General features: G+C 65.0%; 88 protein-coding genes and 1 pseudogene (1 of these 89 cut by a window edge). 26 read left to right on the forward strand and 63 right to left on the reverse strand.

Annotation, left to right across the window (positions count from 1 at the left end; all coding sequences use genetic code 11):
* Positions 1 to 503, forward strand: partial view of a histidinol-phosphate transaminase gene (gene hisC / locus F6X40_RS17780; protein ID WP_187628732.1) — the 3' end only. 577 nt of this gene lie to the left of the window's left edge; 503 of the gene's 1,080 nt are visible here — the last part of the coding sequence; its start codon lies off the left edge, out of view; the stop codon is at positions 501 to 503.
* Positions 504 to 581: 78 nt separating this feature from the next.
* On the opposite strand, the gene F6X40_RS17785 is transcribed toward hisC, so the two are convergent.
* Complete coding sequence (locus F6X40_RS17785; RefSeq protein WP_090802933.1) at positions 582 to 839, reverse strand: YfhL family 4Fe-4S dicluster ferredoxin; 258 nt, start codon at positions 837 to 839, stop codon at positions 582 to 584.
* 33 nt (positions 840 to 872) lie between these two features.
* A complete protein-coding gene (locus F6X40_RS17790; protein WP_262421479.1) occupies positions 873 to 1,643 on the reverse strand; it encodes a hypothetical protein in 771 nt (256 codons plus the stop codon).
* Between the two features lie 88 nt (positions 1,644 to 1,731).
* Here F6X40_RS17790 and F6X40_RS17795 point away from each other — a divergent pair, with 88 nt between their 5' ends.
* Positions 1,732 to 2,394, forward strand: coding sequence for a hypothetical protein (locus F6X40_RS17795; protein ID WP_187628733.1), 663 nt, complete (start codon positions 1,732 to 1,734; stop codon positions 2,392 to 2,394).
* Between the two features lie 87 nt (positions 2,395 to 2,481).
* Here F6X40_RS17795 and F6X40_RS42360 read toward each other — a convergent pair whose 3' ends face one another.
* Positions 2,482 to 2,862 carry a hypothetical protein gene (locus F6X40_RS42360; RefSeq protein WP_260336438.1) on the reverse strand — a complete coding sequence of 127 codons (381 nt, stop codon included), beginning with the start codon at positions 2,860 to 2,862 and terminating at the stop codon, positions 2,482 to 2,484.
* Positions 2,863 to 3,099: 237 nt separating this feature from the next.
* On the opposite strand from F6X40_RS42360, the gene F6X40_RS17805 reads away from it, so the two are divergent.
* Entirely contained in the window at positions 3,100 to 3,447 is a 348-nt protein-coding gene (locus F6X40_RS17805) for a winged helix-turn-helix domain-containing protein (RefSeq protein ID WP_184053954.1), read from the forward strand.
* Between the two features lie 492 nt (positions 3,448 to 3,939).
* Here F6X40_RS17805 and coaD read toward each other — a convergent pair whose 3' ends face one another.
* Positions 3,940 to 4,449, reverse strand: a complete 510-nt coding sequence (coaD, locus tag F6X40_RS17810; RefSeq protein ID WP_062125937.1) for a pantetheine-phosphate adenylyltransferase — start codon at positions 4,447 to 4,449, stop codon at positions 3,940 to 3,942.
* A gap of 100 nt (positions 4,450 to 4,549) precedes the next feature.
* A complete protein-coding gene (gene rsmD, locus F6X40_RS17815) occupies positions 4,550 to 5,164 on the reverse strand; it encodes a 16S rRNA (guanine(966)-N(2))-methyltransferase RsmD (RefSeq protein WP_187628734.1) in 615 nt (204 codons plus the stop codon).
* 250 nt (positions 5,165 to 5,414) lie between these two features.
* On the opposite strand from rsmD, the gene ftsY reads away from it, so the two are divergent.
* A complete protein-coding gene (gene ftsY, locus F6X40_RS17820; RefSeq protein ID WP_187628735.1) occupies positions 5,415 to 6,569 on the forward strand; it encodes a signal recognition particle-docking protein FtsY in 1,155 nt (384 codons plus the stop codon).
* A 112-nt stretch (positions 6,570 to 6,681) separates the two neighbouring features.
* Here ftsY and maiA read toward each other — a convergent pair whose 3' ends face one another.
* Together maiA and F6X40_RS17830 are read right to left on the reverse strand one after the other, a co-directional pair.
* Positions 6,682 to 7,326 (reverse strand): maleylacetoacetate isomerase, encoded by a 645-nt coding sequence (gene maiA / locus F6X40_RS17825; RefSeq protein WP_187628736.1) that lies wholly within the window; start codon positions 7,324 to 7,326, stop codon positions 6,682 to 6,684.
* Between the two features lie 34 nt (positions 7,327 to 7,360).
* On the reverse strand, positions 7,361 to 8,059 hold the full coding sequence (locus F6X40_RS17830; RefSeq protein WP_090802924.1) for a fumarylacetoacetate hydrolase family protein: 699 nt from the start codon (positions 8,057 to 8,059) through the stop codon (positions 7,361 to 7,363).
* 222 nt (positions 8,060 to 8,281) lie between these two features.
* On the opposite strand from F6X40_RS17830, the gene ybiB reads away from it, so the two are divergent.
* The gene (gene ybiB, locus F6X40_RS17835; RefSeq protein WP_187628737.1) at positions 8,282 to 9,253 is read left to right on the forward strand and encodes a DNA-binding protein YbiB; all 972 of its coding nucleotides are present in this window, start codon (positions 8,282 to 8,284) and stop codon (positions 9,251 to 9,253) included.
* Positions 9,254 to 9,634: 381 nt separating this feature from the next.
* Positions 9,635 to 10,669: pseudogene (locus tag F6X40_RS17840) on the forward strand (2-isopropylmalate synthase); the annotation flags it as partial.
* A gap of 140 nt (positions 10,670 to 10,809) precedes the next feature.
* Here F6X40_RS17840 and F6X40_RS17845 read toward each other — a convergent pair.
* Both F6X40_RS17845 and F6X40_RS17850 read right to left on the reverse strand, forming a co-directional pair.
* Entirely contained in the window at positions 10,810 to 11,193 is a 384-nt protein-coding gene (locus F6X40_RS17845; protein WP_008921685.1) for a nuclear transport factor 2 family protein, read from the reverse strand.
* 41 nt (positions 11,194 to 11,234) lie between these two features.
* Positions 11,235 to 11,807, reverse strand: coding sequence for an acyloxyacyl hydrolase (locus tag F6X40_RS17850; protein WP_187628738.1), 573 nt, complete (start codon positions 11,805 to 11,807; stop codon positions 11,235 to 11,237).
* A gap of 354 nt (positions 11,808 to 12,161) precedes the next feature.
* Between F6X40_RS17850 and rpoH the strand changes: the two genes are divergently transcribed.
* The 5 genes from rpoH to cydX all read left to right on the forward strand — a co-directional run bounded on the left by rpoH (position 12,162) and on the right by cydX (position 16,680).
* Positions 12,162 to 13,097 carry an RNA polymerase sigma factor RpoH gene (rpoH, locus tag F6X40_RS17855; protein WP_090802918.1) on the forward strand — a complete coding sequence of 312 codons (936 nt, stop codon included), beginning with the start codon at positions 12,162 to 12,164 and terminating at the stop codon, positions 13,095 to 13,097.
* Positions 13,098 to 13,513: 416 nt separating this feature from the next.
* Positions 13,514 to 13,774: a cytochrome oxidase putative small subunit CydP gene (cydP, locus tag F6X40_RS17860; protein WP_018419327.1), complete on the forward strand. Its 261-nt coding sequence runs from the start codon at positions 13,514 to 13,516 to the stop codon at positions 13,772 to 13,774.
* Complete coding sequence (locus tag F6X40_RS17865; RefSeq protein ID WP_187628739.1) at positions 13,764 to 15,356, forward strand: cytochrome ubiquinol oxidase subunit I; 1,593 nt, start codon at positions 13,764 to 13,766, stop codon at positions 15,354 to 15,356. Before cydP ends, F6X40_RS17865 begins: the two co-directional genes overlap by 11 nt.
* Before the next feature lie 34 nt (positions 15,357 to 15,390).
* Positions 15,391 to 16,527, forward strand: a complete 1,137-nt coding sequence (gene cydB / locus F6X40_RS17870; protein ID WP_187628740.1) for a cytochrome d ubiquinol oxidase subunit II — start codon at positions 15,391 to 15,393, stop codon at positions 16,525 to 16,527.
* A 36-nt stretch (positions 16,528 to 16,563) separates the two neighbouring features.
* The gene (cydX, locus tag F6X40_RS17875) at positions 16,564 to 16,680 is read left to right on the forward strand and encodes a cytochrome bd-I oxidase subunit CydX (protein ID WP_187628741.1); all 117 of its coding nucleotides are present in this window, start codon (positions 16,564 to 16,566) and stop codon (positions 16,678 to 16,680) included.
* Between the two features lie 114 nt (positions 16,681 to 16,794).
* On the opposite strand, the gene nagE is transcribed toward cydX, so the two are convergent.
* The 5 genes from nagE to F6X40_RS17900 form a co-directional block, all read right to left on the reverse strand.
* Entirely contained in the window at positions 16,795 to 18,609 is a 1,815-nt protein-coding gene (gene nagE / locus F6X40_RS17880; protein ID WP_187628742.1) for an N-acetylglucosamine-specific PTS transporter subunit IIBC, read from the reverse strand.
* 132 nt (positions 18,610 to 18,741) lie between these two features.
* Positions 18,742 to 21,321 (reverse strand): phosphoenolpyruvate--protein phosphotransferase, encoded by a 2,580-nt coding sequence (gene ptsP, locus F6X40_RS17885; protein WP_187628778.1) that lies wholly within the window; start codon positions 21,319 to 21,321, stop codon positions 18,742 to 18,744.
* A 38-nt stretch (positions 21,322 to 21,359) separates the two neighbouring features.
* On the reverse strand, positions 21,360 to 22,376 hold the full coding sequence (locus tag F6X40_RS17890; protein ID WP_090802910.1) for an SIS domain-containing protein: 1,017 nt from the start codon (positions 22,374 to 22,376) through the stop codon (positions 21,360 to 21,362).
* Positions 22,360 to 23,463, reverse strand: a complete 1,104-nt coding sequence (gene nagA / locus F6X40_RS17895; protein ID WP_187628743.1) for an N-acetylglucosamine-6-phosphate deacetylase — start codon at positions 23,461 to 23,463, stop codon at positions 22,360 to 22,362. The genes F6X40_RS17890 and nagA overlap by 17 nt, the downstream gene beginning before the upstream one ends.
* Before the next feature lie 74 nt (positions 23,464 to 23,537).
* Positions 23,538 to 24,272, reverse strand: coding sequence for a GntR family transcriptional regulator (locus F6X40_RS17900; protein WP_184067009.1), 735 nt, complete (start codon positions 24,270 to 24,272; stop codon positions 23,538 to 23,540).
* A gap of 366 nt (positions 24,273 to 24,638) precedes the next feature.
* On the opposite strand from F6X40_RS17900, the gene F6X40_RS17905 reads away from it, so the two are divergent.
* Positions 24,639 to 25,565: a bifunctional helix-turn-helix transcriptional regulator/GNAT family N-acetyltransferase gene (locus F6X40_RS17905; RefSeq protein ID WP_187628744.1), complete on the forward strand. Its 927-nt coding sequence runs from the start codon at positions 24,639 to 24,641 to the stop codon at positions 25,563 to 25,565.
* 77 nt (positions 25,566 to 25,642) lie between these two features.
* Here the strand turns inward: F6X40_RS17905 and F6X40_RS17910 are convergent, their stop codons facing one another.
* Positions 25,643 to 26,455 (reverse strand): MetQ/NlpA family ABC transporter substrate-binding protein, encoded by an 813-nt coding sequence (locus F6X40_RS17910; protein WP_187628745.1) that lies wholly within the window; start codon positions 26,453 to 26,455, stop codon positions 25,643 to 25,645.
* A gap of 270 nt (positions 26,456 to 26,725) precedes the next feature.
* On the opposite strand from F6X40_RS17910, the gene F6X40_RS17915 reads away from it, so the two are divergent.
* Positions 26,726 to 27,016: a YciI family protein gene (locus F6X40_RS17915; protein ID WP_018419317.1), complete on the forward strand. Its 291-nt coding sequence runs from the start codon at positions 26,726 to 26,728 to the stop codon at positions 27,014 to 27,016.
* Between the two features lie 75 nt (positions 27,017 to 27,091).
* Here the strand turns inward: F6X40_RS17915 and F6X40_RS17920 are convergent, their stop codons facing one another.
* From F6X40_RS17920 to F6X40_RS17940, 5 genes are read right to left on the reverse strand one after another with little or no spacing between them, the layout of a single operon-like run.
* Entirely contained in the window at positions 27,092 to 27,709 is a 618-nt protein-coding gene (locus F6X40_RS17920) for an SCO family protein (protein WP_184066999.1), read from the reverse strand.
* 4 nt (positions 27,710 to 27,713) lie between these two features.
* The gene (cyoE, locus tag F6X40_RS17925) at positions 27,714 to 28,619 is read right to left on the reverse strand and encodes a heme o synthase (protein WP_187628746.1); all 906 of its coding nucleotides are present in this window, start codon (positions 28,617 to 28,619) and stop codon (positions 27,714 to 27,716) included.
* 5 nt (positions 28,620 to 28,624) lie between these two features.
* Entirely contained in the window at positions 28,625 to 29,734 is a 1,110-nt protein-coding gene (locus F6X40_RS17930; protein WP_187628747.1) for a COX15/CtaA family protein, read from the reverse strand.
* 22 nt (positions 29,735 to 29,756) lie between these two features.
* On the reverse strand, positions 29,757 to 30,431 hold the full coding sequence (locus F6X40_RS17935) for an SCO family protein (RefSeq protein WP_187628748.1): 675 nt from the start codon (positions 30,429 to 30,431) through the stop codon (positions 29,757 to 29,759).
* 51 nt (positions 30,432 to 30,482) lie between these two features.
* Positions 30,483 to 31,199 (reverse strand): SURF1 family protein, encoded by a 717-nt coding sequence (locus F6X40_RS17940; RefSeq protein WP_187628749.1) that lies wholly within the window; start codon positions 31,197 to 31,199, stop codon positions 30,483 to 30,485.
* 111 nt (positions 31,200 to 31,310) lie between these two features.
* Here F6X40_RS17940 and F6X40_RS17945 point away from each other — a divergent pair, with 111 nt between their 5' ends.
* A complete protein-coding gene (locus tag F6X40_RS17945; RefSeq protein WP_008921867.1) occupies positions 31,311 to 31,520 on the forward strand; it encodes a twin transmembrane helix small protein in 210 nt (69 codons plus the stop codon).
* Between the two features lie 159 nt (positions 31,521 to 31,679).
* Here the strand turns inward: F6X40_RS17945 and F6X40_RS17950 are convergent, their stop codons facing one another.
* The 8 genes from F6X40_RS17950 to F6X40_RS17980 all read right to left on the reverse strand — a co-directional run bounded on the left by F6X40_RS17950 (position 31,680) and on the right by F6X40_RS17980 (position 39,060).
* Positions 31,680 to 32,537 carry a cytochrome c oxidase subunit 3 gene (locus F6X40_RS17950; protein WP_184054018.1) on the reverse strand — a complete coding sequence of 286 codons (858 nt, stop codon included), beginning with the start codon at positions 32,535 to 32,537 and terminating at the stop codon, positions 31,680 to 31,682.
* Positions 32,538 to 32,662: 125 nt separating this feature from the next.
* On the reverse strand, positions 32,663 to 32,872 hold the full coding sequence (locus F6X40_RS17955) for a DUF2970 domain-containing protein (protein ID WP_018419310.1): 210 nt from the start codon (positions 32,870 to 32,872) through the stop codon (positions 32,663 to 32,665).
* Positions 32,873 to 32,922: 50 nt separating this feature from the next.
* Positions 32,923 to 33,561 carry a cytochrome c oxidase assembly protein gene (locus F6X40_RS17960; RefSeq protein WP_187628750.1) on the reverse strand — a complete coding sequence of 213 codons (639 nt, stop codon included), beginning with the start codon at positions 33,559 to 33,561 and terminating at the stop codon, positions 32,923 to 32,925.
* Positions 33,562 to 33,603: 42 nt separating this feature from the next.
* Positions 33,604 to 33,738 (reverse strand): cytochrome oxidase small assembly protein, encoded by a 135-nt coding sequence (locus tag F6X40_RS41870; RefSeq protein ID WP_018419308.1) that lies wholly within the window; start codon positions 33,736 to 33,738, stop codon positions 33,604 to 33,606.
* 109 nt (positions 33,739 to 33,847) lie between these two features.
* The gene (gene ctaD / locus F6X40_RS17965; protein WP_184026602.1) at positions 33,848 to 35,461 is read right to left on the reverse strand and encodes a cytochrome c oxidase subunit I; all 1,614 of its coding nucleotides are present in this window, start codon (positions 35,459 to 35,461) and stop codon (positions 33,848 to 33,850) included.
* 44 nt (positions 35,462 to 35,505) lie between these two features.
* Positions 35,506 to 37,158 (reverse strand): cytochrome c oxidase subunit II, encoded by a 1,653-nt coding sequence (coxB, locus tag F6X40_RS17970; protein ID WP_187628751.1) that lies wholly within the window; start codon positions 37,156 to 37,158, stop codon positions 35,506 to 35,508.
* A 64-nt stretch (positions 37,159 to 37,222) separates the two neighbouring features.
* Positions 37,223 to 37,699, reverse strand: coding sequence for a DUF2244 domain-containing protein (locus F6X40_RS17975; protein WP_184026596.1), 477 nt, complete (start codon positions 37,697 to 37,699; stop codon positions 37,223 to 37,225).
* Between the two features lie 395 nt (positions 37,700 to 38,094).
* Positions 38,095 to 39,060, reverse strand: a complete 966-nt coding sequence (locus F6X40_RS17980) for a methyltransferase domain-containing protein (RefSeq protein ID WP_187628752.1) — start codon at positions 39,058 to 39,060, stop codon at positions 38,095 to 38,097.
* Between the two features lie 121 nt (positions 39,061 to 39,181).
* On the opposite strand from F6X40_RS17980, the gene F6X40_RS17985 reads away from it, so the two are divergent.
* Positions 39,182 to 39,928, forward strand: a complete 747-nt coding sequence (locus F6X40_RS17985; protein ID WP_409340024.1) for a phosphoribosyltransferase family protein — start codon at positions 39,182 to 39,184, stop codon at positions 39,926 to 39,928.
* An 18-nt stretch (positions 39,929 to 39,946) separates the two neighbouring features.
* Entirely contained in the window at positions 39,947 to 40,417 is a 471-nt protein-coding gene (trmL, locus tag F6X40_RS17990) for a tRNA (uridine(34)/cytosine(34)/5-carboxymethylaminomethyluridine(34)-2'-O)-methyltransferase TrmL (protein WP_090802877.1), read from the forward strand.
* Here trmL and F6X40_RS17995 read toward each other — a convergent pair.
* The 5 genes from F6X40_RS17995 to F6X40_RS18015 all read right to left on the reverse strand — a co-directional run bounded on the left by F6X40_RS17995 (position 40,390) and on the right by F6X40_RS18015 (position 43,389).
* The gene (locus F6X40_RS17995; RefSeq protein ID WP_187628753.1) at positions 40,390 to 40,950 is read right to left on the reverse strand and encodes an O-acetyl-ADP-ribose deacetylase; all 561 of its coding nucleotides are present in this window, start codon (positions 40,948 to 40,950) and stop codon (positions 40,390 to 40,392) included. The two genes, trmL and F6X40_RS17995, sit on opposite strands and share 28 nt — an antisense overlap.
* Positions 40,951 to 41,061: 111 nt before the next feature.
* A complete protein-coding gene (locus F6X40_RS18000) occupies positions 41,062 to 42,060 on the reverse strand; it encodes an NAD(P)H-dependent glycerol-3-phosphate dehydrogenase (RefSeq protein WP_187628754.1) in 999 nt (332 codons plus the stop codon).
* A 22-nt stretch (positions 42,061 to 42,082) separates the two neighbouring features.
* On the reverse strand, positions 42,083 to 42,559 hold the full coding sequence (gene secB, locus F6X40_RS18005) for a protein-export chaperone SecB (RefSeq protein ID WP_187628755.1): 477 nt from the start codon (positions 42,557 to 42,559) through the stop codon (positions 42,083 to 42,085).
* A gap of 147 nt (positions 42,560 to 42,706) precedes the next feature.
* A complete protein-coding gene (gene grxC, locus F6X40_RS18010) occupies positions 42,707 to 42,967 on the reverse strand; it encodes a glutaredoxin 3 (RefSeq protein ID WP_090802871.1) in 261 nt (86 codons plus the stop codon).
* A complete protein-coding gene (locus F6X40_RS18015) occupies positions 42,964 to 43,389 on the reverse strand; it encodes a rhodanese-like domain-containing protein (protein WP_013088271.1) in 426 nt (141 codons plus the stop codon). The genes grxC and F6X40_RS18015 overlap by 4 nt, the downstream gene beginning before the upstream one ends.
* Positions 43,390 to 43,526: 137 nt before the next feature.
* On the opposite strand from F6X40_RS18015, the gene gpmA reads away from it, so the two are divergent.
* From gpmA to F6X40_RS18030, 3 genes are all read left to right on the forward strand, one after another.
* Entirely contained in the window at positions 43,527 to 44,273 is a 747-nt protein-coding gene (gene gpmA / locus F6X40_RS18020) for a 2,3-diphosphoglycerate-dependent phosphoglycerate mutase (RefSeq protein ID WP_184066970.1), read from the forward strand.
* 355 nt (positions 44,274 to 44,628) lie between these two features.
* Positions 44,629 to 46,206 carry a S41 family peptidase gene (locus tag F6X40_RS18025; protein WP_187628756.1) on the forward strand — a complete coding sequence of 526 codons (1,578 nt, stop codon included), beginning with the start codon at positions 44,629 to 44,631 and terminating at the stop codon, positions 46,204 to 46,206.
* A 235-nt stretch (positions 46,207 to 46,441) separates the two neighbouring features.
* Positions 46,442 to 47,200 (forward strand): HesA/MoeB/ThiF family protein, encoded by a 759-nt coding sequence (locus F6X40_RS18030; RefSeq protein ID WP_184054036.1) that lies wholly within the window; start codon positions 46,442 to 46,444, stop codon positions 47,198 to 47,200.
* A 100-nt stretch (positions 47,201 to 47,300) separates the two neighbouring features.
* On the opposite strand, the gene ptsP (F6X40_RS18035) is transcribed toward F6X40_RS18030, so the two are convergent.
* The 7 genes from ptsP (F6X40_RS18035) to F6X40_RS18065 form a co-directional block, all read right to left on the reverse strand.
* Entirely contained in the window at positions 47,301 to 49,043 is a 1,743-nt protein-coding gene (gene ptsP, locus F6X40_RS18035; RefSeq protein WP_090805570.1) for a phosphoenolpyruvate--protein phosphotransferase, read from the reverse strand.
* Positions 49,044 to 49,413: 370 nt separating this feature from the next.
* A complete protein-coding gene (locus F6X40_RS18040) occupies positions 49,414 to 49,683 on the reverse strand; it encodes an HPr family phosphocarrier protein (RefSeq protein WP_184066964.1) in 270 nt (89 codons plus the stop codon).
* A 124-nt stretch (positions 49,684 to 49,807) separates the two neighbouring features.
* Positions 49,808 to 50,335, reverse strand: coding sequence for a PTS sugar transporter subunit IIA (locus tag F6X40_RS18045; protein WP_187628757.1), 528 nt, complete (start codon positions 50,333 to 50,335; stop codon positions 49,808 to 49,810).
* Positions 50,336 to 50,578: 243 nt separating this feature from the next.
* Positions 50,579 to 51,535, reverse strand: a complete 957-nt coding sequence (gshB, locus tag F6X40_RS18050; RefSeq protein ID WP_187628758.1) for a glutathione synthase — start codon at positions 51,533 to 51,535, stop codon at positions 50,579 to 50,581.
* A 103-nt stretch (positions 51,536 to 51,638) separates the two neighbouring features.
* Positions 51,639 to 52,928 carry a glutamate--cysteine ligase gene (gshA, locus tag F6X40_RS18055; protein WP_018434736.1) on the reverse strand — a complete coding sequence of 430 codons (1,290 nt, stop codon included), beginning with the start codon at positions 52,926 to 52,928 and terminating at the stop codon, positions 51,639 to 51,641.
* A 252-nt stretch (positions 52,929 to 53,180) separates the two neighbouring features.
* A complete protein-coding gene (locus tag F6X40_RS18060; protein WP_187628759.1) occupies positions 53,181 to 54,689 on the reverse strand; it encodes an ammonium transporter in 1,509 nt (502 codons plus the stop codon).
* 46 nt (positions 54,690 to 54,735) lie between these two features.
* Positions 54,736 to 55,074 (reverse strand): P-II family nitrogen regulator, encoded by a 339-nt coding sequence (locus tag F6X40_RS18065; RefSeq protein ID WP_013088261.1) that lies wholly within the window; start codon positions 55,072 to 55,074, stop codon positions 54,736 to 54,738.
* Positions 55,075 to 55,469: 395 nt separating this feature from the next.
* Here F6X40_RS18065 and F6X40_RS18070 point away from each other — a divergent pair, with 395 nt between their 5' ends.
* Both F6X40_RS18070 and F6X40_RS18075 read left to right on the forward strand, forming a co-directional pair.
* Complete coding sequence (locus F6X40_RS18070) at positions 55,470 to 55,724, forward strand: accessory factor UbiK family protein (protein WP_026228952.1); 255 nt, start codon at positions 55,470 to 55,472, stop codon at positions 55,722 to 55,724.
* Between the two features lie 120 nt (positions 55,725 to 55,844).
* Complete coding sequence (locus tag F6X40_RS18075; RefSeq protein ID WP_184068570.1) at positions 55,845 to 57,455, forward strand: YifB family Mg chelatase-like AAA ATPase; 1,611 nt, start codon at positions 55,845 to 55,847, stop codon at positions 57,453 to 57,455.
* A 332-nt stretch (positions 57,456 to 57,787) separates the two neighbouring features.
* Here F6X40_RS18075 and F6X40_RS18080 read toward each other — a convergent pair whose 3' ends face one another.
* Positions 57,788 to 58,471 carry a hypothetical protein gene (locus F6X40_RS18080; RefSeq protein ID WP_187628760.1) on the reverse strand — a complete coding sequence of 228 codons (684 nt, stop codon included), beginning with the start codon at positions 58,469 to 58,471 and terminating at the stop codon, positions 57,788 to 57,790.
* Between the two features lie 203 nt (positions 58,472 to 58,674).
* On the opposite strand from F6X40_RS18080, the gene F6X40_RS18085 reads away from it, so the two are divergent.
* Complete coding sequence (locus tag F6X40_RS18085) at positions 58,675 to 59,211, forward strand: TlpA disulfide reductase family protein (protein WP_184026536.1); 537 nt, start codon at positions 58,675 to 58,677, stop codon at positions 59,209 to 59,211.
* Positions 59,212 to 59,270: 59 nt separating this feature from the next.
* Here the strand turns inward: F6X40_RS18085 and F6X40_RS18090 are convergent, their stop codons facing one another.
* The 7 genes from F6X40_RS18090 to F6X40_RS18120 form a co-directional block, all read right to left on the reverse strand.
* A complete protein-coding gene (locus tag F6X40_RS18090; protein WP_187628761.1) occupies positions 59,271 to 60,620 on the reverse strand; it encodes a sigma-54-dependent transcriptional regulator in 1,350 nt (449 codons plus the stop codon).
* Positions 60,621 to 60,651: 31 nt separating this feature from the next.
* Positions 60,652 to 62,718, reverse strand: coding sequence for an ATP-binding protein (locus F6X40_RS18095; protein ID WP_187628762.1), 2,067 nt, complete (start codon positions 62,716 to 62,718; stop codon positions 60,652 to 60,654).
* A gap of 45 nt (positions 62,719 to 62,763) precedes the next feature.
* Positions 62,764 to 64,044, reverse strand: coding sequence for a dicarboxylate/amino acid:cation symporter (locus tag F6X40_RS18100; protein ID WP_187618062.1), 1,281 nt, complete (start codon positions 64,042 to 64,044; stop codon positions 62,764 to 62,766).
* Between the two features lie 376 nt (positions 64,045 to 64,420).
* Positions 64,421 to 65,173, reverse strand: a complete 753-nt coding sequence (gene ugpQ / locus F6X40_RS18105) for a glycerophosphodiester phosphodiesterase (RefSeq protein ID WP_187628763.1) — start codon at positions 65,171 to 65,173, stop codon at positions 64,421 to 64,423.
* A 111-nt stretch (positions 65,174 to 65,284) separates the two neighbouring features.
* Positions 65,285 to 66,292, reverse strand: coding sequence for a lipoyl synthase (gene lipA, locus F6X40_RS18110; protein ID WP_184068587.1), 1,008 nt, complete (start codon positions 66,290 to 66,292; stop codon positions 65,285 to 65,287).
* Between the two features lie 13 nt (positions 66,293 to 66,305).
* A complete protein-coding gene (gene lipB, locus F6X40_RS18115; RefSeq protein WP_090802840.1) occupies positions 66,306 to 67,031 on the reverse strand; it encodes a lipoyl(octanoyl) transferase LipB in 726 nt (241 codons plus the stop codon).
* A gap of 119 nt (positions 67,032 to 67,150) precedes the next feature.
* Entirely contained in the window at positions 67,151 to 67,477 is a 327-nt protein-coding gene (locus F6X40_RS18120) for a DUF2917 domain-containing protein (protein ID WP_184002639.1), read from the reverse strand.
* A 98-nt stretch (positions 67,478 to 67,575) separates the two neighbouring features.
* Here F6X40_RS18120 and F6X40_RS18125 point away from each other — a divergent pair, with 98 nt between their 5' ends.
* The gene (locus F6X40_RS18125; RefSeq protein ID WP_184068593.1) at positions 67,576 to 68,559 is read left to right on the forward strand and encodes a transcriptional regulator GcvA; all 984 of its coding nucleotides are present in this window, start codon (positions 67,576 to 67,578) and stop codon (positions 68,557 to 68,559) included.
* 19 nt (positions 68,560 to 68,578) lie between these two features.
* Here F6X40_RS18125 and F6X40_RS18130 read toward each other — a convergent pair whose 3' ends face one another.
* The 10 genes from F6X40_RS18130 to F6X40_RS18175 all read right to left on the reverse strand — a co-directional run bounded on the left by F6X40_RS18130 (position 68,579) and on the right by F6X40_RS18175 (position 77,312).
* Positions 68,579 to 68,848, reverse strand: a complete 270-nt coding sequence (locus F6X40_RS18130) for a DUF493 family protein (RefSeq protein ID WP_129960330.1) — start codon at positions 68,846 to 68,848, stop codon at positions 68,579 to 68,581.
* The gene (locus F6X40_RS18135) at positions 68,820 to 69,779 is read right to left on the reverse strand and encodes a D-amino acid aminotransferase (RefSeq protein WP_187628764.1); all 960 of its coding nucleotides are present in this window, start codon (positions 69,777 to 69,779) and stop codon (positions 68,820 to 68,822) included. Before F6X40_RS18135 ends, F6X40_RS18130 begins: the two co-directional genes overlap by 29 nt.
* A 13-nt stretch (positions 69,780 to 69,792) precedes the next feature.
* Entirely contained in the window at positions 69,793 to 71,022 is a 1,230-nt protein-coding gene (locus F6X40_RS18140) for a D-alanyl-D-alanine carboxypeptidase family protein (RefSeq protein WP_187628765.1), read from the reverse strand.
* A gap of 321 nt (positions 71,023 to 71,343) precedes the next feature.
* The gene (locus F6X40_RS18145) at positions 71,344 to 71,988 is read right to left on the reverse strand and encodes an alpha/beta hydrolase (protein ID WP_090802833.1); all 645 of its coding nucleotides are present in this window, start codon (positions 71,986 to 71,988) and stop codon (positions 71,344 to 71,346) included.
* A 26-nt stretch (positions 71,989 to 72,014) separates the two neighbouring features.
* Positions 72,015 to 72,338: a (2Fe-2S) ferredoxin domain-containing protein gene (locus tag F6X40_RS18150; RefSeq protein ID WP_090802831.1), complete on the reverse strand. Its 324-nt coding sequence runs from the start codon at positions 72,336 to 72,338 to the stop codon at positions 72,015 to 72,017.
* A 104-nt stretch (positions 72,339 to 72,442) separates the two neighbouring features.
* The gene (locus F6X40_RS18155) at positions 72,443 to 73,600 is read right to left on the reverse strand and encodes a VanZ family protein (RefSeq protein ID WP_090802829.1); all 1,158 of its coding nucleotides are present in this window, start codon (positions 73,598 to 73,600) and stop codon (positions 72,443 to 72,445) included.
* A 31-nt stretch (positions 73,601 to 73,631) separates the two neighbouring features.
* A complete protein-coding gene (locus F6X40_RS18160) occupies positions 73,632 to 74,258 on the reverse strand; it encodes an ABC-type transport auxiliary lipoprotein family protein (protein WP_187628766.1) in 627 nt (208 codons plus the stop codon).
* 30 nt (positions 74,259 to 74,288) lie between these two features.
* Positions 74,289 to 75,257: an MlaD family protein gene (locus tag F6X40_RS18165; RefSeq protein WP_184068605.1), complete on the reverse strand. Its 969-nt coding sequence runs from the start codon at positions 75,255 to 75,257 to the stop codon at positions 74,289 to 74,291.
* Between the two features lie 46 nt (positions 75,258 to 75,303).
* Positions 75,304 to 76,182, reverse strand: a complete 879-nt coding sequence (locus tag F6X40_RS18170; protein WP_184002655.1) for an ABC transporter ATP-binding protein — start codon at positions 76,180 to 76,182, stop codon at positions 75,304 to 75,306.
* A complete protein-coding gene (locus F6X40_RS18175; RefSeq protein ID WP_187628767.1) occupies positions 76,179 to 77,312 on the reverse strand; it encodes an MlaE family ABC transporter permease in 1,134 nt (377 codons plus the stop codon). The genes F6X40_RS18170 and F6X40_RS18175 overlap by 4 nt, the downstream gene beginning before the upstream one ends.
* A gap of 146 nt (positions 77,313 to 77,458) precedes the next feature.
* Here F6X40_RS18175 and F6X40_RS18180 point away from each other — a divergent pair, with 146 nt between their 5' ends.
* From F6X40_RS18180 to F6X40_RS18190, 3 genes are all read left to right on the forward strand, one after another.
* Complete coding sequence (locus F6X40_RS18180; protein WP_090802821.1) at positions 77,459 to 78,397, forward strand: biotin--[acetyl-CoA-carboxylase] ligase; 939 nt, start codon at positions 77,459 to 77,461, stop codon at positions 78,395 to 78,397.
* Entirely contained in the window at positions 78,394 to 79,233 is an 840-nt protein-coding gene (locus F6X40_RS18185; RefSeq protein ID WP_187628768.1) for a type III pantothenate kinase, read from the forward strand. The genes F6X40_RS18180 and F6X40_RS18185 overlap by 4 nt, the downstream gene beginning before the upstream one ends.
* A 159-nt stretch (positions 79,234 to 79,392) precedes the next feature.
* On the forward strand, positions 79,393 to 79,632 hold the full coding sequence (locus F6X40_RS18190; protein ID WP_187628769.1) for a hypothetical protein: 240 nt from the start codon (positions 79,393 to 79,395) through the stop codon (positions 79,630 to 79,632).
* A 67-nt stretch (positions 79,633 to 79,699) separates the two neighbouring features.
* On the opposite strand, the gene rfaE2 is transcribed toward F6X40_RS18190, so the two are convergent.
* The 5 genes from rfaE2 to F6X40_RS18215 form a co-directional block, all read right to left on the reverse strand.
* Entirely contained in the window at positions 79,700 to 80,182 is a 483-nt protein-coding gene (rfaE2, locus tag F6X40_RS18195) for a D-glycero-beta-D-manno-heptose 1-phosphate adenylyltransferase (protein WP_152851779.1), read from the reverse strand.
* A 161-nt stretch (positions 80,183 to 80,343) separates the two neighbouring features.
* Positions 80,344 to 81,222, reverse strand: coding sequence for a ferritin-like domain-containing protein (locus F6X40_RS18200; RefSeq protein ID WP_184026492.1), 879 nt, complete (start codon positions 81,220 to 81,222; stop codon positions 80,344 to 80,346).
* A 539-nt stretch (positions 81,223 to 81,761) separates the two neighbouring features.
* Positions 81,762 to 82,553, reverse strand: a complete 792-nt coding sequence (locus tag F6X40_RS18205; RefSeq protein WP_187628770.1) for a PhaM family polyhydroxyalkanoate granule multifunctional regulatory protein — start codon at positions 82,551 to 82,553, stop codon at positions 81,762 to 81,764.
* 82 nt (positions 82,554 to 82,635) lie between these two features.
* Entirely contained in the window at positions 82,636 to 83,493 is an 858-nt protein-coding gene (locus tag F6X40_RS18210) for an enoyl-CoA hydratase/isomerase family protein (protein WP_187628771.1), read from the reverse strand.
* Between the two features lie 54 nt (positions 83,494 to 83,547).
* A complete protein-coding gene (locus F6X40_RS18215) occupies positions 83,548 to 84,801 on the reverse strand; it encodes an ABC transporter substrate-binding protein (RefSeq protein WP_187628772.1) in 1,254 nt (417 codons plus the stop codon).
* Positions 84,802 to 84,929: the final 128 nt, after the last annotated feature.

Genomic DNA, 84,929 nt, shown 5'->3' on the forward strand with positions numbered 1-84,929 from the left:
AGTCGGCGATTGCGTTGATCGCGCGCTATCCGAATCTGCTCGTCGTGCAGACCGTGTCGAAGTCGCGTTCGCTCGCCGGCATGCGCGTCGGCTTTGCGTTCGGCGATCCTGCGTTGATCGATGCGCTCAATCGCGTGAAGGACAGCTTCAATTCGTACCCGCTCGACCGCCTCGCGCAAGTCGCGGCCACCGCCGCCTACGAAGACGACGCGTGGTTTCGCGAATGCTGCGCGAAGGTGATCGCGAGCCGCGAACGGCTTGCGGCGGAATTGACCGCGCTCGGCTTCGAGGTGGTGCCATCGGCGGCGAATCTGCTGTTCGCGCGGCATGAGGGGTACGACGCGGCGACGCTCGCGTCGCGGCTGCGGCAAAAGGAAATTTTCGTGCGGCATTTCAACGCGCCGCGCATCGACCAGCATTTGCGGATCTCGGTCGGCACCGACGCCGAATGCGACATACTGCTCGACGCTTTGCGCGGCATTTTCAGCGCTTACGTCGGATAACGGAAACGCCGCCCCCAAAAGAAAACGGCGAAGGTCCGCAGGCCTTCGCCGTTTTCTTTTGCGCGTCTCCCGCGAACGTCAGGTGCCCTTGGCGGCCTGCAACGCGTGATATTTCGCCATCAAACCTTCGGGCGTTTCCAAGTGGTTCGGGTCACGCGGAATGCACTCCACCGGACACACCTGAATGCATTGCGGCTCGTCGAAATGACCGACGCACTCGGTGCACTTCTTCGGGTCGATCACATAGATTTCCGGGCCCATCGAAATCGCGTCGTTCGGGCACTCGGGCTCGCAGACGTCGCAATTGATGCACTCGTCGGTAATCATCAGGGCCATGCCGCCACCAACTTTGCTAGAGAAAACAATACATTATAGCTTTTTCGCCCCCGCACGGCCGTGCAATCCCACGCCAGGGTCATGGACGGCTGCGCTTCTCGGCCAGGTAGCCTTCGTCGCAAACTGGTTGGCGTATGCGCTGTTCAACGCCAACTGGATGCTGAACATGCCATTCGACACGCGGGAATTGCCGGGCTGTTTCGGCAACAGGGCCAGCAGTGCCTTCATCACATACAGAATGATTAGCGCGCCGGCCAGATCACCCACAAACATCGTGAAGAAGCTTTCGAACCAGTTCTTCGTCGTACCGGCCAGCGCGAACCACAGGTGGTGAAACAGCGTATTTGCTCCCGAATAGGCGACAGCCAGAACAAGCAGCCGCTTCGGCGTCAGGTTCGTCAGCGATGCGCGCAGATCGAAATACTCGAGCGCAAACCTGTAGACCAGATACGGTGCCAGTGACCCAAGCAAAGCGCCTGCTATTGCACGCACCGGGTCATGCGGAAACCAGTACAGAAAGTCTGTAATCAGTCCGGCAAGCAGCAGGCCGAGTGCACCATCGAACCCAACCAGCAACGTGCTGAGAAGCCGAACACCAGACGGCAGGAAAATCCAGTTGACGCCTCGCACGAAAGACGTGTGCGCAAACACCTCCTGATTGATCCACAGCGACGCCAGGAACGCGATCAGGGTCCCAGCGATCGACCAAAAATGCAAACGTAAGCTAGACATTGCGGTGAGCCATCCTCGGTTGCTTTTGCCGAATGCATCATAGCGTGCCCGTATGGCGTTCCGCGAGCACAAACAGCAGGCTTTCAGTCACAGATATCGTGACGCTCACGGAAAAAATTTCGCGAGGCCCTCAAGTTCTGCGCGACGCGACCGAAAACCCATGTATAGCTTTATGCCCGGCTCGACAAGCATGCAGAGCCGCGTCCAGATTGATATGCTTTTTATAGCGATGAACCTGAGAGAACAGGCTGGAACGGAACGCGCTATCCGGACGAACCGGTGGCTATCGGCACGCCGACCAGTAGGCCGCCCGCCTGCTGCATGGCTCGCGTGCTATCCCGTCTTTCAAGATGCGTTGCTCGGCTGCGAAACAAGGTTGGGGGCGCTTCCTGACTTCGTCAGGCGCGCTGCTTTGGAAAGGCTGGGTGGCTCCAATTATTCGCGTGTGCCCACTTCAGTACTTGATGAAGTCCGCGCCTCTTACCTGGAACTTCGCAGCACATGCGTCGCAGAAGAAGTACGTCGATACCTGTCTGATGCCGAGGACAGTCTGCTGGCGTTACACGAATCGTCGGACGCCCTTGAAACCCTGGCGGCGGGAATGCCGCGGATGCTGGTTCCGCCTGTCGCTCGCCCTCCGTGTCTGCTGAGTTCTGGCAACGGAATGTTTCTCGGGGGCTGGGCGCGGTTTGTTGCGTACTGGTGTCGGAAAGACCCAACTATTCCGCTACTCGCGGTAGATTGGCCGATCCTCTACGAGCACCTAGCGCCCTACAGCCTTCGCCACTTGATCGACGATCCTGGTTTTGCATCGACCGGTTGAATCCGCCTTCGGAAAGCAGCCAATCGTCCTCCAGCGACGGCTCGAGTTGATCCCCCCCACGAACCTTGCCAACGCGCAACTTTATCGTTATAGTTTTTGTAACGGCCAAACCTGAGAGAAATGGTTCGCGTGGAACGCGCTGTCCGGACCGACCGGTTTTCTGGCTCGCGCCGACCGGTCGGTTACGTTTGATCGGTTGCATAACGGCAAAAGCCCATGCTCAACCTGCTTTTTCCTTTTATACCCGTGCAAAAGAGTACGAGGCCGTACGCTGAGCGCGCCGGACGAATCGCCGCCACACATCAAGAAGAAGCTTTGGCGATACACCGCATACGGCGCCACCGTAGCGATGATTCCGCCGCCGATTGACCGCACAGGGGCGTGCGGGAAGAAATAGAAGAGGTCGACGAGCCAGCTCGCTAATAGCAAGCCGATTGCGCCATCGCCCCCCAGAAGCAAGGTGCTCAATAGTCTGACTCCTGACGGCAGGTAGATTCAGTTCTCGCCCCGGACGAACTCGATGTGCGTGAATACTTCCTGGTTGATCCAGAGCGACAGCGCGAACGCGATGGCCGTGCCCGCGACCGGGAGCAAACCCAAACGTAAGCTGGACATGGAGATAAAATAGGGAAGCCCGGTCGTCGCAGGGCATCAAGGTTCGCTTTCCGCGCTCGGGTGAGCGGCGTTTTCGTTGGAGCGATGGTCATGAGCCGCCCTGCTGATATCTATCTTCGATTTCTTCAATTGACCGAAGCACTGCGAGGTCTTCCCTCACTTCCCGCGCTCGATCCGCTCGAAGAAAAGATCCTGGAGTTCGTTGCTCGCATGAGGCAAAAAAACGAACGCCTGTCGGTTCGAGACATGATGGCCCAAAGTGCGCTGGGGTCGCCGGCTACCTTGCATGCCCGTATCACGTCAATGCGCGAAAAGGGCTGGCTCCTGCTCAACGACACCGAAGACGCTCGCCGCAAACAGGTCGAGCTGACGCCTGCGGCCCTCCGGCACTTCGACAAACTTGCCGAGGCGTTCACGAAAGCTGCGAAGGGAAGCTGACATTGTTCTGCTTCGGTTAAGCCGGCACTATCCGGTTAGGAAAAACTCCTCATTCCTCTTGCAATGCCCGTCTAGTTGCTCCGCTCCGGCAATTCCACGTATGCGGCACCTGTCACCCTGTTGAAATCCATCGTACCGTACTGGTGCGCTTCGTCAGTTCATACTCGGCGAATTGGACAAAGGTATATCGATTGCCCACGCCCGTGACGTTTTCCGGATAGGGTCCCGTAGAAACCTGACAAGCCGGCGTGACTATTGATGATCGCCCCGTTTGCGATGAAGAGACAATTCTTGTTCTTCGCATCATCATTGACATCGCAGCTTGCGCGAACCATCGAATACACCGATGCCCGTGCATAACGACAGGATTGACGTTCGCCGCCAATACGGCTCGCCAACATTACTTAGAACAGCCGACCGATGCACCTGGCGCCGATCACCGAGGCCTGGCCGGTCTTGATCCGTCAAAACCAGCATTCGCGCGACTCAGGCTCAGGTCCCCTGAGCGCCGTCCTGCGGATCCAGCGAAGCGACCTTCTCCTTCAGCCATTTTTCGACGGACGGGAACACGAACTTGCTGACGTCGCCGCCCAATTGCGCGATCTCGCGCACGATCGTGCCCGAGATGAACTGATACTGATCGGACGGCGTCATGAACATCGTCTCGACGTCGGGCAGCAGATAACGGTTCATGCCCGCCATCTGGAACTCGTACTCGAAGTCCGACACCGCGCGCAGCCCCCTGACGATCACCCGCGCGTTGTTGGTCCGCACGAAGTCCTTCAGCAGTCCCTTGAAGCTCATCACCTGGACGTTCGGATAGTGGCCGAGCACCTCATGCGCAATCGCGAGGCGCTCCTGGAGAGTGAAAAACGGCTTCTTGGCACGGCTGTCGGCCACACCCACCACCAGCGTGTCGAAAATGCTCGACGCGCGCCGAACGAGGTCTTCGTGACCGCGCGTCAGCGGGTCGAACGTGCCCGGGTACACGGCGACTACCATGAGACTTCTCCTCTCTTCAGACAAAAGGGCACGTCCGGGCGACGCATTTCGCACCGGCGCGGATGACGATAAACCGCCCGGCCCTTTTTTGGAACGCGCATTATTCCTTATTTTCGCGCTGCAGCAAATGAAAGTGCACAGCGCCCGCTTTGCCCTGCCGAACGAGTTCCCAGCCTGACAGCGGCTCGTGAGCGGCCGGTTCGAGCACTTCGCCTGCTTCGACATAAAGATAGCCGCCGGCGCGCACGAGCGGCACGGCCACCGCGAGCGCCTTGCCGAGCAGGTCGGCATCGAACGGCGGGTCGAGGAACACGACGTCGAACGAGCCTGGCGCGAGACTCGCTGCAAGACGCAGGCCGTCCGCCTCGGCGATTTCGATCATGCGTGCATCGAGCCGCTGCTGGTTTGCGCGCAACTGGCCGGCAGCGCGCGCATGGCGCTCCACCATCAGCACGCGAGCGGCGCCGCGCGACGCGGCCTCGAAGCCGAGCACCCCACTACCAGCGAACAGATCGAGGCAGTGCTGGCCGTCCAGACGCTGGCCGAGCCAGTTGAACAGCGTTTCGCGGACGCGGTCGGGCGTCGGGCGCAAGCCGTCCAGATCGAGCACGGGCAGCGGCGTGCGTTTCCAGTTGCCGCCGATGATGCGAATGGCATGCGGTTTGCCACTTTTGGACGAAGCGCCAGCGGCGCGTGAAGGTGCTAAACGAGGCATCCAGTATCGTGCAGTTTCAGCTAGGTGATGAACACGCCCGCAGCGTCGATGCGCGCGGGCCGGAGCGCTCACGTTACCACAGGGTTGGCGCGCGTCCAGCCTGGCCGAGCGGCCGATACGACGCGCCGCGGCACGCCTGATAAAATGTGCGGCTGCCAGCGCCCCGCCTTTTCGCATCCCGGCGCTGCCCACCGCTTCGCCGGTCCCGTGCCGGCTGCGCGCATCGGCGCGCTCTCCCATACGTCAGATCATGTTCAGCTTTTTCAAACGATTCAAGGGCTCGAAAGAGTCCGATACCGCCGCAGACGAATCGCTAGCGGCGCAAGACGGCGCGGCACCCGAGGCCGAGGCCGAGGCCGAGGCCGTTGCGACCGCCGAACCGATCGAGCCTACCGCGCCTCTTGTTCCTGTGGCCACGACGATCATCGAGCCGCAGCCCGAGCCGCCAGACGCCATGCTCGACACCGTCGAAATCGTCCCGCCGCCCGTGCAGGATGCCGGCGAGAAGCGCTCGTGGCTTACGCGTCTGAAGAGCGGCCTCGCGAAAACCAGTTCGAACCTGACCGGCATTTTCGTCGGCACGAAGATCGACGAGGACCTGTACGAGGAACTCGAAACCGCGCTGCTGATGTCTGACGCCGGCGTCGAGGCGACCGAATTCCTGCTCGAAGCGCTGCGCGAAAAAGTGCGCGGCGAACGCCTGACGGCCCCCCTGCAGGTCAAAACCGCCTTGCGCACACTGCTCGTCGAGTTGCTCAAGCCGCTCGAAAAATCGCTGATGCTCGGCCGCGCGCAGCCGCTCGTGATGATGATCGCCGGCGTCAACGGCGCGGGCAAAACCACGAGCATCGGCAAGCTCGCGAAGCATCTGCAGAGCTTTGACCAATCGGTGCTGCTCGCCGCCGGCGACACGTTCCGCGCCGCCGCGCGCGAGCAACTCGCCGTGTGGGGCCAGCGCAACAACGTGACCGTGGTCGCGCAGGAAAGCGGCGACCCGGCCGCGGTGATCTTCGACGCGGTCGGCGCCGCGCGCGCGCGCAAGATCGACGTGATGATGGCCGACACGGCCGGCCGCCTGCCCACGCAACTGCATCTGATGGAAGAACTGCGCAAGGTGAAGCGCGTGATTGGCAAGGCGCAGGACGGCGCGCCGCACGAAGTGCTGCTCGTGATCGACGCGAACACCGGCCAGAACGCGCTCACACAGGTCAAGGCGTTCGACGACGCGCTCGGGCTCACCGGCCTGATCGTCACCAAGCTCGACGGCACCGCGAAGGGCGGCATCCTCGCGGCGATCGCGCGGCAGCGGCCGATTCCGGTGTATTTCATCGGCGTCGGCGAAAAGGTCGAGGACCTGCAGCCGTTCAGCGCCGAGGAGTTCTCGGACGCGCTACTGGGCGGCTGATCGCGTGATCGTTGCGGCGCCCGGCGCTCGCGGCGAACCAAAGGAAAAGGGCACTCAGCGGAGCGCCCTTTTTTCGTTTCAAGCTACCGTCGACGTGTCAGCGATCCCGGGCTCACTCCGCGTCCGGCTGCACGCCCGGCGCCGCGCGCGCGAACGCGTCGAGTTGCATCGCGTGATCGTAGATGCGCTGGATCGTCGGAAACTTTGCGGTGTCGACCTTGAAGCGCTGCGCGTTGAATACCTGCGGAATCAGGCACGCGTCGGCGAGTGTCGGTGCGTCGCCGAAACACAGTTTGCCGGTGCGCGCGTCGCCGGCAAGATGCGTCTCCAGCGTCGCGAAGCCCGCGTCGATCCAGTGCCGGTACCACGCGTCCTTCGCGTCGTCGTCGACTCGCAGCGTGCGCTTCAGATAGCGCAGCACGCGCAGATTGTTCAGGGGATGAATCTCGCACGCGACCTGCAGCGCCACCGAGCGCACATACGCGCGATCGAGCGGTGCCTTCGGTAGCAGCGGCGGCTCGGGATGCGTCTCCTCGAGATACTCGATGATCGCGAGCGACTGCGGCAGCAAATGACTGCCGTCGGCGAGCGTCGGCACGATGCAGTCGGGGTTGATCTTGCGATACTCGGGCTTCAGCTGCTCGCCGCCTTCGCGCACGAGGTGCACGGGTACGTAGTCGTACGACAGGTTCTTCACGTTCAGCGCGATGCGCACGCGATACGACGCCGAGCTACGGAAATAGCTGTAGAGCTTCATGTTGTCTGCCTCCCCCACCTGCACGCAAGCCGTCTCAGACGACGCGCACGCTGAACTCGCCGAGCCCGTCCACGCCGCCCTTCATCAGGTCACCCTTCACGACCGCGCCGACGCCTTCCGGCGTGCCGGTGAAAATCAGGTCGCCAGGCCGCAGTTCGAACAGCGTCGACAGATACGCGATCGTCTCGGCCACCGACCAGATCAGCTGCGACACATCCGCGCGCTGCTTGTCCTCGCCATTCACCGACAGCCAGATCTCGCCTTTGCCGATGTGACCAACCGTCGAAGCCGGATGGATCGGGCCGAGCGGCGCCGAGTGATCGAAGCCCTTGGCGGTATCCCACGGACGACCCATTTTCTTCGCTTCGCCTTGCAGGTCGCGGCGCGTCATGTCGAGACCGAGCGCGTAGCCGTAGACGTGGTCGAGCGCGCGGTCGACGGGGATGTCTTTGCCGCCCTCGCCGATCGCCGCGACCATTTCCATTTCGAAATGGACGTTCCTGGTCTGCGACGGATACGGGAATTCGCCGGTCGTGCCCGGCGCGACGTACACGATCGCATCGGCCGGCTTCGTGAAGAAGAACGGCGGCTCGCGGTCCGGGTCGTGGCCCATTTCACGCGCGTGCGCCTCGTAGTTGCGCCCCACGCAGTAGATGCGGCGCACCGCGAACTGCTCGCCCGACCCCACGACCGGCACCGCGACCTGCGGTGCGGGTGCAAATACGTAACTCATCCCGTTCTCCGTTTTCCGATGTGCGCCGCCGAGGCGGCGAGAAACATCGAGTGTAACCCGCGGCACGGCGCGGGGGCGTGTCAGGCGGCCCGTCGCGCGCCACTGCGTGCCCGCTTCGTTGCTGTTCGCCCGCTCGCCATAGATGCGATACTCACACCGAACTGTTCCCCGAATGGCGTAGCGAACCGCCAGGCGCGGCACGCCACCCGCCTCTTGCGCACGATGACCGACTCCACCGATACCACTTCTCCCTTCCCCTGGGCCCGATTCATCAAGGAAATCGGCCGCGGCCCGAATGGCGCCCGCGCGCTGACCGCCGACGACACGCGCTCGCTCTACACCGCGATGCTCGACGGCCGCGTCGACGATCTCGAACTCGGCGCGGTGCTGCTCGCGTATCGCGTGAAAGGCGAAACCGCCGACGAACTCGCCGCGATGCTGGCAGCCGCGCATACGTCGTTCGAGCCGGTGCGGCTGCCGCACGGCGCGTTTCGGCCGGTGTCGATTCCGTCGTACAACGGCGCGCGCAAGCAGCCGAACCTCGTGCCGCTGCTCGCGCTGCTGCTCGCCCGCGAAGGCGTGCCGGTGCTGGTACACGGCGTCACCGAGGATCTGGGTCGGGTGACGAGCGCGGAAATCTTCACACATCTGCGCATCGCCCATGCGCAGTCGCACACGCAGATCGAAGCTGGACTTGCGGAGCGCCGCGTCGCGTTCGCCTCGATCGACGTACTGGCGCCCAAGCTCGCGCGCCTGCTCGCGCTGCGCCGGCGCATGGGCGTGCGCAATTCGACGCATACGCTCGTGAAGCTGCTGCAGCCGTTCGCGCCCGCGGGATTGCGGCTCGTGAACTACACGCATCCGCCGTATCGCGACAGTCTCACTCAGCTGTTCGTCACGCATCCCGATGCGGCCGTCGGCGGTGCGCTGCTCGCGCGCGGCACCGAAGGCGAGGCGGTCGCCGATACGCGCCGCCAGGTGCAGGTCGACTGGCTGCATGACGGCATCTGCGAGACGCGGCTGCCGCACGAGCGCTCGTCGCCCGATGCGCCCGAAGTCGAGCTGCCCGAAGCGCGCGACGCGGCGACCACGGCCGCCTGGATCGACGCCGTGCTGCGCGGCGAAGCGCCGGTGCCTGGCGCGCTCGAGCGGCAGGTCGAGCTGATCGTCGATATCGCGAAGACGGCGGCCTGACGGCCGCGGGTTGACAGGCCAACGCACGCCGTCATACATTTGGCCTCATGCGTTCCCTTCCGAACACCCTCCGAATTATCTCCGGCCGCCTGGCGCGGCCCCTATCGCTACGCCTGGCGTAAGTCTCGCGTAGCGCCGCGCGCTGGCAGCTCCGGTTGTCGTCGGCGGTCCTCCCCGTAGTTCCCGCAGTTTCGCTTCACCCCCGTCGTAGTTCTCCACAACCTGTCGTCGTTTGCATTCGTCCGTTTACCGCGCGGACGATGCGAGAGGATCACATGTACGTTGCATGGGCAGCATCCGCAGCGTGCATGCGTGAACAGTCGGCCAACCGCTCGACGTCCCCACCCTCCGCCGACGACACCACGAATGAGGCACCTCACCATGTTGCGCAATCCCGCTGAAAAGTACCGCCCTTTTCCCGCCGTCCGGCTGACCGGCCGCAAATGGCCGAGTCGCACGGTCGACGCCGCACCCGTCTGGATGAGCACGGACCTGCGCGACGGCAATCAGGCGCTGATCGAACCGATGAACGCCGCGCAGAAGCTCGAATACTTCGAGATGCTGGTCGCGATCGGTTTCAAGGAAATCGAAGTGGGCTTTCCGTCGGCGTCGCAGACCGATTTCGACTTCGTGCGCAAGCTGATCGACGAGCGGCGCATTCCCGACGACGTCACGATCGAAGTCTTCGTGCCGTCGCGCGCGGAGCTGATCGCACGCACGTTCGACGCGCTCGAAGGCGCGCCGCGCGCGATCGTGCATCTGTACAACGCGATCTGCCCGTCGTTCCGGCGCATCGTGTTCCCGCAGTCGAAGGATGAGATCAAGGCGCTCGCCGTCGAAGGCACGCGCCTCATCAAGGAACACGCGCAGGCGCGGCCGGGCACGCGCTGGACCTTCCAGTACTCGCCCGAGACCTTCAACACGACCGAGCTGCCGTTCGCGCGCGAGGTGTGCGACGCGCTCGCGCAAACGTGGCGGCCTACGCGCGATCACAAGATGATCGTCAACCTGCCGGCAAGCGTCGAAGCGGCCACGCCGAACGTGTTCGCCGACCAGATCGAATGGATGCATCGCAACCTCGGTTACCGCGACAGCATCGTCCTGTCGGTGCATCCGCACAACGATCGCGGCACCGCCGTGGCCGCGGCGCAGCTCGCGCTGCTGGCGGGCGCGGATCGCATCGAAGGCTGTCTGTTCGGCAATGGCGAGCGCACCGGCAACGTCGATCTCGTCACAGTCGCGATGAATCTCGACGCGATGGGTATCGACAGCGGTCTCGATTTCTCGGATCTCGCGACGATCAGGCGCGTGGCGGAACGCTGCACGCGGCTTCTGGTGGCGGCGCGGCATCCGTATGCGGGACAGGTAGCGATGCGCGGCACGCGCGAGGCGGATGCCGATGTAGACGAGCACGGCGCAAACAGCCGCGACAAAGCTGGCGAATGCGCGACCGCGTGAATTCGCGTTGGGCCTCGAGCCTGCTGCAGCGGAGTGCACACCCGCATTCCGCTGCCGCTGGAGACGCGCTCACGAGGCGCGCCCGCCCGATGAGAATCTCACTCGAGCGCGCAACGGGTCGCCTGCCACGCGATCAGTCGCCACTGCCCGTCTTCGTGCGTGTGAATCGCGGTATAGGCAATCGGAAACAGGAGCGCGCCGTTGTTCGCCTCCATCTCGATCAGCGCGCGGCCCGTGACGACGTAGGTCTCGCGCCCGGCCGGCAAGACATCCTGCGACTGCACCTCGATTTGCCGATAACGACGGCGCCCCGCGGTGATCCCGTCGATGAACTGCCGCTTCGTCTCGCGCTTGCCATTCGTATGGACGTAGCTCACGTTGTCCGCGAGGAGCGTATCGAGCGACTGCCCATCGCCATCGACCATCGCGCGAAAACGCTCTCGCTCGAGCCCGCGAATCGCTTCGATCATCTTTGCCGCCATTGCAGAGCCCCTCGAACACCGCGAGCCGCAGGCGGCCACGGTCAGAAGTGATATTGCAAATATAGCTGGCTGAAATTTATACCAGGATTCGGCTCTTTGATACCGCCATTGGAGACATGCTGGAAGCGGTAGCCGGCGACATACTGCTCACGAGCGCCGAACTGCAGCCCGACGCCCGCCGTCTCGGCGAACTGGAACGAGGTGCCCAACGTGAAGTCGGAAGAAATGCGCGGGCTAGTCAGCAGCCGGACGCCGGCACCCACCTCGATGAATGGCCGCACCGAACCCGCCGACCTGATCAAGCGGATCACCGGCGTCACGCCGATCTCGCCGATGTTGTCGTGAACGTTTCCTTCATTGGTGTGCCACCACGCGACATGCGCCTCGCCGAGCAGCGCGAAATGCCAGTCGCCGATCTGCCACCAGGTCAGGTTTGGATCCCAGACCACGCCGAGATCGAGCGTCCTGACGTGATGGTCGCCGACGCCGGCGGCCACCTGCACGCCGAACTGCTCAGCTTGGGACGCGCCCGCCGCACCCAACAGCAGAACGAGCAGAACGGCAAACGTGCTTTTTAGAATAAGCCCACGCACCACAAGATTCTGCCTGTTCATCCGCCCCCCATACTGCCGAGTATTAAGCGAGCGCCCCCTTTATTCCAAGCACGAATTCAGGAGCAAGTATTTCCCAGATAATGCCCATGACCAGCAATTATTCTCTTTTAAACGGGGCGATGTCAGTCAAACATGAGCCTGCAATCGCTCCGGGCGGTACTTTGTACAGGTCCAACGCGCAAGGCAAATAGAGCGTATGATGGCTATCATAAGTCAAAACTCAATAGGATTTTCTGGAACTCGGATGCCCCTGCGACCTCTAAGTATTAGCACTCGGCAGATCTGAGTGCTAACATCCATCGCTGGAGTCGTTTACTGAGTCCGCTGTTGTCTGATTCCAAAGGAGCTTCACACGTGAGCCATGCAATGACCCTTCCGAGTACTTTGAGCCCGTCGTCGGCTAAGGCCGCTCCGGCAGGTGCACTGGCGCTCTCGCATTCCTCGCTGCTGTCCGGTCACCTGGGCAACATCGACGCCTACATCCAGGCGGTCAACCGGATTCCGATGCTGACGCCGGCGGAGGAACGCCAGTTCGCCACCGAGTTGCGCGAACACGACAATCTGGAGGCTGCGCGCCGCCTGGTGCTGTCGCACCTGCGACTCGTCGTGTCCATCGCGCGTAACTACCTCGGTTACGGGTTGCCGCACGCCGATCTGATCCAGGAAGGCAACATCGGCCTGATGAAAGCGGTCAAGCGCTTCGATCCCGAGCAAAACGTGCGCCTCGTGTCATACGCGATGCACTGGATCAAGGCCGAGATCCACGAGTACATCCTGCGCAACTGGCGCATGGTGAAGGTCGCCACCACCAAGGCGCAGCGTAAGCTGTTCTTCAACCTGCGCAGCCACAAGCAGGGGCTTGGCGCGTTCACGCCGGACGAGATCGACGGTCTCGCGAAGGAGCTGAACGTGAAGCGCGAAGAGGTCGCGGAGATGGAGACGCGTCTGTCGGGCGGCGATATCGCGCTCGAAGGTCAGGTCGAAGACGGCGAGGAGTCGTACGCGCCAATCGCCTATCTGGCCGACTCGCATAGTGAGCCGACTGCCGTGCTGGCTTCGCGTCAGCGCGACCGGCTGCAAAGCGACGGCATCGCAAGCGCGCTCGACGCGCTCGATCCGCGCAGCCGCCGCATCATCGAAGCGCGCTGGCTGAAGGTGGCCGACGATGGCTCGGGCGGCTCGACGTTGCACGAGCTGGCCGACGAGTTCGGTGTCTCGGCCGAACGTATCCGCCAGATCGAAGCCAGCGCGATGAAGAAGATGCGCGGCGCGCTGACCGAATACGCGTAAAGCGTCGAAGCCATGCGCGCGTCAATTGTGTCCCGCCCATGACATAGGTTAAAACGACACGCGTTAATCGGTCGCGCCATTTAGCGACCATCGCGCTCAAGCCCCGCCCTCGCAAGACGGCGGGGCTTTTTCATTCTTTTCGCCCTTTCTTGCGTCCCCGCGGCCGCGCTTCGCGTCGGCCTATCCGCAAGCCGGCCTGTCGAGGCCGGTAAGCGTTTCTTGACGTATCGCAAGTCCGGTAGCAATACTGCACAGACGCGGCAAGTTTCGCGACGTGTTGCCGCCTGGCTAAACCTGAGCGCGCGAGGTTCACCTCCTACAATCGGCATGCATTCGCCGGACTGCCAGACTGCCTGACGGCCAGGGCGGTCTGGATCCAGCCGGACTCACCGGCGTGAAGTCGTCTTCGACCGATCATGACCATAGCCCTGAATCGCAGCAGCACTGTCCGGTCGCGCTTGCGCGGCCGGTTCACCAGGTGGGTGCGCGGTCCAACGCTGGCGCGCGATATCGCCATCATCCTCGCCATCAAGTTCGTGCTACTGATGGCGCTCAAGTACACATTCTTCAATCATCCACAGGCGCAGCACATGATGCTGCCGCCTGAGCAGGTCGCGCAGGCGCTGCTGTCGGTGCCCGCCCCGCATCCGTCTCGAGGTGATCAACATGCCCGTTAGCGAAGTCGTAGAACTGTCGCGGTTCCAGTTCGCCATCACGGCGCTTTATCACTTTCTGTTCGTGCCGCTCACGCTCGGTCTCGCCTGGCTGCTCGTCATCATGGAATCGGTCTACGTGATGACCGGCAAGCAGATCTACAAGGACATGACGCAGTTCTGGGGCAAGCTGTTCGGCATCAACTTTGCAATGGGCGTCGCGACCGGCCTCACGCTCGAGTTTCAGTTCGGCACCAACTGGGCTTATTACTCGCATTACGTCGGCGACATTTTCGGCGTGCCGCTCGCCGTCGAAGGGCTGATGGCGTTCTTCCTCGAATCGACGTTCGTCGGTCTGTTCTTTTTCGGCTGGAACAGATTGTCAAAAATCCAGCATCTGATCGTCACGTTCTGTGTCGCGCTCGGTTCGAACCTGTCGGCGCTGTGGATTCTGATTGCCAACGGCTGGATGAACAATCCGGTCGGCGCGAAGTTCAACTATCAGACGATGCGCATGGAGCTCGACAGCATCGGCTCGGTGATCTTCAACCCGGTTGCACAGGTCAAGTTCGTGCACACGGTATCAGCTGGATACGTGACCGCGGCGATGTTCGTACTCGGCGTGTCGTCGTGGTATCTGTTGAAGCGCCGCGACACCGAGTTCGCGCTGCGCTCGTTCGCGATCGCCGCCGGCTTCGGCCTCGCGTCGGCGCTGTGCGTGATCGTGCTGGGCGACGAATCCGGCTATCGCACCGGTGAAGTCCAGCAGATCAAGCTCGCCGCGATCGAATCCGAATGGGAGACCGCGCCCGCGCCGGCACCGTTCACGATATTTGGCATCCCCAATCAGAAAGAGCAACGCACCGACTATGCGATCCGTGTGCCGTACGCGCTCGGCATTATCGCGACCCGCTCGCTCGACGAACCCGTGGTCGGCCTGCGCGACCTGATCGCCCGAAACGAAGCTCGCATCAAGGACGGCATGCTCGCCTATTCGGCGTTGCAGCGGTTAAAGGGCGGCGACTCCAGCGACGAGGCGCATGCGGAGTTCGACAAGTACAAGGACGATCTCGGCTACGCCCTGCTGCTCAAGCGGTTCACGCCGAACGTCATCGACGCGACGCCAGACCAGATCGCCGCGGCGGCAAGAAGCACGGTTCCGCCGGTGTTGCCAGTGTTCTTCTCGTTCCGCATGATGGTCGGCCTTGGCCTGCTGTTCCTCGCGACCTTCGTGCTCGCCTTCTGGTTCTGCGCGCAGCGCACGTTGCTGCTCGAAAGGCGCCGCTGGTTTCTGCGCTGGGCGGTCATCGCGATTCCGCTGCCGTGGCTCGCCGCCGAGCTCGGCTGGATCGTCGCGGAAATGGGCCGCCAGCCGTGGAGCATCGCGGGCATTCTGCCGACCAACCTGGCCGCGTCGACGCTGACGCCGCGCGATCTGTATCTGAGCATCGGCGGCTTCGTGCTGTTCTACACGGGGCTGTTCGTCATCGAGATCATGCTGATGTTCAAGTACGCGCGGCTCGGCCCTTCGTCGCTGCATACGGGCCGCTATCACCACGAGATCGGACAGCCGGTGACGCAGCCACTGTCGAACACGGCCGCATGACGCACCGCTGCACCGCCCCGGAGGAGAAACCCATATGGACTACGCAGTTCTCAGACTGATCTGGTGGGTGTTGATAGGTGTACTGCTGATCGTCTTCGCGCTCACCGACGGCTTCGACATGGGCGCGGCGATCCTGCTGCCGTTCATCGCCAACACTGACTCCGAGCGACGCATCGTCGTGAACACGGTCGGCGCGACGTGGGAAGGCAACCAGGTCTGGCTCGTGACCGCGGCCGCCGCGATGTTCGCCGCGTGGCCGCTCGCCTACGCGGCATCCTTCTCGGGATTCTACTTCGCGATGCTGCTCGTGCTGTTCGCGCTGTTCTTCCGTCCGGTCGGCTTCGACTATCGCGGCAAGCGCGAGGATCCGCGCTGGCGCAACGCGTGGGACTGGGGCCTCTTTATCGGCGGCTTCGTGCCGGCGCTGGTGTTCGGTGTCGCGTTCGGCAATCTGCTGCAAGGCGTGCCGTTTTCGTTCGATACCGATCTGCGCGTCACCTATCACGGCAGCTTCTTCGGCCTGCTCAATCCGTTTGCGCTGCTGACGGGACTCGTCAGCGTGTCGATGCTGGCCGCGCACGGCGCCGCGTTCGTCAAGTGGAAGACCGATGGGGTGGTTCACGAGCGCGCGTCGAAGGCGCTGCGGCTCGCGGCGCTGTGCACGGTGGTGCTGTTTCTCGTCGCGGGCGCGCTCGTCGCGACGATGATCGGCGGCTATCAGATCGTCGACGCGCCGCCGCTCGACGCCGTCTCCAATCCGTTGATGAAGACCGTGATCGGCGCGCCGGGTTTGTGGCTGAACAACTACGCGCTCTACCCGTGGATGGCGATTGCGCCGCTCGCGGGTCTCCTCGGCGGGGTGCTCGCGGTGCTGCTCGCGCGTTCGCGCTTCGAGGCGACGGCGTTTCTGTCGACGTCGTTGATGATCGTCGGCTTGATCTTGACCGCGGGCTTCTCGATGTTCCCGTTCATCATGCCATCGTCACTCGACGGCCGCAGCAGCCTGACCATGTGGGATTCCACGTCGAGCCGCATGACGCTCGAGATCATGCTGTTCGTCGTCATCGTGTTCCTGCCGATCATCCTGCTCTATACGGGCTGGGTGTATCGCGTGATGCGCGGCAAGGTGACCGCCGCGGCGATCAAGGAAAACCACCATTCGATGTATTGACCGGCACGACGCTGCAACAGAAAACAGGAGTTGGCGATGTGGTATTTCAGCCGGATTCTCGGCGTTGGCGTCGCGCTGGCGTTCGGTGTCGTCAATGTGATGTGGCTCGAATCGCGCGAGGCGGCGCGCTCGGCAAAGCGGGGGACTCGCTAGGCGCCACGCTCTGGTCGTCAACGCGAAAGCGGCACCTTGGGACCAGGTGCCGCTTTTTTATTGGCGTGCTGCGATCGCCGTGCAACTCAACAGCGCTCGACAGCCATCAACCGATCACGCCGGCACCGGCGCCGCGCCCGCGCTGTCGCCTTGCGACGACAGGCGCTCGGCCAGCTTCTGCGCATAGCGCTGCGCGGCCTCGCCGACGACGATATGGAACGTGTCGGTCGACACCCACGCGGTATCGAGCGTCGCGAGGCGCTGACGATCGACCGCCGACGGATCGCGCACGACTACCCGCAGACGCGTCGCCGCCACCGCATCGAGCGATACCACGTTGCCCGCGCCGCCGAGCACGGCGAGCCAGCGCAGCGGATCGGGATCGAGCGGACCGCCTTGCGCGTCATCGGCGTGCCCAGCGTTTCGCGCGACCGGCGCGGCAGCGGTAGCCGCTGCGGCAGCAGCCGGCGCCGATACAGCAACACCCGCCACCTTCACCGCGTCGCCCTGACCCTGCGCGATCGCCGTACGCATCTCATCGGCGATGATGTCCGCCTCCGGTCCGATGATCACCTGCACGTTGTTCGTGCCGCGCTTGAGCACACCGCGCGCACCGATCGACTTCAGTTCGCTTTCGGAGACCTTGTCCGTATCGACGACAGACAGACGCAGACGCGTCGTGCACGCATCCACGACCGACAGATTCGCCGCGCCGCCGAGCGCCGCGATATAGCGCTGCGCACGCGGCACGGCCGCACCAGCCGCCGGCGCGACGAAACCGCCCGCCGCGAGCGACTCGACCAGCTCGTCGGCAGCGGCGGGCTCACGGCCCGGCGTCGCCATGTTGAACTTACGGATGAAGAAGCGGAACAGACCGTAGTACACGACCGAGTACACGATGCCGAGCGGAATCGCCCACCAGCCCTTCGTCGACAGACCGAAGTTCAGCACGTAGTCGATGAAGCCCGCCGAGAACGTGAAGCCGAGGTGAATCCCGAGCGCCGAGCAGATCGCGAGCGACAGACCCGTCAGCAGCGCGTGGATCGCATACAGCACCGGCGCGAGGAACATGAAGCTGAACTCGATCGGCTCGGTCACACCGGTCAGGAACGACGTGAGCGCCATCGAGAACAGCAGGCCGAACACCATCGCGCGACGCTCTTTCGGCGCCTCGTGATACATCGCGAGACACGCGGCCGGCAGGCCGAACATCATCACCGGGAAGAAGCCGGTCATGAAGGTGCCCGCGGTCGGATCGCCAGCGAAGAAGCGGTGCAGGTCGCCCGTGACGGGCGCACCGCCCGCCGGCGTGAAGGAGCCGAACACGAACCACGTCAGCGAGTTGAGGATGTGATGCAAACCCGTGACGAGCAGCAGCCGGTTCAGCACGCCGAACACGAAGGCGCCGAGCGCGCCGGCCGTCGTGAGCCAGTGGCCGGCCACGTCGATCGCGTTCTGCACCGGCTCCCACACATGCCCGAATACGATGCCTAGCACCACGCAGACCACCCCTGTCACGATCGGCACGAAGCGTTTGCCGCCGAAGAACGCCAGGTAGTCGGGCAGCTTGATGTCCTTGTAGCGGTTGTACAGCAGCCCCGCGACGATGCCCGCGATGATCCCCGACAGCACGCCCATGTTCAGCTTGTCGTTGATGTCCTTCATCACCGCGATCTGCACCAGATAGCCGATCGCGCCAGCCAGACCCGCGACGCCGTTGTTGTCTTTCGCGAAGCCGACCGCCACGCCGATCGCGAACAGGAGCGGCAGGTTGTCGAAGATCGCGCCGCCCGCATCGGCGATCATCTTGATGTTGAACACGTCGGGCTGGCCGAGCCGCAGCAACAGGCCGGCCACCGGTAGCACCGCGATCGGCAGCATCAGCGCGCGTCCCAGGCGCTGAATCTTCAGAAACGGATTTCCATCCATCGGTATCTCCAATTTTGTCTCGTAGGGGTAGGTCTTGGTTGAGTGGTGCAGCTATACGGAGACTCGCGCCGCGCGTGAAGGCAGACGTGCTGCCGGGCGCACGGCGTGCGGGTTCTCAAATTCGTTAGTGTTTCAATCGAGGGGCCACGTGGCGCGGCTTGCGGCTCTGACCGCCTGCGCCGAGTCGAGCGCTAGCGCATCGCGGGCGCGCTGGCGACACAGCTGATAGTCGAGCGTGCGCACGCGTGCCTTGATGCCCGGCACGGAGACCGGATCGACCGACAGCTCGGTCACACCGAGGCCCACCAGCAGCGGCATCGCGAGCGGGTCGCCGGCGAGCGCGCCGCACACGCCGACCCATTTGCCGTGCTTCGCGGCACCTTCGACGGTCGCCGCGATCAGGCGCAGCACCGCCGGATGCAGGCCGTCCGCCTGCGCCGCCAGATCGGGCTGGCAGCGGTCCATCGCGAGCGTGTATTGGGTCAGGTCGTTGGTGCCGATCGACAGGAAATCGGCGTGCTGCGCGAGCTGATCGGCGAGCAATGCAGCCGACGGCACTTCGATCATCACGCCAACTTCGACCGGCTCCGTTCTACCCGCTTCGCGTGCAAGCTCGTCGATACGCTTGCGGATGCGGATCAGTTCGCCCGCATCGGTGACCATCGGCAGCAGGATGCGCACGGCGCCGACCGGACGCACCGCGAGCAGGCCACGTAGCTGGTCGTCGAGCAGATCGGGGCGCACCTGCGCGAGGCGCACGCCGCGCAGGCCGAGTGCGGGGTTCGGCTCGGGCGGCAGCGTCAGATAATCGACTTCCTTGTCCGCGCCGACGTCGAGCGTGCGGATGATCGCGGCGCGGCCGCGCAACGCATCGACGATCGCCTGATAGCTGTGGCGATGCTCGTCCGCGCTCGGCGCGGCCGGGCGGTGGATGAACAGCAGCTCGGTGCGCAGCAGGCCGACCGCGTCCGCGCCGTTGTCGACCGCGGCGTTCGCGTCGTCGAGTGTGGCGATGTTGGCGGCCACTTCGATCGCGCGGCCGTCGGAGGTCGCCGCTGCCTGCTGCGACGTGCGGCGATTCGCTTCGCGCACGTCGGCGAGGCGGCTGCGTTCGCGTCGCGCGCGTTCGACGTCGAGTTCGGTCGGCGCGAATTCGAGCCGGCCGGTGCTCGCGTTCACCACCACCTGAGTGCCCTCGGGTATCGCATGCAACGCGTCGCCGAGCGCGACCAGCGCCGGAATGCCCGCCTGACGCGCGAGAATCGCCGCGTGCGAGGTCGCGCCGCCGCGTGCCATCACGAGCGCGGTCACGCGCGTGCGATCGAGCGACGACAGATCCGACGGCGTGAATTCGTCGGCCGCGAGCACCGCCTCGTCCGGCAGCGTGCGAGCCGCGCTGCCCGTGTAGCCGAGCGCGCGCTGCACGCGCTTTTCGATGTCGCGCAGATCGGCGGCCCGCTCGGCGAGCAGTGCGTCCTCCACATTACTCAGGATGCCTACTTGCGCGCGGATGGCTTCGCGCCATGCAAAACCGGCGCTCTTGCCGAGGCTGATCAGATCGCGCGCGGCGTCGAGCAGTGCCGGATCTTCGAGCAGCACGCGATGCACCGCGAAAATCCCCGCCTCGCCGACCGAGCCGCGTTGCGACGCATCGCGCACGATCGTGTCGAGATCGGCGTCGACGGTCGCGATCGCCTTGTCGAGCAGACGGCTTTCCGCCGCCGACGTGCCGCTCGCCTGCTCCGGCGGCTCGAGATCCGCGTCGTCCCAGCGCACCAGCTTGCCGAGCGCGATGCCCGGTGCCGCGCACACGCCCGCGAGCGTGTTCGGCGCGAGCGGCTCGCCCGCGGCGGGCGCCGCAACGACTGCCGCCGGTGCGGCCGCTGGCCGCGCCGCTTTCTGTTCGCGCTTCGGTTCGACCTCGCCGTGCGCTTCGCGCGTCAGTTCGTCAGCGATTGCATCGACCGCCGCCTGCGCGTGCGGACCGACGCCGAGCAACTCGACGCTTGCGCCTTCGCCGGCACCGAGTCCAAGCAGACCCACCACGCTTTCGATCGACGCCTTGCGCCCGTCGTAGCGCACCTCGACCCGTGCGTCGAAGCCGCGCGCCGCTTCGCGCGCCCGCGCCGCGGGCCGCGCATGCAGGCCGCCCGCGTGCGTCAGCGTGATCTGCCGGCGTGCTTCGTCCGTCACGTACGCGGCGCTCGCCTCGCGCACCGCGTCGTGGCTGACGCCCTCGCGCGCGCGCAGTACCAGCAGCGTCGTTTCGCCGGCCTTGACATGCCCGTTCGGCGCCCGCTCGATGACCTCGAACGCATCCGAATTCGCAATCGCGATCACCGAGACGAGGCTCGGCGCATTCAGCGCGATCTGGTCCAGATCGAACTCGATCAGCACGTCACCGGCGTGCACCTGCGCGCCCTGCGCGACCATCGGCGCAAAACCCTTGCCGTTCAGTCCGACGGTGTCGATACCGATATGCAGCAGAATCTGCGCGCCCTCGGCGCTCTCGAGCGTTACCGCGTGGCCGGTGCGCGCGAGATGCGTGACGACGCCGTCGCATGGCGCGACGAGCCGACCCTCGAGCGGATCGACGCCGATGCCGTCGCCGAACATGCCGCCCGAAAACACCGGGTCCGGCACCTTCGCGAGCGGCACGACCGGGCCGGTCAGCGGTGCGAGCAAAACAATGTGATTCTCGGAATGGCTCATCAGGTTGGACTTCTCGACACGTCGCATCGTCATTCTCGTCAGTGAGTTTCGGTGACTTTGTTGAGATGGCGAGGCGCGTCGGGATTGCGCCCGCGCGCAGCGGCAAGATCCGCGGCCATCACGTAAAAGGACAGGATGGCGGCGATCGGATCGAGCGCCGCGTGTGCGGTGGCGACGAGCGGCAGCGAGGCTTGCGCGACGTCATCGGGCGCCGCGAGCAGCACGCGCGCGCCGCGCGCGCTCATGTCGTGCGCGAGTTGCAGCAGACCCGCCTGCTCCGGGCCACGCGGCGCGAACACGAGCAGCGGATAGTCGCGGTCGATCAGCTCCATCGGACCATGACGCACTTCCGCGCTCGAAAACGCTTCGGCCTGGATGCCGGAAGTTTCCTTCAGCTTCAGCGCGGCTTCCTGCGCGATCGCGAGGCCAAGACCGCGGCCAATCACGATCATCCGTTCGATACCGCGCAACTCGTTCACGGCCATCGACCAGTCGAGCCGGCCCGCGCGTTCCAGCGCGTCGGGCAGCGTGTTCAGTCCATCGAGCAACTCGGCGTCGTTCTGCCAATGCGCAACCAGCTGCGCGGAGATCGACAGCATGGCGATATAGCTCTTGGTCGCCGCGACGCTCAGCTCGGGACCGGCTACGAGCGGCAGATGCCATTCGCACGCGTCGGCGAGCGGCGAGCTCGGTGCGTTCACGGCGGCGACCGTCAATGCGCCGGCCGCGCGCAACGCGTTCATCGTGCCGACGAGGTCGGGGCTCTTGCCCGATTGCGAAAACGCGAGCGCAAGCTGGTCGCGCACCTGCAGCGGCGCCTGCTGCAGCGTCGCGACCGACATCGGCAGCGACGCGACCGGCACGCCGAGGCGGCTCATCGTCAGGGATGCAAAGTAGCTGGCGGCATGGTCCGAGCTGCCGCGCGCGACGGTCAGCGCGACATGGCGCGGCTGCTGCGCGAGCTTCGCGGCGAGCGCCGCGACGCGCGAGGTGTCCTTGAGCTGTTCGGCTACTGTTGCGGCGGACGCGAGCGCTTCCTTAAGCATATTCGACAATGGCTTCTCCTTCGACGTAGGTCGCGCTCAGCGCCAGCTCGCGGTCGAATACGACCACGTCGGCCCACGCACCGCGCGCGATGCGGCCGCGGTCCTCGATGCCGAGATAGTCGGCGGCGTAGCGTGACAAACGGTGGGATACATCGGCGATCGGCAGGCCGATCGAGACGAGATTGCGCAGCGCCTGATCCATCGTCAGCGTGCTGCCCGCGAGCGTGCCGTCGGCCAGACGTACGCCGCCGAGGCACTTGGTTACGTGCTGGCTGCCGAGGCGGTATTCGCCGTCGGGCATGCCGGTAGCCGACGTGCTGTCCGTCACCACATACAGGCGCGGAATCGCGCGCAGCGCGGTGCGGATCGCCCCCGGATGCACGTGCAGCAGGTCGGGAATGATTTCGGCGTATTCGGCGTGCGCAAGCGCAGCGCCGACGAGGCCGGGGTTGCGGTGATGCAGCGGCGACATCGCGTTGAACAGATGCGTGAAGCCGCACGCGCCGTGCTTGAGCGCGGCGACCGCGTCGTCGTAGGTGCCGAGCGAATGGCCGAGCTGCACGCGTACGCCGCGCGCCGCCATCTCGGAGATGATCTCCATGTGGCCGGCGATCTCGGGCGCCAGCGTGACGACGCGGATCGGCGCGATCGACAGATACCTGAGCACCTCGTCCAACACCGCCGATACCGCCGCGTCGGGCTGCGCGCCAAGCTTGCCGGGGTTGATGTACGGTCCTTCCAGATGCACGCCGAGCACGCGCGCGCAACCCGGCGTGCGCACCCGCGTGACGTTGCCGAGCCCGGCGACGACGTTCATCAGCTCGTCGCGCGGCGCGGTCATGGTCGTTGCGAGCAGGCTCGTGGTGCCGTAGCGCGCATGCGTGCGGGTGATCGTTTCGATCGCGTCGCCAGCTTCCATCACGTCGGCGCCGCCGCCGCCATGCACGTGCAGATCGATGAAGCCGGGCAGGATGTACGGTGCGTCGTTCGTCGACGGATCGACGCGCTCGCCGGACAGCGTCGTGATGCGGCCGTTTTCGTATTCGAGCGTGCCGTGGATCCACCCTTCGGTGGTGAGTATGTTTCCGGTCAGCATGAGTCTCTCTGGTGCGTGATACGTATGCGGCAAATGGCGTCCGCCGGACTTGCGGCCTGCGAGGGCCGCGCAGCTCAGGTGCGCAATTCAGCGACGAAGTCGTAGTAGTCGTCGCGGCAATAGGTGTCGGTCAGCTCGATCGCGCGTTGATCCGCGCTGTAGCCGATCCGGGTGATGACCAGCAGCGCGGTGCGTGGTTCGATGTCCATCAGCGCGGCGATTTCGCTCGACGCGTTGACCGCGCGGAAGTGCTGCAACGCGCGCACGACCGCCGCGCCGCGCTGCTCGAGATAGCTGTACAGCGAGTCGCCGATCACGAGCGGATCAGGCACGATCGCGACCGGCAGCGCCGAATGTTCGACCGCCATCACGATGCCGTCCGCGCGCCGCAGCCGCCGCAGGCTCGTGACGGCCGCGCCGGGTGACAAGCCGAGGCGCAGCAGCTCGTCGCGATTGGCGGCGCGCACGTCGCGTTCGAGCCAGACCGAATCGGGCCGGAAACCGCGCTGCTGCATCTTCTTCGTGAAGCCGGTGAGACGCGACAGCGGATCTTCGACGCGCGGCGTGATGAAGCTGCCCGCGCCGCGCGAGCGCCGGATCAGCCCCTGCTCGACCAGCAGTTCGATCGCCTTGCGCGCGGTGACGCGCGACACGCCGATCGCGTCGGACAGCGTACGCTCGGAAGGCAGCGCCTCGCCGGCCGACCAGACGCCGCAATGGATCGCCGTCGCCAGGTTGCGCGCGAGCTGCAGGTAGAGCGGCGTGACGTTGCGCACGTCAGGCATCAATGCGGACCAGCGAGTTTCCATGGGGCTCCAAGGACGCCGTGAGCAGTAAGGCCCGGAAAATTGAGAGCCCATTATATAACCAACATAATACCAGCCAACGGACTGGTTCCATGCCGGTCCGGATCGCCGGAAAGCCTTGCTGAGTGGGGATCACAGCGGGATTCAAGGGCTCCGTCGGAGCGATTTGCAGACCAGGGACTTTCCCGCATCGCACGCATTTGACGATACCAGCGAGTCGTTATTGGCTCCTGGTGGTATCAACAGCCCAAATAATCAATACCTATTTAATACCAGTTGGTGTCTCGCGGCGGTGGAGTGGCTTTGTAAATAAGGGTCGTGCCGATATAGTGCGCTGTACCGACCATAAAAAGTCCCGGGGAGCCGCCCTTGACAGATTCCGAGGCGCTGCGGCGCGCTCAGGCCGTCCGCCATTTCAATCGCTTCTATACCCAATGCATCGGTGCCCTGCACGAGCATCTGGCTCGAAGCGAGTTCTCGCTGACGGAAGTGCGCGTGCTGCACGAGCTATCGCGCGCCCGCGCGCAGACCGCGTCGGTGCTCGGGCGCGCGCTCGGGCTCGATAGCGGCTATCTGAGCCGCCTGCTGACCAGTTTCGAGCGACGCGAGCTGATCACCCGCCGTCCGTCCGACACCGACGCACGCCAGTCGCTGATCGCGCTCACCGAGCACGGCCACGCGATCTACGCGCCGCTCGACGCCGCCGCCATCCATGAAGCACTCGGCCTGCTCGACAGACTCAGCGCGCTATCGCAGGAGCAGTTGATCGGCGCGATGAAGCTGATCGAGCGCCTGCTCGGCGACAAGCCGAAGCACGAGCTCGTGGTGCTGCGTCAGCCGCGCGCCGGCGAATGTGGCTGGCTCGTGCATCGTCAGGCGCAGTGGTTCGCCGCGCAGTACGGCTGGGATCACACGTTCGAGGGCTTGCTCGCGCGCGTCGTCGCCGAGTACGCGCAGCGCAACGATCCGCTGCGCGAGAAGTGCTGGATCGCCGAACAGGAGGGTCTGGTGGTCGGCTCGGTTTGCCTCGTCGGGGTCTCGACGACGGTCGCGGGCGTGCGCCTGCTGTGGGTCGAACCGGACGTGCGGAAGCTCGGCATCGGCACGCAGTTGCTCAGCGAATGCGTGCGCTTCGCGCGGCGCGCGGGCTACACGAAGCTCACGCTGACCACCGCGAGCGCATTGGCGGAGCCACCGCGGCTTTGCGAGCGCGCTGGGTTCGAGTTGGCCGGCAGCGCGGCGCAGCGCCGCTTCGGCCAGGATCTGACGATCGAAAGATGGGAGCTGGAACTATAAAAAAAGCACGCGCCTGTACGGCGCGTGCCTTTCCTGATGCCATGCGGCTGCGCTTGCGATCGCGCTGAACGCGTCGCTTAGAACGACGGCACCATCGAACCCTTGAACTGCGTCTTGATGGACTGGCGCACGTCTTCCGACTGATATGCCGCGACCAGCTTCTTCACCCATGGCTGATCCTTGTCCTTCGCGCGCACGGCGATCAGGTTCGCGTACGGGCTGTGGATGTCTTCGAGCGCGATCGCGTCCTTGGTCGGCTGCAGGCCGGCGGCCAGCGCGAAGTTCGTATTGATGACGGCAGCGTCGACGTCGGCGAGCGAACGCGGCAGTTGCGCGGCGTCGAGCTCGACGAACCTGATCTTCTTCGGATTGTCGACGACATCGAGCGGCGTCGCGTTGTTGCCGCCCGTGGCCGCGCCGGCCTTCAGCTTGATCAGCCCTTGCGCCTGCAGCAACAGCAGTGCGCGATTTTCGTTCGACGGATCGTTCGGCACCGCGACCTTCGCGCCCTGCGGCAGGTCCTTCAACGACTTCAGCTTCTTCGAGTACGCGCCGAGCGGCGAGATGTACGTGAGGCCCGCGTTGACGAGCTTGTAGCCGCGCTGCTTGATCTGGCTATCGAGGTACGGCTGGTGCTGGAAGCTGTTGGCGTCGAGGTCGCCCGCGTCGAGCGCGGCGTTCGGCTGAATGTAGTCGTTGAACTCGACGACCTTCACGTTCAGGCCTTCGCGCTTCGCGACCCTGGTGACGACTTCCCAGATCTGCGCGTCCGGGCCGCCGATCGTGCCGACCTTGATGACCTTGTCGTCGGCGTGCGCGCCGAAGCTGGTCAGGATCGCCGCCCCGGCGACGACTGCGGTGAGGGCTTTGAGGATATTTCTGCGCTGCATGTGATTCTCGCTGTTGCGGTTCGACGTTTGAGTCGATGGCTCCGATCGATGTCGGAGTCGGATGAAATGGGCGGCGCTCCGGTTCGTGCTGGCGCGCCGTCGGCCAAGCCCAAAATTGTTTCATATGGGCGGCAAGTTGGGAAATACCCTTACCGCATATGGTTATGCGGAGCGCAAGCGCAATGGCCAGCGCAACGCAAAACCCGCGGCTGACCGATAATCCAGAGCCGTAGCCGCGCACGGCCCACTCACCCGCCCCTGAGAACGACCATGTACGTGATCAACCTGATCTACACCGCCCCGCTCGATCGTATCGACGACGCGCTCGACGCGCATCGCGCGTTTCTCGCGGAGCAGTTCGACGCGGGCATCTTCGTCGCGGCCGGGCCGAAAGTGCCGCGCGACGGCGGCATCATCCTCGCTGTTCGTATCGAGCGCGACAGGCTGGATCGCATTCTCGCGAGCGATCCGTTCGCCCTGCAACAGCTCGCGCGCTACGAGGTGACGGAGTTCAAGACGACGCGTCTCGCGCCGGGGCTGAATTTGCCGATTCCGGTCTGAGCGCGAGTTGCGAAGAGGGGAGGGATGCGGGGAGGCGTGAGCCGCGCCGCTTTAAAAAGCCGCCTGCGATGCGCGTCAATCAAGCAGCAGCTTGATGTCATGGACCCATGGTGTCGCGCCTTGGCCATCGCGCGCGAACAGACGCAGCTTGCCGTCCGTGTCGAACACATAGCTCGCGGCCGTGTGGTCCATCGTGTAGCTGTCGGGTGTCTTGCCCGGGACCTTCGCGTAGTACACGCGGAAGTCCTTCGCGACCTTCGCGAGCTGTTCTTCGCTAGCGGGACGCAAGCCCACGAAGCTCGGATTGAACGCCGGCACGTATTGCGCGAGCAACTGCGGCGTATCGCGCTCGGGGTCGACGGTGACGAACAGCACCTGCACGCGCTTCGCGTCCTCCGGACCGAGTTGCTGCAACGCCTGTGACAGCTCGGCCATCGTCGTCGGGCAGACGTCCGGGCAATGCGTATAGCCGAAGAACAGCACGACGACCTTGCCTTTGTAGTCGGCAAGCGTGCGGATCTTGCCGGACGTGTCGGGCAACGAGAAATCGCCGGCGAATTGCGTATTGCCGGTGATGTCGAGATTCGTAAAAGCCGGCGGCTGCTTGCCGCAACCCGTCATCAGCAATGTGCCGCCGAGCGCGCAAGCCATCACAGCGGCGCGCGCGATGCGCGCAAAGCGATTGTTGAGCATGGTGTTACGCGCCTATCACGACGCGCGAGTAGTGGTCGATCAGCAGCGCGGCGAACAGCAGCGACAGATAGACGATCGAAAAACGGAAAGTTTTGCGCGCGAGCTCGTCCGAATACTCGCGGTAGATCTTCCACGCATAAGCGAGAAACACGGCGCCGAGCAGCACCGCCGACGCGAGATACACGACGCCGCTCATGCCGGAGATGAACGGCATCAGCGTGACCGCGAACAGGATGACCGTGTAGAGAAGGATATGCAGGCGCGTGTACTTTTCGCCGTGCGTGTTCGGCAGCATCGGCAGGCCGGCGTTTTCGTAGTCCTTGCGGCGATACAGCGCGAGCGACCAGAAATGCGGCGGTGTCCACACGAAGATGATCAGCACGAGGATCCACGCGTCGCCGGGCACGTGGCCCGTTACCGCGGCCCAGCCGAGCGCGGGCGGCATCGCGCCCGACGCGCCGCCGATCACGATGTTCTGCGGCGTGACTGGCTTCAGCAGCAGCGTATAGATGACCGCATAACCGACGAATGTGGCGAGCGTGAGCCACATGGTCAGCGCATTGGCGAACGTGTACAGCGTCCACATGCCGAGGCCGCCGAGCACGGCCGAGAACAGCAGGATCTGCGGGGTGGTGATTTCGCCGCGCGCGGACGGACGCCACGACGTGCGGCGCATTTTGGCGTCGATCTGCTGCTCGACGAGGCAGTTGATCGCGAACGCGGCGCCGGCCAGCAGCCAGATGCCGACCGTGCCGCCGATCAGTACGGTCCATGGCACCATGCCCGGCGTCGACAGGAACATGCCGATGACCGCGCAGAACACCGCAAGCTGCGTAACACGCGGCTTGGTCAGTGCGAGATATTGGGAGACCCGGCTGCCGGGCGTTCGGGAGAGTGTTGTGCTGTCCATGTGAGTCACGCTGGCGCGGCTTCGCGCGCAGGGAGCGCGGCGCAGCCGGGACGGCTATAAGCGACCCGAAAGTTTAACATAACGAGCAGCAGCAGCAGGATCGCGGCCCCGCCGTTATGGGCGACCGCAATCGGTAACGGCCATTGCAGCACGATGTTCGACAAGCCGGTGACGAACTGGATCAGCACCACCAGCAGCACGCCGTTGGCGGGTCGCCGCAGTGACTCGAAGCGGCGCATCTTCAACGCGAACCACACCAGATAGGCGATCACAGCGAACGCGAACGTGCGATGCGTCCAGTGAATCGCGACCAGCGCATCCTGCGTGATCACGTCGCCGTCGCCGGTCATGCCGAGCGCGCGCCACAGGTGGAAGCCGTGCGCGAAGTCCATCGGCGGAATCCATTGGCCGTTGCAGGTCGGGAAGTCGGTGCACGCGAGCACCGCGTAGTTCGTGCTGACCCAGCCACCGAGCGCGATTTGCAGTACCAGCAGCGCGAGACCCGCGAGCGCGGCCACGCGCCAGCGCGCGGCCTCGGGCTCGTAGGCCGGCAGCGGCGTCAGGCGCGCCGCGAGCCAGCCGAGCGTGCCGAGCAGCGCCAGGCCGAGCAGCAGATGCGTGGTCACGATGATCGGCTGCAGCCTCATGGTCACGGTCCACGCGCCGAACACGCCCTGCACGACGATCAGCAGCAGCAGCGAAGTCGGCCACCACGGCGACACATGCAGCGGACGACGCTTGATACGCGCCGTCCAGGCAATGATCGTCTGCGCGATGATCAGCACGCCGATCGCCATCGCGAAGTAGCGATGGATCATTTCGATCCACGCCTTCGTCATGCTGACGGGGCCGCTCGGCATCGCCTGATAGGCCGCGGAGATCGCCGCGTGCGCGATGAACGGCGACGACGTGCCGTAGCAGCCGGGCCAATCCGGGCAGCCGAGGCCCGAATCGGTGAGGCGCGTGAAGCCGCCGAACATCACGAGATCGAGCGTCAGGAAGGTGGTGAGCCAGACCAGCTTGCGGAATTTGTTGTCGTCGGCCTTGACCCACACGTAGGACAACGGCAGCAACGCGATACACAAGCCGATCAGGCCCAGTTGCAATACGAACATCTCATTTACCCAGGTTGCGGCGTCAGCCGATGGTCGACCATTTGAGCAGCTTGGTCAGGTCGCCTTTGATCTTGCTCGGGTTCGCGTCTTTCGGAAAACGCATCATCAGATTGCCGTTCGGATCGACCAGGTAGATGTGGTCGGTGATCCGCGTGCCGATGTCGGCGGGCAGCCACGCGGCGACCTGCGCCGGATCGGCGATCAGCATGTCGGTGTTGGGGTAGGCGGTTTGTATCACGTCCGCGACCTTGTCTGCATCGGTGCGCAGCCACACTTCCATGACGCGCTCGCGTTCCGGGCCCTGAGCTGCGCGGATTTGTCGCATGAAGTAGAGCTTCGTCACGCAGGCTTGGTCGCACGCGCTGTTGTCCACCGAGATCATGAGCCAGCGGCCATGCAGCGAGGCGAGCTTCAGCGGCTTGCCGTCCGCGCCGGTGACCATGAGCGAGTCCGGGATCGGCCGTTGCGGCTCGATCAGCGCGCCGTAGTTCGTGCTGCCGCCGGTCGGCTTCACGACGAAGTACATGAAGTACGAGATCGCGATCGGCGCCGCGCAGATCACCGCGAGCAGCAGCAGCACCCAGCGGCCGCGCCGCCACGAGCCCGGGCCGTTCGGTTGGCCGGGCATCGCTTTGGCCGCGACGGGTTTGCCGCTGGATTTGCCAGCTTCCGGCGAACGGGGAGTTTGAGTCGACACTACAGAACCTCTTTCAATGTTTGGACGGCGGCGAGCCGTGCCTTGCGTTCCTCACGCGCCCGGCGCGTGCTCTTTTTTGCCCGCGCGGCGCGCCGCATACAGACCGAAGGCGAGCGCGGCGGCGGCCATGCCCCACCACTGCAGCATGTAGCCGTAGTTGCGCTCGACGCCGGTGGTCGGTGCGGGCCAGTCGCGCACCAGGCCGTCGCCGGCATCGCCGGTCTGCTGGATCACGAACGATTGCAGCGGCAGCCCGGTCTCCGCGGCGTACGAGCCGACGTCGAGATTCTGCCGGATCAGGTGATGCGCGACCGATCCACCCTCGCCGAGCTCGAACGCGCGCGACGCGTCGGCACGCGCAATCCCTTCGATCTCGACCTCGCCCGGCGGCGTCGTGTACGGCGCGATGGTCTCGCGATTGCTCAGGTTGCGCGGCAGCCAGCCGCGATTGACGAGCACGTAACCGCCGTCGGCGAGTTTAAAAGGCATCACGACGTAAAAGCCCGGCTGATCGTTATACGGACGATTATCGAGGTACACGACCTTGTCCGTGACGAAACTGCCGCGCGCTTTCACGCGATGAAACTCGACGTCCTTCAGCGCGAGCGGCGCCGCGCTGACCGGCAACGCGGGCGCGTTCTCGAACTGCGTGATGCGCGCCTCGAGCGCTTCCTTCTGATGCGCGCGATCGCGCTGCCAGAAACCGAGCCGCATCGTCACGACGACGACCAGCAGGATCAGCAGCGCGGGAATCAGGCGAAACTTCATTGCGGGCGCTCCGGCATCGCGCTCAGGGCCGCCGGGAACCTGCGGCAGACGCCCGCTCGCGGTGCGATAATGAACGTCTTGCCACTGCGCTTTCCGGTTTCAGTTGGTTCCATGCACATTATCGTTCCCATCGCCTTTGCTCTCATCATCGCCAGCATGGTGTCGGCGCTGTATTTCATGATGCACGACAAAGGCAAGACCAAGCGGATGGTCTGGTCACTCGCCACGCGGGTGGGCCTGTCGATCTCGCTGTTCCTGTTCATCCTGTTCGCACACTGGATGGGCTGGATTCAGTCGACCGGGATTCCGTACGGGCGCTGACGCTCGCGGATAGGTCGCCGCCGCATCCCTTCAGCGGCAAATTTTCCTCGCCGCCAAACAAAACGCCGCCCTGAGAGGTCGAGGGCGGCGCTGCATTCAACCTTGCATACTGCTCGTGCGCGCCGCCTGAACGGCATTGCGCGCACGGATCTGGCCGCATTACAGCCAGTACACGACGACATACAGCCCGAGCCACACGACGTCGACGAAGTGCCAGTACCAGGCCGCGCCTTCGAACGCGAAGTGATGTTCCGGCGTGAAGTGGCCGCGAATCAGGCGCACCAGCACAACGGAGAGCATCGTGCCGCCGAGGAACACGTGAAAGCCGTGGAAGCCAGTCAGCAGGAAGAACGTCGAACCGTAGATGCCCGAAGCCAGCGTCAGGTTCAGCTCGTTGTACGCGTGGAAGTATTCGAAGCCCTGCAGGAACAGGAAGCTCACGCCCAGCACGATTGTCGCCGCGAGCCACGCAATCGCCTTCTTGCGATGGTTGTCGCGCAGCGCGTGGTGCGACACCGTCAGCGTCGCACCCGACGACAGCAGCAGCGCCGTGTTGATGGTCGGCACCGGCCACGGCTGCATCGACTTGTAGGTGCCCACGAGTTCGGCCGGGCCGTTGTTCGGCCACACCGCCGTGAAATCCGGCCAGATCAGTTTGTAGTCGAGGCTGCCGAGTTGATGCAGCGCGATTTCGCGGGCATAGAACAGCGCGCCGAAGAATGCGCCGAAGAACATCACTTCGGAGAATATGAACCAGCTCATGCTCCAGCGGTACGACCGGTCGACGTTCTTGCCGTACATGCCGCCTTCCGACTCGGCGATCGCATCGCCGAACCAATGCCACAGCGTAAAGAGCAGCCACAGCAGACCGATGAGCACGCCAAGCGGCGCCCAGGTATGGTCGTTGATCCAGGCCGCAAGCGATCCGAGCATGACCAGCAACCCCGTAGCGGCGCTGATCGGATGCCGCGACGGATGCGGTACGAAATAGTACGGGCTCTCGTTTTGACCGCTCATTCTTGATTCTCCACTTCAGTCCAGTTGTTCCGGAATCTCCGGCTGTATCTTCGGCGGCGCGTCGATACCGCACCGCTTCTCTCTAATTCGTGGGCTCTTCTCTGCTGCTGCGCCCTGCTACTGCCTCAACCGACCACGAGGCGCACGACCAGAATCAGCACCCCGATCAGAACCGCCGCGCCGATCAGCGCCGCCACGATCACATGCAGCGGGTTCAGTTGCGTCGCGTCCGCCTCGAGATCGCGGCGCTTGCGCACGCCGAAAAACGACCAGAACACCGCGCGCATCGATTGACCGAAACTGCTCTTGCGCGGACTGCCGCCGTTATCGTTCATGTCGCTTCGTTTTCCTTCGTTCGTCCGCGGCTCGCGCCGTCAAATCTGCTTCAGGCCGGCTTCGCGGGAGTGGCTGCCGCGCTGGTCACTGCATTGTTCACTGCATTCGCCTTCGGCGCCGCATCATCCGCGCTAGCCGCCGCCCGCGTGTTCAACTCGAAAAACGTGTACGACAGCGTGATCGTCTTCACGTCCTTCGGCAACTTCGGGTCGACGACGAACACCACCGGCATCCGCTTCGTCTCGTTCGCGTTCAACGTCTGCTGCGTGAAGCAGAAACACTCGATCTTCCTGAAGTACTCGGTCGCCTGCTTCGGCGCGTAGCTCGGAATGGCCTGCGCACGGATCGTGCGCGACTGCTCGTTGCTGACGTCGTACATGACCGTCGTTACTTCGCCCGGATGCACGTCGAGACTGCGCTGCTCCGGCTTGAAACCCAACAGGCCCCGCGCGTTCGCATCGAATTCGATCGAAATCGTGCGGCTCATGTCGACCTGCGTATTCTTCGCCTCGCGCGCTGAAACGTCGCGCTGCACGAGGTTGTTCACGCCGGTGATCTGGCAGATCGCGCGATACATCGGCACCAGCGCGAAACCGAAACCGAACATCATCAACGCGACGACGAACAGCTTGATCAGCATCGAACGGTTGAAAGAGCGGTCGGCCTCGGCCGGCGGTTGCGTCGACATCTGAATCCTCAACAAACCTGCATACGGACTGCGAAGGCGGCGTTAGCTGAACCAGCACTGCTTCAGAATCGCGCTCGCGAAAAACACCGCGGCGATCGCGAACATCACCAACCCTATCCGCCTGTTGCCCGCGCGAATCTGCTCCGGCGTACGTCTTTCCTGTGGATTGCGCGTCATGCTCGACTTTCTGAGTACGGTTCTTGACTGGCGAGGCCGCCGCGCGAAGCGTCCGAGTCCGGTGGCGGCATATCGCGCCGCCGGAACCCGGCACCTCGCCGGGATGGGCTTACTCGACGGTCGGCGGATGCTCGAACGTGTGGAACGGAGCCGGGCTCGGTACGGTCCACTCGAGGCCCGTTGCGCCGTCCCACGGCTTGTCGCCCGCTTCTACGAGCTCGCCACCGCCACGGTAGGCCGGCAGCGCCACCGCGAACAGGAAGTACACCTGTGACAGACCAAAGCCGAACGCGCCGATCGAGATCACCTGGTTCCAGTCGGTGAACTGCGCCGGGTAGTCGGCATAACGACGCGGCATGCCCGCGAGACCGACGAAGTGCATCGGCAGGAACGCGAGGTTGAAGAAGAACATCGACGCCCAGAAGTGGATCTTGCCGCGCGTTTCGTTGTACATCCAGCCGGTCCACTTCGGCGACCAGTAGTACCAGCCGGCGAACAGCGCGAACAGCGACCCCGCCACCAGCACGTAGTGGAAGTGCGCGACCACGAAATAAGTGCCGTGATACTGGATGTCGAGCGGCGCCATGGCGAGCATCAGACCCGACAGGCCACCGAACGTGAACACGATCAGGAAGCCGACCGCGAACAGCATCGGCGTTTCGAAGGACAGCGAACCGCGCCACATCGTCGCGACCCAGTTGAACACCTTCACGCCGGTCGGCACCGCGATCAGCATCGTCGCGTACATGAAGAACAGCTGACCCGTGACCGGCATGCCGGTCACGAACATGTGGTGCGCCCAGACCATGAACGACAGGATCGCGATCGACGCGGTTGCGTACACCATCGAGCTATAGCCGAACAGCGGCTTGCGCGAAAACGCCGGGATCACCTGCGAGACGATCCCGAACGCCGGCAAGATCATGATGTACACCTCGGGGTGCCCGAAGAACCAGAAGATGTGCTGGTACATGACCGGGTCGCCGCCGCCTGCCGCATTGAAGAACGACGTGCCGAAGTGACGGTCGAACAGCACCATCGTGATCGCGCCCGCCAGAACTGGCATCACGGCGATCAGCAGGTACGCGGTGATCAGCCAGGTCCAGACGAACATCGGCATCTTCATCAGCGTGAGGCCGGGTGCGCGCATGTTCAGGATCGTCACGACGATGTTGATACCGCCCATGATCGACGACGCACCCATCAGGTGGATCGCGAAAATCGCGAAGTCCATGCCCGGGCCCATCTGCGTGGAGAGCGGTGCGTACAGCGTCCAGCCCGCGGCGGTCGCGCCGCCCGGCGCGAAGAACGAGCCGACCAGCAGGACGGCCGCGACCGGCAGCAGCCAGAAGCTGAAGTTGTTCATCCGCGCGAAAGCCATGTCCGATGCGCCGATCTGCAGCGGCACCATCCAGTTCGCGAAGCCGACGAACGCCGGCATGATCGCGCCGAACACCATGATCAGCCCGTGCATGGTGGTCAACTGGTTGAAGAACTCGGGACGCATGATCTGCAGACCCGGCTCGAACAGTTCGGCACGGATCATCAGCGCCATCACGCCCCCGGACAGGAACATGGTGAACGAGAAGATCAGGTACAGCGTACCGATGTCCTTGTGGTTGGTTGCGAACAGCCAACGGCGCCAGCCATGCGGCGTTTCGTGGGCATGGTCGCCGTGCACGTGCTCGTGGCCCGCGACTACATCGTGTCCGATGCTAGACATGACAATCTCCTAAAGCGAATTCTGCGGTGCTGACCATGAACACGTCAGGCTGCCGGGCTGATCTGAACGCGCCGGGCTTCCTTCGCGTCGGTGCCGCCGGTGATCGTTTCCGGCTTCTTCAAAATAATATGATCGTCGGCAATGCCGGCTGCTTTCAGCGCGTCGCGAACGGCTTCGGCACGACTCTTCGCGAGCTTCGCGTTGACGTCGGCGGAGCCGGTTGCGTCGGTGAAGCCCGACAGCGTGAATTTCGCGTCCGGATGCGCCTTCGCGTAGGCCGCGGCCGCGTCGACCGCCGCTTTCGCGTCGGCCGGCAGCGTGCTCTTGCCGGTCTCGAAGTAGATGCTCGCCGGCAGCGCGGCCTCTGCGTTGTTCGAAGCAGCCGCGCCAGCCTCGTTGCCCGATGCGGCCGGTGCGGACGCCGCTTCTGCGCCCGACGCTGCTTCCGCGCCCGATGCCGCAACGGCGCCGCTCGCGGCAGCACCGGCGTTGGCCAGATGATCGCCGCCTTCCGGCAGCTTGCCGTTGCGCGCGTCGGCGACCTGCTTCGGCTGCAGGATGTCGCCCGTGTGGTTGCCCCACGAGTTACGTTCGTACGTGATCACCGAGGCGATTTCGACGTCGTTCAGCGTCGGCGCCCACGAAGGCATCGCGTTCTTGCCCTTCAACACGAGACTCACGTGCTGCCCGATCGGACCGTTGGCGATCTTGCTGCCGTCGAGCGCCGGGAATGCGCCCGCGCCCTTGCCGGTCGGCTGGTGGCAGACCGCGCAGTTCGACGCGTAGACCTTGCCGCCGCGTTCCATCAGCTCGGCCATCGTGTAGGTCTTGTTCGGATCGTCCTGGCCGGCGGCCATTTTCTTCTTCTCCTCGTCGACCCACTTCGCGTAGTCGTCGGCAGACAGCACCTCGACGACGACCGGCATGAACGCGTGTTCCTTGCCGCACAGTTCGGTACAGAAGCCGCGGAACGTACCGGTGCGGTTGGCCTTGAACCACGTGTCGCGCACGAAGCCGGGAATCGCGTCCTGCTTCACGCCGAAGGCCGGCACGTACCAGGAGTGGACCACGTCGTTCGCGGTGGTGATGATGCGGACTTTCTTGTCGACCGGCACCACGAGCGGATTGTCGACTTCCTGCAGATACAGCGTGGAGATCGGCTCGCGGCCATCGGTTTGCGCGCGCGGCGTGGCGAGCGTGGACAGGAAGCCGATGCCCTCGCCCGGACCCTTCACGTAGTCGTAGCCCCACTTCCACTGGTAGCCGGTGACCTTGATCGTGAGGTCGGCGTTCGAGGTGTCCTTCATCGCGACGACGGCCTTGGTGGCGGGCAGCGCCATCAGCACGACGATGATGAACGGCACGATCGTCCAGATGATTTCGACGGTGGTGCTTTCGTGGAAATTGGCTGCGTTGTGGCCTTTCGATTTGCGGTGCGCGAAGATCGAATAGAACATCACGCCGAACACACCGATGAAGATCACGGTGCAAAGTCCCAGCATGAACATGTGGAGGCTGAACAGCTCCTCAGCGATTCTCGTTGCAGGCGGCTGGAGATTGATCGCGTTGACGGCAGGGCCGCCCGGAGCATCGCCCACTGCCAGGGCGGCACCGGCGAAAAGCAGTCCGCTCGTCGCCAGCACGCTCATGAGCGCTCGCTTGATTGTTTTCATAGCTTCCTTACCCAAATTTTCCATTCAAACCCCTCGACCCCGCTGGCAGCGTGTCGCGCCCCCTTGAACGCCGCGCGTCCGGCACCATCTAACAACGTGCCAGCCACATACGTAGTTCGCCTGCGAACTGCGCGCGCCGATTCTGCGCGAGGTGTTGCCCGATCATGATCGTCTGCCCGCGCGAGACCAGCTTGATCTGATCGCGCGGCGTTGCGCCCGGCTCTATCCGCACCCAGCGCGGATTGAATTCGAACTGCGTAATCTGCTCGGCGCTGACCTGCTCGATCACGAGCCGGTTCGGAAACAACCGGATGCGCTCGTAATCGACAGCATGACGCGCATATATTGCAAACGCGATACCTACGGCCAGCAATTCGATTCCGGTGAACGGCAACACCAGCCAGGCGCCGACCAGAACCAGCATGAATGCAATTGCCAACGAAAACAACGCAAGCGACACGTACAGACAGACGAACTGCCGCGGCGATATCGAACAGTTGCGCTTCATGGTCCAGTCCCTGAGGACCGGTTCTGAATCCGCCAGCAGATGATCTGATGCGCCCATCGCTGCCTCCTGCGAATCGTCGAGTCCGGCCTGCCTTCTTTTACTTCCGGATGCATCTCGCGGCCGCCGTTCGAGTCACTGTTTCCAGCATCACTCGCGAGCGCGCCAACCCCTACCGCATCACTTCATTTTGCAGCCCCGCGCCTCGGGCTTGCCACCCCAAATGTGGGAACCTCGGGTGACAAACTGACGCATTATAGGCGCGATCCATAGCATCGACAAGCAAGCCCCGATCGGCCCGCAAGCCAGGCGCGACAAGCCTTCGCGCCATTTTGCCCGGCATTTTGCGGCTCTTTTGGAGGGCAAATCCCAGGCATAACGGATGTCCTCTTTACCGCTTTTGCAACACGTCAACCGCACCGTCGGCAAGCAGTTGATGACAGCACCGCAATCTGCTATCCACGGTTGCCCGGACCTCGTCCGATGTCCTCGAGCCGCACGATGCCATGTCCTTCCGCCGTGGTGCGCGGCACGGCTTTCCATGCGTGGCCGTAGATCACCTCGAAGGTCAGCGCGATCGTGCCGTCGGCGCGCCGGCGCGCTTCGAGCGCGGCGAGCAGGGCTTTGTGCAACCGACGCGCGAGCACGCCGTCATGCGCATCGCGCTCGAACGGGTACGCGCCCCAGCGACGCACATCCGCGAGCAGCGACTCGGGCGACTTATAGGTGATGGTCAGCGTCTCCTGGTCCATCACCGGAATCTCGAAGCCGGCCTCGACGAGCATGTCGCCGAGGTCGTGCATGTCGACGAAGTCGATCACATGCTTGCGAGACGCGACGCCGTGGGCGGCCTCGATCTCGGCGTAGGCACCGCGCAACTCCTTCAGCGTATCGGGGCCGAGCGTGCTGAACATTAGCAGGCCGTTGACCTTCAGCACGCGCTGCCATTCGGGAAAGACCAGATCGGGCCGCGAGTGCCAGTGCAGCGCGAGGTTGGACCAGATGAATTCGAATGCGCCGGACGTGAACGGCAGCGCGGAGAAATCGGTTTGCGCGAAGCGCGGGCCACGCGCGCCGAGCGCCTTGCCGAGCGAGGCGGGAAGAAAGCGCCGCCAACTGGTGTCGCCGGCATCGTGACGCAGCGCGCGGCGGAGCATGCCGTGCGACAGATCAGCGCCGAACACCGGCGCCTCGGGAAAGCGTTCGCGCAATGCGGGGAGGTCTTCGCCCGCGCCGCAACCGGCGTCGAGCACGCTCGAGGGCGCCACCTTGATGTAATCGAGACGCTCGCGCATGCGCTGCGCAATCTCTCGCGGCAGGAACGCAACCTCGTCGAAGGTGGCAGCGCGACGGTCGAAAATACGCCTGAGGCGCCGTGAATCGTAGGCCGGACGGCCAGATTGAGCGGATGTTGGGGACATGTGTGTCGTGCTGGCGTGAGCTCGAAGTATACTCGTTCGTTCCCCTCCATTCAGCGAGAACGGCTTTCACCGGCGCTCACTCGTGCGATTCCAGTCATTTTCTTCGTCGTGTCGAAATCAGGTGGCGCGTTTTGCGCGCGGACTGCATTCGGCATGGCCGCGGGCCTTGAACGCCGCGCTGCCGAACCTGTGCGCGTTGTGCGGCAATTTGTCGCATAAGACGTTGTGCGACGGTTGCGACGCGGCCTACTGGAACGAGAGCCGGCTGCGCTGCACCGTTTGCGCGGTGCCGTTGCCGGCGTCACGCTGGGTCGCTCAGGCGCGGTATCGCTGCGCGGATTGCGTGGCCGAGCCGCCGCCGTTCGACGCGAGCTTCGCGCTCGCCGACTATCGCGCGCCGCTCGATACGCTCGCGGTCGGCCTGAAGTTCCGCGCCCGGCTGATGCTCGCGCGAGACTTCGCGCAACGCCTCGCGCGGCTCGCTGAAGCCAATTGGCACGACGCGGCCGAGCGGCCCGACGTGATCGCGCCTGTGCCGCTCGCCGGTCGCCGTCTGGTCGAGCGCGGCTACAACCAGGCCTGGCAGATCGCGCGGCCGCTCGCCCGGGCGCTCGGCGTGCGCGGCGACCCCACGCTGCTCGAACGAACGCTCGACACCGCGCCGCAATCGCGCCTCGATCTCGATGCGCGCCGGCAGAACGTCGGCCGAGCGTTTCGCGTCGCGCGCCCAGTGCGCGGCCTGCACGTCGGCATCGTCGACGATGTCATGACGAGCGGCGCGACGCTCGAAGCGCTCGCGCATACGCTGAAGGCCGCCGGCGCGCGGCGGGTTACGAACTTCGTCGCGCTGCGCACTCCGAAAAACTAGCTTTTACGTGGTCTTCTTATGTTCAACGTCGTTCTCGTAGAACCCGAAATTCCGCCCAACACCGGCAACGTGATTCGCCTGTGCGCGAACACCGGCGCCCGGCTGCACCTGATCGAGCCGCTCGGCTTCCCTCTCGACGACACCAAGATGCGGCGCGCCGGCCTCGACTATCACGAGTACGCGGAAATGAACGTGCATGCCGATTGGGACGCGTTCATCGCGAAAGAAACGCCCGACGCGTCGCGCATGTTCGCATTCACGACGCGCGGCTCGGGGCGCTTTCACGACCACGCGTTTCAACCGGGCGACTGGTTCGTGTTCGGCGCCGAAACGCGCGGCCTGCCCGGCACGGTGCTCGAGCGCTTTGCGAACGAACAGCGCGTGCGTCTGCCGATGCGTCCCGGAAATCGCAGTCTGAATCTGTCGAATACGGTGGCGATCGTGGTGTTCGAAGCGTGGCGTCAGGCCGGCTTCGAAGGCGGCGCCTGACGGCGTTCGAGCTCGGCCTCGTAGCGTGCGAACATCGCGTCGTCGAAGCACGCGAACGTCACGTGCTTCATGTGTGGTGTGCGCGGCAACGTGTCGAGTACGGTCGCGACCGCGATGCTGACCGCATCGTCGGCGGGGAAACGGTAGATACCGCAGCTGATCGCTGGAAACGCGATGCTCGTGCACTGAGTTTCGCGCGCGACTTCGAGTGAGCGCTGATAGCACGATGCGAGCAGGTCGGCTTCGCCATGCGCGCCGCCACGCCACACTGGACCGACCGCGTGAATAACATGCTTCGCGGGCAGACGATAGCCGGCGGTGATTTTGGCGTCGCCGGTCGCGCAGCCGCCGAGCGTTTCGCATTCGCGCAGCAACTCCTTGCCGGCCGCGCGATGAATCGCGCCATCCACACCGCCGCCGCCGAGCAGCGAAGTATTCGCGGCATTGACGATCGCATCGACGGCGAGCGTCGTGATATCGACCATGCGCGCTTCGAGCGTGCACGTGCCAAGACTGAGATTGAAGGTGGGCATGGGAACCTCGCTGACCCGAGTCTCGCTCACGAAGTGGACAACCCGAAGTGGACGACCAGGCGAGGCAGCCGTTCAACGCGAATTTCCGCTAAACGGCTGATAGAAAAGGCTTTATTCCGCCTTCGAATCGCGCCGCAGGAGCGCGCTAACCGCATCGCGCGGCGCCACGCCGTCGAACAGCACCGCGCAGACCGCCTGCGTGATCGGCATTTCGATTGCATGAGCACGTGCGATCGAGAGTACCGCCCGCGCGCAGCGCACGCCTTCGGCCACGTGACCGAGACCGCCGAGGATGTCGTCGAGCGTGCGGCCCGTGGCGAGTTGCAGGCCCACGGTGCGGTTGCGCGACAGATCGCCGGTGGCAGTCAGAATCAGATCACCGAGGCCGGTCAACCCGGTAAAGGTTTCCGCGCGCCCACCGAGCGTCACGCCAAGGCGCGACATTTCGGCGAGGCCGCGGGTGATCAGCGCCGCGCGTGCATTGAGGCCGAGGCCGAGGCCATCGGCGATGCCCGTGGCGATGGCGAGCACGTTTTTCACCGCGCCGCCCACTTCGACGCCGACGACGTCGTCGCCGGTATAGATGCGCATCGCGCCGTGATGGAACGCCGCGACCGTGCGTTCGCGGCACGCCGCCGACGGGCTCGCGATCGTCAACGCAACCGGCAGCCCCTGCCCGACTTCGCGCGCGAAGCTCGGTCCGGACAACACGCCGTTGCTCGCATGCTCGGGCAATTCCGCCGCGACCGCCTGATGCGGCAACAACTGCGAATCCGCTTCGAACCCCTTGCACAGCCACACGATATGCGCGGGCACCTTGCCCGCATCGCGCATCGCGCGCAACAGGCCGCGCAGGCCAGCCACGGGCGTCGCGACCACGCACAGCGCATCGTCGTCGAGCGCGTGATCGAGCGCCACTCCGAGATCCGCTTCAAAGCGAAGCGCGGGCGGCAACGCGACGCCCGCCAGATAGCGGGCGTTTTCATGCGAAGTGGAAAACTCGGCGATGAGCGCGGACTCGCGCGCCCACAACACCGTGTGGTGCCTTAAGGCCAGATGGCCGGCGAGGGCGGTGCCCCAGGCGCCAGCGCCGAGAACGGCGACTTTCATAGCCGGCACTGCGCGCGGCGCCTTAATGCGTGACGCCTTTTTGCGCCGCGCCGTCCTGCTGGGCCGCGCTCATCTGGGCGAGACGCTGCTCGTACAGCGCCTGGAAGTTGATCTCGGCGAGGTGGATCGGCGGGAAGCCGGCGCGGGTGATCGCATCGGCGATGTTCGAGCGCAGGTACGGGAACAGGATGGTCGGGCAGGCAATGCCGACGAGCGGATCGATCTGCTCGGCAGGAATGTTGCGAATGTCAAAAATGCCGGCCTGTTTCGCTTCGATCAGGAACGCGACCTTGTCCGACACCTTGGCCGTGACCGTGCCCGTCACGAGAATTTCAAACACGGATTCGGCGAGGCGCTCGGCCTTCACGTCGACTTCGACTTCGACCGACGGCATTTCCTGCTCGAGGAAGATACCCGGCGAATTCGGCTGCTCGAGCGACATGTCCTTCAGATAGATGCGCTGGATGTTGAAGAACGGCTGGTTATTCTCTTCGGACATGATGGTGATTCCTGATAGGTGTGCGTGGCGGCGGCCGATGCACGCATGGGCCGCCAGATTATTGCGCCGGCTCGCCGGCTCCACGAGGAGCGCGTGCGCCGGCTTATCGAGTGGTCCGCCCGCTCGCGCGGCGCGAAACGCGCGAACTCAGGCTGCTTCGAGCAGCGGCGTCAGACCGCCCGCGCGATCGAGCGCGGAAAGGTCATCATAGCCGCCCACATGCGTCTCGCCGATGAACACCTGCGGCACCGTGCGACGACCGGTCCGGGTCATCATCTCCTCACGACGGCCCGGGTCCTTGTCGATCAGTACTTTCTCAACGTGCTCGACGCCGCGCGACTTTAAAAGACGTTCGGCCATCTGGCAATACGGGCACACCTGGGTGCTGTACATGATCACTTTGTTCACTTGGCTGCTCCTTGTTTCACAACCGGCATACCGGCTTTCTGCCAGGCATCGACGCCGCCCTCGAGAACATGGACTTCCGCGTATCCCGCTTCCTGCACGATACGCGCGGCCTTGTTCGACTGCTGGCCGGTCTGGCACACCAGCAGCACCGGGTTGCTCTTGTTCTTCGCGAGTTGCGTGACTTTCGCCTGCAACTCTGCGAATTCGAAATGCCGTGCCGAGGGCAGGTGCCCCTTGGCGTAATCGGCGGACGGCCGCAGATCGATGACCGCCGCGTTGCGCCGGTTGATCAGTTGGGTGGCTTCAGCGGCCGACAGGCCGCCACGTCCACGCCGACTGATGGTCGGCCACAGCAGCAACCCACCAGAGATAAGGACGATTGCGATCAGGACAAGGTTTGTGTATTCGGTGAAAAACTTCACGGAAGATCCGCCGGAAAGAGAGAAATCGAAAAGGTCAACCCGAGCATTATAAAATAACCGTTCGACGCGATGGCGATGCGCCGCCCGAGGCGCCGCGCAGCGCGAGACCGCTTCCTCACTACCGACCGGCAACTCTCATGTACAAACTCGTTCTCATCCGCCACGGCGAATCGACCTGGAACAAGGAAAACCGCTTCACCGGCTGGGTCGACGTCGACCTCACCGAGCAGGGCAACCTCGAGGCGCAGCAGGCGGGCGGGCTGCTCAAGGAATCGGGCTATACGTTCGACATCGCCTACACGTCGGTGCTCAAGCGCGCGATCCGCACGCTTTGGCATGTGCAGGACCAGATGGATCTGATGTACCTGCCCGTCGTGCATTCGTGGCGCCTGAACGAACGCCACTACGGCGCGCTGTCGGGTCTGAACAAGGCCGAAACCGCCGCGAAGTTCGGCGACGAGCAGGTGCTGGTCTGGCGCCGCAGCTACGACACGCCGCCGCCCGCGCTCGAGCCCACCGACGAGCGCGCGCCGTACACCGATCCGCGCTACGCCAAGGTGCCGCGCGAGCAACTGCCGCTGACCGAGTGCCTGAAAGACACGGTCGCGCGCGTGTTGCCGCTGTGGAACGAGTCGATTGCGCCGGCCATCAAGTCGGGGCGCAGCATCCTGATCGCCGCGCACGGCAACTCGATCCGCGCGCTGGTCAAGTATCTCGACAACATCTCGGACAGCGACATCGTCGGCCTCAACATCCCGAACGGCGTGCCGCTCGTCTATGAACTCGACGACAACCTGAAGCCGATCAAGCACTACTATCTCGGCGACCAGGACGCGATCGCCAAGGCGCAAGCCGCGGTCGCGAGCCAGGGCAAGGCGGGCTGATCCGGCATTTCCGGGCGCGGCCCACGCCACGAAAACGCGCGGGGCCGCACGCAGACAACCGGGCCGACAAGAAATTCTGTATTGCGCCCGGCGGTCAGATTCAGAGGCCCGCTGCAGGGTTCACCGTAGCGGCGAGCGCATCCGCTGGCCTTGCGCGGCAACTCTCAGTTCCGACCCGCCGAGTGCCATGTCGTACGGCTCGCCATCCGCGGCTCGGGTCGCAAGAACCAGGACCTTCCCGTACTGTCGAAGCACGATTGCCTGCACCGCGCCCTGAGCAGGCGGGTGTGCAGTTATACTTGTCCGTCCAAATCTTTATCGACGCTGCCACGCGCTTCCGACCGCAACAGACTCTATGCGAAAGAACCTGAAAAATATCGGCCTGATTGCCGCGGGCCTTGCTACCGGTGTCTTTGCCACCCTGCAATACTCCGCCTCGGCCCAGCAACCCGCTAGCGCTGCGGTCGCCCCGCTGCCGCTAGACCAGCTCAGGCTTTTCGCCGAAGTGTTCGGGCAGATCAAGCACGAATACGTTGAACCGGTCGACGACAAGAAGCTGCTCACCGCCGCGATCAAGGGCATGGTGTCCAGCCTCGACCCGCACTCGTCGTACCTCGACAAGACCGACTACGAAGAGCTGCAGGAGCAGACCAAGGGCCGCTTCGCGGGCCTCGGCATCGAAATTTCGTCGGAAGACGGCCTGATCAAGGTGATTTCGCCAATCGAAGACACGCCCGCGTTCCGCGCCGGCATCCGTCCGGGCGACCTGATCACGCGCATCAACGACAAGCCCGTGCGCGGCATGACGCTCGACCAGGCGGTCAAGCAGATGCGCGGCGACCCGGGCACCAAGGTCACGCTGACCATCTTCCGCAAGACCGACGACCGCACGTTCCCGCTCACCGTCACGCGCGCGATCATCAAGGTGCAGTCGGTGAAGGGCAAGATCATCGCGCCGGGCTTCGCGTACGTGCGCATCACGAGCTTCCAGGAACGCACCACGCCTGACCTCGCGGCCAAGCTGCAGGATCTCGCGCGCCAGGAGCCGAACCTGAAGGGCCTCATCCTCGACCTGCGCAACAACGGCGGCGGTCTGCTGCAAAGCGCGGTCGGCGTCGCGGGCGCGTTCCTGCCGCCGAATTCGGTGGTGGTGTCGACCAACGGCCAGATTCCGGATTCGAAGCAGATCTATCGCGACACCTACGATAACTACCGTCTGCAATCGTTCGACAGCGATCCGCTCAAGGACGTCCCGGCCATCTTCAAGACCGTGCCCATGATCGTGCTGACCAACGCGTATTCGGCGTCGGCGTCGGAAATCGTCGCGGGCGCGCTGCAGGATCAGCACCGCGCGCTGATTCTCGGCAAGACCACGTTCGGCAAGGGTTCGGTGCAAACCGTGCGCCCCCTGACGGCCGACACCGCACTGCGCCTGACCACCGCGTATTACTACACGCCGAGCGGCCGTTCGATCCAGAACAAGGGCATCCGCCCCGACATTCCGGTCGATCAGTACGCGGACGGCGATCCGGACGACGCGCTCGTGACCCGCGAAGTCGACTACTCGAATCACCTCGCGAACACGCAGGACCCGAACGAGAAGAAGGAAGCGGAGCAGCGCGAGCAGGAGCGCATGGAGCAACTGCGTCAGCTCGAAGAGCAGAACGACAAGAAGACGCCGGAACAGCGCCAGAAGGAGCGCGAACGCAAGCCGGTCGAGTTCGGTTCGGCCGACGACTTCATGCTGCAACAGGCAGTCGACAAACTCGAAGGCAAGCCGGTTCAGGAATCGAAGTCGTTGATGGAACGCCGTCTCGCGCAGAACAAGCCGGACACCTCGGCCTCCGCGCCGGTCGCGGTGAAGCCGACGCAACCGGTGCCGGGCGCATCGGGACCGGCGCCGGCTTCGGCACCGGTTCCCGCTGGCAAGTAAGCTGACCAACAGGCAGCGAACCCCGCGCGTGTCTTCGCAGCACGATAGTCTGCGAAGACACGCGGCAACAGTTTCAGCAAAAGCCGCCGCCTAACCGGTGGCGCATCACGGCAAGCCGCAACCGCCACCCTCCCCGCGCGATTAAAATTACAGCCACGAATGCGCGCCGCGGCCCCTCGGCCTGCCTCTCCTTGCGCGACACAGCGACATAGCGACACACCCCACGCGCCCCGCCATGAATGACGATCAACTCCTTCGCTACTCCCGCCACATCCTCGTCGATGAAATCGGCATCGAGGCGCAGCAGCGTTTTATCGACGCCCACGCGATCATCGTCGGCGCGGGCGGGCTCGGTTCGCCAGCCGCGCTGTATCTCGCGGCGGCGGGCGTCGGCCGTCTGACGCTCGTCGATGCCGATACCGTCGACCTGACTAATCTACAACGACAGATCCTGCACGTGAGCGCGTCGGTTGGACGTAGGAAGGTCGAGTCCGGGCGCGACATGCTCGCGCGGATCAATCCCGAGGTCGTCGTCAACGCGGTGGCCGAGCGCGTCGACGATGCGTGGCTCGACCGCGAGGTGCCGCACGCGAGTGTCGTGCTCGATTGCACCGACAACTTCGCGACGCGTCACGCGATCAACCGCGCGTGCGTCAAGCATCGCGTGCCGCTCGTGTCGGGAGCGGCGCTGCGCTTCGACGGCCAGATCAGCACTTTCGATTTCCGCGATGAAGCGTCGCCGTGCTACGCGTGCGTGTTTCCCGAAGACCAGCCGTTCGAAGAAGTCGCATGCTCGACGATGGGCGTGTTCGCGCCGACGGTCGGCATCATCGGTTCGATGCAGGCTGCCGAAGCGCTGAAGGTGATCGGCGCAATCGGCACGCCGCTCGTGGGCCGCCTGACGATGCTCGATTCGCTGCGGATGGAATGGAACACGATGCGCATCGGACGTCAGCCGGATTGTCCGGTGTGCGGCCACGCGCACGGGTCTTGAGGCGGTTCTGCACTGCCCGTTCGCTTGACGCCGAAATAGCAGAACGCCGCACATGTGCGGCGTTTTTTCGTTCAACGAGGCAAGACGATGCGCGTCAGATTCAAACCAGCGCGACCCGCTTGAGCGCCGCCTGCACCTCCTCCGGCTCGAACGAAGCCAGCACGTCGGCAACGGGCTTTTCGAGCGTCTTCAGATGCGAGCGCAGCACCTCCTGCTTGACCTCGAGGAGTTGGCTCGGATGCATCGAAAACTCGGTCAGACCCATGCCGAGCAGCAGACGCGTCAACGCCGGATCGCCCGCCATCTCACCGCACACCGACACGGGCACGCCCGCGCGCTTCGCCTCGCGCAGCGTGAACGCGATCAGATGCAGCACGGCCGGATGCAGCGGGTCGTACAGATGCGCCACCGCGTTGTCCGCGCGATCGATCGCGAGCGTGTACTGAATCAGATCGTTGGTGCCGATCGACAGGAAATCGAGCCGCTTCAGAAACAGCGGCAACGCGATCGCGGCGGCCGGGATCTCGATCATCGCGCCCACCTGCACGTTCGGATCGTAAGCGATACCCGCGTCGTCGAGTTGACGCTTCGCTTCGCGGATCAGATCGAGCGTCTGGTCGATTTCCTGCGCGTGCGCGAGCATCGGGATCAGGATCTTCACCCTGCCGAACGCCGACGCGCGCAGGATCGCGCGCAACTGCGTGAGGAACATCTGCGGCTCGGACAGGCTCCAGCGAATCGCGCGCAAACCGAGCGCCGGATTCGCGGCGGTCTCGTAGCCGTCGCCGCCCATCGAATCGAGCGGCTTGTCGGCGCCGACGTCGATCGTGCGGATCGTGACCGGCAAGCCGTTCATCAGTTCGACCGCGCGACGATACGCGCTGAACTGCGCCTCCTCTTCGGGCATCCGGTGCTTGTGATTCATGAACAGAAACTCGGTGCGGAACAGACCCACGCCGGTCGCGCCCGATTCGACCGCCGCGCGCGCGTCGTCCGGCAACTCGATGTTCGCGCACAGTTCGATGCGAGTGCCGCACAGCGTTTGCGTCGGCGAGAACTTGAGCCGTTGCAGCTTGCGCTGCTCGAGCTCCTTCTCGCTTTGCCGGTACGAGTATTCCTCGAGCACGATCGGCGCGGGATCGACGATCACGATGCCGTGGTCGCCATCGACGATGATCAGATCGTCCTGGCGGATCAGCGCGCTCGCATGCTGCACGCCGACCGCGGCCGGAATGCCGAGGCTGCGCGCGACGATCGCGGTGTGCGACGTGCGCCCGCCCAGATCGGTGACGAAGCCCTGGAACGTCTGCGTCTTGAACTGCATCATGTCGGCCGGCGCGATGTCGTGCGCGACCACGATCATCTCGTCGCACGCGCCATGCACGTTGCCGACGATGCCCGGCGCGCCCGCGAGCGCCTTCAGCACGCGCTCGACGACCTGCTCGATATCGGCCTTGCGCTCGCGCAGGTATTCGTCTTCGATAGTGTCGAAATGACGCGACAGTCTTTCGAGCTGTTCGGTCAGCGCCCATTCCACGTTGTAGCGGCGCGTGCGGATCAGGTCGATGGTTTCCTGAACGAGCATGACGTCGTTCAGGATCATCGTGTGAACGTCGATGAACGCGCCCATTTCGCTCGGGGCATCCGCGGCAAGATCGGCGCGCAATACGTTGAGTTCTTCATGCACGCGCTGCTGAGCCGCGCGAAAACGCCCGACCTCCCCTTCGATCTGGGGCGGTTCGATCAGATAGTGGTCTACGTCGAGTGCTGCCGGGGCGATCAGATAGGCCCGCCCGATGGCGATACCGCGTGACACGGGAATTCCATGCAGCGTGAATGACACGCGCACCTCCTCTAGTTGTGTAATGCCGCGGCAAACCGCTGCAATGCTCTCAGACTGTACTAGGCATTATAAATTCCGCGCCTTTTTGAAGTGTGTCAGCGGTGTGTGCAGCGCAGCACGGATTATCGCAATGAGGTGCCCTCGTACCCGGCGAAGCTTCGCTTTATACACGTCGCGCAAAACATATGGTTTAAACATTGAAAACGCATGTCGTCTTACGCACTCTTCCCGATGGCTTTCGCGCCGCTTCTAGATCCCTTTAATGTCGATTAACGGCGCGCCTCTTCTGATATTCAGATGTCGGCGGCGAAAAAAAACCGCGGACTGAGCCGCGGCATTTTCGGGTTTGTCGAACGCAAAGCGCGCGGCTTTATTGACCTTCGCCAAATTTATCGGCGATCAGTTTCAAGAGCGCGTCCATCGCGTCCTGTTCGTCGGCGCCTTCCGTTTCGATCAGCACGGTACTGCCGATGCCCGCGGCCAGCATCATCACGCCCATGATGCTCTTCGCGTTGATACGACGGCCATTGCGGCTCATCCAGATTTCCGCCTGGTAGTTGCCCGCGAGTTGCGTCAACTTGGCCGACGCGCGCGCGTGCAGCCCCAGCTTGTTCACAATTGTCGTTTCCTGTTGCAGCATGTGATGGTCCGAAGCGCGGGTGAATGAAATGGTGAAACGTGTTACTGCAAAGCGGCTTCAATGCGATCGGCACCGTTGTGAAACCGCTTGAATTTGTCGAAGCTTGCCTGCTAACCAGCCCGGCTTACAGGCCGGGCGCGTCCGTCTTTTGCGTCAGATCGGCATCGGCCGGCAAAGCGGGAACACAGTCGGCGGCCGCCGCGTCAGGCGGCAGCGCCGGCAGGCACTCGGCAGCGGACACTGGCGGCGTGACCGGTGTCGGCATCGCCGGTCCGATCGCGTGCACGCCCTTGGTCGCACCGGCGAGCGCCTTGTCGACGAGCGTGTCGAGCGGCGTCGCGCGATAGCAGACCGCGCGCACCAGCATCGGCAGATTGACGCCGCACAGCACACGCACGTCCGGCACGGTGGCGAGCCGGCCCGCGATGTTGGCCGGCGTCGCGCCGAACATGTCGGTCAGCACGAGCGCGCCGTTCTCTTCCTTCAGCCGCACGACTTCCGAATTCGCGAACGCGACGACCTGCGCAGGATCGCAATCCGGCGACACGTCGATCACGCCGATACGCGCCGGCAAACCGCCATAGATGTGGGAAATGCAATCGCGCAACGCGGTGGCGAATGGAGCGTGCGCAATGATCAGAATGCCTGCCATGTCAGCCTTACTGCAAAAGAACGGCCCCAAACCGTGGACCGGGACTCGAGCCCGGTTCGCCATCGCCCCGGACCGGCCGTGGGTCGCGAGGGCGGGAATGCATCGTCGGGCGAGCGGGCATTGTAGCAGCCTCATTTTCGCGCCAACCCCGACGCCACGCCTGATGCGGATTTACTACACAGATTGGGGGTGCAGCCGGGCAATCAAGGCCGCTGCGTCGGCGCGCCACGCGAGCGCCACGCGTCAGCCGACCGCGCGCTCCAGCGCGTCGACGAACATCGCGGCGACGTCGAAGCCGGTCTGGTCCATGATCTCGCGGAAACACGTCGGGCTCGTGACGTTGACTTCGGTGAGCCAGTCGCCGATCGCATCGAGTCCGACCAGCAGCAGGCCGCGCGCCGCCAGCACCGGCGCGAGCGTATCGGCGATCTTGCGATCCTGCTCGCTGAGCGGCCGCGCGACGCCCAGTCCGCCGGCCGCCAGATTGCCGCGCACCTCATTACCCTGAGGAATGCGCGCGAGCGAGTACGGCACCGCTTCGCCGCCGATCAGCAGGATGCGCTTGTCACCTTCCTTGATCTCGGGGATGAATTTCTGCGCCATCACCGAGCGCGCGCCGTCGTGGCTCAGCATTTCGAGGATCGAGCCGAGGTTCATGCCGTCCGCCTTCACGCGGAATACGCCCATGCCGCCCATGCCGTCGAGCGGCTTCAGGATCACGTCGCCGTGCTGTTCGTGGAACGCGCGCAGACGCGCCGGGTCGCGAGTGACCAGCGTCGGCGCGACGAACTGCGCGAACTCGCCGATTGCGAGCTTCTCCGAATGATCGCGGATCGCCTGCGGTTTGTTGAAGATGCGCGCGCCGCCACGCTCGGCCAGTTCGAGCAGCCAGGTCGACGTCACGTATTCCATGTCGAACGGCGGGTCCTTGCGCATCACGACCGCGCCGAAGCTCGCGAGCGCGCGCGGCGTGGCGGGATCGGCGGCAAACCAGACATCACGATGCAGATCCGTGGTATCGCCGACGATCGCAATGCGCTGCACGTTCGCCTCGACATCGCCGCCCGTCCACGCCAGATGCTTCGGCTCGCAGGTGTACACCGTGTGACCGCGCCGCGCCGCTTCGGCCATCATCGCGTAGGTCGTGTCCTTGTAGATCTTGAAATGGCTGAGCGGATCGGCGATGAAAAGAATGTCCATGAAAGTCCCGGTGCGCCCTGAGGGGCGTGACATTGTTCGTCAATATAGTCTTTGAAGACGGCGATGGCGGCACGCATGCCGCCATCCTGCCGCGCGAGGCGGCTTAGACCTGGATCGCTTCAGGATCGGTCTTTTCGAGTTCGACCGATGCGGCCAGCAACCCGAGCCGCGCCACCACGCCATACATATAGAAGCGGTTCGGCGGCGCCGCGCCGGGCTTCGCGTGCGCATCGGGCAGCGCCGTGTGTTCGAAGCCGAGCGGCACGAAGTGCATGCCCGGCGCGTTCAGGTTCTGGTCGCGCTCGCGGCTGCCGTGCACGCGATAGAAGCCGCCCACCACATAGCGGTCGATCATGTAGACGACCGGCTCGGCGACTTCCTCGCCGATGCGCTCGAACGTGTAGACGCCTTCCTGCACGATCACGTCGTGCACTTCGAGGCCGTCTTTGGTCGCGGCCATGCGCGTGCGTTCGCGCTTCGTCAGCGCGGCGACTTCCGACGCGTCGTGCACGGTCATCACGCCCATGCCGTAGGTGCCCGCATCGGACTTGATCACGACATACGGTTTTTCGGAGATGCCGTACTCGCGATACTTGCGCGCGATCTTCTTCAGCACGCCGTCGATCGCATCGGCAAGGGCTTCCTCGCCGGTGCGCTGCTGGAAGTCGACGCCCTCGACATGCGCGAAATACGGATTGATCATCCACGGATCGATCTCGACCATCTTCGCGAACTTCTTCGCGACGTCGTCATAGCACGAGAAATGCGTCGACTTGCGACGCACCGCCCAGCCAGCATGCAGCGGCGGCAGCAGGTACTGCTCGTGCAGGTTTTCGAGCACGGGCGGAATACCGCCGGACAAATCGTTGTTCAGCAGGATCGAGCACGGGTCGAAGTTCTTCAGACCAAGGCGCCGCTGCGAGCGCTCGAGCGGTTCGAGCACCAGCTTCTGGCCGTCCGACAGCGCAATCGTGACCGGGCCGTTGATGGTTTCGTCGAGCGTGCCGAAGCGTACGTTCAGACCCGCCTGGCGCATGATCGACGCAAGCCGGGCGACGTTTTCGAGGTAGAACGCGTTGCGGGTGTGACGCTCGGGAATGACGAGCAGATTCTTCGCGTCCGGGCAGATCTTTTCGATCGAGGCCATCGCGGCCTGCACCGCGAGCGGCAGCACTTCCTGCGGCAGATTGTTGAACGCGCCGGGAAACAGATTGGTGTCGACCGGCGCGAGCTTGAAGCCCGCGTTACGCAGATCGACGGAACAGTAGAACGGTGGCGTGTGCTCCTGCCATTCGAGCCGGAACCAGCGTTCGATAGCGGGCGTGGCGTCGAGGATCTTCCGCTCGAGGTCGAGCAGCGGGCCGTTTAACGCCGTAACTAGGTGCGGAACCATTGATCACTCGCAGACTGGAGAAAAAAGATTGTAGAGCAAATGCTTTGTCCATTTGGGGACGGTTTCTCCATTCGCAAGCAGACTCGAATGCATTCTCCCTATCTCGATGATAGGCGCGGAAAATCGCCGTTCGCAACCCGATCAGCAAGAAAAAAGCCCGCCATGAAGGCGGGCGAAATTGCTGCGCTTGCTTAACCATTTTTTCTTACTGACGGGCCCGCGAGCGCGGGCCGAACCGGGACAGGTTCTCCGTTATTCGACTTTCTCGCCGTGCAGGCTCACGTCGAGGCCTTCGCGCTCCTGCTCTTCGGTCACGCGGATGCCCATCACCAGGTCGATGATCTTCAGCAGCACGAAGCTCACCACGCCGCTGTAGATCAGCGTCGTCAGCACGCCCTTCGCCTGCAGGATCACGCTGCCGTCCGAGCCGCTGATGTCCTTGACCGCGAACACGCCGGTCAGCAGCGCACCGATGATCCCGCCGATGCAGTGCACGCCGAACGCGTCGAGCGAATCGTCGTACCCGAACTTGTGCTTGAGCCACGTGGCCGCCCAGAAGCAGACCACACCCGCGACGATACCGATCACGAGCGCGCCGACCGTGCCGACGAAGCCCGACGCCGGCGTAATCGCCACCAGACCCGCGACCGCGCCTGACACGATACCGAGCACCGACGGCTTGCCCTTGGCTGCCCATTCGGCGAACATCCACGCGAGCGCCGCCGCGGCGGTCGCCACCTGCGTCGCGAACATCGCGAAGCCGGCACGGCCATCCGCTGCCACGGCCGAACCCGCGTTGAAGCCGAACCAGCCGACCCACAGCATCGCGCCACCGATCAGCGTGAGCGTCAGGTTGTGCGGCGCCATTGCTTCCTTGCCATAGCCGACGCGCTTGCCGAGCACCAGACAGCAGACCAGACCCGCGATACCGGCGTTGATGTGCACCACCGTGCCGCCCGCGAAGTCGAGGATGCCCGCGCTAGCCAGCCAGCCGCTCGGCTCCCACACCATGTGCGCGATCGGCGAGTAGACGATGATCGACCACAGCGTCATGAACACCAGCATCGCCGAGAACTTCATGCGGTCCGCGAAGGCACCGGTGATCAGCGCCGGCGTGATGATCGCGAAGGTCATCTGGTAGACGAAGTAGACCGTCTCGGGGATCGTCGGCGCGAGGTGGCTGACGGTCAGCGTCGTGGCCTTGTCGCCCTTGATGTAGTTCATGCCCGTCATGAACACGCGCGAGAAGCCGCCGATGAACGAGCTGCCCGGCGTGAACGCGAGGCTGTAGCCGACCACGGTCCAGACGATCGTCACCACACAGGTGATCGCGAAGCTTTGCATCAGCGTCGCGAGCACGTTCTTCTTGCGGACCATACCGCCGTAGAACAGCGCGAGACCCGGGATCGTCATGAACAGCACCAGCGCGGTGGAGGTCAGCATCCACGCGGTGTCGCCGGAGTTGATCTTCGATGAATCGACCGAGAACGGCGCGGTCGGGGCGGCCGGCGCGGCCGCGGCGGCGGCCGATGCATCGGCGGCGGCCGGTGCGCTTGCGGCCGGCGCGGCGGACGCATCGGCGGCGGGAGCCGAGGCCGCCGGGGCAGCGGCTGCGGCGGAGGCGTCCGGTGCGGGCGCGCTCGCCGTCGTATCGGGAGCGGAGGCGGCTGCGGGAGCGGACGCATCGTCCGCGAGGGCGGTGCCGACACCGCCCGCGAGCAGCGAGCCGGCCATCAGCAGGGACATCATTAGTTTGCGCATCTTGGTTTTCCTCTTGCCGCTATCCGTGTCGCTATGTTCTGGTCTTTTACAGTGCGTCGGCGCCGGTCTCGCCGGTGCGGATCCGAACCACCTGCTCGATCGGCGTGACGAAGATCTTGCCGTCGCCGATCTTGCCGGTACGCGCGGCGCGCTCGAGCGCCTCGATCGCCTGATCGACGATGTCGTCCGATACCGCCGCTTCGATCTTCACCTTCGGCAGAAAGTCGACGACGTATTCGGCGCCCCGATACAGCTCGGTGTGGCCCTTTTGCCGTCCGAAGCCTTTGACTTCAGTCACCGTGATGCCCGACACGCCGATCGCCGACAGGGCTTCGCGCGCTTCATCCAGCTTGAACGGCTTGATGATTGCGGTAATGAGTTTCATGAAATCCTCGCTAGTTATTGCTGATCCGTTGTTATTGCTGATCCGTTGTGCCCCGTGGCGGCGGTCTCCTGCGCTACCGGGAAAAGCGCCCTGGCAGTGCGCGCGCGGGGCAGTAACAGCAACTCCTATGCCACGTTGTGTCGGAGCGCGCCTCGCGCGCGTGGCGCAGCGCGCCCGAGCGGCCTTGTCCGAACGGCCAGCGGCGCGGCGGGCGGTGGCGCGGCGGGGGGATCGTTGCTAGAGTGTTCGAACGTTCTGAACGCGAGGGCGCGCACCAAACACGCTCACGCGGCCGCGGCAACCAATACGTCGCGCGCACCAGGATCGCCCGCTTGCCGTAACGGGGCACGGGCGCAATGAAACATGCACACTTTTTGTGCACCAAGGGGAACACGATGAAACAACCGAACGACGTTTTTAACGACTTCCAGGCCCGCGTCAGCGATCTGTTCAAGAATTCGCCGGCCAAGGATGTCGAACGCAACGTCAAGGCAATGTTGTCGCAGGGCTTCTCGAAGCTCGATCTGGTCACGCGCGAGGAATTCGATACGCAGACCCAGGTGCTCGTGCGTACGCGCGCGCGCCTCGAAGAACTCGAACGCCGCGTCGCCGAGCTCGAACAGAAATTGCCGCTCACGCAGACGCCGTAAGCGCTGCTCGCAGCCTTCGCGCTGCGCAGTGCCGCACATCACAGGCAAGCGAGCCGTGACGTCATCAGCGTTTTAGGGGATTTGCGCGCGATGTGAGCGCGCCGTCCGACGGGAGAGAATATGTCGCTTGCCGTGGTGCGCAGCCGCGCGCCGGCCGCTGGCCGTGCGCCCGAAGTGACCGTCGAGGTTCACCTCGCCAATGGACTGCCGTCCTTTTCGATCGTCGGCCTGCCCGACCTGGAAGTGCGCGAGAGCCGTGAACGCGTGCGCGCGGCGCTGCAGAACTGCGGTTTCGATTTTCCAGTCCGCCGCATCACCGTCAACCTCGCGCCGGCCGATCTACCGAAAGAATCCGGTCGTTTCGATCTGCCGATCGCGCTCGGCATCCTCGCCGCAAGCGGGCAGATTCCCGCCGAATCGCTGCTCCATCGCGAGTTTGCCGGCGAGCTGTCGCTGACCGGCGCGCTGCGGCCGATGCGCGGCGCGTTCGCGATGGCCTGCGGCACCGCGCGCGGCGCGCTGGCGAACGCCGGCAACGCCGACGCTTCATCTGAAGCCCGTTCTGCGTTGCCCGCCCTCCTCGATCAACTAGCCGCACCGGCCTTCCATACCCCACAGCTTTACCTGCCGGCCGCGAGCGCGGCGGAAGCGGCGCTCGTGCCCGGCGTCGACGTGTTCGGCGCCGCCGATCTGCCGTCGCTATGCGCGCATCTCGCAGGCTCGCCGGACGCGCGTCTTAGTCCGGTCGCCGCGCCCGAGCACAACGAGCACGCCGCCGCCCCGTCGCCGGACATGGCCGACGTGATTGGCCAGCGCGCCGCTCGGCGCGCCCTCGAAGTCGCGGCGGCCGGCGGCCATCACGTGCTGCTGATCGGACCGCCCGGCGCCGGCAAGTCGATGCTCGCGGCACGCCTGCCCAGTTTGCTGCCGCCCATGACCGACGACGAAGCGCTTGCCTCCGCCGCGCTACTGTCCGCGAGCCGCATCGGCTTCAAGCCGTCGCAGTGGCGTCAGCGGCCGTTTCGCGCGCCGCACCATTCGTCGAGCGCGGCGGCGCTGGTCGGCGGACGCAATCCGCCGCAGCCCGGCGAGATCACGCTCGCGCATCTGGGCGTGCTTTTTCTGGACGAGCTTCCCGAATTCGATCGGGTGGTGCTCGAAACGCTGCGCGAGCCGCTCGAAGCTGGCCGCATCACGATCTCGCGCGCCGCCTGGCAAGCGGATTTCCCCGCTGCCTGCCAACTGATCGCCGCAATGAACCCGTGCCCGTGCGGCTGGCGCGGCGATCCGGGCGGGCGCTGCCGCTGTACGCCTGAAGTTGCGGCGCGCTATTTGCGGAAATTGTCGGGACCGCTGCTCGACCGCATCGACATCCAGCTCGAAATTCCAGCACTGACCGCCACCGAACTCGCGGCACGCGCCGCCACCACCGGCGAAGCAAGCGTGGCGATTGCACAGCGCGTGAGCGCTGCGCGCGAGCGGCAACTGGCCCGGCAAGGCAAGACCAACCGCGAGCTGGACGGACGCGAAGTCGACGATGTATGCCGCCCGGACGCAGCGGGCGAGGCGCTGCTGCGCGAAGCCGGCGAGCGCTTTGGCTGGTCGGCGCGGGCGTACTACCGGGTGTTGAAGGTCGCGCGCACCGTCGCGGACCTGGCTGGCGCGGCGATGCCGAGCGCCGCGCAGGTCGCCGAGGCAATCCAATACCGCCGCGCTTTTGGCTCGTTATGAGGAGAAAAAACGACTGTCAAGACTTGACTTATTCACACACGCGCGATCCTGTTAGATTTTGATACAACTCAAAAGGGCGCAGACGCGCATCTCGCCAGTCTGTTGATTTCATTGTATTTTTTTAAATTCCCTACGCCTGTGAATTTTGCCGGAAGGCCCGCCTGATGGGCTTTTGCGGCCATTGAGGCCGACTTCTCAACAGAGTTATCCACAGGCTGTGCGCGCAACTCAAAAATCTCAACGTAAACCGGCAATTAGCGTACAAACCTGCGAAGGAACTTTCACTGCATTCGGCACTCTGAGGTGCGCCCGATCGGCCAAAAATACCGCATTTAGTACAGCTGGAACGACGAAAAAAACTGGTCGACCTGGTCTTGCGGCAGCGGTTGATCGGCGATGATCGCCGCCTGGTACACGTGCCGGCCGCGCGCGACGAGCCGCGCATACACCGTGCGCGCCTCGTGTTTGGCGCCCGCCGTGCCGCTCACCGTCATTTCCAGCCCCGGTATCTTGCCGCCCGCCGCCAGCGGGATTTGCGCTGGGTGAGCATCGGGCGTCGCGCCGACATTGCGCGCCAGTCCCGCGCGCAGGAAATCGAGCGCGGCACGCTGGGTCGCGTCGCTGTCGTCGGGCAGCATCACGGTGCCGACCGCAAAGACCGCATTGCCCGCTTCGGCGGTCTGCATTGCCATCTGCATCGGTGTGCCGCCGATCTGCACCGCGCGCTGATCGTTGTCCGGCTTGGCTGGGAAGTCGACCGTGTAGCCCTTGTCGTTGTTCATCACGGTGCGCCAGTCGAAGGTCGGTGAGCAGGCGCTGAGCGCGACGCCGAGCGCCAACGCGGCCGTCGCCGCGCCGATCACGGTTCGAGCGTGACCGGATCGCGTGAATGCGCGGAGAAATAGGCCCGCCGGTTGGAAGACGCCCGCACGGCGGGCGGACAATCGGCTGATCAACGGAAAATGGCAAGAAACGCGGGCAACTAAAGAGCAGACGCGAAGAACGGTTCGGAGCATGGGACGGAAGATCGGGCTTCTCGGAGCGTAAAGCGCCATTATCCGCTGATCGACTGCCGGGCCGACGCGAAGCGCAGCCGTCCCGCCATTTCGGCGCAGCCGAACCCATTGGAGCTAGAATAGAGGAGTTGTTCAGTACCGGCCCGCGGGCCACCACACCGCCCCATTGTTCCGCGCCGCGCGCGACTCACGAGGTTCCGTCCATGAGTTCCAATTCACCGACCGCCGTCCGGCGCACGAACCCGCTTCGCTATCTGATTGCGGTGGCCGTGGCCATTGCGCTCGCCGTCGCCGGTTACTTCGCGTTTGCCGGCCAGCAGCGCGTACCCGATGCGACCTTCACGCTGCTATCGGGACAGAAGCTCACGACCGCGGACCTCAAAGGCAAGGTTTATCTGGTCAACTTCTGGGCAACGAGTTGCGACACCTGCATGAAGGAAATGCCGCAGATGGTCGAGACCTATAACCGCTTCAAGGGCCAGGGCCTCGAATTCGTCGCGGTGGCAATGAACTACGACGCGCCGATGTACGTGACCAATTACACGCAAACGCGTCAGCTGCCGTTCAAGGTCGCGATGGACGACGGCTCGGCCGCCAAGCGGTTCGGCAACGTGCAGCTCACGCCGACCACCTTCGTCGTCGATAAAGACGGCAAGATCCTGAAGCGCTATGTCGGCGAGCCGCAGTTCGCGGAACTCGACCAGTTGCTCGCGAAAGCGCTGAAGGCTGGCGCGGCTTAAGCCGGCGCAAGCAGATCCCCACGCGCCGGCGCAACCTCCCGCCGCCGGCGTCCGCCTCCTCACCGCTCCCCTTCCCCTTTGGCCGCAAGGCCATATCGCTTGATCTTCTCGTAGAGCGTCGCCTTGCCGAGCTGCAGCCGGTCCGCCGCGACCGCGACCACGCCGCCCGCCTGCTCCAACGCCTCGGCGATCATCGCGCGCTCGAACTGCTCGACACGCTCCTTCAGCGGATGGGTGGCCCCGCCGTCTTCGCCGAACGACAGCACCGGTTCGTCGGCGATGCCGAGCACGAAGCGGTCGGCGGCATTACGCAGCTCGCGCACGTTGCCCGGCCAGTCTCGCTGCATCAGACTCGCACGTTGGCGATCGGTTAGCATCGGCGCCGGCCGCTGATAACGAACGGCAGCATCCAGCAGGAAATGCTCGAACAGCGGCACGATGTCCTCGCAACGCTCGCTCAAAGGCGGCAGCGCGATCGTCACCACGTTGAGCCGGTACAGCAGATCGCGCCGGAACGAGCCATCCGCGACGTGCTCGGCCATGTCGCCTTTTGCAGCCGCGACCACGCGGCAATTGACGCGAATCGGCTGATTCGAGCCGAGCCGTTCCAGCACGCCGTCCTGCAGCACGCGCAGCAGCTTGACCTGCAGCGCGAGCGGCATGCTCTCGATCTCGTCGAGAAACAGCGTGCCGCCCGACGCATGTTCGAGCTTGCCGATCCGCCGTTTGGCCGCGCCGGTGAACGCGCCCGGCTCGTAGCCGAACATCTCCGATTCGAACATCGGCTCGGGCAGCGCGCCGCAGTTCACCGCGATGAACGGCTTGTCACGCCGCGGCGACAGCTCGTGCAGGCTGCGCGCGATCAGCTCCTTGCCCGCGCCGGTATCACCGTTGATCAGGACGGACGCATCGGTCGGCGCGACGTTGGCGATCAGCCGCCGCACCTGCTCGATCGCCGGACTGCGGCCGATGATGCGCGGCGCGACCGCGTTCTGCCCGGCCAGCTCACGGCGCAGCGCGAGGTTTTCGAGCACGAGCTTGCGGCGCTCCAGCGCGCGCCGCACGGTTTCGATCAGCCGCTCGGACGCGAACGGCTTTTCGATGAAGTCGTAGGCGCCGTCGCGCATCGCCTGCACGGCCATCGAGATATCGCCGTGGCCGGTGACCAGAATCACCGGCACGTCGGGCGCGCGCTCGTGGCACTGCGCGAGCAGGTCGAGACCGCTCGCGCCGGGCAGCCGGATATCGCTGACGATCACGCCGGAGAAGTCCGCGCTGATCAGCTTCGCCGCGGCCTCGACCGACGCATGGCCGATTACGTCGAAGCCCGCCAGTTGCAGGCTCTGCACGCTCGCGCGGCGCACCAGTTCGTCGTCTTCGATATACAGCACTTGCAGGCCGTCGTTCATTGCGTGTTCCGGGTGATGCTTCGGGGTGAAATCAGGAGCCCGCGGTCAGCGAATCGTGCGAGGGGCTGGTCTGCACACGCGCGCGACGCAGCGTCAACACGAATGATGCGCCACCGTGCGGCGCGTTGCGCGCGACGAGCGAGCCGCCGCAATCGCGCGCGATCGACGATGAAATCGCGAGGCCAAGGCCGAGCCCCTGGCCCATTTCCTTCGTCGTGAAAAACGGTTCGAACAGGTGCGGCAACACGTCGTCGGGAATGCCGGGGCCGTTGTCGCCGACCGCGATCGACAGGTTCGCGACGCCGGCCTCCACCTCGACCGTGATACGCGGCGGGTTCATGCCGGCGGTTGCGTCGAGCGCGTTGCCGAGCAGGTTGATCAGCACCTGTTCGAGCCGCAGATCGTCGCAATTCGCGACCAGCTCCGGATGATCGTCGGCGAGATTCAGCGGCGTGCGCGCGCCGCCTGCCGCAGCGGCGGCGTCGGTGTCGGTGTCGGCCGCGATATCGATCAGCACGAACTCGAGTTCGACGCCCTGCAGGCGCTTTTGCAGCAGCGCGACGACGTTGCGCAGGGCCCGCACGATCGACGCGCGCGCGCTGCGCGGCCGCGCGCGGCCGACGAACAGCTTCAGCTGGTTCGTGATCTTGCCCATGCGCTCGGTGAGCGCCGCGATCGCTTCGAGATTCTCGCGCGCCGATGCCTGATCGCCGCGTTCGAGCAGCACGCGCGTGTTATCGGAAAAACTGCGCAGCGCGGCGAGCGGCTGGTTCAGCTCGTGCGTGATGCCGGCCGCCATCTGGCCGAGCGCGGCCAGCTTGCTCGCCTGGATCAGTTCGTCTTGCGCGGCGCGCAGTTCCTGCTCGGCGCGTGTACGCTCGGCGACTTCCTTGTGCAACTGCTCGTTCGCCTCGGACAGATCGGCGGTGCGCTCGGCGACGCGCTGGTTCAGCTCGGCATAGGCCTTCTGCAGCAGCGCGCGGCTGCGCATCATTTCGCGCACACGCGCGCGCCGCATGCGCCAGTAGAACGCGAGCAGCACCAGCGACACATAGCCGAAGCCGGTGACGATGGTCGCCTTGCGCGCGTCGGCATCGACCGGATCGACCGGCGACATCGTGATCAGATGCCAGTCCGGCTCGCCCATGGCGTGACGCGACGCGAGGAAGCGCGGCGCGGAGCGCCCGCCGCCGATGCGCAGGATCTGCGCATTGCCTTCGAGCATGCGCTCGACCGTCACCGGTAGCGGCTCGATCGGCTGCTGCGCGTACTGGCGAGCCTGGTAGATCGAATCGGCGATCTGGCCGGGCAGCGGCCGAATCGTGTGGTACTTCCATGCCGGCACCGACGACAGGAAGATCACGCCATGATCGTCGGTGACGACGAGCGGCTCGGACGCGTCCACGCCCTGAAACCATTCGAGATCGAGCTTGACGACCGCCACACCGACGATCTTGCCGTCGCGCCGCACCGGCTGCGAGATGTAGTAGCCGGGCGCCTGCGAAATCGTGCCGATGCCGAAGAAGCGGCCGACGCCGCCTTTCATTGCATCGACGAAATACGGCCGGAACTGATAGCCCGCGCCGACGAAGCTGCCCGGCCCGCGCCAGTTGCTGGCGGCGATGCAGTAGCCGTCGAGCGAAATGATGTAGGTGACCGTCGCGCGCGCGTGGCGGTTCAGGTCTTCGAGATAGAGATTCGCGCGCTTGACGTTGGCGGGATTCGGATCGATCAGCACGTCCTGCACGATCGGATGCTCGGCGAGCAGATACGGTAGCGATTCGTAGCGTTCGAGCGTGCTCTTGAGCGCGCTCGCGGTGCGCTCGGCGCGCACGGCGGCGTTGCGCCGCAGCGTGTCGACACCGCTTTTCCACGCAAGGCTGTAGGTGAGCCAGCATGCCGCCGCGAGCCCGGCTGCGAGCGCGAAAAGAATCAGCAGGCGGCGGGTCACGTTGGCAAAGTCCGATCGATGTGCATCGGACATTGTGGCATAGGGCGGCAAGGCGTCGCCGCCAGACGCGTCGCGGGCTGGGCCGCGACTTTTGCCGGCGGTCTCGCCGGCAGACGCCTCGAAAGGTCGCGCGGACGCCGGTTTCATGCTTAAGCGTCCGCGCTGGTCACGACAGGGTTGGCGAGGCGCAACTCAAACGCCGGCCGGCTCTTTGACCGCCACCTCGCCGCGCAGCACCTTGTTCAGCTTGCTGCGATCGAGCTCCTTTTCCCAGGCCGACACGACGACCGTCGCGACGCCGTTGCCGACGATGTTCGTCAGCGCGCGGCACTCGCTCATGAACCGGTCGATGCCAAGGATCAGCACCATGCCCGACAGCGGAATCGTCGGCACCACGGCCAGCGTCGCCGCGAGCGTGATGAAGCCCGCGCCGGTCACGCCGCTCGCACCCTTCGAGGTCAGCATCGTCACCGCGAGCAGCGTCAGCTGCTGGCCCCACGTGAGGTCGGTGTTGGTCGCCTGAGCGATGAACAGCACCGCCATCGTCATGTAGATGTTGGTGCCGTCGAGGTTGAACGAGTAGCCGGTCGGCACCACGAGGCCCACCACCGAGCGCGAGCAGCCGAGCTTTTCGAGTTTCAGCATCAGCTGCGGCAGCGCGGCTTCGGACGAGCTCGTGCCGAGCACGATCAGCATCTCTTCCTTGATGTATGCGACGAAACGCAGGATGTTGAAGCCCGCCGCCCGCGCGATCGCGCCGAGCACGACCACCACGAACACGATCGAGGTCAGATAGAACGTGCCGACCAGCTTGAGCATCGGCAGCAGCGAGCCGATGCCGTACTTGCCGATCGTGAAGGCCATCGCGCCGAACGCGCCGATCGGCGCGAGCTTCGTGATGATGCGCACCATGCCGAACAGGATGTGCGAGAGCCCTTCGATGAAGTTGGTCACCGGCTTGCCCTTCTCACCCGCCGTTGCGAGCACGGCGCCGAACAGCAGCGCGATCAGCAGGATCTGCAGGATCTCACCCTGCGCGAACGCCGACAACAGCGTGTCCGGAATGATGTGCATGAAGAAGTCGACCGTCGACTGGCCGTGCGCCTTCGCGGCATACGACGCAACCGCGCGGCCGTCGAGCGAGGCCGGATCGACGTTGAAGCCGGCGCCGGGTCGCAGCAGGTGCGTGGCGGCGAGGCCGAGCACCAGCGCGAAGGTCGAGACGATTTCGAAGTACAACAGCGCCTTGCCGCCGACGCGTCCAACCTTCTTCATGTCCTCCATGCCGGCGATGCCCGTCACGACCGTGCAGAAGATGATCGGCCCGATCACCATCTTGATCAGCTTGATGAAGCCATCGCCGAGCGGCTTCATGTCGATGGCGAGGTTCGGGTAGAAATGCCCGAGTACGATGCCGATGATGATCGCCACGATCACCTGGACGTACAGCACTTTATGGATAGGTTTCTTCACGATGGTTCCTGCGAGGGATATGAGCTGATGACCCGCCGCGAGGCGCGACACGCGAACGAAACGTCGTCGCGCGGGCGCACGTTGGCGGACCGCTGCAAAGACGACGAATTCAGAAATACCGGGAAGGAAAATCGGACATTTTGTCTCCTTGCTTTTTTGTCGGGCCGTGGCGGCCACGCGCTTTCTTTTGCAAGGTCGATGCCAGTTTGATTTCAGACTGGAAGCCTTGATTTTTATGGGTTTTCCGGCACAGCTCGGCGCGCGCCGTCCGGGTTCCCGGAAATCCGGACGAGCACTGTCGGGGAATCCGGAATTCGGTGCGCGCGCGTTTGCGGGGAAACCCGCAGGGGTTTGTGCGGAGCTTGCGAGCGCACCGTCACGTCAACAGATCGATCCGGTCCGTGCAGATCATGTCGACGCCCCATTCTTCGAGCAACTGCGCGCGCGCCGGATCGTTCACCGTGTAGGCGAGCACGCGCAGCCCGGCCGCGCGGATCTGCGCGACCAGCGGTTCGCTCAGATAGCGGTGACTCGCGTGCAGCGAGACGCAGTCGAGTTCGCGCACGATGCGCAGCCAGTCCGCCGGCACCCGCTCGAACAGCATGCCGCGCGGCAGCGACGGCGCGGCATCGCGCGCGGCGGCGAGCGCGTCGAACGAAAACGACGACATCAGCGGCGGCGTCTGCCCTTGCCAAAGCTCGAGCGCGCCCCGGGCGACCAGTGCGCCGGTGATGACTTCGCGGCCCGGACACGGCTTGATCTCGATGTTCGCCGCGATGCCGTCGCGCGCGCAACGCTCGGCCGCGTCGGCCAGCGTCGGCAGCCGCGTGCCGGCGAACTCCGCGCCGCGCCACGCGCCGGCATCCAGAGCGGCGAGTTGCTGCCATGTGTGCGTGGCCGCCGGCCCGTGGCCGTTGGTCGTGCGATCGAGCGTGTCGTCATGCAGCAGGAACAGCGCGTTGTCGGCGGACAGCTTCGCGTCGAATTCGACCATGCGATAGCCGTAGCGCACGCAGGCGTCGAAACCGGCCAAGGTGTTTTCCGGCGCAAGCGTACCGCCGCAGCGGTGCGCGATCAGCCGCGGATAAGGCCATTGTGCGGAGGTCCCGCGATCCATCGGGGTTGCCACGTGTCGTTTCCTTGCTGATAGAAGAGCGGTCTATGAAAAAAGCCCGCACATCGGCGGGCTTTTCGTTTCTGCGGGCGTGAAGCGAGGCAACAGCGGCGAGGCGCGAGCGCGTCAGACCACGCCGGCTCCATGCGCCTGCACGTCGGCGTGATAGCTCGAACGAACCATCGCGCCCACCGCGGCGTGCGTGAAGCCCATCTTGTACGCCTCTTCCTCGTACATCCTGAAGGTGTCCGGATGCACGTAAGCGCGGACCGGCAGATGATGCTCCGACGGCTGCAGGTACTGGCCGATCGTCAGCATGTCGACGTCGTGCTCGCGCAGATCGCGCATTACCTGCAGGATTTCCTCTTCGGTTTCGCCGAGGCCGACCATCAGGCCGGACTTGGTCGCGACGTGCGGATGCAGCGCCTTGAAGTCCTTCAGCAGCTTCAGCGAATGCGCGTAATCCGACCCCGGGCGCGCTTCCTTGTACAGACGCGGCACCGTTTCGAGGTTGTGGTTCATCACGTCGGGCGGCGCCGCATTCAGGATGCCGAGCGCGCGGTCGAGGCGGCCACGGAAGTCCGGCGTCAGGATTTCGATACGCGTTTGCGGCGACAGCTCGCGCGTCTGACGGATACATTCGACGAAGTGCGCCGCGCCACCGTCGCGCAGATCATCACGGTCGACGCTGGTGATCACCACGTACTTCAACTTCAGCGCAGCGATGGTGCGCGCGAGGTTGGCCGGTTCGTCGGCGTCGAGCGGATCGGGACGGCCGTGGCCGACGTCGCAGAACGGGCAGCGGCGCGTGCACTTGTCGCCCATGATCATGAAGGTCGCGGTGCCCTTGCCGAAACATTCGCCGATGTTCGGGCAGCTCGCCTCTTCACACACCGTGTGAAGATTGTGCTCGCGCAGGATCTGCTTGATCTCGTAGAAGCGCGAATTGCCGGTGGCCGCCTTCACGCGGATCCAGTCCGGCTTCTTCAGCTTTTCGATCGGAACGACCTTGATCGGGATGCGCGCGGTCTTGGCTTGCGCTTTCTGCTTCGCGGTGGCGTCGTAGGCGGCGGGGGCCGGCACGCCTTCGGGCGCGGGGGTGGCTGCTGCGGAATTCGCGGTTACGTCAGTCATTCGTTCGATCCAGTCAGGCGGTGAGCGCACCGGCCTGCGGTTGGGCGACGGCCGCGGGATTGCCGTCGAGGTTTGCGGTGAGACTTGCTGCGAGGGTACGGGCCACGTCGTCCCAGCCGGCGGCGATGCCGAGCGTCGCCATGTCGACTGTTTCGAGCCCCGCGTAGCCGCATGGATTGATCGCGAGAAACGGCCGCAGGTCCATGTTCACGTTCAGACTCACGCCGTGATAGCTGCAGCCGTTGCGGATTTTCAGGCCAAGCGCCGCGATCTTGGCGCCGGCATGGAGCCCGGCGTCGGGCCCAGGCGCCACGTAGATGCCGGGGGCGCCCGCCTTGCGTTCTCCGGCGAGATTATACGCCGCGAGGGTGTCGATCACGGCCTGCTCGATCCGGGTGACCAGCTCGCGCACCATCAGCTTGCGCCGGCGCAGGTCGAGCAGCAGATAGGCGACCACCTGGCCGGGCCCGTGATACGTGATCTGCCCGCCGCGGTCGACCTTGACGAGCGGAATGTTGCTGTCTGCCGCGAGCAGGTGCGCCGGATCGCCGGCCTGGCCGAGCGTGAAGACGGGCGGATGTTCGACGAGCCAGATTTCGTCGGCGGTGTCGGCGGTGCGTGCGTCGGTGAAGGCGCGCATCGCGTCGAAACTGGCTTCGTAGGGTTCGCGGCCGAGCCAGCGCAGCATGGGCGGCTCGATGGCAGGTAGCGGAGACGGAGAGACCGGGGTGGCGCACATGATTCCGGGAGTTTACCGAAATCTCGGAAACCGCGCCCGCGGCCACCGGGAACCCGCACAGCCGGGGCCGGTACCCTGCCGGCCCCGGCGTCATGCACGGCTTTTGCGCCGCGCCACCGTCAAACGGTGCGCCAGCCGCCGCGCACACGCATCATCCAGCGCTCGCCGATGCGAGCGAGCCAGTTCAGAGCGCGTTCGTCGCAGCGCGTCGGCACCGAGAACGTAACCTTCGCGAACGTGGCGCCCTCGGCGCTGAGCCAGAGCCGCTCGCCGCGCCGCAGATGCAGCGTCTGCCCGGGCTGCAGCCAGTAGTCCTTCGTGTCGTCGCTGCGCGTGACCCACACTGCGCCGCCATGCACGCGCAACTTCGTGCTGCGCGCGACCTTCAGCGGCAGCGTGTCGCCAGTGCGGATTTCATATGCAATGCTAGAGGAAATTTCTCGCATGAGGCCCTCGCCAAAAATCGTTTCATGACTAGAATCCTAGGTGCAGCAAGGACTTGGGCAAAACGATCAATTTTCACGTCTATGTGAGAAATATTGCGATGGACCTGCGTCAACTCCCCGCCCTGAACGCGATCAAGGCGTTCGAAGCCGCCGCCCGCCACGAAAGCTTTTCGCGCGCCGCCGACGAGCTGTTCGTCACGCACGGCGCGGTCAGCCACCAGATCCGCGCGCTCGAGGCCGAGCTCGGCGTGTCGCTGTTCGCGCGCGACGGCAAGCGCGTGCGCCTCACCGAAACCGGCCGTCGCTACGCCACCCAGGTGCGCGCCGCGTTGATGGAGCTCGCCGACGCGACTCGCGCGATCCGTGCCGGCGACCGCGAGCGGCGCCTCGTGATATCGATGCTGTCGTCGTTCGCGGCACGCTGGGTGACGCCGCGCATCGGCAGCTTTATCGAGGCAAATCCGCAGTGGGATCTCGAGTTGCTGACCACCAATGCGCTGACGGACTTCGCGCGCGACGACGTCGACGTCGCGATCCGTTTCGGCTTCGGCAAATATCCGGGGCTGCACGCCGAGCTGCTGCTCGACGAGATTTTCTTCCCCGCCTGCTCGCCCAACTTCAACGGCGGCAAGCTGCCGCAAACCCCGGCCGATCTCGCCAAAGTCCCGCTGCTGCGCTCCGACGACGAGCTATGGCGCCCATGGTTCGACGCCGCCGGCCTCACCGACTGGCCGGAGCCGAAGCGCGGCGTGCTGTATCAGGATTCGTCGAATCTGTTGCAGGCGGCCGTCGACGGCCAGGGGGTCGCGCTGACGCGCCGCTCGCTCGCGATGCACGAAATCGCGGCGGGCCGGCTCGTGCGGCTCTTTGATGTGGATGGGCCGAGCCCGTGGCAATACTATTTGGTCTGCCTGCCGCAGATGCTGGGGACCGCGCGGGTCAAGGCGTTTCGCGACTGGTTGTTCGACGAGGTGGCGCGCTTCAGGCTGCTGTTCGATCTCGCCTGCGAGGCGGGTCCCGCGGCGAGCGCGCGCCTGGCGGCGCAGGGAGTGACGGCGGACGCGTTGCGCGTCGCGCCGTAAGGTGAAAAACCGCGCGGTGTTACAGCACGACCTTGACCATCGGATGGCCGGTCAGCGCGCGATAGATGTCGTCGAGATGCGCGCGGCTTGTCGCCCGCACGTGGACGGTCAGCCCCGTGTAGGTGCCGCTGCTCGACGGCCGCGTCTCGACGCGCGACGCATCGACCTCGCTGTCGAACACGCGCACCACTTCGACGATCGTCGCGGCAAACTCGGGGTGCGATTTGCCCATGATCTTGATCGGGAAATCGCAGGGGAATTCAAACAGTGAGTCGTTCTCGGGATTCATTCTCTACTCCTTCTTCCGCCGCGGCGGCTTCAGCCGCCTTGGCTCGCTGATACGCCGCATACAGCTCCGCAAACACCGCGCCCGGGCGGCCCGCGCCGACCGGCGCGCCATCGAGCCGCGTGACCGGCAGCACTTCCCTGGTCGCCGAACTGACGATGATTTCATCGGCCGCGCGCACTTCAGCTTCGGTGATGTCGCGCGCTTCGAAGCGGATACCGCATTCGGCCGTCAGCTCCTCGATGAGCCCATAGCGGATCCCTTCGAGAATCCTGTTGCTGCGCGGCGGCGCGGCCAGCACGCCATCCTTCACGATCCACACGTTCGACGACGACCCTTCGGTCAGCAAATCATCGCGGAACTGCAGCGTCTCGAAGGCGGCGTTTTCGGCCGCGTATTGCGCCATCAGCACGTTGCCGAGCAGCGACACCGACTTGATGTCGCAATTGAGCCAGCGACGATCCTCGGCGCTCACGCACGGGACACCGCTTGCGCGCTGCGCGGCGGCGGGCAGGTTCAGCGCGGTGACCATCACGAACACGGTCGGCTTCACGCCGGCCGGAAATGCGTGAGCGCGCTTCGCGACGCCACGCGTGACCTGGATGTATGCGATCGCGTCCTGATCGGCACGCAAGCCGCCGTCCGTTTCGTTGGCCTCGACCACGCGTCCGATCAGCGCGCGCCAGCCAGCGTCGTCGAGCGGATTGGCGATGCCGATCTTGCCGACCGAGCGCGCGAGACGCGCCAGATGCTGCTTCAGACGAAACGCGGTGCGCCGTCCACTCGCGTGCGCGTACAACGGCGCCACTTCGTAAATGCCGTCGCCGAAAATGAAGCCGCGGTCGAGCACCGGCACGCGCGCTTCGGACAACGGCACCAAGTCGCCGTTCAGATGAACGATCGGGTCCGGCAAAACCTCGGAGACAACGGTCATTGCGACGTAGCCCTTATTTTTTCTTGTTGAACATCAGCATCAGCGAATCCCACACGCGGCCCACCACACCGGCTTGCTGCACCGGCTGCAGCGCGACCACCGGGAATTGCGCGAGCACCTTGCCGTCGGCGACGAGCTTGGCGGTGCCGATCTGCTGGCCGTTGGCGATCGGCGCGACGAGCGGATCGTTGAGTTCGATCTGCGGCTTCGCCTTGTCGGCGGCGGCCTTCGGCAGCGTGATGTACTGGTCGCTTTTCACGCCAACCTGCACGCTGTCCTGCGAACCCTTGTAGACGCGCGGCGTGGCCACGACCTGGTTCGCCTTGTACAGACGCGTCGTGTCGTAGGCGGTGTAGCCGTAGTTCAGCATCTTCAGGCTGTCCTGCACGCGGTCGTGCTCCTTGGTCTCGCCCATCATCACCGAGACGAGACGGCGCGACGCGTCGGTCGTGCCCGGCAGCGGACGCTTCGCGCTCGCGATCAGGCAGTAGCCGGCCGCTTGCGTGTGACCGGTCTTCAGACCGTCGACGGTCGGGTCGATCCACAGCAGACGGTTGCGGTTCGGCTGCTTGATCTTGTTGTACGTGAATTCCTTGACCGAGAAGATGTTGTAGTACTCGGGATAGTCGCGGATCAGGCGGGCCGACAGGATCGCGAGATCGCCCGCGGTCGTGTAGTGCTGCGGGTCGGGCATGCCGTTCACGTCGGCGAAATGCGTGTGCGTCATGCCGAGCTTTTGCGCCTCCTTGTTCATCATGTCGACGAACTGCGCCTCGCTGCCGCCCACCAGTTCGGCGAGCGCAATTGCCGCGTCGTTGCCCGACTGCACGATCATGCCGTACACGAGGTCGTGCACGGTCACCGGCTTGAGCGCCTCGATGAACATGCGCGATTCGTCGTTGCGCACGCGCCGCACGGCTTCGCTCGGCTCGATGCTCTGATCCATCGTGATCTTCTTCGTGTCGAGCGCCTCGAACACGAGATACGCGGTCATCAGCTTGGTCAACGACGCCGGCTCGACGCGCTCGTCGGCATTGGCGGACGCGAGCACCTGGTTGCTGGTCGCGTCGACGAGCACCCACGAGCGCGCGTTGACGCCCGGCGGCGGCACCTGCGCGAACGCGGTGCTGGCGACGAGCGTGGCCGGCAGCACGAGGCCGACGGCCACGGCGCGATTGAGCGAAGCGGGAACGAAAGAAGCGAGTGACGGGAATGACGTGCGGCCAGAGGAGGAGAAACGCATAGGATCGATTCGTGCAGAAAAATACGTTGCGCGACAGCGCGCGGAGTTGGAGGAGCCGGTCGGCGGGGCATCTGGCCGTAAAACGGCGGGCGCCCGTTGGACTGATGGCGACGCAATCGGTTCGCGAGCGCAGCGCTGCGCACCCGGCCGCGCCCTCCCGCGAAATGATTCCGCGGCGCGCGATTCTGCCGGCTGGGCGGCGCTGTGCCCAAAAAAAGAGCGCCCATTATACGCGCGCTACCTGGTCAGCTTCGCGCGCGTGTCGTCGATTTGCACACGTTTGCGCGCACCTGTCCCCCGCAAAATGCGCGTCGCGCGTTTTCAGCGCCAGGCGTCGACGATGATCCGCTTCAGGATGTGAAGCTTGCGATGCAGAAAGTGCTCGGCACCCGGAATCACGACGACCGGCAGTTCCTGCGGCCGCGCCCAGTCGAATACGGACTGGACGGGAACGGTCTCGTCGACTTCGCCGTGGATCACGAGTGTGCTTTCGGGCACGGGTGCGACGTCCCAGCGGCTCGCCGCGGTACCGACGAACACGATGCGCTCGATTTCCCGGCCTTCATCGCGCAGCTTCGCCGCGACGTGCGACAGCACCACAGTGCCGAACGAAAAGCCCGCCAATACGAGCGGCAGATCGCCGTAGTCCGGATCTGCGCGCATGTGCTCGAGCACCGCGCGCAGATCGTCGCGCTCGCCGACGCCCGCGTCGTGCTCGCCCTGGGTCTGGCCGACGCCGCGGAAATTCGACCGGTAAGTGACGTAGTTCAGCTGCACGAGCGTGCGCGCGAGGGTCTGCGCGACCTTGTTGTCCATCGTGCCGCCAAACAGCGGATGCGGATGCGCGACGAGCGCGATGCCGCGTGGCGCGGCGCCTTTTTCGCGCACGCCGTCGGGCAGGTCCAGCGCGACCTCGATCTTGCCGACCGGGCCGTCGATCAGATACTTCTTCGTGTTGACGTTCATCGGGATGGATCGTTTTGTGGTTCGCGTTATTGATCGATCTTCAGACGCTCGACGATCTTGCCGTTCGCAAGATGCGATTCGACGATCTCGTCGATGTCGCTCTCGTCGACATAGGTGTACCAGACCGCCTCGGGATACACGACGAGCGTCGGGCCCAGTTCGCAGCGATCGAGGCAGCCGGCCTTGTTGATGCGCACCTGGCCGGGCCCGGCGAGGCCGAGTTGCTTCACGCGTTGTTTCGCGTATTCCTGCATCGCCTGTGCGTTGCAGTTCGCGCAGCTCGGACGCTCGGCGCCGGGGTCGCGTTGATTCAGACAGAAGAAAACGTGGTGCTTGTAGAAGGAATCCATGATGTTCGGGAGGCGAGCCTGAAAGGAAGTGCAATGGCGGTGCGGACGATTATAGCCACCGGGCTGTGCAGGCGTCGGGGTCTGGCGGCCGGCGCGCAAGCACGTCACGCCCGCCTCGCGCGCCGCTTGAGCCACGCCCGCTCGACCGCGAACGCGAGCCACACCAGCGCCGCATAGGGCCATATCCATGCGAGCCAGCGCGCGAGCCCGTTGAAATGCAGATAGCGTCCCTGCCGCCAGTCGGCGAGCACGGCGTCGAAATACGGGTTCACCGGCAGCAGATTGACGAACACGAGTGCGACGACCAGCGCGACCCCGGCGAGCGTCGCACGCAACCGCCGCCGCAGCGGCAGCGCGACGAGCGCCGCGACGGTGCCGCACACGAGTCCGATTAGCGCGCCGGGCGTCGCCCAGTCGAACGCGAGGCCCGATTGCGATTGCAGGAACGTCGCGCCGGCCTTCACGCACAAGGTCGCGACGATGAACACGAACAGCAGGCGCACGCGTGGCGCATGACGGCGCGCCGGCAGCGATGCAAGCGCGAGCGCCGCGAACAGGTTCAGCGCCGTGATCAGCGCTTCCCATGTGTCGTCGTCCAGCCACGCGGCGGCCGCCGCCGGCCATGCGCCGACATGCCACGCGGACGGCGTCCACGCGAGCAGCGCGTCCTGGGTGGCCGGATCGACGCTCAGCCACAGCGCGCGCGGCCAGTTGCCGAGACCGAACAGACGCGGCGACGGATACATCGTCGCAAACGGCCACGCGGCGACGAGGCACGCGAGCGTCGCATGGCCGCGCTCGAACCACAGCAACCGCAAACGCCTGAGCAGGCCGCGGTCGAGCAGCGCGCCGGTCAACGGCGACATCACCGCCGCACCGACGAGCGCGCCCAGCGTGTTGGCGGCGAGATCGAGATTGGAGGCGACGCGTGTCGGCAGATAGGTCTGCACGGCTTCCATCGTGCCTGACAGCAGACCGCCCAACACGAACGCGAGCGCGACGGCCAGCGTGCCGCGCCAACGCGGGTACACCGCGAGCACCACCAGCGCGCCGAACGGCATATAGCCGAGCACGTTGGTGACGACGTCGAACGCCGTCAGGTACTGCGGCATCGGATCGAACAGATAGGCGAACGGCGTGATGCCGAGCGAGCGCCAGCCCGAAAACGGATACCACGAGCCGTAGACGATCAGCGCCGTGTAAAGCAGCAGCGCCTGACGGGCCAGCGTCGACGGGCGGCGCAGCCAGGGGCGTTCGCTCATGCAGCGCTCCGTTGCGTGCGCTGCCCGCCCGTCATTGCGCGGCGACCAGCGCCTGCGAGCCGAGCCACGTGGTGATCTGCGCGACGAGGTCGTCGCTGGCCGCGGCGAGCGCCCGCGCGCCGCCGGCCGCATCCGCCGAATGCGCGGGCGCGTGCGCGACGAAGGTCTGCTGGCCGATCACCTTGCCGCCCTGCATCAGCGTCGCGCGCGCGGTGATCGCGCCGTGGCTGTCCGTCTGGCTGTCGAACACCTGCTCGAACTCGGTCAGATCGACCCGCAGCACCGGCGCGCTCACGCCGTCCGCGCCCGTCAGCACGGTGCCGCGCTCGCTCAGCGTGTTGCGCAGGCGCTGCGTCAGCAGTTGCGACGGCATCATCGTCCAGTGGCTGTTGGCGTAGGCGGCCGTCTGCTGCGCGTCGGCGTAGCTCAGCCGATAAGTCAGCCGGTCGGATTCGAGCACGGACGGCGCGCTGACCTCCAGCACCTTGACGGCCGGCAGCCGGCTCGCCGCGGCGGCCTGCGGCGGTGGTCCGAAGTCGTAGCGGACATCCGACACCACTGCGGACGTGCCCGCGCAGCCCGCCGCCAGCACGCCGAACGCGAGCAGCGCCGCGAGCGCGGCGCGCGAGGACAACAGTCGGTGAATCGAGCGTGACATGGGCATCTTCCTCTGTTCTAGCCTGCGGATTTAGTGAGCTGCGGGCGCGACGGCGGCGGGCCACGCAAAGCCGGCCTCGCCCGGACCCGGCGCCGGGCGCGGCGCGCCGAACAGCACGCTGCGCGGATTGGTGTTGAAGGTGTCGGCGGCGCGGTCGATCGATTGCGCCGCCGCGCGCACGTCCTCGGTCAGCGAATTGACGCGCGGCAGCGTCTGGAAGCCGACCTGCGCGGACAGGTCCTGCAGCGACGTGCTCATCTGCGTGAGCGCATCGCCCGCCTGCTGCGCGGCCGTGCCGACCTTGTTCAGATTGCGCTCGAGGGGCCCGTCCGGACGGTTCAGGTTCGTGATCATCTGGTTGGTCGACGCGAGCGTGTGGTTCAGCTGGTCGATCGTGCCGGGCAGCTTGCGGGCGACCGGCGCCATCTCACGAGTCAGCGTCGCGACGCCCGAGGCCGCCTGCGCGATGCTCGCCGCGGTGTCGTGCAGCTGCGCGACCATTTCCGGCGACAGCATGTTGTTCACGTTGTCGGTGACTTTTTCGAGCTTGCGCAGCAGCACGTCGCCGCGTCGCTGCAACTGGTCGAACAGACCCGGGCGCATCGGCAATTGTGCGACCTTTTGGGCTGACGACGGCAGCGGGGTCAGATCGCGCCCGGTATCGTCGAGCTGGATGAACGCGATGCCGGTCACGCCCTGCAAGCCGAGGCTGCCGAACGTCGAATGCGTGATCGGCGCGTGCTCGTCGACCATGATGCGGATCAGGATCTCCCCCGGATGTGTCGGATCGAACTTGATCGACTGCACACGGCCGACGTCGAGCCCGCGAAAGCGCACCGCCGCGTCCGCAAAGAGGCCGTTCACGCTGGTGCGCGCGATCAGGTCGTACGGCACCCGCACGGTGCGGTCGACGTTGAACAGATACGCCGCCAGCGCGACCGCCGCCGTCAGCACGACCGTGAAGAGCCCGGCCCAGAACGCATGCGCTTTGTTTTCCATTGTCAGTTTCCCTGGTTCATAGCGGCCCGGTTCATGGCGGCCCGCCTCACAGCGGCAACTCGGACGACGCCGGCTCGAGCGCCGCCGGCGGCAGCTTCGCGCGGCGCTCCGGCGGCAGCGCCTGCAGCGCGCGGCGCCCGCGCAGGCCGAGGAAATATTCGTGGATGAACGGATGGTCGACGCCCGCAGCCTCCTCGACCGGCGCGTTGACGAGCACTTTGCGATCGGCAAGCACGGCCACGCGTGTCGACAGTGCGACCATCGTATCGAGATCGTGCGTGATCATCACGACCGTCAGACCGAGCGCGCGATGCAGCCCCGAGATCAGCTCGACGAATTCGTCGGACGCCTCCGGGTCGAGGCCGGCGGTCGGTTCGTCGAGGAACAGCAGTTCGGGTTCGAGCGCGATCGCGCGCGCGATGCCAACCCGCTTGATCATGCCGCCCGACAGCGCCGATGGCATCTTCGACGCGTGCTTGCACGGCAGCCCGACCATTTCGAGCTTCAGCATCACGATGTCGCGCAGCAGGTCTTCGGGCACCTTGCCGAGCTCACGCACCGGTTGCGCGACGTTGTCGAACACCGACAGCGACGAGAACAGCGCGCCGCGCTGGAACAGCATGCCGGAGCGGCTGCGCATCAGCAGCGCGGTGTCGGGCGAGATCGTTGCGAGGTCTTCGCCGAACAGCTTGATCGTGCCCCTCGACGGGCGCTCGAGGCCGAGAATCTGCCGCACCAGCGTGGTTTTGCCCGAGCCCGAGCCGCCGACGATCGACACGATCTCGCCGCGCCGCACGTCGAGGCTCAGATGCTGATGCACGATGTTGCGGCCGTAGCGCTTGGTGATGTCGATCACCTCGATCACCGGCTCGGCGATCGACGGTACGGGTTGGCCGCGTACGGCTTCGGTGAGTGGCGCGATCATGCTAGCCCCACGTTCTGAAAGAGGATCGCGAACACCGCGTCCGCGAGAATCACGATGGTGATCGACGTGACCACCGAGGTCGTCGTGCCTTCGCCGAGACTCTGCGAATTGGCTTTGATACGGAAGCCGAAATGACAGCCGGCGATCGCGATCAGCATGCCGAATACCGCGCCCTTGCCAAGCCCGATCCACAGGTTCGCGATCGGCACGACGTTCGGCAGCTGGCGCGCGAAGAAGCTCATGTCGATGCCGAGCACGAGCTTCGCGGCGAGCGCGCCGCCCGTCAACGAGACCACGTTGGTCCACATCACGAGCAGCGGCATCGCGACGGCCAGTGCGATCACGCGCGGCAGGATCAGCCGCAGGCCGTGCGGGATGCCCATTACGCGCATCGCGTCGAGCTCCTCGGTCACGCGCATCACGCCGATCTGCGCGGTGATCGCCGAGCCCGAGCGGCCCGCCACCAGAATCGCCGACAGCACCGGGCCGAGTTCGCGAATCACCGCGAGGCCGAGAATATTGACGATGAACTGGTTCGCGCCAAACACGCGCAATTGCTGTGCCGACAGATAGCTCAACACGATGCCGATCAGGAACGCGACCAGCGCGGTGATCGGCAGCGCGCGAGCGCCGGCGTTGTAAATGTTCGCGGAGATTTCGGTCCACGGCGTGAGTTTCGGCTTGCGCACGATCGCGAGCAGATCGAGCACCACGCGCCCGAGCATCGTGACGCCGCCCTGCATATGCTCGACGAACGAGAAGAGGCTGAGGCCGAGCCGCGTGAACGGATCGAGGCGCGTGACCGGCTCGGCGCTCTCGCGCACCGTGTCGAGCAGCGCGATGCGCTCGAAGATGTCGCGCTGCGTGTCGGTGAGCGCGGTGCCCGGCGGCATCTTGCGGCCCCACACGCGCCACAGCGCCTGGCCGCCGACGTGGTCCATCCTGTCGACGCGCGACAGGTCCCACTCGCCGATGCCCTGCGCGCCGGTCAGCGAAACCAGTTGCGGAATCACGTGCCCGGTGTCGCGATCGCGCGCGAGCGCGAGCGCCGTCCACTGGCCCGAGAGACGGACGATCTTGCCTTTGCTGCCGGCCGCGACTTCAAGGCCGGGCGGAGTGTCATTGTTCAAGGATCGCGTGAATCTGGTTATCGGATTAGCGGCCATTGTAACGAAGGCTCGGCCGCCGGTCCGCACTGATGCACATCGATCGGCGTCGCCGTTCACCGCTGCGCATTCGAGTCCCGGGCGGGGTCGCTGTGGCTACAATATGGGACATGAATGCCTCCAAGACTCCCGCCTCCCCGTCCGCAGCGACAAGCGCGGCACCAGCCTCGTCGTCGGCTTCGACCGACTGGCGCATCGATCGCGAACGCGCGGTCAAGCTGTTCGGCGCGCATGCGCATGACTGGCCGATCGAAATCGTCGAAGAAACCGGCTCGACCAACGCCGACTTGATGACCCACGTGAAAGCCCTGCCGCGCCGCGCGAACGCGCTGCCGCGGCCGATCGTGCGCGTCGCGTATCTGCAGACCGCCGGGCGCGGCCGCCGTGGGCGGCCGTGGTACGCGGAGCCCGGCAACGCGCTGCTGTTTTCGGTCGCGTGCGTCTTGCCGCGACCGCTCGAAGGGCTCGGGGGCTTGAGTCTCGCGGTGGGCGTCGCGCTCGTCGACGGGCTGCGCTCGCTGCCGGTCGCGGGTCCCGGACAGATCGCGCTGAAGTGGCCGAACGACGTGCTGCTCGAAGGCGACAAGCTCGCCGGCATCCTGATCGAAACCGCGTGGAGCACCGACGACGCGAGCGCGGTCGTGATCGGCATCGGCACCAACGTGAAAGGCGCCGACGAACTCGCGGCGAAGGTGGGCGCGCTGAACGCCGAGGTACCGCCGCAGGCGCTCGGCACCGTGCCGACCGCGTTGCAACGCGCGCTGCCGAACGCGAATCTGACCGATACGCTGGCAGCCGAATTGAACGCGCTCGAACCGATGCTGCAGCGCTTCGGCGCCGAAGGCTTCGCGCCGTTCCAGCCGCGCTGGAACGCGGTGCATGCTTACGCGGGCCGCGACGTCGTGCTGCTCGAACAAGGCCAGGAGCTCGCGCGCGGCGTGGCGGCGGGCGTTGACGAGCGTGGCCAGTTGCTGCTCGATACGGCTGAGGGCCGCCAGAGCATCGCGACCGGCGACGTGTCGCTGCGCCTCGCCCACGGTGTCGCATGAGTCAGCGCGCGCCATATCTGCTGATCGACGCGGGCAATAGCCGGATCAAGTGGGCGCTGGTGCAGCCCGATGGGACGCAGTTGGCGAGCGGCGCGCTCGCGCATGACGACCTTGCCGGGCCACGCGCGCGGTCGGGTGCGCAACCCGCTTGGACTGACTGGCCGGCGCCATGCGGCGCGTGGCTCTCCAACGTCGCGGGTGCGGAGGTCGCGACGCACATCGCGGCGCTCGTCGACGCGCACTGGCCGCGACTGCCGCTCGCGACGATCCGCGCAAGTGCTCGTCGATGCGGCGTGACCAATTGCTACACGACACCGGACTCGCTCGGCAGCGACCGCTGGGCCGGCATGATCGGCGCGCACGCGACCTTTCCCGGCGAGCATCTGCTGCTCGCGACCTTCGGCACCGCGACGACGCTCGAGGCCTTGCGCGCCGATGGCGCGTTTATCGGCGGATTGATTGCGCCGGGCTGGACGCTGATGATGCGCTCGCTCGGTGAGCACACCGCGCAACTGCCGACGCTCGACGCCGCGCGCGCGCGCGGCCTGCTCGACGCCGCCGAAACCACCGGCGCGGGTCGTCGCGGGCCGTTCTTCGCAACGGATACGCCGCGCTCGCTGTCGGCGGGCTGCACGCTGGCGCAGGCCGGATTGATCGAGCGGATGTGGTGGGACCTGCAGGATGAGTGGCAGGTGCCGGTGCGTCTCGTAGTCAGCGGCGGCGCCGCCGACGAAGTGGCGAGCGCCCTGAAAGTGCCGCATACTCGCCACGATTCGCTGGTGCTGTCAGGGCTTGCGCTGATCGCAGCCGAGGATACGGCGCGGCAAAGCGGCTGATTGCCTGCCGTGGCTAGCGTTCGATTCACGACCGGGTGGCGCGTGACGTACGTGTAGAACGTGCGCCTGAGTTGCGCGCAATTCGCCGCCCATTTTCCGAACCCGAGTTTTTCCCGCACGCCCCAGGCTCAACTTCTTTCTGAATTGGAAACACCCACAATGCTTCGCTGGCCGATCGCCATTCTGATTGTTGTCAACGTGCTGGCTTTCGTCGCGCTGCTCGGCGCCTTCGGCCCCACACCCACCGCCAGCGGACGCGAGCCGAATCATCTGAACCGCCAGATTCATCCGGACTGGCTGAAGGTGCGGCCGGTCAACGCCGCCGATGCGGCCGACCAGGCGGTGGTCGGCGGACCCGCGCCGCAGGCGCCGATTTCGACATCGGAGTTGCCGCAGTAACCAGGTGAGCGACGCGTTCGGTTAGAAGTTCAGCAGTGCGCCGCGCCTTTTGCGGCAACGGGCGGCATCAACCCTGCGTCCGCACCTTCTTCAACAGCGCGGTCGTCGAGCGATCGTGCTCGAACGCAATCGCGAGCGCCTTGCCGCCCCAACCGCGCACGAGCGCCGATTCGGGCAGCGCGTCCATGTCGTAGTCGCCGCCCTTAACGAGCACGTCCGGGCGCAGCGCGGAAATCAGCTCGACGGGCGTCTTCTCGCCGAAGCCCACCACGTAATCGACGCTTTCCAGCGCCGCTAGCAAGGCCATGCGGTCGGCCTCGTTGTTGATCGGCCGGTCGTCGCCTTTGCCGAGCATCCGCACCGACGCGTCGCTATTGACACCAACGATCAGGCACGCGCCCAACGCCTTTGCGTCGGCCAGATAGGTCACGTGACCACGATGCAGGATATCGAACACGCCGTTCGTAAACACGACGGGCGCGCGCAGCGAAGGACGAAGCTTCACCAGGGCATCGCGCGTCAGAATCTTGCGTTCAAAGATGGCGGTCATCGCACGGTCACAGAGTTGGGGAATTAGGGAGTTGGGGCGTGACGGGAACAGGAATGCCAGGTGCCGTCACGATACACGGTGGACGGCCCGAAGCAAAACGGTCCGGCAAGCTCACGCTTGCCGGACCGCCGTTTGATACGGTGCTGAAACCGCCTGAGTCGTTACGCCGGCTGCTGCTGCGCCGGGTTTTGTTCAGCGGCTTGCAGACGCGCGACCACTTCCTTGCGATAACGGTTCAGTTCCTGCGCGGTGTTGAACGTGCGTTCGAACAGCAGCGACAGGTTGTGCAGAATGCGCTCGATGACCTTCTTTTCCCAGCCGTCGTCGAAACGGATCTGCTCGTCGAGCCAGCGCTCGAGCCATTCCGGATCCGGCAGACGCGACTGGATCGTGTCGCGCGGGAACAGCGCCTGGTTCACGTGCAGGTTGGTGGGGTGCAGCGGCTTTTCGGTGCGACGCGCCGACGCCATCAGCACGCCGATCTTCGCGAACGCGGCACGCGCGATGTCGCCGGTTTGCGCCATCGCCTTCTTCATGTAGCGCAGATACGCGCCGCCGTGGCGCGCTTCGTCGCGCGAGATAGTTTCGTAGATGTGCTTGATGACTGGCTCGGTATGCCATTCGGCGGCACGGCGATACCAGTGATTCAGGCGGATTTCGCCGCAGAAGTGCAACATCAGCGTTTCCAGCGGCGGTGCGGGATCGAACTCGAAGCGCACTGCGTGCAGTTCCTCTTCGGTCGGGACCAGTTCCGGCTTGAAGCGGCGCAGGTATTCCATCAGCACCAGCGAGTGCTTCTGCTCCTCGAAGAACCACACGCTCATGAATGCGGAGAAATCGCTGTCGTGATGATTGTCACGCAGAAACATTTCCGTGGCGGGCAACGCCGACCATTCGGTGATCGCGTTCATCTTGATCGTCGCGGCTTGCTCGTCGGTCAACAGCGATGCATCGAATTTGTCCCAGGGAATGTCCTTCTCCATGTCCCATCGAACGGATTCGAGCGATTTATAAAGTTCCGGATAAAGCATGGTGTTCATAGTCCCACCCCTGTTCTGCACATACTGTGTGTGTCTGTTGCTGCTACGTGTAGCCGTTTTTACCTACGACGAACGGACGTGCCGTTTATCGGCCAAGCATTCAATTTTACGCGTTAATCAGCCGCCCAGAAGCATCGGGCAGCAAAGAAGTCCGGGCTTTTGTATTGGCGCCTGAAGCGTGAATCAGGCGCCGTGGCCAACCGTGGGGAAGGGATACCCTTTGCCTGAGGTCGAGCCAGTCTGGGTCGAAAACCGCACCGTCCCGCCCTGCACCGGTAGCGCCGGCGGCGAATGACGCGAGGGCGGCGGGATTGGTCGTTTTCGGCGCGCGCCCCAAAGCCAGATCAAGCTTACACAATGATAGCACGCGCCTCCCACGAAACCCGTGACAGAAGCGGCGCGAGCGCACTGTGGTATTGACTTCTCTCAATAAAGTCGGCGATTCGCGCGGGGGGAAACCGCCGGCGCTGGAATAGGGAAAAACGCAGCCGATCAGTCGCCTTCATCAACGGCCATTGATTCCCGGCGCGCCGTCCGGCTCACGTCGACTTTTTCGGCGTTGCCGCGCTCGTTCCGGCCGCGCGTTTGGCCGACGGCGCGGCGCGCTTCGCCGCCGGCCGTTTGACGGCGGGCTTCGCGTTGTGCGCGGCGGCGCCCGACGCATCGGCGCCCGACGCATCCGCGGCCTTCGACGGTTCCGGCTTGCCCTGCGTGCCCCCGCCCGCCGCGGCGACCGCGACGGACGGCTGCGTCATCGCGAACTGCGCGATCTGGTTGAACTGCGATTGCAGCAGATTCCACCACGCGGACGCATCGAAGCCGGGCGCCGCAGGCGCTTCCTCTTCGTCGCTGTCGGCCTGCGTGGCGCTTTCGGGCCTGGGCTCGGCCGGCTTCGTCCAGCGCGGCGCCGGGGCGGGGCTCGGGGCGGTGTTCGGCGCGTCACTCGCGGCGGCACCCGACGCAGCAGCCGCCGCCTGCGACATCGACGATTGCGCGAACGCGCCGAACGCGCGCAGCGTCGCGAGCGTCGCACGTTGCACTTCGAGCGCCTGGATCGCCGACTGCAGCATGCTCAGATTCAGCTTCAGCCATTGCTCGACCGCGCGCATGTCGGTGACGCGCTTGTCGAGCTCCTCGACGCTCGTGAGCGGCGCCATCATGTCGGACATCATCGACAGCGACGGACTCGTGCCCCCACCCGGCTGCGCGCCCGTCATGGCGGCGCCGAACGGCGACAGTCGAATCATGCTCCACATGCGATCGAGCATTTCAGCGGGCGGAAAACCGGGGAAGCCGGGAAAGGGCGGCGCGGAGCCAGTGGTGTCGGTCATGGTTGTCGCCTCGGTGCTGGATGATAGGTGGAGCGCGCGATGCCGCGCGCGTCGATTCGATCATACCGTGTGGGGTATGACATCACGATCGTTGGTCGTTACGTGAACCGCCCGCGCCAAAATCGGCCGCGCGCCGCTCGCGCAACGAGCTCAGGCCCTCGCGCACGTCGGGTCCCGCGAAGCCCATGAATTCCAGCGCGAGCGACGTATCGAACGCCGGCCCCGCCGTGCGCAGCCAGTTGTTCAACGCGTACTTGGTCCAACGGATGGCGGTCTGCGAACCGTCGGCCAGCTTGCGCGCGACTTCGAACGCCTTCGGCAGCAGATCGCTTTCGTCGACGGCCAGCGACACGAGCCCGATGCGCTCCGCCTCCTCGCCGCTCACCGGCTCGCAAAGCAGCAGGTAGTATTTCGCCTTCGCCATGCCGCACAAGAGCGGCCAGACGATCGCCGCATGATCGCCCGCGGCAACGCCGAGGCGCGTGTGTCCGTCGATGATGCGGGCCGTCTTCGCCGCGATCGAGATATCGGCGAGCAGCCCCGCGACGAGCCCCGCGCCGACCGCCGGCCCGTGCATCGCCGACACGATCGGCTTGCCGCAGTTGATCACGTTGTAGACGAGGTCGCGCGCTTCGCGCCACACACGCGTGCGCACCTCGAAATCGTTCGCCATGTCCTCGACGAGCTGCAGATCGCCGCCGGCCGAAAAGCCTTTACCCTCGCCGCGAATGATCGCGACGCGCGTATCGGGATCGCGATCGATGTCGCGCCAGATTTCCGCGAGCTCGTAATGCATGCGTGCGTTCGCGGTCGCGAGGCCGCTTTTATTCGCGCCCTCGCCGCTCATCACGACTTCGAGCACGCCATGCGGATGACGCTGCAAACGCAGCGACTGGTAGTGCGCGTAGTACGCGTCGTTCGGTTGCGATGGCTGAGGCATGGTGAGCAGTCCGGAGGAGATTCGTTCAGTCGCGCGCGGAACGCCGCGCCCCGTTCAATGCGGCTGATAAAGCCACTTGCCATTGGTGATTTCGACCATCACGCGGGCGCGCTGATCGAGCCCGAGATGATCGGCCGCGCTCATGTTGACGACGCCATTGGTGTCCGCGAGACCGCGTGTTCCTTCGAGCGCGTCGCGCAGCGCGCGGCGAAACGGCGGCGTGCCGGGCGCGCCGGCTTTCAGCGCGAGCGGAATCGCATGCTCGAGCAACGCGCCCGCGTCCGACGTGTACGAACCGAATGCCGACACGCTGCCCGCGCCGTGCTGCGCCTCGAAGCGCGCGATGTAATCGAGGGCGAGACCCTTCGCCGGATGATCGGCCGGCAATTGCGCGGCGACCAACACCGGGCTCGCGGGCAGGAAGGTGCCGTTGCAATCGGTGCCGCACACGCGCAGGAAGTCGTTATTGCCGACGCCGTGGTTGTGATAGATGACGCCCTTGTAGCCTCGCTCGCGCAGCGTTTTCGGCGGCAACGCGGCAGGCGTGCCGGCCGCGCCGACCACTACCGCGTCGGGGTGGGTCGCGAGAATCTTCAGCACCTGGCCGGTCACGCTCGGATCGGTGCGATTGAAACGCTCGCTCGCGACCACGTCGATGTGATGCAGCTGCGCGAACTTCGCGACCTCGGCGTAGAACGTCTCGCCGAGCGCGTCGGCCTGGCCGATGAACGCGATCGTCTTCACGCCGTGTCCGCTCGCATGCTCGGCGATCGCCGAGGCCATCATCGCGTCGGTCTGCGGCGTCTTGAAGACCCAGCGACGTTTCGCGTCGACCGGTTCGATGATTTTCGCGGACGACGCGAGCGAGATCATCGGCGTTTCGCCCTCGGCGACAACGTCGATCATCGCGAGCGAATTCGGCGTGATCGACGAGCCGATGATCGCGTCGACGTGATTCTCGCTGATGAGCTTCCTGGTGTCCTGCACGGCGTGGGTCGTGTCCGATGCATCGTCGAGCACGATGTATTCGACGTTCTGCCCGCCGATCTGTTTGGGTAGCAGCGCGACCGTGTCGCGCGCGGGAATGCCGAGCGACGCGGCCGGCCCGGTCAGCGACAGCACGAGACCGATCTTCACCTGCGCGAACGATGTCAGCGGCAACGCGCAGGCAAGCGCGGCGCACAGCGTCGCGGCGCGCCGCGCGAAGCGCCGACCACGTTGAGGCAAGCCACGCGCGCTCGTGCGCGCTTCAACGGGCGACGCGCAAGCGCGCCGACATTCAGCTGCAGAGAAGTCCAATCGCGGCATGCTGTCTTATATGGACGCCTCCCGGTTTGCCAGGTGATATTCGGTGTGTGACGGACAGGATGAGGTTGCAGACTTATATCCGGCCTGTGGTGCGGATGGTGATCCGCTGGCCCTGATGGAATCTGCCG

It is taken from the genome of Paraburkholderia sp. UCT31 (assembly GCF_014397655.1).
In the GTDB taxonomy this organism is placed as follows: domain Bacteria; phylum Pseudomonadota; class Gammaproteobacteria; order Burkholderiales; family Burkholderiaceae; genus Paraburkholderia; species Paraburkholderia tuberum.

Excerpts from the sequence above, each read along its gene's own strand:
- F6X40_RS17785 (WP_090802933.1), bottom strand. The coding sequence starts at position 839 with ATGGCCCTGATGATTACCGACGAGTGCATCAATTGCGACGTCTGCGAG.
- F6X40_RS17795 (WP_187628733.1), top strand. The coding sequence starts at position 1,732 with ATGTATAGCTTTATGCCCGGCTCGACAAGCATGCAGAGCCGCGTCCAG.
- F6X40_RS17805 (WP_184053954.1), top strand. The coding sequence starts at position 3,100 with ATGAGCCGCCCTGCTGATATCTATCTTCGATTTCTTCAATTGACCGAA.
- coaD (WP_062125937.1), bottom strand. The coding sequence starts at position 4,449 with ATGGTAGTCGCCGTGTACCCGGGCACGTTCGACCCGCTGACGCGCGGT.
- rsmD (WP_187628734.1), bottom strand. The coding sequence starts at position 5,164 with ATGCCTCGTTTAGCACCTTCACGCGCCGCTGGCGCTTCGTCCAAAAGT.
- ftsY (WP_187628735.1), top strand. The coding sequence starts at position 5,415 with ATGTTCAGCTTTTTCAAACGATTCAAGGGCTCGAAAGAGTCCGATACC.
- maiA (WP_187628736.1), bottom strand. The coding sequence starts at position 7,326 with ATGAAGCTCTACAGCTATTTCCGTAGCTCGGCGTCGTATCGCGTGCGC.
- F6X40_RS17830 (WP_090802924.1), bottom strand. The coding sequence starts at position 8,059 with ATGAGTTACGTATTTGCACCCGCACCGCAGGTCGCGGTGCCGGTCGTG.
- ybiB (WP_187628737.1), top strand. The coding sequence starts at position 8,282 with ATGACCGACTCCACCGATACCACTTCTCCCTTCCCCTGGGCCCGATTC.
- F6X40_RS17845 (WP_008921685.1), bottom strand. The coding sequence starts at position 11,193 with ATGGCGGCAAAGATGATCGAAGCGATTCGCGGGCTCGAGCGAGAGCGT.
- F6X40_RS17850 (WP_187628738.1), bottom strand. The coding sequence starts at position 11,807 with ATGAACAGGCAGAATCTTGTGGTGCGTGGGCTTATTCTAAAAAGCACG.
- cydP (WP_018419327.1), top strand. The coding sequence starts at position 13,514 with ATGACCATAGCCCTGAATCGCAGCAGCACTGTCCGGTCGCGCTTGCGC.
- F6X40_RS17865 (WP_187628739.1), top strand. The coding sequence starts at position 13,764 with ATGCCCGTTAGCGAAGTCGTAGAACTGTCGCGGTTCCAGTTCGCCATC.
- cydB (WP_187628740.1), top strand. The coding sequence starts at position 15,391 with ATGGACTACGCAGTTCTCAGACTGATCTGGTGGGTGTTGATAGGTGTA.
- cydX (WP_187628741.1), top strand. The coding sequence starts at position 16,564 with ATGTGGTATTTCAGCCGGATTCTCGGCGTTGGCGTCGCGCTGGCGTTC.
- nagE (WP_187628742.1), bottom strand. The coding sequence starts at position 18,609 with ATGGATGGAAATCCGTTTCTGAAGATTCAGCGCCTGGGACGCGCGCTG.
- ptsP (WP_187628778.1), bottom strand. The coding sequence starts at position 21,321 with ATGAGCCATTCCGAGAATCACATTGTTTTGCTCGCACCGCTGACCGGC.
- nagA (WP_187628743.1), bottom strand. The coding sequence starts at position 23,463 with ATGCTGACCGGAAACATACTCACCACCGAAGGGTGGATCCACGGCACG.
- F6X40_RS17900 (WP_184067009.1), bottom strand. The coding sequence starts at position 24,272 with ATGGAAACTCGCTGGTCCGCATTGATGCCTGACGTGCGCAACGTCACG.
- F6X40_RS17910 (WP_187628745.1), bottom strand. The coding sequence starts at position 26,455 with ATGCAGCGCAGAAATATCCTCAAAGCCCTCACCGCAGTCGTCGCCGGG.
- F6X40_RS17915 (WP_018419317.1), top strand. The coding sequence starts at position 26,726 with ATGTACGTGATCAACCTGATCTACACCGCCCCGCTCGATCGTATCGAC.
- F6X40_RS17920 (WP_184066999.1), bottom strand. The coding sequence starts at position 27,709 with ATGCTCAACAATCGCTTTGCGCGCATCGCGCGCGCCGCTGTGATGGCT.
- cyoE (WP_187628746.1), bottom strand. The coding sequence starts at position 28,619 with ATGGACAGCACAACACTCTCCCGAACGCCCGGCAGCCGGGTCTCCCAA.
- F6X40_RS17930 (WP_187628747.1), bottom strand. The coding sequence starts at position 29,734 with ATGTTCGTATTGCAACTGGGCCTGATCGGCTTGTGTATCGCGTTGCTG.
- F6X40_RS17940 (WP_187628749.1), bottom strand. The coding sequence starts at position 31,199 with ATGAAGTTTCGCCTGATTCCCGCGCTGCTGATCCTGCTGGTCGTCGTC.
- F6X40_RS17945 (WP_008921867.1), top strand. The coding sequence starts at position 31,311 with ATGCACATTATCGTTCCCATCGCCTTTGCTCTCATCATCGCCAGCATG.
- F6X40_RS17950 (WP_184054018.1), bottom strand. The coding sequence starts at position 32,537 with ATGAGCGGTCAAAACGAGAGCCCGTACTATTTCGTACCGCATCCGTCG.
- F6X40_RS17955 (WP_018419310.1), bottom strand. The coding sequence starts at position 32,872 with ATGAACGATAACGGCGGCAGTCCGCGCAAGAGCAGTTTCGGTCAATCG.
- F6X40_RS17960 (WP_187628750.1), bottom strand. The coding sequence starts at position 33,561 with ATGTCGACGCAACCGCCGGCCGAGGCCGACCGCTCTTTCAACCGTTCG.
- F6X40_RS41870 (WP_018419308.1), bottom strand. The coding sequence starts at position 33,738 with ATGACGCGCAATCCACAGGAAAGACGTACGCCGGAGCAGATTCGCGCG.
- ctaD (WP_184026602.1), bottom strand. The coding sequence starts at position 35,461 with ATGTCTAGCATCGGACACGATGTAGTCGCGGGCCACGAGCACGTGCAC.
- coxB (WP_187628751.1), bottom strand. The coding sequence starts at position 37,158 with ATGGAAAATTTGGGTAAGGAAGCTATGAAAACAATCAAGCGAGCGCTC.
- F6X40_RS17975 (WP_184026596.1), bottom strand. The coding sequence starts at position 37,699 with ATGGGCGCATCAGATCATCTGCTGGCGGATTCAGAACCGGTCCTCAGG.
- F6X40_RS17980 (WP_187628752.1), bottom strand. The coding sequence starts at position 39,060 with ATGTCCCCAACATCCGCTCAATCTGGCCGTCCGGCCTACGATTCACGG.
- trmL (WP_090802877.1), top strand. The coding sequence starts at position 39,947 with ATGTTCAACGTCGTTCTCGTAGAACCCGAAATTCCGCCCAACACCGGC.
- F6X40_RS17995 (WP_187628753.1), bottom strand. The coding sequence starts at position 40,950 with ATGCCCACCTTCAATCTCAGTCTTGGCACGTGCACGCTCGAAGCGCGC.
- F6X40_RS18000 (WP_187628754.1), bottom strand. The coding sequence starts at position 42,060 with ATGAAAGTCGCCGTTCTCGGCGCTGGCGCCTGGGGCACCGCCCTCGCC.
- secB (WP_187628755.1), bottom strand. The coding sequence starts at position 42,559 with ATGTCCGAAGAGAATAACCAGCCGTTCTTCAACATCCAGCGCATCTAT.
- gpmA (WP_184066970.1), top strand. The coding sequence starts at position 43,527 with ATGTACAAACTCGTTCTCATCCGCCACGGCGAATCGACCTGGAACAAG.
- F6X40_RS18025 (WP_187628756.1), top strand. The coding sequence starts at position 44,629 with ATGCGAAAGAACCTGAAAAATATCGGCCTGATTGCCGCGGGCCTTGCT.
- F6X40_RS18030 (WP_184054036.1), top strand. The coding sequence starts at position 46,442 with ATGAATGACGATCAACTCCTTCGCTACTCCCGCCACATCCTCGTCGAT.
- F6X40_RS18040 (WP_184066964.1), bottom strand. The coding sequence starts at position 49,683 with ATGCTGCAACAGGAAACGACAATTGTGAACAAGCTGGGGCTGCACGCG.
- F6X40_RS18045 (WP_187628757.1), bottom strand. The coding sequence starts at position 50,335 with ATGGCAGGCATTCTGATCATTGCGCACGCTCCATTCGCCACCGCGTTG.
- gshB (WP_187628758.1), bottom strand. The coding sequence starts at position 51,535 with ATGGACATTCTTTTCATCGCCGATCCGCTCAGCCATTTCAAGATCTAC.
- gshA (WP_018434736.1), bottom strand. The coding sequence starts at position 52,928 with ATGGTTCCGCACCTAGTTACGGCGTTAAACGGCCCGCTGCTCGACCTC.
- F6X40_RS18060 (WP_187628759.1), bottom strand. The coding sequence starts at position 54,689 with ATGCGCAAACTAATGATGTCCCTGCTGATGGCCGGCTCGCTGCTCGCG.
- F6X40_RS18065 (WP_013088261.1), bottom strand. The coding sequence starts at position 55,074 with ATGAAACTCATTACCGCAATCATCAAGCCGTTCAAGCTGGATGAAGCG.
- F6X40_RS18070 (WP_026228952.1), top strand. The coding sequence starts at position 55,470 with ATGAAACAACCGAACGACGTTTTTAACGACTTCCAGGCCCGCGTCAGC.
- F6X40_RS18075 (WP_184068570.1), top strand. The coding sequence starts at position 55,845 with ATGTCGCTTGCCGTGGTGCGCAGCCGCGCGCCGGCCGCTGGCCGTGCG.
- F6X40_RS18080 (WP_187628760.1), bottom strand. The coding sequence starts at position 58,471 with ATGCTCCGAACCGTTCTTCGCGTCTGCTCTTTAGTTGCCCGCGTTTCT.
- F6X40_RS18085 (WP_184026536.1), top strand. The coding sequence starts at position 58,675 with ATGAGTTCCAATTCACCGACCGCCGTCCGGCGCACGAACCCGCTTCGC.
- F6X40_RS18090 (WP_187628761.1), bottom strand. The coding sequence starts at position 60,620 with ATGAACGACGGCCTGCAAGTGCTGTATATCGAAGACGACGAACTGGTG.
- F6X40_RS18095 (WP_187628762.1), bottom strand. The coding sequence starts at position 62,718 with ATGAAACCGGCGTCCGCGCGACCTTTCGAGGCGTCTGCCGGCGAGACC.
- lipA (WP_184068587.1), bottom strand. The coding sequence starts at position 66,292 with ATGACTGACGTAACCGCGAATTCCGCAGCAGCCACCCCCGCGCCCGAA.
- lipB (WP_090802840.1), bottom strand. The coding sequence starts at position 67,031 with ATGTGCGCCACCCCGGTCTCTCCGTCTCCGCTACCTGCCATCGAGCCG.
- F6X40_RS18120 (WP_184002639.1), bottom strand. The coding sequence starts at position 67,477 with ATGCGAGAAATTTCCTCTAGCATTGCATATGAAATCCGCACTGGCGAC.
- F6X40_RS18125 (WP_184068593.1), top strand. The coding sequence starts at position 67,576 with ATGGACCTGCGTCAACTCCCCGCCCTGAACGCGATCAAGGCGTTCGAA.
- F6X40_RS18130 (WP_129960330.1), bottom strand. The coding sequence starts at position 68,848 with ATGAATCCCGAGAACGACTCACTGTTTGAATTCCCCTGCGATTTCCCG.
- F6X40_RS18135 (WP_187628764.1), bottom strand. The coding sequence starts at position 69,779 with ATGACCGTTGTCTCCGAGGTTTTGCCGGACCCGATCGTTCATCTGAAC.
- F6X40_RS18140 (WP_187628765.1), bottom strand. The coding sequence starts at position 71,022 with ATGCGTTTCTCCTCCTCTGGCCGCACGTCATTCCCGTCACTCGCTTCT.
- F6X40_RS18145 (WP_090802833.1), bottom strand. The coding sequence starts at position 71,988 with ATGAACGTCAACACGAAGAAGTATCTGATCGACGGCCCGGTCGGCAAG.
- F6X40_RS18150 (WP_090802831.1), bottom strand. The coding sequence starts at position 72,338 with ATGGATTCCTTCTACAAGCACCACGTTTTCTTCTGTCTGAATCAACGC.
- F6X40_RS18155 (WP_090802829.1), bottom strand. The coding sequence starts at position 73,600 with ATGAGCGAACGCCCCTGGCTGCGCCGCCCGTCGACGCTGGCCCGTCAG.
- F6X40_RS18160 (WP_187628766.1), bottom strand. The coding sequence starts at position 74,258 with ATGTCACGCTCGATTCACCGACTGTTGTCCTCGCGCGCCGCGCTCGCG.
- F6X40_RS18165 (WP_184068605.1), bottom strand. The coding sequence starts at position 75,257 with ATGGAAAACAAAGCGCATGCGTTCTGGGCCGGGCTCTTCACGGTCGTG.
- F6X40_RS18170 (WP_184002655.1), bottom strand. The coding sequence starts at position 76,182 with ATGATCGCGCCACTCACCGAAGCCGTACGCGGCCAACCCGTACCGTCG.
- F6X40_RS18180 (WP_090802821.1), top strand. The coding sequence starts at position 77,459 with ATGAATGCCTCCAAGACTCCCGCCTCCCCGTCCGCAGCGACAAGCGCG.
- F6X40_RS18185 (WP_187628768.1), top strand. The coding sequence starts at position 78,394 with ATGAGTCAGCGCGCGCCATATCTGCTGATCGACGCGGGCAATAGCCGG.
- F6X40_RS18190 (WP_187628769.1), top strand. The coding sequence starts at position 79,393 with ATGCTTCGCTGGCCGATCGCCATTCTGATTGTTGTCAACGTGCTGGCT.
- rfaE2 (WP_152851779.1), bottom strand. The coding sequence starts at position 80,182 with ATGACCGCCATCTTTGAACGCAAGATTCTGACGCGCGATGCCCTGGTG.
- F6X40_RS18200 (WP_184026492.1), bottom strand. The coding sequence starts at position 81,222 with ATGAACACCATGCTTTATCCGGAACTTTATAAATCGCTCGAATCCGTT.
- F6X40_RS18205 (WP_187628770.1), bottom strand. The coding sequence starts at position 82,553 with ATGACCGACACCACTGGCTCCGCGCCGCCCTTTCCCGGCTTCCCCGGT.
- F6X40_RS18210 (WP_187628771.1), bottom strand. The coding sequence starts at position 83,493 with ATGCCTCAGCCATCGCAACCGAACGACGCGTACTACGCGCACTACCAG.
- F6X40_RS18215 (WP_187628772.1), bottom strand. The coding sequence starts at position 84,801 with ATGCCGCGATTGGACTTCTCTGCAGCTGAATGTCGGCGCGCTTGCGCG.